This window comes from Acidithiobacillus sp. YTS05, assembly GCF_024396695.1.
Taxonomy (GTDB): domain Bacteria; phylum Pseudomonadota; class Gammaproteobacteria; order Acidithiobacillales; family Acidithiobacillaceae; genus Igneacidithiobacillus; species Igneacidithiobacillus copahuensis.
The window spans coordinates 1,527,448-1,642,790 of the sequence record NZ_CP094359.1 but is presented as its reverse complement, the minus strand read 5'-3'; the positions used below and the strand labels follow the sequence as shown (position 1 = coordinate 1,642,790).

Sequence of the window (115,343 nt, the reverse complement as noted above, 5' to 3'; positions counted from 1 at the left end):
GACCGATCTCATTGACGAGGCGTTGCAATGGGCGCGTGAGCACTGATGCGCGTCATCCTCGACACCAACGTGTTGCTCGACGCGCTGATTTCGCCCCACGGGCCACCCGATGCGATCTATCGCGCCTGGCGCACGGGGCGCTTCGAGTTGGTGACATCGGCGGTACAACTCGACGAACTGCGGCGGGTGAGCCGCTACCCCAAGCTCAAGACCATCTTGCCCGCGCACCGCGTCGGCACGATGGTCAACAACCTGCAGCGCGCCATCGTTTTGGCGCAACTGCCGTCGCTGCCAGACGGTATCGAGGCGAAGGATCCGAACGATGCGTTCCTGCTGGCGATGGCCTTGGGCGGCGAGGCCGACTACCTGGTGACAGGCGACCGCCGCGCCGGGCTGCTGCAACGCGGCAGTATTGGGCGCACGTGTATCGTCAGACCAGCCACCTTCTGCGCCCAGGCGCTTTGAGCCCTGCCGGTAAGCTCTGTCTTGACGCCAAAGAGCCAGCCTCGGAAAGCCCGGGTCCTGCTGTCATGGACCCGTGCCAGATAACGGCGCCATAATGAGTAAAGAGTTGATCACGGTAGGGGGCGCGCCTCATGAGCACCGCCAAACGTCTTGCCCGTTATGAAGACCTGCTCAATCTGCCCGACAACGTCGTCGGGGAGATCATTGCCGGCAGGCTGCTGGCCAGCCCCAGGCCGGCACCCAAGCACGCACGTGCCTCGTCGGTCCTGGGCATCAGGATTGGTAATCCTTTTGATCTGGGAGGGGGTGGGGGCCCCGGCGGCTAGAGGATTCTGGACGAACCCGAGCTGCATCTGGCTGCTGACGTCCTCGTCCCCGATCTCGCTGGCTGGCGCCGGGAGCACCTGCCCACTTGCTCACAGAAACCGGTGCGCCGCAACACTGCTGCTCCCGATCCCGGATTTCGGTTTTCCCGACTTTTCGGCAGAGTTGATGTGCACAACGTATAATTGAGCTACAATGTAGCTCATTACCCAGGAGGACTATACGATGTCTGCAAACGCCGTTGTCCGTGCTCGCATTGACGAGCATATCAAAGAAGAAGCATCAGCCGTTCTGGCGGCGATGGGTCTTACTGTGTCCGATGCCTTTCGCATCATGCTGACCCGCATTGCGCGAGAGAAGGCATTGCCGTTTGAGCCCCTGGTGCCGAACGAAACCACCATCGCCGCCATACGTGAAGCCCGCGCCGGCAACCTCAAGAGCTTCGATAGCGTTGAGGCGCTCATGGCGGACTTGCATGCGGAGGATTGAGTACACCGGCCAATTCAAGCGCGACTACAAGCGTGAGGCGAGGGGGCATCACCGTGCCACGCTCGAAGCGGATCTGCTGCCCGTCGTCAAAGCCCTGGCCTGCGACCAGCCGCTGGAGCCGCGCCATCACGATCATGCCCTGACTGGCGATTGGAAAGATCATCGGGACTGTCATGTTAAGCCCGACCTAGTGTTGATCTATCGGAAACCCGATAACGAAGTGTTGCAGCTCGTGCGTATTAGCTCGCATAGCGAGCTAGGGCTGTGACAACCCTTATCCCCACGACATGGACCCGTGCCGGATAACGGCGCCATAATAATCAAAGAATTGGTCACGGTAGGAGAGCGCGCCTCATGAGCACCGCCAAACGTCTTGCCCGTTATGAAGACCTGTTCGATCTGCCCGATAACGTCGTCGGGGAGATCATTGCCGGTAGGCTTCTGACCAGCCCCAGACCGGCACCCAAGCACGCACGTGCGAGTTCAGGGCTGGGTGGCAGCATTACGCCGCCGTTCGATTGGGACAAAGACGGCCCCGGTGGCTGGTGGATTCTGGACGGACCCGAGTTGCACCTGGGCGCTGATGTCCTCGTCCCTGATCTCGCCGGCTGGCGCCGGGAGCGCCTGCCCTCTCTGCCCCAGGCGGCATGGTTTGCGCAGGCCCCTGACTGGGTCTGCGAAGTACTCTCGCCCGCCACCGCCAGCACCGACCGGGTCCTGAAGCTACCGCGTTACGCCGCCGCTGGTGTTGGACACTGCTGGCTCATCGACCCCGACACCCGCACCCTGGAGGCCTACGCCAATCAAGACGGGCGCTGGCTACTGCTGGGTACCTGGGCTGATCAGGACTTAGTCGCCATCGAGCCCTTTGCCGCCATCGAGCTCGATCTTTCCCATCTCTGGGTGGACTGAAATGCACCTCCGTTTATCCTCGACCGCTACCGTGCGATGATACCCACGTATCGCACGCGAATCGGAGAATGCCCATGTCCACGCAGAGCGCCCGGACGAACGAGATCAGCGTCGCCGACTATCTGGCTGGAGAGCAGGATGGGGAGATTCGCCACGAATATGTGGCCGGTCGCGTCTATGCCATGACGGGAGCCAGCGCGCGTCACGCATTGCTCGTCGGCGCCTTGCACGCCCTACTGTATCCGGCAAGCCGTCGGAAGGGTTGCCAGCTCTTCGTCAACGAGATGAAAGTTCATATCCAGCGTGCCGGCGAAGATGCCTTCTACTATCCCGATCTGATGCTCGCCTGCGAGCCCGACGACCGCGCGGACTATTATCGCGAAAAGCCCTGTCTGCTCATCGAGGTCCTGTCCGAGACTAGTGAGCGCATCGATCGCCGCGAAAAGCTCTACGCCTACACCGGCATTGCCAGCCTGCGCGAATACCTGGTGGTGGCGCAGGATAGTCGGCGGCTCGACCTCTATCGTCGTGTTACGGACGATTGGACGCATGACCGCTATACCCAGGGCACGGTTCGCCTCGGCTGCCTGGAGCTGGAGTTCGCGCTCGACGATATCTATGCAGATGTTGAGGGTGCATGATGGAACCGTCTGATGCGTATCAGTAATAGTATGGAAGCACCTCAAATCGGCCGCTTTGCACGGTTCAGAGCTGAGGATGGGATGTTCAACTCTGTGAATGAACCCAGGGTGCTCCCAAGATGAGCCAACCAAGCCGTCCGGCGACGACGGACAGGAAGCGTCTGTTTGCCAACATGGCGTCGTTATTCACCCTCCAAGGGGCAAACTATCTCTTACCGCTGATTATAGTGCCCTATCTGGTGCGCGTGTTAGGTCCGGAAAACTTTGGGCGGGTAGCGTTTGCCCAGGCATTCATTCAGTACTTCGTCGTTATGACCGACTATGGCTTTAACCTCAGCGCGACGCGCACTGTGGCGCTGGTGCGTGACGATCCGGAGAAGCTGTCGAATCTGTTCAGTGCGGTGATGATCGTCAAGACTGCTTTAATGGCACTAGGGTTTGGGATAATGCTGCTGATTGTTCTGCTCGTTCCTTCCTTTGCAAAAAACTGGTCCCTATATACCCTTGTTTACCTCATAGTTCTAGGTAATGTATTGTTCCCGACCTGGTTATTCCAGGGCTTGGAACGCATGCGCCATATAACAATTTTTACCATTCTTGCTCGCATGCTGAGCGTCATTGCAATCATTGCGTTAGTACATAAGCAGAGCGACTACCTGCTTGCTGCGGCACTGCAGGCCTCCGGCATGGTCATCGCAGGTTTGTTAGCGCTCGTCTCTCTAACTCGTTTAGCACCGCTACGCCTTCAGTGGCCCGGTGTTGTTCAACTACGCGAAGTTGTTGTCGATAGTTGGCATTTGTTCGTATATAACTCTGTCACTACAATATACGCTAATACGAATATATTTTTTCTAGGAATTCTAACAAATCCTGTTGCTGTGGGTTATTTTTCTGCAGCGGATAAGATTGTCCAAGCAGTTCGCGGGCTTGTCGGTCCTATTTCGCAGGCGGTCTATCCCCACATCACATTGTTAAAATCGAGATCCGATGGCGACGCCCTGGTGTTCATCAGAACACTGCTGCGACTTCAGGGGGCAGCAATGTTTGCACTTTCTCTTGCGTTGTTTTTATTTGCCGTACCAATTGTTGGCGTGCTCCTTGGAAACCAGTTCCAAGAAAGCGTCATACTTGTTAAATGGATGGCTGTGCTACCTTTTATTTTAGGACTCTCTAACGTCTTAGGTATACAGACCATGCTCATTTTTGGTATGAAGAAGAACTTAAGTCATATTTACCTAACAACTAGTATATTTAGTATTTTTCTGTTAGTCTTGCTAATTTACTGGTTTGGTGCACAAGGTGCGGCAATAAGTGTAGTAATAAGCGAAATCGTGCTACTCGCGCGCATGGCTATGACGCTTGCGAATAATGGTTTGTTAAAAAAGATCGCTGATTTATAGGTGTCTCATGACAGATGAAAGAAAAACCATTAGCCATGGGTGTCAGTTGCTTGTAAGTCCGTGTTATTTTCTTGTTGGAAAAGATTTTAGGCGCCAATTTACTATGGGTATATATGCAGAAGTTGATCTATGATCAAATTAAAAAAGTTGAATGAGATAGTAAATTATGAATACTGAAGATTCATCATCTAATCTACGCAGAGTTGCTGAAGGTTCGTTCGATAGTAAATGCGCACCATTGGTGACGGTTATCATCCCCACTTGTAACCGAGTAAGATTACTGAAGGATGCTCTTAAATCTATCGTAGATCAAAATTATCGGAACTGGGAGTGCGTTGTCGTAAATGATGGAGGTGAAGATATCGTATCAACAGTGCGGATGATCGATGAACAAGAGCGCTTTAGAATAGTAACACATACAACTTCTATCGGGCCAGGTGGAGCACGTAATACAGCGCTCAAGCTTGCTCGGGGCCAAATCATCTGTTACTTGGATGACGATGATTTGTGGCGAAGCGATCATCTTTCCACAGTAGTAAAAGCATTGTCATCATGTCCAAGGCCATCCTTTGTCTATACTGATGCCGAGATTGTCCTAGAAAAAATCGGGGGTTGCGGTGATCGTCATGTTCTTTCTAGTCTAGGAAACCCTTACTCCCATCAATCTTTTATTCGAGATCGGTTGCTCGTGCAGAATTACATTCCAATTAATACTTGGGCTCACCACTTGGAACTAGCTGAACGTGTAGGATTGTTCGATGAGAGCTTGCAAGTGGTTGAGGATTGGGATTTTTTGTTGAAAGTGTTGCGGCAGTGCACCCCGTATCACCTGCCTCGTACCACTGCCGAGATACGCGTACGTAAGGCTCGCGACAGTGTCTCACGTCGAGGTTTGCAGTATTTGACGCAAACCTACCGCGAGATTTATGCGCGAAGTGATGACATGGTGAGTTTTCTTACTCGTGTCAAGCGAATGAAAGTACTTCTCGGTATGAAGCTATCGTCTATTTATTATGGCTTTATAGTAAAATAACGGCGGAAATCTAATCGATGATCTGAAAAAGGATTGTGGTTAAAATGAAAGTTGTTGAAATAGTTCTTGCTACCTATAATGGAGCAAAATACCTAAATAAACTTCTCCAATCCTTGGCGGGGCAGACGTATACTGATTGGAAATTGCTAATCAGAGATGACGGCTCCTCTGATGAAACGCCTGATATCATCGCCTCCTTCCAAAATAAATTTCCGAAGAATGTACAGCTGGTTGAGTCAAAAAAGAAACATCTTGGGGTAATTGGTAACTTCTCCGAGTTGATGTCAGCCAGTACGGCAGATTGGGTATTATTTTGTGATCAGGATGACGTATGGCTGCCGATCAAAGTTGTCGAAATGCTTTCCGTTGTTCAACGAAGAAAATTATTTCCAAGCGGCCTTCATCTGATCCATAGTGATCTTGTCGTGGTTGATAATAACCTTAATTTGTTGGGAGAATCTTTTTTTAAATATCAGAAGATTGATCCAAAACAAACAAAAGTTTCCAATCTTCTGATTCAGAATAACGTTACCGGGTGCACTATGATGGTGAGCCGCGGATTGATTGAAAAGTCATTACCTATTCCGCAGGGAGCCTGTATGCATGATTGGTGGATTGCCCTTGTAGCTGCCTCTTTTGGTAACATTCATTTGATTGAGAAGCCTCTGCTTCTATACCGCCAGCACGGTAACAACGATACTGGTGCTAAGAAATATAATATGTTTTATGTGCTTAAAAAAATCGCATTTCCGCAAGACGCATTGGTGCGCGTTAGGCAAACCATAGTGCAGTCTAGGGCTTTCCTGGATCACTATGATGAGGAGCTTCCAGAATCTACTAGGCGAGATGTGCAAGAATTCTCGATGATTCTTAATAAGCCAAGATTGCAGAGATTAATTTTTTTGGCACGGATGGGGCTTCGGAAATCGGGCTTTTTTAGAACGTTCGGATTTTATTTTGTTATATTCCTATTAAGTACCGTTAAGGACTCGCCTTCGAACCCAGGATATACCCATACTGAAACGCCAAAAACTTGAGGATATTCCGCACCACAGAGGTGGGCCAGAGCCAGAATCTACGCAATCCGAGATAAGCGAGCTCCGAGCGGGCATATCGTAACCCTTCGCCGCCGGCTCCGCCGAAGGCCGCTGCGATCCATCGTTGCTGTCCGTGGAATTCGCCAATGTCGCGGTAGCGCCGGTACTCTTGCTTCAAGGTGTAATTATGCGAATGGTAGCAGACGGGTGCGGCCGGATAGCCGATGCACCATCCAGCCAGGAGCATTTTGGCGCCCACGTAGAGGTCTTCACTTACCCGCACGTTTTCGGGAAATCCACCAATCTCGGCGAGAGCTTGGGCACGATAGGCAGAGCAGGAATCCGAGAGATAAGGCGTTTTGATGCCTAAGCGTTCTCGATCCTCTAAACAACGTTTTTGCTCTGCTGGAGGGTAATTGAAGTGCCGGGAGAAGGCGGCAAAGACAGTTGCGTTGGGGTGCGGCACTTGCCGGCCACAGACGGCACCGATTTGCCGATCTTGAAATCCGCTGATGAGGATTCGTAAAGAGTCCTCATCATAAAAATAGGCGTCCTGGGTGAGATATACATAAAAGGCATAGTCGGGATTTTCGGCAAAGGCCATCTGCCGCGTCTTGCCGTGACCAAAGTTTTTTTGTGCAATCACTTGCACGCGAACATCCGGAAAACAGGCATGCAACATTTCCCTTGTTCCGTCCGTGGAACTCGAGTCGATGACCAATACCTCATGGGGCAGGTCCTGTATGGCCAGGGAGTCGAGCAGTCGCTGCAGGTCGAGACATCCGTTATAACTGGGAATTACACATAAAATCTTCCCATCCGGCATGCTAGAACGGTGGCGGGCGAGTCGCTTTAGCTCGTGGCTACTGGTTTTTTTGGGTACCGGCACCAGACTTTTGAAAATTTGCAAGGTCTTCCGGCAAACGATCTCTGACGCATACTCCCGCTCCGCATCTTTGTGTGCTGCACTGGCCAGCCGCCTGCGAAGCTGTGGATGCTCCAGGAGCTGTTCGATCGCATCGGCTAGGGCGACGGGATCCTTCGGCGGCACGAGCCAGCCATTTTTTTTGTGCTGGATGAGCTCCCGGCAGCCCACCACATCCGTGGTCACGATGGCCCGCCCTGTCGCCATTGCTTCGAGCAACACCTTGGGAATACCTTCCCGATGCCAGGTGGGCAGGCAGAACAAGTGACAATGCCCCAAGAGGGAGCTCATATACCGCTGGTCTCCCAGCCACTCGACCACACCCTGTTCGCTCCATGCCTGCAGGTCCGCTTCTGGAATTGCCGCAGAGTGTTCGTGATCCACGCCACCCGCGAGGAGAAAGCGATACGGGCGCCCACGCTCCCGCAACAGGCGAGCGGTTTCTACGTAAACGCGGATGCCCTTTTCTTCGATCATGCGGGCGGCCAAAAGAACGGTGAGCGTAGCATCCACAGGCTCGGGCCGTAGCGGAAACTGTTGTAGATCCACCCCTGCGCCTTTGATGACGACGCCGCTGCCCTTCCGTAGCGCCCCCATTTTTTCGAGCTCGTGGAGATCCTCCTGGTTCTCGAACACGACCACGCTGCCCCGAGGATTCAGCAAACGCCTGAGAGCCTGCCGCAGCAAGGGACGAATCAGCCGTGCCTTCCAATCCTCACCGGCAAAGACATACCCCAGGCCCACCGGCGCATTGACGATCTTGCTGGCCGGCGAGCCCAAAATTACTGCCAGCGTGCCCAGCACAATGGGCTTGATGCCAATCTGCCAGACCAGGTTCGGGCGCTGCGCACGGTAAATCGTCCGGAGCTGCAGAATGCTCCGTAGCTCTGGCAGAGGGTTGATATTGTGGCGCGATAAATCCAGTGAACAAAACTCAAAACCGAGCTGCCGAATCTGGTCAGCCAATCCGGTCTCTGGAGCCACTATCGATACCCGGTAGCCAGCATGTTGTGCATGCTTTGCCCGATCGAGGAAATGAGACAGGAAAAACCGATCGCTGACGCAAAAAAGAATGAGTTTCATGGATAAGTCTGAGTGAGTACTGCCCTCTGCGAGCAGGCTAAGAGACCTTGCGATATACTTCTAACGTTTTTTCTGCGCAGGACTTCCAGCTAAAATCTTTCGACCGAATCAACCCTGCCTGTATGTGCTTTTCCGCCAAAACGCGATCCTCCAGGAGGCGCTGCAAGCCATCGGCAATGGCCTCCAAAGAATAGGGATCTACCTCAACTGCAGCGCCTGCAGATACCTCTGGCATAGAACTAATGTTCGAGGTAAGAACAGGGGTACCACTGGCAAACCCTTCCAGTACAGGTAAACCAAATCCTTCGTAGAGGGATGGGTAGGCAAAAACTGCTGCCGAGGAAAAGAGATCAGCGAGCTGCGTCCGGGGAAGATAACCGGTGCGTATCACTTCGCCTTTCTGCTCCGCCGCTCTGATTCGCCGTAGAATATCGGCATCCTGCCATCCCGCAGCACCGGTAAGTACAAGGGGAAAGTCCTGACGCAAGAATTCTGGCAAGGAACTATAGGCATCAATGAGCCTGACGATATTTTTTCGTGGTTCGAGCGTAGCTACGAATAATACAAACCCACGATGACGCAGGCCAATATCTTGTAATGTTTTGGCTACCGTAAGAGAGTCCCGGGGATGAAAAATGTCATCTGCGCCCAAATGGGTCACAGTAATTTTATCGCGCGGAGTTTGATAGAAATCCATGATCTCTTGCGCCGAAAATTCGGATATTGTAATTACCTGATCCGCTCTTTGTAGCGCAGGTCCAAGATGTTTGTTGAGGAAAGCTGCTCGTTCAGGCGGGTGAAACTCAGGGTGTCGTACCTGAGATAAATCATACGCAGAGATGACCAAGGGGCCAGCATATTTTACTGGGATATAGTTGGGTTCGTGGTAAATAAAGCCTTCCTGTGCCAGGGCGCCGATCCTGCGTCCATCTTGCCATTCGCGCAGGGCCTGTCTTGCGGTGTATGCACCGGGAACATCCTGAATGACTTTCTTTAAAGCGGCGAGACTGCCCCTAGCAGTCGGGGTCGAGGAGCTAAGAGGATTTTGATCGTTGTTGACAAGGGAGAGCAGCGCTTCATCGCGATAAATATGTCCACCGACAAAACCAATTATGGAATCAAGTTCTTTTGTGGCCACTAATGCCTGAATAAGATGCTGCTTATAAAGACCAATTCCAGTGCGCGTCCTCAATAATAGATGTACATTGAACAGAATTTTCAATTGTTAACTCCAGAGGTGGCATTGGTCTGCAGCATCCAGCGTAGGGTTTCGCGGAACGGAATTTGCGGTGCGAGACCGGTATGCTGGCGCAACAACGCATTTGATCCCAACAGGCGCGGCAGCTCGTTGGCACGCACGAAGGAAGGATTGATCCGCACCTCAATAGGGTGCTCCCCGATGTCCTCCACCATCTGCAAGATGTTGCGCAAAGAATAGGCTCGCCCCGAACAGATATTAAAGGTCTGCCCTACTGCCTCGGGTGCATCGAGCAGCAGCGCCGTGTAGATGGCGACAACATCGCGCACATCCGAAAAATCCCGACTCACGTCCAGATTGCCCAGCTCGATGAAGGGAGCACGTCGGCGAAAATGACTGACGATTTTCGGAATGAGAAACTTTTCGTCCTGTCCCACACCGGTGTAATTGAACGGTCGCGTCATGACGATGGGCAATCGATCGAACCAAGTATGCACCATGTGCTCCATGGCAAGCTTGCTGCAGGCGTAGTGGTTGACCGGTGCGGGGCAGACCGACTCATCGATGACCTCGACAGACGGCGAACCATAAATGTTGGCCGAGCTGGTAATCAGGATCTTGCGTGGTAGCTTGGGTAAGGCCGCCAGGGCTTCGAGCAGGTTCAAGGTACCGAACACGTTGACGTCGTAAAATGCACGCGGATTGCCATGCCCAACAAAGGAGATCGCCACCAGATGCGCGACATGCGTGGGCCGCAGTTCGGCGATGACGTTTCGGACTGCGACGGCATCGGTGAGATCACAGGCAATCTCACCCTCTCCCTGCCCGCTATTCGACAGCCCGACAACGCGCGCGCCCCGCGCGCGCAATCTCTCAGCCAGATGGCGTCCGGTAAAGCCGCTCAGGCCGGTGACAAGTATCATGGAGTCATCTTGATCCCTTGTGTTAAGGATCAAAAAGATACTCCATTCAGATTGCGCTGCAAATCCGTGTGCACCATCATCGCACAAAGCTCTTCCAGCGTGGTCTTCGCCTCCCAGCCCAGTTTGACCTTGGCCTTGGCCGGGTTGCCGATCAGCAAATCTACTTCGGCGGGGCGATAGAACTTGGGGTTGACGCGCACGATGGTCTTTCCCGAAGCCGCATCAATGCCAATTTCTTCCTCACCCTTGCCGCGCCACTCGATCTCCATATCCGCCGCCTTCGCGGCCATGGTCACGAAATCGCGTACGGTTTCGGTGCGGTTGGTGGCGAGCACGAAGGTATCGGGCTCATCGGCCTGTAGCATGCGCCACATGCCCTCCACATACTCCTTGGCGTAGCCCCAGTCGCGTTTGGCATTCAGATTGCCCAGCTCCAGCATCTCCAGCTTGCCGAGCTTGATTTTGGCGATGCCATCAGTGATTTTGCGGGTGACAAACTCCAGACCCCGCAACGGGCTTTCATGATTGAACAGAATGCCGCTGGCACCAAAAATGCCGTAGCTCTCGCGGTAGTTGACGGTCATCCAGTGTGCATACAACTTGGCCATCCCGTAGGGGCTGCGCGGATGGAAAAAAGTTTCTTCATCCTGGGGGATGGCATGGACCTTGCCAAACATCTCTGAGGTGCTCGCCTGGTAGAAGCGAGTCCTGGGATTCACGACCCGAACAGCTTCAAGTAAATTCAGAGCGCCGATGGCAGTAATCTGCCCCGTTGTTTGTGGCTGGTCAAAGCTCACCCCGACAAAACTCTGTGCGGCAAGGTTATAGACCTCTGTGGCCTGGCTATTTTCGAGCAAGCGGATGGCCGAACCCATATCAGTCAGGTCGAATTCCACCAGATGCAGATTGGGATGTTCTTCCAATCCCAGGTCCGCGAGACGCCAGAAATTGACCGAACTCGTACGGCGATAGGTTGCGTGTACCGTGTAGCCCTTTTCGAGCAGGAGATGCGCGAGATAGGCACCATCTTGACCGGTGATGCCGGTGATAATTGCTGTTTTCATATATTCTCCATTGAAGAAGTTGATTGAGATTATTTTTTTTCTAATAGTTCAAGAAGTTGTTGGGCGCTTTCCTTCCACGTCAAGAAAGGCATGTCGTCCGATTTGGGATGTTGGCCACTCTCATGCAGCGCTAACCAGGTTTTGATCGATTGCGCCAAGGCATCAGGCGTGGCTGCATCAAAATAGAACGCGTGCTCGCCTGCCACTTCACGAAAAACCGGAATATCTCTGGCGATGATTGGTAACTTGTGTTGCGCTGCTTCGATCAGCGGCAAGCCGAAGCCTTCGCCCTCGCTGGCGGCGATCAAACAGATATTGGCAGCGTAGACCTTTTCCAGATATTCGTCACTGATGCCTTCGAGCCAGAACAGACGCTTGCCAAGTTCGGCGTGGTTGCGCAGGCGATCGACCAACCCCTCCTCCATCCAGCCCTGCTTGCCGACGAACGTTAAGTTGATATCCATGCCTTGCGCCCATAGTCCCTCGAAGGCAGATAAGGTTTGGGCATGACCTTTACGTGGCTCAATGGTACCAACCAAGAGAAAACTTGCTCGCGCTTTGAGCGCAGCCAACACCCCGGTTGCATCGGGCGGGACACCTTTGCTTGGCGCGCTGTTTTCTGGGTCGGCGCCCAGATGGAACCAGCGTACGGCAAAATGGCGCTCTCGTTTGGGGCCAAAGTCCTGTAGCCACGCCGTCAATTCGTCAGCCACGGCACGGGAGATACAAACCGCGCCATCAAACCGTGCCACTGTCTCCAGCCAGCGCTGATACAAGGCTTTTGCCTCGTCAGGAAACACCTCGGGTTTCAATATGGGGAGCATGTCATAAATTAAAAACTGGATACCAACACCACGTCGATCCCAATCCTTCAATACTTTAATCTGCCTCGGCACAATGTGAGGTTGTAAGTCCAGCCCCAGAAACACGTCGCCGGGATAGGCTTCGACGGGCTCATCCATCGCCCAATCTTCCGGTATGCCTAAAAAACGACTGATAAAGCACCGCGCATACTGATAGCCCTCCGTTTCCATCGTGGCGTAAACCGGTTCGATTTGGAAATCTTCAGGTGGGTGCTTCAGCCATTCGGTCAGGATGCCGCGCACGACCCGTTGGATACCGCTCTTTGCATCGCGCTGCACCAACTCCGAGATATCGACGAGAAGTTGTCTGCGCCGTGGTCTCGGCGGCATGTTCTCAGCCATGCAAGTGGCAAGCGCAGGCCATTCTGATGAGGGCAATGCCGGATCCATTGCGGTAATGGCATCCAGCAGTCCCGGCAGGCCGACGGCCGCTTGCTGGTAGTAGCCCTCGATCGCCTCCGCATACAAGTCGGCACAGCGGCGGGGGGCGTGGCGCTGTGCAATCACTTGGCGAGCCTTCTGACCCAGATCGGCCCGCCGCTGTTTGTCAGTCCATAGCGTCGTCAAGGCCTCGATGAGCTGCTTGTCGTCAAATTCATCCGGTAACATCCACACCGCATCCTGATCGAGTTCCGCCATCGAGCCATGCGCGTTGATGATGGTGGCAAGACCGTAATTCATACAATCGAGTACCGCAGCAGATGTTTCACCGCGTGACAGAGTGCGTAACTGTACCCCGACATCGGCGGCTGCCAGCCATTGGCGGAAAACGGCCATATCTGCCCAGCCGGTGATTTCAATGCGGCTGTCATCCGGAGCATGGCGTATGGCTTGCACCAGCTTGGCACCATAATCGCCACCGTGGTTTTGCCCCACAAAGACCAATCGGCATCGGGGGTCTTGCGCCAATGGTGACGCCAGCCAGGCGGCCAGCAGGCGAAGGTTCAGTTTATGCGGGCCGAGCAAACCGAAACTGCAGACGATAAAGGCATCTTCGGGCACCCCCAAGGCACGTCTTGCAGAGGCGCGATCCACCGCGCCAGCCGGTTTGCGCATCAGCGGTATCAATTGCCAATCGTCGGCTGCACGCTCGCCATACCATTGGCGCGCCAGTTGGCGAGAATATTCAGCATGGACGATGACCCCAAGGGCATCCTGCAGCACCTGAAGATTGGCGGGATAGGCCCACACGACATCCGCCGTATCCTGGGCCTGAAAACGCTCTGCTAATGCTGCCCAACCCTGTGACGCCAGCAAGGCCTTGGCCCAATCACCGGGAGTTTCGCCCGTCGCATCGCGGTGCGCCAAGATGCCTGATAAAAAAAAGTCGTGCAGCACCACCACACCGGGATGCTCGCGTAGCAGCGCGAACATATGGCCGTGAAAGCTCGAGTTGCCAAAGTGATACAACACCCGGTCAAACTGATGGGCATGCTGGCGAAACCAAGCCACATCACGGATTGGACAGTTGGCGCGCACCCAAGCATCAGTCACTTTTTCCTGCGCGACGATAACCTCGATGCGGTAATGGCGGGCGAGTTCCGGCAGCAGTTCGGCACTGTAATCGCTGATGCCACTGGCTTGTGGCGGTAGCGGCGACACATAGGCAAGACGCGGGCGCTGAGGCGGGGCGACCACGACTCGATTTCGGCTGCCGACCGCCATTTCAAGAGCCTGCCATGCCCTTTTAGCGCTGGTATCCCAACTGAACTGCTGTGCCTGCACCAACCCGTGGCGTTCCAGTTCAGCCCGGAACGTGTCATCGCTGAGCACCTGAGCCATCTTGCTGGCCATGGCCTGGGTGTCAAAAGGATCAAACAGCGCGTCTTCGCGGCCGACCACTTCCGGCAAGCTGGACGTATTGGCCGCGATCACCGCTTTGCCGCATTGCATGGCCTCCAGCGCCGGCAGGCCAAAACCTTCGTGCCACGATGGAAAGACAAACAGCTTGCTGCCCCGGTAGCAAGCCAGCAAGTCGTCCTCCGGGACAAAGCCGGTTAAGATCAGTTCGCCCTCGCCCAGCCCCTCTTCGCGAGCCAGCTTGAGCAGGCGATCGCGATCCGGTGGCTGGATAGAGCATACGACGGCCAATTGATGAACACGCCGCAGCGCGGCCGGTAAGCGGGCATAGGCAGCGATCAGTCCTTCGATGTTTTTTCGGTGATCGATGCCCCCGGTGTACATCACAAATGGTTTCACCAGGCCATACTGTGTCTCCAGGCGGCGGCGTGCTTCATCCGAGACGACCCCGGGGCGGAAATGCGCTTCGGCGGCCGCGGAGATTTTGCAGACTCGCTGGGGAGCAAAACCCAAATGATCGATGGCTTCTTGCCCCGACGAGGCTGAATTCGACAACAATAGATCGGCTCGCCGTAAATATCCGAGTTTTTTTTCATACCAGCGCTCAACGACAGGGTTTTGCAGATAAATGCCGCGATGAATCAGGGGTATGAGGTCGTGAAGAATGACGCCAGTCGGTATTTTTCTCGATAACATACCAATACTGGTGACCGCATCATCACCTAACCCTTCAAAAAGAGAGTTCATCAGCACCAAGTCGGGCGCTAGACTTGCCAGAAACTGTTCGCGCAACAACTCCGCCGCCTGACGACGCGCATCATTTCCCGCATCAGCGGCATTCACCGGGCTCGGCGCTGCCCATACCCGAATGTTTTCCTGGGGCAACAAGCTGTCGAAAGCCGCCCGAAGCGGCTCAATCGTGTCGGGAAAAAGGCCATTCAAGGCTATGTATACTTCGTGCCCGCCCCGGTTGCGCACCAGCGCCTGCGCCAGATACAGACTATAGCGGCCAATGCCGCGATGCCGATGTTCTGTGGACTGTGCCCCTTGCAGATCGATGACGATACGCATTACTTAGAATCCTTGTTTACTTTTTCCAAAGCAGCGTTAAGGCGAAGGTAGATTTGCCGTGCGCGTGGAGAAAGGTCGCTAATATTTTCGGTTCGGATATCTGTGACCAGAAAATCAGAAGCCGCAGGAGGTTGCGCGAAAGCAATCCTCTTTAGTCTCTGCTTGAGGCTCGGATGTTTGTTCAACCAGATAACTGATTTAGTCTTTAGTTTTGGATTTTCACGCACCTTATTCATGAGCCATACTAAGGCCTTGCGGCAGACGCGGCGTGGTCGACTACCAGGTGCGAAGGTTAGCCACGCTTTGCTTCCACGAACAAACCATCGTGCAAATTTGCCCGCAAGCCTCAGAGGCTTGGTGAGCCTCCATGAACGGCTATTGATAACGGCATTGAACTGCTGACTAATCTCCATGGTGGTTTGGTTGGCTTGATCGGCCCGACTCTCTGCGATGCCAGCGCGCTCACTGGCTTGGGCTGCTTGTGCTTCTGCGATGCCAGCGCGCTCACTGGCTTGGGCTGCTTGTGCTTCTGCGATGCCAGCGCGCTCACTGGCTTGGGCTGCTTGTGCTTCTGCGATGCCAGCGCGCTCACTGGCTTGGGCTGCTTGTGCTTCTGCGATGCCAGCGCGCTCACTGGCTTGGGCTGCTTGTGCTTCTGCGATGCCAGCGCGCTCACTGGCTTGGGCTGCTTGTGCTTCTGCGATGCCAGCGCGCTCACTGGCTTGGGCTGCTTGTGCTTCTGCGATGCCAGCGCGTTCATTGGCTTGAGCTACCAGATCGGAAGCCTTGGTTATTTTGGTAAGAATTAGATTAAAGCGCTCGTCCCAACGGTTCAGTAGGACATCCCGAGGCAAGCCGTAGTCGTTATCAAATGCTTCCTTGGCTAGGCCGATAACCTCCTCATTTCCATTTTTTTGAGCAACTACCGCGTAGTCAAGACTTGCTCCATGGAGCGCTTCATAAAGACTTACTTCACTGCGAGAAACAAGTTCTTTTGATTCCTGAAGGCGAAGTGTCTTAACTTTGGCGAAGCCTTCATACTCTACCAGAAACTCCAGTTGTAACGGTGGTATGGGTTTTTGATGGGTGGGATCCAGATAAAAATTGCACGATCCTACAATCAAGTTCTCCGGATTTGGTGTTTCCAATATGAGCAAGCCGCCTGGTTTAAGAACCCTCATGGCTTCTCTTACAATGATTCTCAATGCCTCAAATGGGATATGTTCGATAACATGAAAAGCCGAGACGACTACCTGACTTTGATCTGGTAGGTCGGTGAGGTAGGCAACAGCATCTCCGTGTTCCACGTGCAAACCTCTCTCAAGACAGCTTTCAAGCATGTCCTGATCAAGATCGATACCAATTGGCTTGAAGCCTGCTTGCGTAAGTAATTCAAGCCATTCACCTCGACCACACCCAAGATCAATCGTCCCAGCAGATGGGTATGACTTAAGTAAGGGTATTGTAAATGGTAGATAAACCTCAAGACGACTTTTGATAAGTTCGCGGGAACCGCGGTAACGATCTTCGAATGCGCGATAAAAATTATCCGTCATGAAAAGAATCTCGAACTAACAATCGAATAAACCATAACTATTGAGAAGACTCTTATATATCCTGGTAGTTTTAAGATAGATTTGATGATGTTTAAGAAAAAGTTCGTGATACTGTTGGTGGTGGGCCAAAAGTGAGGGCCTATTGCTTCTGTTAGGGATACTGCTGGGAGCCGCAGTGCAGAATTCATCATCGCGACCCAAACCTCGAGTTATCACTTGGAGACCATCTTGGGCGTGCGGACCTCTTTTCTGCAACCAGTTTGCGGAAGGATTGGCGCTTTGCAGGGGGATTCATGATCCGATCGTAGGTAGTCACGACTTCCTCTACTGGCCCAAACATTCTGACCTTACCTCGCTCCATCCAGAGCACCTTGTTGCAGGTCTTACGGATCGTATCGCTGGAATGTATAGCGAGAACAACGATTTCTGCTCGCTGGTGTAGTTCTTCTAGCCGCTTGGCAGCCTTTTCCTGAAAACTGGCATCCCCGACCCCGAGGACCTCATCGAGCAGCAGGATGTCGGCATCCACGGCGGTAGAGATGGCGAAGGCCAAGCGCACGCGCATGCCGCTGGAATACGTGCGCAAGGGGAGGTCCAGGTAGTCTCCCAGCCCAGTGAACTCCGCGATCTCTTCGGTCTTGGCTTTGATTTCGGCATTCGTCATGCCAAGCAATAATCCCCGTAAGCGGATATTCTGGCGACCTGTGGACTGGTCATCCATGCCGAGGGATATATCCAACAGTGGGACTGCCTTGCCAACAACTTCCACGGTGCCAGAGGTAGGCGGATAAATCCCGGCTAAGACCCGCAGCAGGGTGCTCTTGCCGGCGCCGTTATGGCCAATCAGGCCCAGGCGGTCCCCACTTTTCAGTGATAGATTCAAACCGTCGATCGCCCGCACTACGACGACGCCTTCATTATCCTCGGCAATGCGATTGCGCCGCCCCATGCGCATCACGCGCTTTTTAAGAGACTGTCCTTTCACGTCGTAGATCGGTAAATCTAGCGAGACATCGCGTAAAATTATGCTCGATGTCAAAATCTAGTTCCTAAATTCATGATGTCAATTCCAAGGCAATCAGACCCAGTATGGTACACGCTTCGCATACTTCCCCGTGAATATCAGCGCCAGACTCCAACCTAAAAGAGCCATCACAACGGCGATGACCCAAGTCAGTGGCGTAGGAAATTGTCCCAGAAGAGGCTGGCGGACGATGTCTATAAGATACGCCAGAGGGTTGTACTCGATCACCCACTTGTGATCTTTGCTCAACATTTCGCCATGAAACAAAATCGGAGAGACATAAAATGCGACCTGCAACATGGAACCGACGATCTGTGGAAAGTCACGAAAGCGCGCTGCTACCACCCCTACAAAGGATGCAATCCACATGGCGTTTAGCAGAAACAGAATGACACCGGGAATGAACAACCAGATAGAAACCCAACTTTTGACACCAAAAATCACTAGAACGATGAGGACGATAATGAAATTGTGTGCCCAGATGACGCCATTGCGCCAAGTTACCTGCAAAATAAAAAGATATTTTGGAGATCGAATCTGCTTGATGTATCCCGCGCCCGCCATAAATGCCGCGCAGCCGTCGTTTACAATTCCGGAGAATAAACCCCACATCACGATACCAATGGAAATCATGGGCAAATATGTCGATAGATTTTGGCCAAATAAAACACCGTACAGCAAGCCAAGTGTAGTTGCCATTACGCCCATGCTGATGGTCAGCCAAAAAGGCCCGAGTTTGGAACGCGCATAACGCTGACGAATCTCGACCCAACCCATCAGGGTCCACAAGCGCCAGGCGCGCATGCTTTCCAAGAAATCGCTAATGCCTACAAAAAAGGCGGTCATTTTCCATGCTTCCGATCAGGATGCTCGGGTACCACGCGGTATGTTATCCCGAGTGAAGGATTGGTCATTTGCAGCAAGAGCACCTCAGGGCACGAATAGTCACTACGAAACTGGCCGAGCCTACCCAAAAAACTCGACGACTTCAACCCGAATCTGCTAGCCTCCGGCTGACATCACGGAGTCTACGACCCTACTATGAGCCAGAACCTTTCTGCCCGAAATCTTCTTTTGATCTTTTTCCCCCTCCTGGCCTACTTCTTTAGCTGGTACTACAACGGTTCCCTGATCCCGCTGCTCGTTATCAGTAGCGTCCTGCTGCTGGTCTTTGCGACGGTTGCCGTCTGGCCCCGGCTGCGCGAGGGCCTGCCGTGGCCGAGGGGGTACCTGCCGGTGTTCATGCTGCTGTGGTTGCTGTGGTTCTGGCTGACCCTGTTCTGGAGCCATGTGCCCTATAGTAGCTGGTTTTACTTCTGGACTCTGGGTTCGGTGCCGCTGGGCTTTCTGGCCTGGGTGATGTTGTCGGAGAAGGATATCGGGGCGGTCTGGCCCTGGTTTTGGCGCGGAATTGTGGCGAGTGCCTGGATTCTGGCGGGTATTGGACTTTCGCAATACTATCATTTGCTGGGCTTGGGCACGGGCTGGCAGGGGCTGCGGCCGCAGGGGCCACTGATGGACTGCAATAGCTATGCGGCCTGGATGAATCTGCTGTTCTTTCCTCTCATCGCCCGCTACTTTGTACTCGACAGTGACAAGGATCGGAGCTTTCTTTCCAGAAACATTCACTGGCCGGCCCTGGGTTACCTGGTGACCATTGCCGTCGTCTTGTTGGCAGATTTCAGTACCAGTAGCCGTGGCGGCCTGCTGGCGTGGTTTTGTACGTTACCCTTCGCCGTGCTGGGCTTTCGCAACCGGAAGGGGATGCCGGGGCGCTGGCTGGTGATTCTGGCCCTGGTGCTCATTGCCTTTTTGCTGATGAATTATCCCAAGGGCTACGACATCCTGGGGCAACTCAATCCTCATTACATTTCTTCCAATGTCGCGACGGTCTCCCGCAGCCTGATGTGGATCGCCACCTGGCATATTTTTCTGGCCCATCCCTATCTGGGTACTGGGTTGGGCAGCTATTTCCTGTTCTATCCCGCCTACCGTCTGCCCGGCGAGCTGGCTTCGGCGGGCACCTATGCTCATAACGATTACATTGAGTTTCTGGCGGAAGGGGGATTGATCAATCTCGGCTTTCTGCTGGCCTTTGCCGGGGCCTTGATGTATGTCCTGGTTCGCCTGATTGTGCGTCCGGCGCGCTTGGGGATCAGTGAGGAAAACCGCTATTGGGCCTTGGGGCTGGTCCTGGGGGTCTTTGCCATTACCGGCCATGCCTTGGGCAATTTCATTTTTTACAATCTGCCCCTGAGCATCCTGGCGGGGATCTTTCTGGCGCAGGCATGGCGTCTGTACCATCGGCAGGGGGATACAGCGCCCGTGCTACCGCGCCTTGGTATCAATCATCCCAAGATCGTGCAAGGGGCGATGGTGCTGGTAGTGCTGTTCGCGAGCTGGTTTCTGGCCGTGGATGCGGCAGTCTATGGGCTATTCAGTGACAATACCTGGCTGGATTCGCTGATTGTCAATCCCAACGCGCGCGCGGTCTTTTTGATGAAGGTGGCACGCTTTCTGGAGGTGGTCCGACCGCAGGCGACCCAGCCTTGGGTCTATATGGGCAATGCCTACCTCAACCTCGCCAGCCAGGATACCGCCATGCCCACGGCCCAGCGGCGGGTCTTGGTGGAGGCCGCCCTGCAGCAGTACCACGCTTCGCTGGTAGGGATTCCGCGGCAGGCGGGGGTCTATAACGCCATCGGTTCCGTGTACCGGCAGTATGGCAGTAGCTTGCTGGGGATGACGCCGCAGGAGGCGCAGGATCAGGCGGTACTGGCCTGGCGCAAGGGCTTGGCCCTGACCCCAGAGAGCGTCAACCTGCGCAGCGAGATTGCCACCACGGCCTTCTTTGACCATGGCAAGGTGCAGGAGGGCATCCGCTTTTTACAGGCGGGGCTGCAGCGGCCCCTCTTTCCTGAACCGCGGGCCTTGCTGCAGTGGGTCATCGCCCGTAATCAGTGGCAGTTAGCGCACGACCCCAAGGCGGCGGAACAGACCTTGATCGCGAGCCTCAAGGCCTCTCCCGATTTTGCGCCGAGCATCGAACTGCTGCGGCAGATTGCCGAGGCGGAGCACCCACGCCCTCAATAGGCGCCTTCTCGCCGAAAGACCACCCCTACAGTGCGGAGCAAAATGACGATGTCGTACCAGAGGGTCCAGTTTTTGACGTACCAGGCATCGAGGGCGCTGCGATCGGCAAAAGTGGTTTCGGAGCGGCCACTGACCTGCCAAAGGCCGGTAATGCCCGGTCTGACCAGGTGATATAGGGTGATATTGTCGCCGTAGCGATCGATCTCCCGATCGAGTAGCGGGCGTGGCCCCACCAGACTCATCTGTCCGACCAGTACATTGAAAAGCTGCGGCAGCTCATCGAGGCTGGTACGGCGCAACCATTTGCCGATCTTGGTGATGCGCGGATCGTCCCGCAGCTTGAAATTGCGCCGATATTCTTCGGCCATCGCGGGATTTTCGGCAAGGTAGCGTTGCAGTTGTGCCTCGGCATCCAGGCCCATGCTGCGGAACTTGAGGCAGCCAAAAGACTGCCCGCTGTGGCCGACCCGCATCTGACGAAAAAAAACGGGTCCGCCATCTTCCCGCTTGATACGCCAGGCGATAAGGGCAAAGAGCGGGCTGAGCAGGACGATTAGCAAGGCCGAGGCGAACAGATCAAAGACTCGCTTGATCAACCGGGGACCGGGGCGGGCCAGATTGTCGCGTACCCGCAGCATAAAGACTTCGTGACTGAAAAAATGCATGACCTCCATGCCGTAGAGGGGCAGGCCCCGAAGAGCAGGCGCAATCGCCAGCTTGGGGTAATGCAGGCCGAGCAGGCGCAACAGGGTTTCCTGTGTTTCCCATTGGTCGTTGTCCAGGGCGAGAATGGTCTGCGGGCTACCCAGAGAATGTAGGGTGGCCAGGGGATCGCTGCCGAGTGGCAGCACGCACAAGCGTGAAGAATTTTTCATGAACCTGGCATCCGGCTGAGTGTCCTCCGCGCTGAGTACCCAGCAGACCTCAAAACCCAACACGGGATCACTCTGTACGGCAGAAATCGCCTCCCAGGCTGCGGCGCCAGTGCCGATGATGGCTACTGGGCGCTTCCAGAGCTTGAGCCGTAGGAGAGGATCCACCGCAACAGGAAGCGAATTGCCGGCACGAGTAAGAGGGCAAGCAGCCAGGTGGAAAAGAGCCAAAGGCGGGACAGCGGCCATTTGCCACTGAAGGCGATGGCGGCGTTGAGCCCGAGCAGGATGATAAAGACGGCGAGGATATCGCCAATCTCGTCCCAGACCACGCGACGCCGGGCGTAATGTCCCTTGAGTTGAAAAGCGACAACACCGAGAAACGCCAAAAACAGGAAAAGCAGGAGATTGATTTCAACCAGGCTGCCCCACCAACTGTTCAGGACGGTCCAGACATTTTTTTGATAGTAGAGGGCATGGCTGATGCGGCCAAAGTACGCCGCCAGAAAAAACGCCAGGATGTCCCCAAAAATCAGGATGCTGGGAATCCAGCGTTGCTGGTTATGCGGTTGCAAGAGGCCTCCCGGACGGCACGGCGGCAAGCTCCGGTCGGGTGGAAGCACCGCTCGGTATCTTCGTCAAAATCTGCCGCAAGTATGCCGGAATTCGTCTCCTGGAGAAACAAGGAAAATAAAAGCGCCATCATCGCTGCCCGATTTTGCGCCGAGTATCGAGCTGCTGCGGCAGATTGCTCAGGCGAAGCGCTAGTAGACTGAGGTGGCCCCCCTGGATTGGACAGCCTGTTGTGGTGATTAAGCTCTGAACCTGTTTCCATGGCAGGTCAGGCCACCAGCCTTTGTAAACCTTCTGCATAGACCACATCGGGTGTTCTGTCTCCCAGAGAGGAGTGCGGTCTTTCGGCATTATACCAGTCGAAGTAGGCTCTGAGGCCAGCTTTCAGCTCGGTTCCAGTTTCTGCTGGCCGTAGGTAGACGTGCTCGTATTTGACGGTGCGCCAAAGCCGTTCGACAAAGACGTTATCTAGGGCCCGGCCTTTGCCGTCCATACTGATTCGAATGCCGTGCTGGCGGAGTACAGAGAGGAAGGACTCCGCGGTGAACTGAGCGCCCTGATCCGTGTTGAAGATCTCGGGGGTGCCATAGCGGCGTATGGCCTCTTTCAGGGCCTCTACGCAGAAACCCGCATCAAGACTGTTGGAAACCCGCCAGGACAACACCTTACGACTGAACCAGTCCACTACGGCTACGAGGTATTGAAATCCTCGTGCCATGGGCAGATAGGTCACATCCGCGGACCAGACCTGGTGGGGACGGTCCACCGTCACGCCACGCAACAGATAAGGATATTTTGGGTGCTGGGGGTGGGGCTTGCTGGTGTGTGGTCCGGGCGCCACCGCGGCAATGTCGAGGATACGCATGGCCCGGTGTACCGTTTTGCGGTTGACCACGACATTCTCCGCTTTCAGCATCCGATGGATCTGCCGCCTACCCATGAATGGAAAGGCGGTGTAGAGGCGATCGATCGCCCGCAACAGCCCGTCGCCCATCGGCCGAGGATGCGCGCGGTAATAGACCGTACTGCGGGGCACGCCCAAAAGAGCGCATTGCCGTTGCACAGAAACTGAGGTTTGGGCCCGGTCGATCATTTGGCGCCTTTCCCGATCCGGGGCATGAGACCGGGCCTGGAGGCTAAAAAATCGCGTTCCATCTCCAGCTGTCCGATCTTCCGATACAAAGCCTGCACGTCCACGGGCTCCTCGGTCTGGGACTTTCCCCGTTCAAAGGCCGTGGCCGCATGCTCCACCAGCTGCCGGCGCCAGGCATTGATCATGGTGGGATGTACCCCAAATTCTTGCGCCAGCTCGGCCATCGTCTTATCGCCCTGCAAAGCCGCCAGGGCTACCTGCGCCTTGAATTCCGGCTTGTACTGCTTGCGTTTTCCCTTCATCCCTCGACTCCTTTCCTGAAGCCCAGAGCTTAACCCCTTGTCCAACTTTCGGGGGCCACTTCAGACACGGCGTTTACGTTGCGGCCAAGCAGAAAACGACCTATAGTATTTGTTGATTTTTTCAACAATGGTGTCCTTACATGGCTACCGTAAATTTTAGCGTTTCAGATGAGGTAAAAGCTGCTTTCAATGCAACTTTCCGTAAGGAAAACAAAAGCGCCATCATCGCTGCCTTGATGCGGGAGGCGGTGGATCGTGCGCAGCGTAAGGATCGCGCGCGGCAAGCGGCTGCCCGCATTTTGGAACGTCGCGAATCCGCGCCGCTGGTGAGTACGGCCGAGTGCCGGGCAGTGAGGGAAAGTGATCGTCCGTGAACTGGGTCATCGATGCCAGTGTCGCACTGAAGTGGTTTTTGCGTTTTCGGGCGGTGGAAGACCACGTCTCTCAGGCTATAGCCTTGTTGGAGCAAACGCTTTCCGGTGCTGGAGAAGCGATTCAACCGCCGCACTTTACTGCGGAAATGGCCGCGGTCCTAGCGCGAGTCAAATCCGATACGACCAGGGAGGACATGGAAGATCTGTGGCGGCTGGATTTTCGGGTGGTCGAAGGACCGGAGCTGTATATACTGGCCATCGACCTTTCCCGACGATACGAGCATCATCTTTTTGATACCCTGTACCATGCGCTGGCGTTGCTGCATCCCGAAGCGATGCTGGTAACTGCCGACCGACGGTATTTTGTAAAGGCGCAAAAAGAAGGAAGCATAATGTTATTGGAGAATTTCAGCGCGTAATGAAAATGCCCACGCTCTCCTCACCCACGCGAATCCTTTGGCTGCCGCTCCTTGGCCTGAATTCCCCCGTAATCAGTGGCAGTTGGCGCACGACCCCAAGGCGGCGGAAGAGACCTTGATCACGAGCCTCAAGGCCTCTCCCGATTTTGCGCCGAGTATCGAGCTGCTGCGGCAGATTGCCGAGGCGAAGCGCTCATGAGCGGTTATTGCACCGGACGGTAGGAATGGTCATGTCACCCTGGTCGCACCCGTGCGGAAGCGGTCCAGGCATGTATGGTCATACCTGATCCAGGTGAACCGCAAGCTCAAAGCGGCGCTTGCAGCGCAGCACGAGGCGAGGAAATTCGACCCTTCTGGGCACGCGGTATCGGACGCGAGGAAGATATTAAACGCCCCGGTTGTGGCAGCGGCGTAGTCTGCTTTTCGTGCTTGCCGGTGGGATTCCGGCACGTAGCCGACAGCATCGTTCGGTCGGCGGGACGTCAGTCCTTTGGGTCCACGGAATATTTTCTATGGATTGAGCAACGGTCGAGCTCAATCCCCCAGGCCATAGCGTTTCATCACTTCTTCGAGCGATACGGTTTGGGTTTTGCCTGCGCGAATGTCCATCAAGCGTTGCTCCGCCAGGTATAAATCTTCGAGGTCATCCAGATGCTCAAGGATGGCTTCGCGGGCATAGAATGTCTTGGTGCGCCCGGTGGCCTTCGCCAGCGCTTCCAAGCGGATTTCTACTTCGGCGGGCAGTCGGATGGCAAGCATGTTTCGGCTCCTGTTCTGAAAGCGATATACAAGTATATCAAGACTGGTACGGAACGACAGCGGTACATGAGCGGTCAGTACTTTGGTTCCAGTTTGCGCCATGTGGATTTTCCTTTCGGAATGTGCTCCGTGGAGCTTATCTATTGATGATCGATGATTGATTCTGAATCTTGGAGATTGATATTGAATCGGTCAATTTTGCCTATAGAACGTGCCTATAGAACGGATACCACGGCGATTCTCCGCAAGGGCAGGGGCGTACACTGACCGTCAGCTACCAGCGCTGGCCTTTCTGCTGCTCCCAGGCCCAGGCGTGGGCGATGATGGTATCGAGATCGGTATATTGCGGTTGCCAGCCGAGGAGTTGGCGTGCCTGGGTGCTGTCGGCCACCAGGATGGCCGGGTCGCCGGGGCGGCGCGCCTGTTCCTGGACGCGGATTTCTTTGCCGGTCACCCGCCTTGCGCTGTCGATGACCTCCTGCACCGAGAAGCCCTGGCCGTTGCCCAAGTTGAGGGCGAGGCTTTGGCCATCCTGTAGCAGATGCTCCACAGCCAGGAGATGGGCGCTGCACAGGTCCCAGACGTGGATGTAATCGCGGATGCAGGTGCCATCACGGGTCTGGTAGTCGTTACCGAAGACGGAAATCTGCTGTCGCCGGCCACTGGCAGCCTGGAGTACCAGGGGAATCAGATGACTTTCGGGGTCGTGGCGCTCGCCCAGTTCGCCGCTGGGATCGGCACCGGCGGCATTGAAGTAGCGCAGGCAAACCGAGCGCAGCCCGTAGCTGTGCCCGAGATCGGCCAACATCTCTTCCACCATGCGCTTGGAGCGCCCGTACGGATTGATGGGCTGGGCGGGATGCCGTTCGTCGATGGGGGTGTATTGCGGTTCACCAAAAATGGCCGCGGTGGAGGAGAAAATGAACTTGTCCACCCCATGGCGACGCATGGCATCTAGCAGGTTGAGGGTGTTGGCGACGTTGTTACGATAGTAGCGGTCGGGGACCTGTACCGACTCGCCAACCTGGCTGAGGGCGGCAAAATGGAGCACGGCAGCGAAGGCGTGTATGGCAAAGAGGCGGTCGAGCAGGGCGCTGTCCGCTAGATCACCTGTGACCAGATCGCCATAGCGGGCGGCATCGGCAAAGCCGGTGCTGAGGTTGTCCAGCACGGTAACAGGATACCCGGCTTCCGCGAGCAGCTTGACCATGTGCGAGCCGATATAGCCGGCACCGCCGACGACGAGCATGGGGGACTTCATAGGGTGACCGAGCTTTCAGCAACGCGTGCATCCTGCACGCAAACTGGCGTCCCCAGGGGGGTTCGAACCCCCGTTACCGCCGTGAAAGGGCGGTGTCCTAGGCCACTAGACGATGGGGACCTGGAGCGCGAACTTTACCGGGAAAGGCCGGGCAGTGCAATAGCCCGTCTGCGTTCACCACTTTTGCGCGTGGCGGATCTTTGCTTAGCTGCCAGGACTGCGGCGGGTCTCGCCGTTGGGGAGATGGCTTTGGCACTGCGGAAAGATCCGCGCCGTGCAGCTGCGACAGATTTCAGAGTCGAGCTTGGGGTAGATTTTTTCGATGGGTCGGGTGCCCGCCGGAAAGAAGTTCTCCTCCCCCAATTCTTCCAGATAGCCGCCCTGCGCAAGGCTTTCCTGAACCCCATCCTTGAGACGATAAAAATAGAGCCCGCCACCCATTTGTCGGCGGCGCCGCGCCTCCTGCGCGAGCAACTCGCCGCCGGCGATGTCGACGAAGTTTATGCCGCTTGCCATCACCAGCAGGTGTTTCTGGCTGGGATTATGCTCGTCGACCGCGGAGAATTGCTGGCCGACATGGTCCACCGCACCAAAGAAGAGGGAGCCATTGACGCGCAGAATCTTCAGTTGTGGGCACTCGGCGTGGTTCTGGGCGTTGATGTAGTGGTAGCTGCCGGGGTCCGGGTCGGGCACCTGTGCCTGAACGTTGGGTCGGGAAGTGCGATACAGGTAAAAGATGAGGGACAGGAGGATGCCGAAGAAAATACCCTTTTCGAGATTGATGACCGTACCAAGCAGCGTCACCCACAGGATCAGGGATTCGATGCGGCTGGCACGCCAGATGACGCCGATGTGGTGGAAGTCGATCAGTCCCCAGGCCACCAGAAATAGGATGCCCGCCATGGCCGCAGTGGGTAGATAGGCTGCCAACGGGCCGACCAGGAGCAGAATCAGCAGCAGGAAACCCGAGGCGAATACCGTGGCCAGCGGGGTGCGGGCGCCGGCCGCATAATTCACCCCGCTGCGGTTGAAAGAACCGCTGGAGGCATAGGCGGAAAAGAAACTGCCGATGAAGTTGGATAGTCCCTGGCCCATGAATTCCTGGTTGCCATCGATGCGCTGGCCGGACCTGGTCGCTACCGAGCGGGCAATGGAGACCGCTTCGGTGAGTGCAAGCATGGTCACCACCAGGGCCGGGAAGAACATGTCGCGCAGGGCGGTGAGGGAGAAGTCCGGGAGGGACAAGGGAGGCAGATTGCCAGGCAGCGCGCCTACTGTCTTGATGCCCGTTGTTGCTGCGCCAAACTTGGCATTCAGCGCCAGACTCAGCAAAGAGCCGACGATCATAGCGGCGATCATGTAGGGGATGCGCGGCAGGAGTCGTTTGAACAAAATGCCCGCCAGCAGGGTGATGACGGCGATACTGGTGACGTAGGGATTGATCTCGTGCCAGTGGACGAAGAGCTGGTGGATGGTCTCATGGATCGGCAGACCGCGCGGCAGTGGCAGGCCAAAAAAATGGCGAATCTGGCTTCCCGCAATGAGAATGGCAGCGCCAGCGGTAAAACCGATGATCACCGTATGCGAGATGAAATTGACCAGGGCACCCATGCGCGCCAGGCCCAGCACCAACTGGAAGACGCCCACCAGGAAGGTCAGCGTCAGGGCAAGGCTGATGAAAGCTGGACTGCCCGGTGTAGCGTGGGTGACGATGGATTCGTAGACGGCAATGGAAATAGCGGTGGTAGGACCGGAAACCAGATGCCAGCTCGATCCCCACAGGGCGGCGATGATGGCCGGGACAATGGCCGCATAGATGCCGTAGTGGGGCGGTAGCCCGGCGATTACCGCAAACGCGACGCCTTGGGGCAGGACAATCAGCGCGCCGGTCAGCCCGGCGATGATATCCGCGCGCAGCGAGCGATTGTTTACCTGGGGCCACCAGCGGAGAAAGGGCAGGAGCCGGTAGAGCCAGAGAGGGCAGACGACCGCGCCAGAAGGGGAGGAACTCAGGGGTGAAGATGCCATGGTCTATTACCGAGAAGTTGCTACAGAAATCTTTCTGCGGGTTTGCGACCATTTCCCGGCTCTGGGCCAGTGTTGTTGGATAATGCCAGTCGGCCACAGGAGCTTGGCTCAACAGCGGATCACCGACTGTTTGCAAAAATACTATGATTGAGCGCTCTGAGCAATCATCCCTATCTTGCATACCGACCGATCGGTCAGTAAACTTGTCGAGATCCGGGGAGGGCCCATGAGCGAATCTGAGAACACTTCCGTGGTTGCCATTACGGTGGCGGTGATGTTGGCCGTGGTCATGCAGGTGCTCGATCTGACCATCGTCAACGTAGCCCTTACGTACATGCGCGGCTCTCTGCAGGCCAACAGCGATCAGATTACCTGGGTGCTCACCAGCTACATGATCGCTAACGTCATCCTCTTGCCCCTTACCGGTTTGCTGGTGGAGCGCTATGGGCAGCGCACCGTGATGCTGTGGAGCGTGGCCGGCTTTGTGGTCGCCTCGGCGCTCTGCGGGCAAGCGCACAGCCTGCCGGAAATCGTGCTGTGGCGCTTGTTGCAGGGTGTCTTTGGCGCGTCCCTGGCACCGGTGGGGCAGACGATCATGCTGCATGCCTACCCCGCGCGAAAACGCGGCCAGGCCATGGCCATCCTCGGCATGGGCATCATGCTGGGTCCGATTCTCGGGCCGACCCTGGGCGGCTGGCTCACCGATACCTTGAGCTGGCGCTGGGTCTTTTACGTCAACATCCCCTTCGGCATTCTCGCGTTCTTACTGCTCCAGGCAGTGCCGAACATCGGGCGTAGCGATCATCCGCGACCGGTGGACTGGCTGGGTTTTGCGCTCATGGCCATAGGTTTTGGGGCATTGCAAGGGGTGCTCAGCCTGGGTAACGAAGACGACTGGTTCAGTTCGCGCACCATCATCATCCTGAGTCTGATTTCCGCCCTGGGATTGCTGTTCTTCGTGTGGCGCTCGCTGTCGGTGAAGCATCCGGTGGTGAATCTGCGCCTGCTGAAGGACGCCAATCTGTCGCTGGGCAGCGCGGGTATCGGAATTTTTGGTCTGGCCTTGTTTGGGGCGATGGTCATCCTGCCGATCATGCTCGAGGATTTTCTGCACTATGAGGCCTTCACCACCGGCCTCGTTATGGCGCCACAGGGCGTTGGTGCCATGCTGGCGATGGTCGTTGCCGGGCGCCTTCTGGCGCGCAACGTGAATCCGCGGGACATTGTTCTCGTCGGCATCTTCTTCGGTGCCATCGGCAGTTGGTATACCACCAAGTACAATCTCGACATCAGCATGGCTTGGGTGATCTGGCCATCTTTCGTTCGTGGCTTGGGCCTGGGCCTGGTCAGTATTCCCCTCTTTACCCTGGCCTTTTCGACAATCGACAAAAAGGATCAGGCCGAGGGCTCGGGTATCTTCAACCTGATGCGCACCCTGGGCGGCAGTATCGGCATCGCCATTGTGTCGACGGTAATGACCCAGGGCAAGCAGATGGGATGGAATCAGATGGCTGGGCATATCAATCCCTTCAACCCGGCATTTCATCGTTTCATTGGGACGATGGGCATGGGCGAGAGTCCGCGAGCGTGGCAGGTGCTGGGCAATGTGGTGGTGTTGCCGCAGGCGGGGATGCGCGGCGTGTTGGATGCATTTATTCTGACCTTTTACAGCTTCCTCGTCTTGATTCCGCTGGTGCTCCTGTTGCGCCGTCCGCCAGAGCCGGCCGAGCCGGCCGGGGGCGGCGAGGCATTAGGTCACTGAGTCATTGCTCTTCGGCGGTGTTTTCCAGACCGGCGGCTTGCGGCAGCCAGAGAGTGCGGGCGAAACCCCAATCCAAGAGCTTGAGCCCTGCCCAGGAGGCCTTCCAGAAGCCACGGCTTTCGTTGGTAAAGGAGGGGACGCCAAGGACGACGGCAATCAGGGTCATGTTTCCCTGGGTGCCCGTCACTACCAGGCAATGACCGGCGGCATCGGTGTAGCCGCTCTTCATGCCGGTAACGAAAGGTACGCGCCCCACCAGCAGGTTGGGATTGGGGCTGGTGATGCCGGCGTAGGTGAAGTTTTTATGGCCGAAAAAGGGCAGGTATTGCGGGAAGCGCTGCAGGATGTTGCGGGTGAGGACGGCCTGGTCGTAGGCGCTGGAGAAATTGTTGGGGTGGGGCAGACCGTCGGGATTGTTGTAGGTGGTGGAGAGCATGCCGAGCTTCTGCGCGCTGCGGTTCATCTGTTGCACAAAAGTGGGCACGTTCCCGCCGACCAGGACGGCGGCCTCCACCGCGGCATCGTTGCCCGAGGGTACCGTCATGCCGAGGATGAGCTGGGCCAGACTGAAGGGCAGGCCGGCGCGGAGAAACATCGACGAGCCACCGGTTTGTAACGCCGCTGGGCCGGGAGTGTATTGGCCGTGGAGTTGCAGGTGTCCGGAATCGATGTCCTGAAACAGTAAGTACAGGGTCATCAACTTGCTCAGGCTGGCGATGGCGTAGGGCTTGTACGCGTTTTTGGCGGCGAGGATCTGCCCCGTTTCGGCATTCATGAGGATGTAGGAACGCGCGTCGATGGGCGGCAGGGCGGAGATTCCCTCGGCCCGTGCGCTATTGCCAAGACTGAGCCAGCAGAAAATGGCAAAAAGCAAAAAATACAAAGGGTTGCGAATCTGTTTCTGTACCGGGACCATGGTGGTACCACTCCATGCTAAAGTTATGGTTTAGAGTTTAGGCGCTTTTCTCTATTTTTCAATAGATTTTTAGGAGATGGATATGCATGTTCTGGTCGGCGCTGCGGCCGCCGTCAGTCTGGCTGCCAGCAGTCTCTGGGAACACCCAGGCCTTTGGGCCATTGCTGGTGCGATTGTCTTTGTCGCGTTCTACGTGCGCGCGGTGATCGGCTTTGGTTCCGGTCTGATTTCCGTGGCGTTGCTGACCCTGTTCTTTCCGATCAAGGAAGTCGTGCCGGTGGTGCTGCTGCTTGATCTCTTGGGTTCGGTGCTGTTGGGTGCCTACGACTTTCGCGAAATTCGTTGGCCGGAACTGGGCTGGCTGGTACCGGGGAGCCTGCTGGGACTTCTCGTCGGTGCCTTCATTCTGGCCGACAGCGACGCCCAGGATCTGACGCGCTTTCTGGGGGTCTTCATTCTGGCCTACGTGGCCTATGCGACGCTGCTCAAACCGGAACGACTGCCGCGTTTGTCCTTACCTTGGGGGGTGCCGCTGGGCACCTTTGGCGGGATCATCGGCAGCCTCTATGGTGGCGGCGGACCGCCCATCGTTGCCTACCTGCAAATGCGCCACCTCGACAAGCGCGCCTTTCGCGCGACCTTTCAGGGTATTGCCCTGACAGACAATATCGTGCGGGGCCTCATGTATTTTTTCCTGGCTCTGCTCACCGGGCCGCTGGCCTTGGGATTTCTTGCCCTGGCGCCGGCAAGTCTGCTGGGGCTCTGGGCCGGGAATCATCTGCATTTCAGAATCAATCAAAAACTGTTTTTGCGGGCGACGCTGGTTGTACTGGCCATCGTCGGTATCAAATATCTTGTGTGATCGAAAAAGGAGCGAGCCATGATTTCAGCGGAAGAGCTGCGCCACCGCGCGCAGGGAGCGATGTCTCTGCACATTGCCTTTATTGGGGTAGTGAATGGATTGTTTTCTGCCTTGCATCGCTTGCAGACAGCAACGCCGGCAGAGTTGGCCCAGGCAACGGACCTGGACGTGGGATATTTGCAGCGCTGGTGCGATGCGGCGTATGCCTTTTCCTGGCTGGAGCGGGAGGGCGACGGCTTCCGTTTGAGCGAGGATGGCGACAGTATGCGCCCTGAGCGATCGGATAGTCGGATGGCGGCCGCCGTGGGAGCGGTTCTGGGGGCCCACATGGCGGAGCGGGCAGCGGGTTTGATGCGCACCGGAGAGCGTCCTGGCGAGAAGGTGCTCGCCGAGCGCGAAACGATTCTGCCGTGGTTTGGAAGTATGTTGGAGCACAATTTTCGCCGCACCTTTGAAGAAAAAATCGTGCCCAGCGTTCCGATATTTGCGGAAATGAATGCGCGTCAGGGGCTTGCGGTGGACCTGGGCTGCGGAAATGGCTGGTACCTGCGGGCCTTACTGGGTAAATGTACGCAACTGCGCGGTCTGGGGCTCGATGGCTTTGCCGAAAATGTGCGTCAGGCGACTGCCCTGGCTGCTGCAGAGGGGTTGGGCGAGCGCCTTCACTTTGCGGAAGGCGACATTCATCAGTTTCGACTTCCCGAGTCCGCTGATCTCATCGCCATGAATCGGGCGCTGCACCATGTCTGGGAAGAGCGGGGGGAACTATTCGCACGTTTGCAGGAAGAATTGCAGCCAGGGGGGGCAGTGGTAATCTGGGAGCCGGCTTGGCCCGACGATAACCTGCTCCTGCGCGAGCCGGCGTACCGCGGCATGGCCTTCCAGAATCTTACGGAGCACGTGCAGGGGAATCACTTCCTGCGGCCGGACGAGATCTCGCAAGCCCTTTCTGCCGCAGGTCTTGCCGTCAGCATCCATCCGGTGGGCAGTGATGTCGTCGTGGTGGGGCGGCGGCACTAGGTAATTTGAATTATTTGCGTTTATCATTCTGCAGACTATTTTTATTTTGCTAGCGAGCGGGTTCGCATGCACAGCCCCGGGAGGGTGAGGTGGAGAGGATTGCGGCGGCGCTGTTGCTGGTGGTTTCAGGAGGTCTCTGGTCGCAGACTGTTTTGGCGCAGAGAGATCCCTCCGGCATGATTGCTCCGGGCCTATGGGAAATTGTTTCTCAGGTGGATGGTCCCATGAATGAGCGCAGTACGCTCACTCAGGAAGAGTGCTGGAAGGCCCATGACGGCAAGTATTCAGATTTTATTCCTCTAAAACAACGCATTACGGAAACGAATAACTCCGTCGTCAATAGTGGCAACCACACTACGGTACACATCCATAGTTTTCAACGGATTCCCCAGGGTGCTGTAACGCAAGACATCGAAATGGTGTTCAGCGATGATCGCAGTGCACTCCATCGGGCTACCATGACCGGCTCTGGCAGCCTGATCTTTTCCGCGACTCCCATGTTGGACGAGCACTTTACGCAGCGTGGACGATGGATTTCGGCGGATTGTTCCCAGCTGGTACCTGAGCCTTCCAAGTTGCAGATTACCCGCCCGGCCGAGGTACCTGCGCTGCAGCGTTTGCAGGCGCTTTCCCGACAACTGCAAAGGGAATTTCCCCATCCCAATGGGCCGTGAGGAAAGAGCTATGGTTTCTGTGCGCCAGGTTCTTTTGCTACGTGGCATTTCCGCAGGTCGGGTCTTCCGCTGGCTTTTGCCGATTTGGCTGGCGTCGTTGACTGGCTGTGCAACCTGGTGGTTTCCATCCGTCAACGTAAAACAGCAACCGAAGGATTTCTTGCACGCCGTGGAGCGCTTGCCCGGGGTTAACACCGGACCTCGCGGCGAAAAACCGGTGGCGTCGGTGTTCATTGATGTCTCCTGCCCGTTTTGTCGAGATCTCTACGCCGATCTAAGACCGGTGTTGCCGTACATTCGGCTGCACTGGATACCCATTGGCAGCCCTGGGGGAAAAGCTCTCATGATTCTCCCGAATGGGCTGGTCAAGAGCTACCACACCGCTTCTACCTTAGAAAGTAGTGCCTATCTACTTATCGCTTACAACGGCGCGGAGGCACTTGACCGCGCAATGACCGGCAGTATCGCTGTCCCGACCATTGGGGCGGGACAAGAACCCGCAGTTCAGGCTGCGGCCAACAACTATCAGGCCCTGTGGAAATGGAAACCGCTGGGGGGTGGAGTACCGGCGGGGGTAATTGCTTTGGCGCCGCCGGCTGACTATGTCGTGGTCCATGGGTATAAAGATATCGAGGGCGCCATCCTGGGGGCTGCGTTGCAGGAGAAGGTGCGTATTCCGGGTTATCCTGCTCACCCGGGTTGGACGATAATGGCCCCAGAAGGCCATGTGGCTTTGCCCCAGGTAGGGGTCTATCGCACTCCGCAACGGGCCTGTGCTGCATTGCCGATGAGACTGCACGGGTATACGACTCATGCTTATTCCGCGAACCCCGATCCCACGGTCTGTCGTCTGCCGGGTGACGCCAAGCCGGTAGCCTACGCTGTCCCCTTCGTTGCGCAGGAAAACATGACTGATCGCGTTGCATTTGCGCAGCGCAGCGGCTATCATTCGCCCTCAACGTTGGGGCGGTAGCTCAGCTGGGAGAGCGTCGCGTTCGCAATGCGAAGGTCGGGAGTTCGATCCTCCTCCGCTCCACCAAAATTCAGCGCCCGACTGGTTTCAGTTGGGCGTTTTTATTCAGGAACTGGTGACTCTTGGTATTCGGGATTATCGGCAGACCGTTTTCCAGGTCTACCGAGTGGTCTACCGTGCCATGGTGCAGAAGCCACCATTTAGGTGCTTGCCGACGGACAGCGGGATATGCAGTTGGCTTTTGGCGCCTCGCCGCTTGGGGCTTGACGACTGAAGGCACGCAGATAAGCGCAGCGGTGCCCATTGGCCCCGCCGTAGCTCTCGTTACTTTCTGGCCTCGGATTCCAGGCTGCGCAAGCTTTCTTCCGTTCCCGCTGCGGCGGTGAGGTCGGCGACATTTTCCTTGGTAAAAAATCCCTCGAAGCCGTGAAAGCGCTGCACAAACTCGATGATGAGAGAGGTGTGCGTGGAGGCACGAGAAAAAATCTGCTTCAGGCCCTCCTGCTCGGAGCCGATCACCTGCAGCAGGAATTCCTGCCCGCACTCCGCCAGGCTGGATACCACGTAATCGATGTTGGTCTTGCCCTGGGTTTTGCCATCCCGCACGGCCACGGCAATATGATGCAAACGCGGGCCAAAATTGCGCACAAAAGACTCCGTAGGAGAGGGAGTTTGCAATAGGTGATTGCAAAAGTAGGGATGATTGGCAGCCGTGAAGACCTTCGCTGGTGTATGCAGAACGTCATCATAATGCAGGCTTTTGGTGACGTTGGTGGATGAGTTTTGATCTGGAATATCGTAGGATCCCCAATAGTAGTAACTGGATAATCCCAGGTACTCGAGAATGGCAACTTCTCGATTCTGGCTATAGATGCGGGTAGCCAAATGATCGATTGGCAAGAGGAGTTCGCTGATTTTTACCCGTTCCCGCAGCTCTTGCGCTTGCTCAAATGCCGCCTGCATTTCCGGATCGATGCGCGAATTTCCCAGGGCGTAGACGCGAATATCGTTGTCCGGGCGCTCCCAATACCCGATGATATTGTGGGTGTAGGGCGAGGGCTTGACAATCGCCATGTTTCCCGGGAGCTCCATCTGCCGAATTTGTTCCTGGTTGAAAAAACGGATTTCACGACTCTTCTGAATGTCGACTACCTCATGCAGATTTTCTACCTGAAAAATCTCTCCCATATAGCGCGAATTTGGTTTCTTCGCACCAATGGGATACACCTCGTTCAGGCTGCGAAAGATACCGCGCAAATCGGGGTCTTTGACCTCTCGCACCAATACATCGGGATAATTCATGTTGATGCGCAGGATGTGGGTCAGATGCTGGTCGGTGTCGAGCGTGACCAGATAGTTGTAGGGCGTCATCAGACAGAGTTCGCGGATGTATGCAGCGGAATGTCCCGGCTCGAGGGTCATCATCAACGCATCGATGCGACGGATGTTCTCGGTCAATCCGAGCCTGTCCCGCTCTTCCAGAAGGCGTGGCAGCCATTCTTCAAAGAAAGGGGAGTTGGCTTTGTCGCCCTGTCGAGGATGCGCAGTATAACTGTTCACGATCTGCTCCTTGGATTGACTCCGTTTCTTTACCGTGCGAGCCCAGAGGGAACCGAACCCCCACCCTACGAGTTAGAAAGTCAAAAACAGGTAGTTGTTCCATTTGTTGCATCAATGGCCCACAGAAATAAGTGAATAAATTACAATGATATATGCCATATTTGCTATATGGCTGACCCCCAACATTCCTGCTCATTTCCGACTTCAGTATGGCACCAGGGTAGCGAGAGAATCAACGGCTTATATTCTCAGAGTAGGGACGCCAGAGTGCCCGTTGGCACGATTGTGGAGTCTGCCACTGGTTTCTAAGAAAGGACGCCCAAAATACCTGGCTGCGGCCTGGCTTTCCGGATCTGATGCTTGCTGATCAGAAAGATTACAGTCGTTGACCCTATACGGACTACAGGGGTACAAAAGGTGCTCTATCTTGCAGGAGACAGATCATGGAGTTCTGGAGTCGTCGCCATTTTTTGCGGTCTGGTCTGACCTTGCTTGCTGCCGTGCCGACGGGGCGGGCGTTGGCCGCATCCGCGATGATGCGTGGCATGGCGGGCATGAGTGGGATGGGAAACATGGGTGCCATGCCCGCGAAGGCAGCCCCGTTTGTTCGCCCCCTGCCGATTCCTCCGCTATATGCTGGCACCTTGGCCAAGGATGGGGTGCGCGAATATCGTCTGCAGATGGGATTTGGCAGCGCCGAGTTACAGCCCGGCGTCCAGACGCCCACTTGGGGGTATAACGGCAACTATCTCGGTCCGGCTCTCGTCATCCCCAGGGGGGAGCACTTGCGCCTCTGGGTGAACAATGCCCTCAACCAGAGCACGACGACCCACTGGCATGGCGCCCATGTGCCCGGTGACATGGATGGTGGACCGCAAAGTCTGATTGCTCCGGGCGCAACCCGATTCTATCAGTACCGTATCGAGCAAGACGAGGCCACCCTCTGGTATCATCCGCACCCGGATGGCCGCACCGGTCCGCATGTCTACGGAGGTCTTGCCGGTCTGTATCTGATCCAGGACGGCACGGATCGGAATCTGGGGCTGCCGCATCATTGGGGCGTCGACGACATCCCGATCATCGTCCAGGATCGACTCTTTGATTCGGCAGGACGATTGGTCTATATGCCTCAGGCGATGGACGTGATGGGTATGAAGGGTAACCGGTTTCTCGTCAACGGCTGCGAATCGCCGGTGTTGCGTGCCCCCGCGCAGTGGCTTCGTCTGCGCTTGCTCAATGCTTCCAATAGTCGAATCTATAACTTTGCCTTTTCCGATGACCGGCATTTTTACCAGATTGCTACCGATGCGAGTTATCTGGAATCTCCGGTGACCATGCGGCGGCTGTTATTGGGACCGGCGCAGCGTGCAGAGATATTGGTAGACTTGCGCAGTAACGAAGGTCAGCGATTGTGGTTACGCAGCGATTCCGCTGCGGTAGTGCCTGGTCTTAGTCGCCGTCCCATGGATAGCGACCATTACGACCGCAGTGTCTTCGACCTTGTCGAAATCCGGGTGGAGCGAGGGCAGGGGCAGGGTGGTCGATTACCCGACCGGCTGCTTGCGGCGCCGGACCTGCCAACGCATGGTCCAGAACATCAGTTCAGCTTGCAGGGCATGGGCGAGGGTCAACAAATGATGGCCGATATGCGTCGTGTCCGTGCCGCTTTTCACCATGTTGCGCATGATGGCCCAGGTGGCATGTCGCTTGGCATCGGCAAGGTGCCTGTCTTCTCGATCAACCACCAATTCATGGACATGCAGCGCATCAATCTGCGGATACCTCTGGGCAGCACCCAAGTTTGGATGGTGCACAATGAGGCAGAAATGGCCCATACCTTCCATGTCCATGGGACGTCGTTCTGGATTCAAGGCCGTAATGGTCACCCCGCTACCTCCTCTGAGCACGGCTGGAAGGATACGCTATTGATTCGACCTGGCGAGCAGATTCAGATTGCCATGAGCTTCCATCATCCGGCAACGGACGCCTACCCCTATATGTACCACTGTCACATGCTGGAGCATGAAGACAATGGAATGATGGGGCAGTTCACGGTGCTGCCTGCCTGACCCTGTCGGCTCTGCCTGCGTGCGCCAATGGTGGACGTGGAAGAGGCTGTCGCGCTGGGAGGTGGGATCGATTCCAATTTTGAAAGGTGCTTCCACACTGATAGATGGTCGCCTGCGCCACTCCACCGCCAGGCAGCAGCTCCGGAGATCACGCTAGAGCCTTGTCTATATTGGCGCGCCCAGAGGGAATCGAACCCCCAACCTACGGCTTAGAAGGCCGTTGCTCTATCCGATTGAGCTATGGGCGCCTGCTTTCATTGTAAGCTAGGCAAGGCGCATCTCGCTAGGCACTTTCGCCCTTCCTTTGCTACCATCCGCCCGGAAGGGAGGCGCCCTATTTCTGGAGCCGCGCCGGGAATTGCGGGAGAGGGGTGAGCATTGCATCTTATGAAACCTTACATCTGGGCGCGCCTGCTGCTTGGCGCTGCGATTCTTTCCGTGACCTCGTGCGCGCAGTCGCTTCCCCAGACACCTGCGCCCCAGCCCGTGGTGCCAACGCTTCCCGCTACCTCAGCGCCCAAGGCGACGGCCTCGCCCAGTGATCGCTATCTGGATCGCATGGCCATCATAGATGCCCGCAAGGATTTTCGCCAAAGCCCGAATCCTGGTTATGTGCTCGACGCCCACTCGGTCATCCGTTTTCCCAGCCTAGGCCCCACTGGTGTGATCATCATTGGGGATAGCATCCTGACTGGGTGGTCCGGCTATTTTGCGCATGTATTTCCCAATGCTTTTCTCGATGGCCGGGTCGGCCGACAATTTTCCTCGGCCATACCCATCTGGCGAACGCTGCAGGAAAATGGGATGACTCACAAGGTGGGTTATGTGGTGGTTGAATTGGGGACCAACGGCGAGGTTTCGCCGCAGGATATGCAGACCTTTTTGCAGCTGGTCGGCGACCGTCAGGTGTTGCTCGTAATGCCGGAAATGCCCCGATCATGGGAGCACGAGGTGCAGGACCTTTACCTCCAGACCGCGGCTACCCACCCCAATGTCCATCTGGTGCGCTGGGACTTGCTCAGCCGCAACCATCCCAGCTACTTCTGGACGGATCGGGTACACCCAACCTGGATAGGGATCCAGGTGATGGTGCACGCCATCGCCACCGACCTGCAACAAGTGATCGCCAACAAGCATAACTGAATTTTTTCTTCTGGTAAAAAAGCGTGCTGCCATATATTGATTATCTCAAATTTCTGGCCATTTTTGCGGTCATCGCGTTCCATATTCATGACACCATCAGTTTTGACTACCCCTGGTTCTCTGGTGGTTATCTGGGCGTTGATGTTTTCCTTCTATTGTCAGGATTTCTGATCGAAAAATCTCTTGCCCGCGGGCGCCAGGATTCCTTGGCGCAGCGTAGCAAGGATTTCTTTGCGCGGCGGTTTTCCCGTATTCTCGTTCCTATGCTGGTGGTGACCGCCATCCTGGCGGTACTGCTTTGGTCGACCCATCTGCTCACCGGATGGGCGCCTGTCTGGTACTCGGCCATTCTCGGCTACAACTTTTATTTGGTCCTCCATCATATCCCCTATTTTCAGGTGTACAGTTATCCTCATCCGTTTTTGGGAATGTGGTTCATTTCTCTATTGGGTCAGTTATATCTGCTGCACTTTTTATTGCGTTCCTTATTGCCAGGGAAGTGGTGGTACCGGACAGTTCTGACGTTGCTCTTTTGTATAAGTTTGGGCTCTGCCTGGTGGCTGATGCGCCAGGGTAGTCTGAATGCCGCCTATGTGCTTCCCAGCCACGCTTTTCCCTATCTTGCCGGCGCGTTATTGACCGAACTGGGCTGGGCCCGGCCGCGGGAGACAGGAAGGAGCAGCTTCGATACCTTGAGCATCCTCGCCATCCTGCTGCTGGTGGCGCTCTTTGTTTTGGCGCCCTACGAGAATTTTGTGTATTTCTCCCTTGCCACAACCGCCCTTGGTGTGGCCTTCCTGCTGGCGGCCGCGCGCGCGGCCTGGTTGCCACGACTGCAACTGCTGGTCTTGGGTAAACTCGGGGAGATGTCCTATTCTCTCTATCTGTGGAATGTTCCAGTCGTTGCCTTGGTCCACTACTACTTCCCACAGACTTCTATTGCCAGTCAGGCGTTGTTTTCGCTTTCTCTGCTGCTGTTGTTGTCGGTGCTGTCCTACCTGCTGTTGGAACTGCCATTGCAGGCGGCCTTTCAAAAGCAGGTGCGGCATGGGGTGGGCCGGGGAGCTTTCGTGTCGGTGCTCGTCTTGCTGGCGCTGGCGAGTGTAGGCTGGTGGCAGGCCAGTCGACTGGGACAGGAGGGGGTGCGTCTACAAGCGCAAGCGCAGCACGATGCTCTCTATCGGCAATATCTGGAAAAACGGGTAGCCAGTATGGGACGGGATCTGCAAGCACTGACGGGCGCCAAGACCCTCTCGGCTGCCGAGGCTAAAGCACACGCAGATTCTCGGGCCAACAAGGCCCTGGAAAGCAATGCCGATCTGATGCAGTGGCAGCCTCATCCCGGTCTGGGCTTTCTGTATAATGGGCAAGAACTGCGCAGTAATCCGGCCTATCCCGAAAAGCAGGTATTGTTCATTACCGATTCTATTCTGTTGGGTTGGTCTGGGTACGTGATTCACATGGTTCCAAACGGGATTCTGGATGGTCAGGTGGGCCGCTCGTTTTTCCGGGCACAGCCGGTGCTACAGAAAATGTTTCAGGACCCAGCCTACGCCAAGGTTGCCTATGTTGTGGTAGAGCTGGGCAGCAATGGCTATGTTCAGTGGTCTGATCTGGAAAGTTTTGTGCAGACAGTGGGGAATCGCAAGATCCTGTTGATTGTCCCGTCCGTACCGCGCCCGTGGGAAAACGAAGTGCGCAGTATGTACGATCGCGCTGTTGCCAAGTATCCGAACATCACCTTGCTGCATTGGGACCACATCAGTGACGGTCATCCAGGCTATTTCGTGGCCGATCAGGTCCATCTCGATTGGGACGGTGCGCAGGCCTTGATGCAGGCGGTGCTCCGCACCCTCTATCAAATGGGGTATCGCAATCCGCCGCCGCCCAAAGCGATCTTTGCCAACGCTGTGCCAGCCGCCAAGCCAGCGCTCAGCGCGAAACCTTCTGCTGCGACTGCGCCGACCCCGGGTGCCGCTGCGTCCATTCCTGCTGTGACGGAGAGTGCCTCTGCCAACGCTACGCCGGGTGCTGCTGGATTGTCGGCTACAGGCCCGGTTGCCCGAGCATTGCGAAAACAGAGTGCGGTACAGATGGGCGAATCCATTGGTAAAACGAACAGCGGACAGAACCAGTTGGAAGAAAATCAGCAATGGCAGGGTAGCCAGGAGAGCGGCGCTGGGGCACTGCAGAATCCCGGTCACACAGAAAATAATGCCTCTCGGCAGCAGGTTGGGGAAGAGGACGCTGGCAAACAGCGCCGGCATTTCCCCACCGATCAGGCCCAGAGTCCCGACGTTGGGGGGCAATAGCAAAAGATTGCGATATCAGTTCTGCGCATGACCTTTTCCAGGCCTGGCAGGTTGTGGCGGGCGGCGCGCCGCAGGCCCCATTTTTTGACGTAGAGTATGACTCCGCGGTACACTCCGCGCGTCGGAGAGATGGCCGAGAGGCTGAAGGCGCTCCCCTGCTAAGGGAGTATGGGGCTAAACACTCCATCGAGGGTTCGAATCCCTCTCTCTCCGCCAGTTACCATTTGTGGCACTCCCCGACTGAACCAGTAGTAACCGGCTGGAAACCAGTAACGTCCCCCTCTCCTTGAAGGTTCCCATGGCTAGGATTCGTCTAGCCCAACGCAGGCGACCAACCGAACGCGCTATCTCGAGTTTTGGGGGGGCTGTCTGGTATGAAATATTCACGGGATCTCGACGGCCTTCCCGTGGACCCGGTGGATTATCTTTTGAAACGCGCAAAAAAAGCGCCGCACGAGGCGACGCTATCATGGGCACCGCTGGCCATTCTTTCAGACGGACTCGCTGGCGCTTTCTCCCAGAAGCTGCTCGCGCTTGTTGCGGATGTCCTTGGCCAAGGCCATATACATGGCAGGCACCACAAAGAGCGAGAAAAGCGCACCAATGGCTAGCCCGGTACAAATCACCAGACCCATCTGGTAACGCGAGACCGCGCCGGGCCCAGTCGCAAACACCAGCGGCAGCACGCCGAGGACCATCGCCGCCGTCGTCATCAGGATGGGGCGCAGACGGATACTGGAGGCCTTCTCAACCGCCGCGCGTTTGTCGAGACCTTCGTGCAACTGAATGCTGTTGGCAAATTGCACGATGAGGATGCCCTGTTTGGCGATCAAACCGATCAGGGTGATCAGACCCACCTCGGTGTAGATGTTGATAGAGCCGAAGCCCAAGCTGATGAAAATGAGTGCACCGCTGATCGACATCGGCACAGTGATCAGCACGATCAGTGGATCGCGGAAGCTCTCGAACTGTGCCGAAAGCAACAGATAGATCAACAGAATGGCTAGCAGGAAGGTGACCAGTAGCCCACTTTTCTCCTGCTCGTACTGCCGGGACTGGCTCGCGTAGTTCACCTGATAGTCGCTCGGCATCACTTTTTCCGCTGCCTGGCGCAGGAAGCCAAGCGCCTGCCCCATGCTCACGCCGGGTTTGGGAATCGCCTGGATGGTCGCCGCGTTGAGCTGATCGAATTGTGGCAGAAACTGTGGTTCGGTACGTGTCTCAATGCTGACCACCGTCGACAGTGGCACCAGGGCACCGCTGGCGGTGCTGATGTAGTAATGCTTCAGCATGCCCGGATCGGCGCGAAAGCGGTCCGGAACCTGGGGGATGACCTTGTAACTGCGCCCGTCCATATCGAAGCGGTTGACGTAGTTGCCACCGAGCAGCGGCTGCAGGTCCTGGGCGATGGCCGCCATGCTGATGCCGAGGTTACCGGCAAGGTTGCGGTTGATCTTCAGCACCACTTCCGGGTTGTCGATGCGCAGATCCTTCATGACATAAAAGAACAATCCGCTTTGGTAGGCCGCGCCGACGACTTGATCCGCCACCTTGTCGAGCTTGGTGTAACTGCCGGGACTCTGCAGGACAAACTGCACCGGCAGACCACCGGCAGAGCCTGGCAACGGCGGTGGCAAGAAGGAGGCCGTTTGCAGACCGGTAACGGACTGCAACGCCTGCTGCACCTTGGGTTGTAGCTGCATCGCCGTAGTGCTGCGTTGACTCCAGGGCGTCAAGCGCATACCAGCGAACATGCTGTTGCTGCCGGCACCGCTGCCCGTCGATATGCCGGTAACCATGAAGGTTGCCGCCTTCTCCGGATACTGGTCGAACACGTGGAGTATCTGTTTCCCGTATTTCACCAGTTCTTTGGGCGTGATTGTGGGACCGCCGGTATCGGCGCTGAAGATGATCCCCTGATCTTCCTGCGGTGCCAATTCCGATTTGGATGTGGTGAACAGGAAATAGATACTGGCGAAAACCACCGCAGCAAAGAGCAGCGTCACCGGAACATAATTCAGGCTGCCTCGGAGGAGGCGATCGTAGAACCGGGAAAGGCCACTGAAGCGCTGGTCGATGAAATGCTCAAAGCCGTGTTCCTTGGTAGGCCGCAGCACTTTACTCGCTAGCATCGGCGACAGGGTGAGAGCGACAATCATCGAAATGAACACCGCTGCGACCAGGGTAAAGGCGAACTCGCCAAAGAGACTCCCGGTGAGGCCGCCCATGAAGGCAATGGGTGCGAAAACCGCGATCAGCGTCGTGGACATGACGACGATGGGAGAGCCGAGCTCGCGACCCGTGAGCATTGCCGCATCGAAAGGAGACTTCCCCTCGTCGATGTGCCGGTGGACATTTTCGACCACGATGATGGCATCATCTACCACCAGTCCAATGGCCAGCACGAAGGCGAGCAGGGTGATGAGGTTGATGGAGTAGCCGAGACCCCACATGATCAAACCTGCGCCGATGATCGCCAGCGGAATGGCGACGGCAGGGATGATCGCTGCGCGCCAGGAACCCAGGGTAAAGAAGATCACCAGCAGCACCACCGCCAGGGTAATGCCGATGGTCAGCATCACCTCATCCAGCGAGGCCTTGATGAAGACGCTGGCATCATAGGGGATGGCCTCATGCAGACCCGGTGGTAGTCCTTTGTCGATATTCTTCAGTGCCGCCTTGACACCACTCGCTACATCCAGAGAATTCGCCGATGGCGATTCCTGAATGCCGATGAAGGCGGCAGGGCGGCCGTCGAAGAAGGCATAGGAGGTGTAGTCCTGCGCGCCCAATTCGACCTTGGCAACATCCTTGAGACGAATCAGGGTGTCACCAGACTTGGTAATGACCAGGTTTTCAAATTCCTGCACATTATGCAGATTGGTGGTAGCAACGATGGTATTTTGGACCGTCTTGCCCCGCGTCTGCCCGACGGCAGAGATAAAGTCATTCGCCTGCAGGGCCGTCGATACCTGTGCGGCGCTGATCCCCAGGGCCGCCATCTTCTGCGGGTTGAGCCAGATACGCATGGCGTAGGTATTGCCGTTACCGGCGCCGGGCGGCAAGATCTGCGCCTGGCCGACTCCCGACACGGTAGCCAGCTGGGGCTGTACCACGCGCAGCAGATAGTCGGTGATCTGCTGCTGGTTCAGGGTCTTGCTGTAAAAGGCCACGTACATCAGATCGGTGGTGCTGCCGACGGTAACATTGATGACCGGCAACTGGCTGCCCGTCGGTAACTGGTCCGTCACCTGCTGTACCTTGGCCTGAATATTGGCCAAGGCAGAGCTTGGCTCGGTGCCGAGCTGCATATAGACGGTAATGGTCGATGTGCCCTCGGAACTATTCGAGGTGAGATAATCGATATGTGGCGCGCTGGCGATCACCTTTTCCAGACGCGTGGTCACAAAACCCTGCACCGTGGATGGGCTGGCGCCGGGGTAGGCCGTGGTGATAGTGACCACGGTGTTGGTCAAAGCCGGATATTGCCGCACCGTCATCATCAGAAAGGCGTGCAGGCCCAGCAGAAAAATCACCAGATTCAGTGCCGTGGCCATTACCGGCCGGCGTACGAAAATTTCCGTAAATCGCATAAGAGGGCCTCAGTGTGCCGCGGCGACGCTAACCAGCGCACCGTTCGTCAATTTGACCTGTCCGGCGGTGACAACCAGCTCGCCGGCCTTCAGGCCCTTGCTGATCGCGACCTGACCATCGCGCTCTTCGCCCGTTTGTACCACGTGCTGCACGGCGACCTGCGTTTTCTTTCCATCTACCGTTTTATTTTCGATGAGATAGACAAAGTTGCCGTAGGTATTGTACGTAATGGCCGCCACCGGTACCGTCAATACCTTCTGGGTCACATTGCGGACCACCGTGACGTTGCCGAACATTCCCGGACGCAGGACAGCCTTGGGATTGTTCAGGGTTGCCTGAACCTCTACTTGCCGCGTCTGCGCGTTGATAGCGGAACCCAGCGCGGTGATCTTGCCGGTAAATGTCTGGTCGCCGGTGGCGTCCGAGCGAAATTGTACCGGCGTCCCGACCTGCAGTTCCGGGAGATCGCTCTGCGGCAGCGTAAAGTCGACGTAGAGCGGATCCCAGCTCTGCAAATCGGCAATGGCGGTACCTGGCGTCACATACTGACCCACATTCACCTTGCGAATTCCGATATGACCGCTGAAGGGTGCGGTGATGGCGAGCTTGTGTAAGGTCGCTTCGTCATTCTGCAGGGTAGCCTGGTCGACGGCGTAGGTCGCCTGCGCCTGATCGAGTTGTGCCTGGCTTGCCGCCTTGTCGGCAATCAAAGTTTGCGTGCGCTTGAGGTTGACCTCCGCCAGATGCAGATTGGCGCGGTCCACCCGCAGTTGCGCCAGCTGGTTGCTGTTGTCGATCTGCACCAGAAGCTGCCCCGCCTGTACCATGGAGCCGGAATGAAAATGGATGGCAGTGACGTTGCCAGCAATCTGTGTGCTCAACTCTGTGCCTTGTATGGCATTGAGGGAGGCAACGGCCTGCAGTTCGGGATGCCACTCCCGTTCCTGCACCTTGGTCGCAGAAACGGAAGATACCGGCTTCGGTGCGTTGGCGATGGCCTTGGCAATCATCTGATTGACAAAGGCCTTGAAGCCGAAGATGCCACCAAAAAGAAGGACCAGTCCGATGATGACGATAGCGTATGCTTTTTTCATTGTGGATCTCCGGAGGGTTTTACCGGGGGAATGGAAACTTTCTGCAGCTCGGGTGCCCCTTTGCCGGGCTCGTGCCACCAGCCGCCACCGATGGCGACGAGCAAAGCGGCGGTGTCCTGATACCGTTGCGACTCTGCCTGCACCACCGCAATTCGGGCGCTGTTGTACTGGATCTCGCTGGTCAACAGGGTGAGGTAGTCACTGGCGCCGCTGCGATAGCTCACCTCGCTCAGGTGCAAGGATTTTCGCGCAGCATCGAGTGCTGTCTGCTGCGCGCGCAGGGTTTCGGCATCGCGCTGCAGAGCGCGCAAGGCATTGGCCACCTGACCAAAGGCATCGAGAACTGTCGTTCGATATTCCTGAAAGGTGACTTCGTAGGCGGCCTTGGCCTCGGACTCCTGTGCGCGCAATTTGCCACCCTCAAAAATCGGTTGCGAGAGACTGCCCACCAGGCTCCAGATACTGCTCACTGGATCGAAAAAGAGCCCCGGGTGGGCAGCGGTGGAGCCAATGGCGGCGCTAAGTTGCACGGTCGGAAAGAACTGCGCCTTCGCTTCACCGACGGTGGCATTCGCGGCCTTCATCTGTGCCAGTGCCGCCTGAATGTCCGGGCGTTGCTTGAGTAAGGTGGAGGGCAGGCTTACCGGGATCTTTTCCGGCAGGGTCAGCTGATCCAGTTGCAGTTCAGGAATCCTCGCCTCGCCGGGAAATTCGCCGAGCAAGGTCGCCAACTGATGATCATAGACGGTGAGCTGCTGCTGCAGGGGCGGCAGTTTCGCCTCCTGGCTGGCGAGTTGACTGGCCTGGGTTACGACGGTGTTGTCGTCGATCGCGCCAGCCTGATATTGCAGCTGGGTCAACTGCAGTAGTTTTTTCTCGCGCGCGATGATTTCCTGAGTCGCGGCAATTTGTGCCCGGGTGGCTGCGGCATCGATGGCGGTGGTGACAATGTTGCCGCTCAAGGTCAAACGCGCAGCCTCTAGTTCCCAGCGCTGATAGTCGACCAAAGCCTTACTGTTTCTGTAGACCAGACGATTTACACCAAAGATATCGGGATAATACGAAACCCCAAGACTGCCGGTGACGAGAGAATAGCGGAACCCGCCCTTGCCGCCACCAAAGGCCGCCGACGATGCTTTGGCACGTGTGGCTTGCAGGCTGCCGGTGACCTGGGGATAGAAGATACTGGCGTTCACTCGTTCTACTGCTTGCGCCTGCCGCAACTGCGCCTGAGCCTGCGCTACCGTCGGGCTGTTCTTCAGGCCCGTCTGCACCAGTTCGTTGATTTTCTGGGAGTGAAAAAGCTTCCACCACTCTTCGTCGAGCGCCTTACCATAGACGAATTCCTGCGCGGACCCCGCCGGACCCGTGGCAGACACCGTATTTTTGGGATTGCCCTTAGCGGCATAGGGAATGTGATCGCCGGGGGTATGCGGCACGCGCAGCTTCGGCTCAAAGCTACAGGCGGAAAGCCCCAGAGCTAAAGGCACCAGCAGTGCCAGGAACCGGTAAGAGGGCAGGGAAGAGGACATGGGCGGGGACTCCAGGGGTTTGACCGACCGTTCGGTATAATGCGCATTACCTATGATCTTGTCAATCGAAGACAAATGATTTCAAAATGTAAAGAACCTTGATTTTACAGCACGCGCAACGCATATTCACGTACACCAAACTTGATGGTTTTTTCGGAGCGTTTACCATGATTCGTCGTACCCTTCTCATCGGCCTTGCGGCCTCCAGTTTTGTGGTGCTTTCCCCTGTAGCGATGGCGGAGCCGACAGCGCCGCAGGTTATCCAGTCCATCCAGAGTGGTCAGTACGCCCAGGCGCAGCAGCAGCTTTCCGAGGTCCTGGCCGCGCATCCCAAATCTGCGCAGGCCCAGTATCTGGAATCGCGTCTACTGGCCAAGGAGGGCAAGTGGCAGGAAGCGTCTACCGCCTTACAGCGCGCCAAGAGCCTCGATCCCAGCCTGTCTTTTGTGCAACCCAAGGTGTTGGCCGGTTTTGAAAAGCAGTTGCAGCAAAAGGTCGGAAAAGCAGCCCCTGCTGCGGCGGCTAGCGAGAAGTCGCATTCCCGCCTGGGCGCTGCCATCGCCTGGTTTCTGGGCTTGATTGCCGTTATCGCCGGCATCTCCTGGTTCCTGCGCCGTCGTCGGCAACAGCAGGCCATGGCCTATCGCCAGATGCAGCCTGGCTTTGGCAATATGGGCGGATTTCCAGGGCAGGGGGGGGCTTACGGTCCGCAGGGGCCCTACGGTCCTGCGGGGTCACCGCAGGGTGGCGGCATCGGCTCCGGTTTGGCCTCGGGTATTGCTACCGGCGTGGGTATTGGCGCAGGTATGGCTGCGGGTAATGCCATCGCCGGTAGTCTCTTCGGCCATCACGATGACCAAAATGGCAGCAACGATGCTGGTCAGAACGATCAGTTTGGCATGACTGACACCTCCTGGGGTGGAGACGATTCGTCTGCGGGGGATTTCGGGATGGGTGGAGACGACGACAGCTGGGTGTGATGATTGCCGCTTGGCAGGCCTCGTCTTGCCAAGCATCATCCCCGACCAGTACCATTCAGCCTTTGCCGGTCTGCGCTGATATGGCTGGAGAGCAGTGATGTTTCACGGAAGTATGGTGGCGTTGATCACGCCAATGAATCCTGGTGGGGCCGTGGATGACCGCGCCTTGCGGGATCTGGTCGAATGGCACATTGCCGAAGGCACGCACGCGATCGTTGCCGTCGGCACGACCGGCGAGTCGGCAACGCTGACGGTGAAGGAGCATGTGGCCGTCATTCGCGCTGTGGTCGAGCAGGTGCGGGGTCGAATTCCCGTGATTGCCGGTACTGGGGCCAATGCCACCGCTGAGGCCATCGAGCTCACTCGTGCTGCCATGGAAGCGCAAGCTGACGCCGCACTCCTGGTCAGTCCCTACTACAACAAGCCGACGCAAGAGGGCCTCTTCCAGCATTACAGCGCTATCGCCGATGCCTGTCATTTTCCCATCATTCTGTACAACGTGCCCGGCCGTACCTCTGGTGATCTCCTCCCGGAGACAGTGGCGCAGCTTGCCGAACGTCCCTGCATCGTCGGAGTGAAAGAGGCCAGTGGCAAAGTCGATCGCGTCGCGGAAATTCTGCATCTCTGTGCTACCCGAAATGCCAGTATCGAGGTCTACAGTGGTGACGACGGCGCAGCCCTCGCAGCGATGGCGATTGGCGCGCGTGGCGTGATCTCTGTCACTGCCAATATCGTGCCGCGGGCTATGGCGCAAATGACGAGTGCCGCCCTGGACGGAGATTTTGCCCGGGCGCGGCGAATCAATGACGCACTGGTACCACTGCATCGCGATCTCTTTGCCGAATCCAATCCGATTCCGGCAAAATGGTTGCTCGCGGACCAGCAGCGCGTAGGCCCCAGCATCCGCCTGCCGCTCACTCCGCTCAGCGAATCCTTGCACGCCCGTTTGCGTGCCGCGCTGGAGTATGCCAATAACGCCCCTCTTTCTCCCGCCTCATGAGTACGCTTGCACCCATGCGTAAACCGATTGCTCGAAGCCTCGTTGCCGCCACCTTGCTCAGCCTGGGTCTGAGTGGCTGTTCCTACATTCCCTTTTTGAAGACCAATAATGGTCCCCAGTATACCGATGCCAAATTATTGAAGCCGCTGGCGGTGCCTCCAGATCTGCTGGCCTCGGCGCCAGAACCGGGAGTTACCGTGCCTGGCGGTGCGTTGACAGCGGCGGAGGCCGTGCAACAGTCCGGTATGCAAAGCGCGACCACCAGTAATGGCTACGAAGTCTTTCAACCGCGCCTGGCGCCCGGCGAAAGCGCGGTTGCCGAGCCCACGGTTCCAGGCGAGCAGGCGACGCTGGTCGGGCAGGGCAAGGATCTGGCTCTGCGCACCCAGGCCCAGCCCGCGCAAATCTGGTCAGCTGTCCGTGCCGAGTTGGGAAAGCGCAAGATCGGCATCAAGAGTTTCTCACCGGAGAAGAACGAACTGATGACCGATTGGGAGTATCAACGTGGCGGCCTCACCTCGATCTTTGGCAACAGCCTCGGTGCCAACCGGCGGATGCAATATACCTTCCGGCTGCAAGCGCAGGGAGATGGTGCGCAGCTTTTGACCCTTACGCAGCAACGCCAATGGATCAGCCCCACTTCCGAGTCCCTGGACTGGCAGGCGCACGATCCGAATCTGGATGCCAACCGGCATCTGCTGGAGGCGGTGCAAAAGCGTCTCGCGCAATCGGTCGTATTGGCGGAGCTGCCCCCGATCAAGGTGACCCGATATCGCGACGACCTTGGTCCCTATCTGGTTTTGAATCAGCCGCCGGCCAAGGCGCAGCCTGCCGTCCAGACCGCACTGAACAGCCTGGGTTATCCCGTCCATGCCGAGGCTCTCGGCGTCTGGTCGGTGCAAGTTCGCGGCGGTTCTGAACAGAAGAAATCGGGGGGTATTTTTGGCGGAATGTTCAGCAACGCCTGGCACAGCATCCAGGGTATCTGGGGCGGTGGCAAGCCCTCCAAGCCGCTGTCTGTGCAGGTCAAGTTGCTGGCCATGAAGGACGACAGCGGTAGCGTATTGGAGACCTCTTCCACAGTGCAGGGCGAAGAAGAGAGCAAGGCAGCCGTCAGCGTCCTGGACAAGCTGCAGTCGGCACTGAGTCCAGAGAAAGGAAATGCCGCATGATCGAGCGCTACACCCGCCTGGAAATGGGCGCTCTCTGGACGCAGAAGGCCAAGTACGATGCTTGGTTGCAGGTTGAACTGGCCGCCTGTCGCGCTTTGGCGGCAAAGGGCGAGATCCCCGCAGAGGCCCTGGCTGAAATCGAGGGTAAGGCACAGTTTGATGTCGAGCGTATCGACGTCATCGAAAAAGAGGTCAAGCACGATGTGATCGCGTTCCTGACCTCGGTCGCCGAGTTTGTTGGTCCCTCCAGCCGCTTCATCCACAAGGGACTCACCTCCTCTGACGTGGTGGATACCGGCTTCGCCCTGCAGTTGCGCGCTGCCGGCAAGCTCTTGCTGGCTGGCCTGCAGCGTCTCGATCAGGCACTGGTACGGTTGGCGTGGAAGTATAAAGACACGGTGATGATTGGCCGCTCCCATGGGATTCACGCCGAACCGGTTACCTTTGGGCTCAAAGTGGCAGTGTGGCGGGCGGAGGCACAACGCAATCTGCAGCGCCTGGAGCGCGCCATTGCCGCAGTGTCGGTGGGGATGTTGTCAGGGGCGGTGGGTACCTTTGCCAATATCTCCCCAGACATCGAAGAAGCCGTCTGCAAAGAGCTCGATCTGCAACCCGAGGCGGCCAGTACGCAGGTGATTTCCCGCGATCGTCATGCTGAATTTTTCAACACCTTGGCCCTGATTGGCGGCTCTGTCGAGAAGATCGCCGTCGAGATTCGGCATCTCCAGCGCACCGAGGTCCTGGAGGCGGAGGAGCCCTTTACCGCGGGGCAGAAGGGCAGTTCGGCAATGCCGCACAAGCGCAACCCGATCCTCTCCGAAAACCTCACTGGACTGGCGCGACTGCTGCGTGGTTACGCCGGGATGGCGCTGGAAGACATTGCTCTCTGGCATGAGCGGGACATTTCGCACTCCAGTGTGGAGCGCGTCATTGGTCCGGATGCCTGCATCGTTCTCGATTTCATGCTGCATCGTGCTAGCGGACTGCTCGAGGGCTTGGTCGTCTACCCCGAGCGGATGCGCGAGAACCTCGAAAAAATGCATGGCCTGATTTTTTCCCAGCGCGTGTTGCTGGCGCTGACGGAGAAGGGGATGCTGCGGGAGGATGCCTACCGCGTGGTGCAACGCAATGCCATGCTGGTCTGGCAGGAGGGCCAAGGTTTTCAGGCCCTTCTGGCGGCCGACCCGGAGATTCAGCGCTATCTCAGCGCTGCCGGACTTGGCGAGCTTTTTGATCTTGCCTACCACACCAAAGAGATCGACAGGGTCTTCGCGCGGGTGTTTCCGGAAGGCCGACCCGCATGAGCGATCGTGAAAAACTGTACGAGGGCAAGGCCAAGATCGTCTACATGGGCGAAAATCCCGACGAGTTGATCCTCCATTTCAAGGACGATACCTCCGCCTTCGATGGGGAAAAGCTCGCGCAGTTGGCGCAGAAGGGCGAGGTGAACAACGCCTTCAACGCCTTCATCATGGAATATCTGCAGCAGGCGGGGGTACCCACCCATTTTCTGCGTCGGTCTGGCGCGCGTGAGTCGGTGGTACAACGCCTGGAAATGATCCCAGTGGAGTGTGTCATCCGCAATCGCGCCGCAGGTTCCCTTTGTCGTCGTCTCGGGATCGAGGAAGGACGCATTCTGGAGCCGCCGGTGCTGGAATTTTTCCTCAAGAGCGATGCCCTGCACGACCCCATGATCAATCACTCGCATATTCGCAGTTTTGGCTGGGCAAGCGAGGACGAGATCGCGGCGATGACCCGCTGGACGGAACGGGTGAACGTCCTGCTGCTTGCGCTTTTCGCTCGTGCCGGCCTGATTCTGGTGGATTTCAAGCTCGAATTCGGGCGTTATCACGGTGCGCTGCGTCTGGGCGATGAGTTCAGCCCCGATGGTTGCCGCCTTTGGGATGCCCAGAGCCTCGAAAAAATGGACAAGGACCGCTTCCGTCGCGATCTTGGTGGGGTGGTCGAGGCCTATATCGAAGTGGCACGTCGCATTGGTGTCCCTCTCGCCTAGGCGCTACAGAATCATCCAATTCCTCAGGTCTGCCGGGAGATTGCCGTGACCTTCGCCATCCATCGCGGGGCTCGGGCCCTGTCTGTTTTTCGTGCCCAACGCATCCTGCAGCGGCTTCATGCCGAGGGACTCGCCGTTTGTGGTCTTGCCGCGCGCTATGTGCATCTGCTCGATTGGGAGCAAGCCCCCGCTAACGAGGAGCAAGAACGCGCCGAGGCTTTGTTGGGTTATGGCGAGCCCTGGATAGGCAAGGGTGGCGCGATGGAGATTGCTGTGGTGCCCCGCCTAGGCACGGTTTCTCCCTGGTCGAGCAAGGCTACGGAAATCGCCCAGGTTTGTGGTCTGGGCAATCTGCGACGCATCGAACGCGGTATTGCTTACTATGTAGACCATGATCAAAGCCTGCTGCCGCCAGAACGGGAGAGGCTGCTGGCGCTTCTGCACGACCCCTTGACCGAGTCGGTGCTGGAAGACTGGCAGGCCGCCGATGTCGTTTTTGTGCATCCGCAGCCGCGTCCCCTGCGCCGCGTTCCTTTCCTGCGGGAGGGCCTGCCGGCCCTTCTCGCCGTCAACGAGGAACTGGGGCTTGCCCTCTCGGCTGCGGAAATCGATTACTTGGCGCAGCTTTTTCGCGACTTGCAACGCGATCCGAGTGATGCCGAACTGATGATGTTTGCCCAGGCGAATTCGGAGCACTGCCGGCACAAGGTCTTCAATGCGCAATTCCGTCTGGATGATCGGGAACAAAGTCAGACCTTGTTCGGTATGATCCGTTCTACGCATCGAGCCCATCCGCAAGGCACACTCTCGGCGTATCATGACAACGCCGCTGTGATCGAAGCCTATGCGCCAAGCCACTATTTTTGCGCCGGCAGTGATGGGAACTACCAAAGTCACAACGAAAATTTGGGTATTCTGATCAAGGTCGAGACCCATAATCATCCAACCGCCATCTCTCCCTTTCCCGGTGCGGCGACGGGTAGTGGTGGAGAAATCCGGGACGAGGGCGCGACGGGCCGCGGTGGTAAGGCAAAGATGGGGCTCTGTGGCTTTTCCGTATCGCAACTGCGTATCCCCGGCTACGAGCAGGCTTGGGAACAAGAGTTTTACGGGCGTCCCCAGCGCATCCGTTCTGCCCTGGAAATCATGCTCGAAGGGCCGATCGGCGCGGCGGCCTTCAATAATGAGTTCGGGCGTGCCAGTGTGGCTGGCTATTTTCGCGTTTTTGAAGGCGAGCAAGGCGGACGCCACTGGGGCTATCACAAGCCCATCATGCTCGCGGGTGGCATCGGTCAAATTCGGCCGACTTTGATTCAGAAACTGCCCTTGCCCGTCGGGGCCAAGGTTCTGGTGCTTGGCGGCCCTGCCATGCTCATTGGCCTGGGGGGCGGCGCGGCTTCCAGTGTGGCGAGTGGCAAGGGGGAAGAGAACCTGGATTTTGCCTCGGTACAGCGTGGCAACCCGGAGATGCAACGGCGCGCCCAGGAGGTGATCGAGCGTTGTATTGCCCTGGGAGAGGAATCGCCCATTCTTTCCATTCATGATGTTGGCGCTGGCGGCCTGTCCAATGCCTTGCCCGAACTTCTGCACGATGGTGGGCGGGGAGGCACCTTGCAACTGCGCGCCGTGCCCAATGACGACGCGGCGATGTCGCCCATGGAGATCTGGTGCAACGAGGCGCAGGAGCGCTACGTTTTGGCGGTGGCCGCCGATCGCTTGGCGGAGTTCCTCGCCCTCTGCCAGCGGGAGCGCTGCCCGGTCGCCGTGCTCGGTACAGCGGAAGAGGGTGACTATCTGCGGGTGGAAGATGAGCTATTCCGGGATTTGCCTGTGGAGATGTCCCTCGACGCCCTGCTGGGTTGCCCGCCGCGCATGCTGCGGGACGCACATAGCGTGCCCATGCGCACGCAAGCTCTCCAGATCCCGGACAAGGATCTGCGTGATCTTGCCTACGCCGTGCTTCGCCACCCCTCGGTTGCCAGTAAGGAATTTCTCGTCACCATTGGCGATCGCAGTGTCGGTGGCCTGATCGCCCGCGATCAGATGGTCGGTCCCTGGCAGGTACCGGTAGCCGATTGCGCCGTCTCTGCCGCCGACTTTTGGCAATTTCACGGTGAGGCGATGGCCTTGGGTGAACGCGGGCCGGTGGCGGTGCTCGATGCGCCGGCAAGCGGTCGTCTGGCCCTGGCGGAAGCGTTGACGAATCTCTTTGCCGCTGATGTGCAGGAATTGGGGCAGATCAAGCTCTCCGCCAACTGGATGGCGGCGGTCAATGTCGCCGGTGAAGACGCGCGTTTGTTCGAAACCGTGCGCAGTGTGGCGGAAGAACTCTGCTCGGCACTGGAGTTGAGCATTCCCGTTGGCAAAGATTCCCTATCGATGCAGACGGTCTGGCAGGAGGGCGATGTCCAGAAATCGGTGACCGGGCCACTGAGTCTGATCATTACAGCGGTTGCGCCGGTGGCGAATGTTGCCGCCACCTGGACCCCACAGTTGCAGGATCTCGCAGACACAGAGCTCTGGCTGCTGGACCTCGGACGTGGTCGACTGGGGGCGTCCATTCTGGCGCAGATTTTGGGACAACTGGGTGCGGAATCTGCCGATCTCGATGCGCCCTTGCTGTTGCGGGCGGCCTTTGCGTTGCTGCGCAAGTTGCGACAGGAAGGTGTCGTTCTGGCGTATCACGACCGTTCCGATGGTGGCCTCTGGGCCAGTGTCTGTGAAATGTCCTTCGCTGGCCGGCGTGGCGTAGATATCGTCATCCCTGTAGATGTGGAGTGCATGGGCTTTCTCTTTGCCGAAGAGCCCGGCTTTTTGCTCCAGATCCGTCGTGCGGACGCGAAGGTGCTGCAGAGTCTGGTTGCTGCGGCAGGGCTGGAATCCCGCTTGCATTGCCTTGGGCCAGTGACGGTGGATTGGCGGTTGCGTATCCTGCAGGATGGCGCAGCCTTGCTGGATGAGGCGGGTAGCGAATTGCTGGCAGCCTGGGCGGAAACCAGTAATCGCCTGCAGTCCTTGCGTGATGATCCCGATTGCGCAGGCGAGGCCTATGCGCATGGCACGGCCCTGCGTCCCAGTCTGTTCAGTAATTGGCGGGAGGATCAGCGTCCCAGCTTTCCCACGCCAGAGATCGGCGCGGCAAAGCCGCGCGTGGCGATTCTGCGCGAGGAGGGGGTCAACGGCCAGGTGGAGATGGCCGCGGCCTTTGCGCGCAGCGGCTTCACCGCCGTCGACGTCCACATGAGCGATTTGCTGGCCGGTCGTGACGATATCCGCAATTATCCGGTATTTGCCGCCTGCGGCGGCTTTTCCTATGGTGACGTATTGGGGGCCGGTGCCGGCTGGGCCAAGTCGATCCTCTACCACGAAGCTCTGCGCTTGCAGTTTGCCGGCTACTTTGCCGACTCGACCCGCTTGGCGCTAGGGGTCTGCAATGGCTGCCAGATGCTGGCAGAGTTGCGCGAGTTGATTCCCGGAACGGAATATTGGCCAAGCTTTCGGCGCAATCGTTCGGAGCAGTTCGAGGCGCGTCTGGCCATGGTGGAAGTGTTGGCTTCTCCCTCACCCCTCTTTGCGGGACTGGCGGGTCTGCAAGCGCCAATCGTCGTGGCGCACGGGGAGGGGCGAGCGATATTCCACGACCCAGAGCAGGTCTCTCAGGCGCCGGTGACGATGCGCTACATCGATGCCAACGGGCAGGTGGCTACCCGCTATCCGGTCAATCCCAATGGATCGCCGCAGGGAATTACTGGCTTGTGTTCCAGCACCGGACGGGCAAGCATCCTCATGCCGCACCCGGAACGGGTGGTGCGAACGGTGCAAATGAGCTGGCACCCCGCCGATTGGCAGGCCGACACCCCCTGGCTGGAGATTTTCCGCAACGCCTACCGCAGCGTATCCTGATGAATCGCTGCGGCAGGCCGTCTCTTAGAACAGGTTTTTAATCGTTTCAATCAGCTTGCTGCTCTCACTACTGTTGGTGCTCGCCGTCGCGGAAGTGACGCTGGCCACCGGTGGGTATCCCGTCAGGTAGTCAGATACGCCAATGGGGCTGGCGAAGCTTTCTGTTGCACCGGAAACCGTGCTTGGCCGGGGAAAAGGCAGATCCGGAGTTTTGCTGAGCGCCGTCTTCATGTAGTGAATCCAGATCGGCAATGCCTCCCGCGCCCCGGCGGCCCAGCGTCCCATGCTGTGGTTATCGTCATAGCCCACCCAGACACTGGTGGTAATCTGCGGGCTGAAGCCGTTGAACCAGGCATTGTTTTCGTTGTTGGTCGTACCCGTTTTGCCGGCGATATCGTGGCGTCCCAGGCTTTGGGCGGCAACGCCAGTACCGATCTTGATCACCTGTTGCATCATTTCGGTCATCAGGTAGGCAACGCCGGTCGGGATCGCTGGCTCGCTCGGTGGCGCTTCGTAGCCCATTGGGCAACCGAGTAACGATACCTGAGTACCGTTACTCTTGACGATTTTGCGGATCAGATAGGGCTTGACCAGGTACCCGCCATTGGAGAACACCGCGTAGCCGCGCGCCATCTGAATCGGAGCGAAATCCCCAGATCCCAGCACCATCGAGGGTACCGACGGAATCTGTTTTGCGGGAAAGCCAAAACGCTGCACGTACTGCACCGCGTAAGGGATGCCAACGTCCATCAGAATCCGCACGCTCGGAACATTGTGCGAGTATGCGAGGTTTGACCATACCGGAATCGGGGTATTGGAGAATTGATTGCTGTAGTTGGTTGGGCTATAGACCTGGCCGGAGGGCAGGGTAATGGATAGTGGGGTATCCGGGATCAAGGTCTGCGGCGTCATGTAGCTACTGTTGCCGGAGGCGAGCAGCGCCGGTGCGTCCATGGCAGCGGCATAGACGAAGGGCTTGAAGCCAGAACCCGGTTGCCGATAGGCAAACACCGCGCGGTTGAAATGACTCAGCTCGTAACTGAAGCCGCCACTCATGGCGAGGATCGCCCCGGTATGGCTATCGAGGCTGACGATGGCGCCCTGTACCTTGGGAATCTGGGTCAATTGCCATCCCGCATCTGGGCCAGCGGAGGACCAAACGTTCGCACCCCATTCCTGTCCGGCACCGGCGGTTACCGCCGTTACGTAGGGTCTCACCCAGACCAGGTCCCCATGCTGCAGGACCGCATCCACCGCTCGCGGCTTTGGCCCGCCCGGGCGGGAGCGTGCCCAGGCGACGTCACGCAGGGTGAGAGTAATGGTTTTTTTGCCCTCTAGAGACAGCTCCGCGCTTTTGGCCGAGCTGGCGATGACCACAGCCCATTTCAGATTGGCGGGATCGTGCGGGGGAAGCGCCTCTGGGCGCTTGCCGGCCAAGGCCGCCTGGTAGTCTGCGCCGTGCAGGCGAGTGATGGGACCGCGAAAGGTTTTCGGATCCAGACTGGTGAGGCCCATGTCGTAATTTTCCAGGCCGATTTCCAACGCCCGGTTGGCTGCCTGCTGATCTTGCGGATCGATACTGGTGTAGACCTTGAGCCCCGAACGATAGGTGAAATCTGTGCCGAACTCCTGGCTGAGCCAGTTGGCGATCCAGTCCGTCACATACGGCGCAGTATTGGAGGCCGACTCATGGTAGCGAGATAAAATGGGTTCCTGCTCGGCGGCATCCATCTCCGCGCGAGTGATATAGCCGCGCGCATGCATGCGACGCAACACATAATCGCGACGCTTGCTGGCCAGTTTGGGATTGACCACCGGGTTCAGGTAGGAAGGTGCGGGCGGCAGTCCGGCAATGGTTGCCATCTCGCCCAGGGTGAGCTGATCGATGCGCTTGCCAAAATAGGTCTCGGCTGCTGCCTCCACCCCATAGGCGCCCTGACCGAGGTAGATTTTATTCAGGTATAGTTCGAGGATCTGGGCATGGGTGAAGTGCTGCGCCAGCTTGTAGGCAAGCAGAATCTCCGCAACCTTGCGGGTGATGGTCTTTTGCGGGGTCAGATAAAAATTGCGGGCGACCTGCTCGGGAATGGTGCTGGCCCCTTGCACCGGCGCCATATGTGTCAGATCGACAAAGGCGGCGCGCAGGATCCCGGGTAGGCTGACTGGGTAGTAGAGTGGATTGCTGCTGTAGAAGTGGGAGTTTTCGGCGGCAATGAAGGCGTCCTGCAGTTTTGTGGGGATCTGGCTCAGGGGCAGGGCATAGCGCATCTGTGGGCCGACCACCTGCAACAGGCTGCCATTGGCGGCATAGATACGCAGTGGCTCATCTGGATGCCATTCCTTCAGCTCGTGCACGGGCGGTAAAGTTGCCCAGATCCGGTAGGTAAAAATAGCCGCACCGATGAAGAGGTTGGCGAAAATCAACAGCACGATCAGAAATACCCAGCGACCCACGTGACGTTTTCTGCGTGGCGCAGTCTTGCTCGCCCCAGAAGAATTTCCTTTGCCCATGTACCTTCCCTATTTTCCTTGCTGACAGGCCCTGTCGATTGCGACAGGGCCTTTGGCCTTCTATGATATCACGATGATTTTTACGAGTCGCTTCGCACCGAGTCCCACGGGTCACATTCACCTGGGCAATGCCCGCACCGCGTTGTTTGCCTTCTGGGCGGCACGTCAGAGTGGCGGCCGCTTCATTGTCCGCATGGAAGATACCGATCAGGCCCGCTCTCCGGCCGAACTGGCCAGAGTCCTGCTCGAGGATCTCCGTTGGTTGGGGCTGGGCTGGGACGAGGGTCCAGACTGCGGCGGCCCGCATGGACCGTATGCGCAGATGGAGCGCTTACCAGTGTACGACGATCTGCTGCAGAGACTTGTCGATACTGGGCACGCCTATCCCTGTTTCTGCACGGCGGACGAGCTGAGTGCCGAGCGGGATGCGCAGCGTGCGGCAGGAAAGGCGCCGCGCTACTCAGGTCGCTGTCGGGCGCTTTCCGCTGCGGAGGTAGCGCGGCGTCTGGAAGGGGGGGAGGAAGCTACGCTGCGTTTCGCCGTGCCGTGCTCGGGCACTCTGTCCGTGGATGACCTCGTCTGGGGAGAGCGAAGCTATGACTTGGCGGACCTGGGCGATTTTGTTCTACGGCGCAGTGATGGCAGTCCGTCCTTTTTCTTTGCCAACGCCGTCGATGATGCCCTGATGGGAGTGAATCTGGTGTTGCGCGGCGAGGATCATCTCAGTAACACGCCGCGGCAGATTCTGATCCTGCAGGCACTCGGGCTGCCGGTACCACAATATGGACATCTGCCGCTGCTGCAGGGTAGTGATGGCCAACCCCTGTCGAAGCGCAATGGCGCGGCCAGCCTGCGCGAGCTGCGCAGCGCGGGTTATCTGCCTGCGGCCCTGCGCAATTATCTCGGTCAGCTTGGTCACCACTACCCCGCCACCCACTGGCGCAGCGATGCGGAGCTGATTGCGGAGTTTTCTCTGGCGCGCATCGGCCGCGCACCGGCCCATTTCGATCGGGAGCAACTGCAGTATTGGCAGGAACAGGCGTTGCAGCACCTAGGGCTCGACGAGCTCGTCGCCTGGCTGCGCCCACACCTGACTCTGGTCCCGGATGCGCAGATCAGCGGCTTTGTCGCTGCCATCCGTGGTAATATGCTTTTGCCTGCGGATGCCGTCGCCTGGGCAGAAGCCTGTTTTCACCCGCTTGGGCGCAGCGAGAAGGTGCGGGCAGAACTGGCGGAAAACGGTGCAGAATTCTGGCAACAGGCGCAGACGTGCTATAAGGAGCAGCCCGATGACTTCCGTGCCTGGACCCGTCAGCTCGCTCAACAGAGTGGACGCAAGGGACGTGCCCTGTTCCATCCCCTGCGTCTGGCCCTCACCGGCCGGGAGCAAGGCCCAGAGCTGGCACAGCTATTGTCCTTCATCCCCCCCGAGGAAGTGCTGCGTCGCCTGGCACCTATTTTCTCCTGAACGCAAACGGATTCGAGAACGTCATGCCCAAAGCACTCCCTGTTCTACACCTCCACGACAGTCTGCAGCGAGAAAAGGTTGTTTTCACGCCCTTGCAGTCTGGCACGGCGAGCCTCTACGTCTGTGGGATGACCGTCTACGATTATTGTCACTTGGGTCATGCCCGCGCCATGGTCACCTTCGATACCTGGTCACGCATTCTCCGCTACTGGGGCCTGGAAACTCGCTATGTGCGCAACATTACGGATGTCGACGACAAGATCATCCACCGGGCAGCAGAGCGGCAGGAGCCAATCACGGCGCTCACCGAGCGGTTCATCGTGGCGATGCACGAAGATGAGGCGGCACTGGGGTGCCTGCCACCGGATCTTGAACCACGTGCCACGCAGCATATCCCGGGCATGCAGGCCCTGATTGCCACCCTCATCGACAAGGGCCACGCTTATGTTGCCGAGAATGGCGACGTCTATTACGCGGTACGCAGCTTTCCCGGGTATGGCAAACTCTCCGGGCGCAGCCTCGACGAACTGCAGGTAGGTGCCCGCATCGAGCCGGATGAACGGAAGCGGGATCCTTTGGACTTTGCGTTGTGGAAGGCAGCCAAACCCGGCGAGCCGGCCTGGGCATCGCCGTGGGGGGAAGGGCGCCCAGGCTGGCATATCGAATGTTCCGCGATGTCAACCGAGGCCTTGGGCTGTGCCTTCGACATTCATGGGGGTGGCCTCGATCTGCAGTTTCCGCATCACGAAAACGAGATCGCGCAGTCGCAGGGTGCCGGCTGTGCCTTCGCGCACTACTGGCTGCACAACGGGCATATTCGCGTGCGCGACGAAAAGATGTCGAAATCATTGGGAAATTTCGTGACGGTACGCGATCTGATCCCCATCTATGGCGGCGAAGCCCTGCGCTTTTTTATTCTCAGCAGCCATTACCGTAGTCCACTGCAGTATAGTGACGATGCCTTGGCCGCGGCACAAAATTCCCTTGTACGACTGTATACGACGCTGCGGGGATTGCCCCCCCACGAGCTGGTGCCGGAGCTCGGTGCAGATTGGGAGGCGCGATTCGTCGCTGCGTTGGCCGATGATGCCAATACGCCTGGGGCCCTGGCCGTACTTTTCGAGTTGGCGCGGGAAATCAACCGGCTGCGCGAGCAGGGCAGCGAACTGGCATCGCCCCTGGGTACGCTCCTGCGTCATCTCGGCGGAATTCTCGGCCTCCTGCAGCAGGATCCCGAGCGCTTCTTTCAGGGCGAGGACGAAGACGCCGACTGGATCGAGGCCAAACTCGCGGAGCGGCAGACTGCGCGGGTACAGCGCAATTTCGCCCATGCCGATGCCATCCGTGCAGATCTGGAAGCGGCGGGGATCGTCATCGAGGACAGCGCGAGTGGCAGTACCTGGCGGCGGCGTTGAGGACATGAAGATCCTGTTGGTATGTTTGGGAAATATCTGCCGCTCGCCGATGGCGGAGGGAGTCTTTCGTCAGCTCGCAGAGCAGCGCGGCCTGGATTGGCAGATCGACTCGGCGGGGACAGCGGATTACCACGTCGGTGAGGCACCGGACCGACGCGCGCAACGGGCCAGCGCCGAGGTCGGTATCGCCATCGAAAATCTCCGGGGCCGCCAGGTAGAGAAGTCCGACTTTACCCGCTTCGACTGGATACTGGCCCTGGACCGCGCGAACCTGCGCGCGCTCCAGTCCCTTGCCCCAGCCGGGCATTCTGCCAGGCTTGGACTACTCCTCGATCCCTTTCTCGAGGGCCGGGAGCCGGAAGAGGTTGCTGATCCCTACTGGGGGGAGATGGAAGATTTTCGCGCTTGCCGAGCGCAGATTGAGCAAGCCGCGGAAAAATTTTTTGCGCGGACGGGCCGATTGCAGAAAAATCCTAGCTGAACAGCGAAGGTTCTGCTGCCGACCCTACACCCCCATGCCGTTTGTCACCGTCTCGGCCGGGCAGCGCTTTCGTGAAATGCATTTGCCCGGTGAATAGCATTGGGGGGTCAGTCGCCTCCGAGAAGATCACCCTGACCCTTGAGCAGGTCATTTTCGTCGCCCGCTGGCCGATCCTCCGTAGCGCCTGCCGCCTCGCCAACCACCTCCAGCGCTGCGGGTTCCGCAACCTCCAGATCGGAAATTTGGTTCGTATCCCCAGTCGTTACCGGAGCTGCATCCTCACTGCTTGCCTGCGGCGTAGCGGACGTCTCTTCTTCCGAGAGTGGTTCTGGCAGATCCCTATTGGCGCTATCTCCACTGCCTAGCGCAGGCGTGTCTGTCGGGACAACATCATCGGCGTTGGCATTGACATCCCATTCGGCACTCGCATTTTCGGAATCCGCGTCAACGGATTCTGCCGATGGCGAATTGTTGCTGGGTACAGGATCGAATGCTCCGACCTCGTGGGCTACTTCCAATCGCTCGGCGGGCGCTTCTCCATGTACTTGGCTCGCGACGGCACTGGCGGGGACCAGTAACTGGTGCCAGTCGTCGGCTGCGGGTACCAGACCGGGGTAGCGAAGCTCCTCGTCGACCATGCCACCCTCCGCGGGGGGCAGGATCACTGGGCTGGACTCTGGTTCTTCTTCGAGTTCGTCGTCTACCGCATTGGCCTCGCCGCCGTGCTGGCGTCGCGCTCGCGCCCGCCGACCGCCCCGGCGCCGGCGGCGCCCCCCGGCGCGACTGCCGTCGTCCGGGCTCTCGCTATCGTTGGCGACCTTTTCGCCATTGTCGGTACTTTCGGCCGCGCCGGTATAGGCGGCGAAAGTTTCGGCATCCATCGGTACGTAGCGGGAGACCAGGGCGCGGACGAGACGCGCAAGAATTCCTTCTTCGCGCGGTGCAGGGGCGGCCGGCTTGGCCTTGGCTGTCGGTAGGCGTGGCGGTGGCAGCTCGTCCGGTGGCGGTGGCGCGGTGAGGGGGGTGATTGCCGCACTGCTGTTTGCCGTCGCCTTGCTCGGACGCTGTGGCACCGCACTGACGCGACTCTCGACGGGGCGCTCGGGGCTGGCTTCGCCCTTGATGCGCTGGATCTCGTAGTGCGGTGTCACCAGAGCCGGATTGGGGATAATGTTGAGGCGCACCCCACTGCGTGCCTCGAGTTCGAGGATCGCCTGCCGCTTTTCATTGAGCAGATAGACAGCGACATCGATCGGTACCTGGCACTCCACTTCGCTGCAATTGCGCTTGAGGGCTTCTTCGTGCAGCAGGCGCAGCACATGCATGGCGGTGCCCTCGCAGCCGCGGATCTGGCCGGTGCCGCGGCAACGTGGGCAAGGTTCGTAGGTGGCTTCGTCCAGACTCGCACCCAGCCGTTGGCGTGACATCTCCAGCAGTCCAAAGCGGGAGATACGGCCCACCTGCACCCGCGCCCGATCGATTTTCAGGGCCTCGCGGATGCGGGTTTCGACCTCGCGCTGATGTTTGGGCGATTCCATGTCGATGAAATCAACGACGATCAGCCCTCCCAGGTCGCGCAGGCGAATCTGCCGGGCGATTTCATCCGCTGCCTCCAGATTGGTCTGGAAGGCGGTTTCGGCGATATCCTGCCCCTTGGTGGACTTGCCGGAGTTGATGTCGATGGCGACCAGCGCTTCGGTGTGGTCGATGACAATGGCGCCGCCCGATTCCAGGCGTACCTCGCGGCTGAAGGCCGACTCGATCTGCTGTTCGATCTGGTAACGGCTGAAAAGTGGTATATCGTTTTCGTAGAATTTGAGGCGGGAAAGCATGCGCGGCATCATTCCGCGCATGAATTGCTGTGCCGCCTCAAAGGCCGACGCCTCGTCGATCAGGACTTCGCCGATGTCCTCGGAAAAGTGATCGCGCAGAGCGCGCACCACCACATTGCCTTCTTGGTAGATGAGGAAGGGGGCAGGCTGCTCGGCAGCCGCCGCCAGAATCGCCTGCCAGATCTGCTTGAGATATTCCAGATCGCGTTGCAGCGCCTCGAAATCCTGGCCAATCCCGGCCGTGCGGGCAATCACCCCCATGTCTTCCGGAATGTCCAGCATTTGCAGGTGCTGACGGATCTGGGCCCGGTCGTCCCCCTCGATGCGCCGCGACACACCACCCGCTCGGGGATTGTTGGGCATCAATACCAGGTAACGGCCCGCCAGGCTGACGAAGGTGGTCAATGCCGCGCCCTTGTTTGAGCGCTCCTCTTTGTCGACCTGGACGATGACTTCCTGACCTTCGCGCACCAGTTCCTGGATGCGCTTGCGGCCGGATTCCTGTTTTTGAAAATATTCGCGGGAGATTTCTTTGAGGGGCAGAAAGCCGTGCCGTTCGGCGCCATAATCGACAAAAGCGGCCTCGAGGCTGGGCTCGATGCGGGTGATTTTCCCTTTGTATACATTGCTTTTTTTCTGCTCACGGAAGGCGTGTTCCAGATGCAGATCGAGCAGTTTCTGTCCATCTACGAGCGCCACCCGCAGCTCTTCTGCATGGGTGGCATTGATCAACATTCTTTTCATTACTGTCTTCTCCGGCGCTCAAACCCACAATGGGGAGCGCAACGTATTGCATGAACTGGGCGGCACATACGGTCGCAGCCGATGATTGTACCTGTATCTTCGACCGGTGCACTCTCACTGCAGCGCGGCCTACGTCGCAATATATGACAGATGAGAATAGAATCGCAAACCTTGGCGATGGAGTTGGCAGATGGCAGAAAGCGGGGTCCGCTACCTGGAGATCGGAGAAGCAGAGGCGGGGCAGCGGCTGGACAATTTTTTGTTGCGCGTGATGAAAGGGGTGCCGCGCTCCCATGTCTACAAAATCCTGCGCAGTGGCGAGGTGCGGGTGAACAAGGGGCGGGCCAAGGCGCAATATCATCTGGCGCCGGGTGACCAGGTGCGCGTCCCACCGCTGCGCCAGGCCGACCCCAGTCCTGCGCCCCAGGTTTCGTCCTGGCTCGCCGATGATCTACGCCAGCGCATTCTCTATGAGGATGACCGGCTGCTCGTCCTGGACAAACCCAGTGGCCTGGCCGTACATGGCGGTTCGGGGATCGCCTGGGGAGTCATCGAGGCACTGCGCAGTCTGCGTCCGGAACTGCGCGAGTTGGAACTGGTGCATCGTCTGGATCGGGAGACCTCCGGTTGCCTGCTGCTGGCCAAGCGCCGCTCGGCGCTGCGCCAACTGCATGCTGATCTGCGCGAGTCTGCCTTTCAGAAACGCTATCTGGGTCTGGCATGGGGGAAATGGGTGGGGGGAGAGCGTCGCGTCGATCTGCCTCTGCGCAAAAATACCCTGCGCTCGGGCGAACGGATGGTGCGGGTAGATCAGCAGGAAGGTAAGGCCGCCGCCACGCGCTTCACCCCTCTGCAAAGGTTGTCCGACTGTACTCTGGTGGAGGCCGAGCTCGAGACCGGCCGCACGCACCAGATCCGCGTGCATTTGCAAGCCCTGGGTCACCCCCTGCTGGGGGACGAAAAATATGGCGATGCGAACGCCAACGCCCGCTTTCGCGAGCGCGGGCTGCGGCGGCTTTTTCTACATGCAAGCCTGTTGGCGTTCCCTCATCCACGGGATGAACGCATGATTCGCGTCGAGGCGCCATTACCGGCAGAACTTGCGACGCTGCTGGATTCCCTGGCTGGCGCATAGGGCTCGTAAGCCAGTTCAGGTCTTTTGTCGTAATAGCTGGCCAACGCCGAGCGCGGCCGCTTCGACAGCGCCGGCAACATAGCCCGGAAACTGGGGTGACCATTCGCTGGCAATGCCAGTGAGTCGTCCCCGCCAAGGACCTTCTGCCGCCGAGGAAGGTGGGGCCGAACCATGCTGAGCGACCTCACTCTGGTCCGCCTCAGTCGCCGTCCAGGAATCGGCGGCCCAGTCCTTGAGAAAGTCCGCCCGCGGCGTTGCCGCCCGCTCTCCGAACAGTCGCGCAAACTGCGCGCGGCAGTGCAACCGGAGAGTTTCCTCGGGGATTCCCTTGCGAAGCGCGGCGGGCAAGGCGAAAAACCCGAACAAGGCCGCACTGCCACCCGGCATGGACGCATCGTGCATTTCACCGAGGGGTCCACAAGCGCTACGCGCCTCTCCGGACAAACCCTGCGCGCGCCAGAATGGCTCGTCGTAGACGGCAAGATACTTGGCATGGGGCGCCATCCAGGTGGGGGTGGCTCTCCAGGCCTGCAGCAGCGGCCCCGGCAACTCGGGGAGGAAGTCGATGGTGGTCGCCGCCAGGCGCGGTGGTACGGCCAGAAGTAGTGATTCCACGCGGAAAGTGAGGGCCTGTTGCGCCGCCTCGACGTCCAGTTCGACATGCTGACCCTCGCTGCGTATGCGCTGTACGCGATGATTCAGCAAAAGCTTGTGCGCTGGCAATGTCCGCCGCACAGCGTCGATCAATGCGCCCATGCCTCCGACCAGCCGCATCGACGGCGGCGTGTAGGTGTAGCCAGGCATCCACTCCGCTGCGCCGTGGGGCGTGCGCTCGACAAGCATGCTTCCCTTTTCATATTGCGCGAAACGTTCCAGACCCAGACTCTGGATCAGGCGGTCGAGTTGTGCCTGGTAGTCGGGCCAGAACCATGTTGGGCCGAGGTCGAAGCGATCCAGTGCTGAACTTTCGGTAATGCTGGGCGTCGTGGCGATCCGTCCGCCCCAACCCTCGCGCGCTTCCAGGAGCACATAATCGTGTATGCCCTTTTGCTCCAGTAGATAGGCTGCATAGAGTCCCGCCAGCCCGCCACCGACGATGGCGATACGCGCAGTCAGCATCATTTGGCCTCGCTCGAGGCTTCGCGAAAGATTCCGTGATCTGCACTCGCAGGCGGGTTAGGGCAACTGTTACAGTCAAAGGAGGGCATACCCACCAAAATACTGCATAGTTTGAGGCAATGCGAGCAGTCGTTTCTTATCTTGGCTACTACCCAAGCACGTAACAAGGTCCGGCCGGGCGAGGAATGCCGACTGCAGTGTAAGGCGAGTACATATTTCAGCGCCTGCTCGAACATCCGCAGCAGTGCATCGTAAAAGCATTCCTCGTCCATGCCGCAACCGGCCAGAAAGTCGAATACTTCTTCGCATCGGTTTGAACTATTAAGTACTGCTTAACAGTTGCCTCGTGCGTCAACTCCTTGTCGGAGTAACTGCGCTTCAAGTGCAGACTGATGGCGGGCACTGACTCATCGCAGAGCGTGGCAGGCCTGGAAATAGGCTTCCACGCTATCGAGCACCTGCTGTTGGTCGATTTTTGGTACGAAGGCGCTCATTGCCCATCCCTGTCACACGTCATCAGGCTCCTGCATCCACGCCGGAATATCCCGATGGCCATGCAGCACACGCCAGACATCGATGTGGTTCGGGTGCTCAACATAAAACACGAGGTGCGGGTAGCGTGTCAGCGGCCAAGTGCGCAGGCCCGGCAGGTTCAGTTCGTGGGCGTAGCGGGGTGATTCAGTGGCGGGGTAACGAGCGATGTGGCCGTAGGCCTTCTCCAGTGCATCGATGAAACCGAGCGCCACGGCTTCACCCGCCGCATTCAAATGGTAGGCGACCGCCTCGTCCACATCCCTGTTGGCCTGCTCACGCGGGATGACTGGCTTGGCCTTCACGCCTTGGCAGCGGGTTTGGCAGCCTTGCGTATCTGATCTCGCATCCCGTCGAAGTAACTGGCATCGGCGGGCCCCGCCGGGGCAGATGCTACTCCGGCCAACAGCAAGCCCCGCAGTTGCAGACGGTCCTGGTCCTTGCGGATCAGTTCGCGCAAGTACTCGCTGCTCGTGCCATAGCCGCGCTGGCTGACCTGTTCATCCACGAAGGACTTCAGAGTGTCGGGGAGAGAGATGTTCATCGTACTCATGGCGCAAGTGTGGGTTCTTTGGCAAAATTTGGCAAGACCCGTATTCCACCCGTATTCCACCCTACCGAAAGAAGGCCTCCATACCCGACCCGAACAACTGTCTGCGCTAATGGGATCTGGTTGATTTCGTCGTTCACCCGGACGTGCAGCATCGTGGAGTGAGCCATGATCGAATCCTCCGTATAATTCCTTCTCATGATGACGCTGGTTGAGACCCTTACGATGCTGACTGAAAAGGAGTTGCTGGAGCGCGGCGCCGGGCGAGACATTGGGGCGGAACTGCTGGAGTCCGTTCGCCAGATGAAGGCAGGCAAGCGCGGCGCTGTTCATGCGGTTGACGTGCCCCAGGTAGTACAGGCGCGTATCCATGCCGGGCTATCCCAATCCCAATTTGCAGCACTCATGGGGGTGTCTGTCCGTACCCTTCAGGATTGGGAGCAGGGACGGCGTAACCCTTCCGGCGCGGCCTGCACATTGCTGCGGATCGCCGCAAAGCATCCTGAAGTGATCCGGGAGATGCAGGCGGATTGGGTTCTATCGCCATGCCTTTAGGATAGATCCCGAAAGGCCGCAACCTTCACCGGAGATGTTTTGATAATAACCAGATGCAACGCAGGCGCTTGGAGATACGCGATGCGAGAGCGACGGCGCCGTGGTGGACCTCGTCCAGGACGGCCTGAGACAGATTGCGGACACTGGGCACGATGAACACCCAGTGCAGAAAACCGGCCACCAGCGGCGCGTGATGTGTGCACAGCAAACGCCACGCTGGGTGGTTCTGGCGGAGCAGCTCTAATGTGGCGTAGTCCAGTGCCATCTCTTCCCCCTAGCCTTATCCATCGCCATGCTGCGTTAGCCACTGGCGGCCCTTGTCGGTCAAGCGGTATTTCTGCAAGCGGCTGTTGGGCTTGTCGGGAATGGTCATCGCAATCAAGCCGTCGTCTAGAGCCGGTTTGAGGTAGCGCTCGCGGAAGGATTTGCGGTCCGAGAGCCCCAGGGCGGATTGCAGCGCCTCGCGGCCCATCTCGCTCCGGATCGCCGCCAGCAGCTCGCCGACTTGGGGGTAGAGGTGGTCACGGTATCCAAAATCATCCGCAGCATGAAGGCGATGAAGGGTGCGGAGTCGGTCTTTTGGGTGTTTTCCTGCAAGGCTTGGTAATACTCGGCCTGGTGCTCGAAGATCAGGCTTTCCACTGGGATGTTGGCGAACAAAGGATTCCAGTGTGCCAGAATCAGGCTCTGCCACAGCCGCCCCATGCGGCCATTGCCGTCGGCAAAGGGGTGGATGAACTCAAATTCGTAGTGAAAAACCGAGCTGGCAATGAGCGGATGGACGTCTGTGGCTGCCAGCCAGCCGAAGAGGTCCACCATCAGATGAGGAACCCGATCTGCGGGCGGGGCCATGTGAATCACCTGCTGGCCTGCCATTATCCTTACGCCGCCATGCCGATACAGCCCTGCCTCATCGATCAGGCCGGACATCAAAATCCGGTGCGCTTCCAGCAAGTCTTTTTCCACACTAGGCTTCCAGGTGTCGAAACGGTCGTAAGCGGCCAAGGCGTTTTTCACTTCCTGCACCTCGCGGGGCGTGGCGGGGCGATGACCCGCTTGCCCTCCAGAATCGCGGTGATCTGCGCCTCGCTCAGGGCGTTGCCCTCGATGGTCAGCGAGCCATGGATGGTGCGGATGCGATTGATGCGCCGCAGCCGCAATGCTCTCGCCTGGTCAGTGAGCACGGTTAACCGCCCGATAGCTTCGCTAATCGCGGCGACCCGGTTCAGGATCTCTGGGGTGATGGTATAGGGCGGCTGGTTAGCGCTCATGCGGCGGGCGATACGGTCCGCGCAGCAGATCGGCGACAGACCAAATGAAGTTGGCGAGTTGTTGGAAATTGGCGCTCATGGATGCGTCCTGAAATGCGAGAGGTTTGGTTGGGCTGATATCGCCCAATTACCGCAGATATGACAAAAGTTGTCCGATAGCATCTTCATGGCCTCGGCCCCGTTTGTTCCCATTTGGCCGCACGGCCTTTGCCCGTTGGCGTGATCAGCCCTTCGGCTTTCATGGCGCGCAAGACGACGCGGACCATGTCGCGGCTGATGCCGGGGCAGGCTTCTTCGATTTCGGAGATTGAGAACGGCAGGTTGCGCTTGAGAATTTCGGCGCGCACACGATCGCCCTTGGCACCGCGCCCGCGTTCGATGGTACCGACGCGTTCCTCGAATTCCTTGTACGCCCGCAGCAGTGCCCCCCAGAAATAGTCCAGCCACGGCGCGATATCGTGGGCACCGTCATGCCAGCCCTGCGAACTGGCTTCCAGCGTTTCGTAATAGCTCTCTTTCGACTCTTCGAAGATGCGCTCCAGACTGATGAAGCGGCCCACGGCATAGTCAAAGTGGTAGAGCAACTGCAGGGTCAGCAGCCGCGCCATGCGGCCGTTACCATCCGGGAAGGGGTGGATGCAGAGGAAATCGAGGATGGCCAGCGGAACCAGCACGAGGGGATCGGCGAGGTGCTGATCCAGAGCCGTGCGATAGCGCGCGATCATGTCTGTCATCGCCATGGGCGTGAGATGCGCCGCCACGGGCCGGAAACGGATGCGTGAGCTGCCATCGGGGTGACGTTCGACGATGTCGTTATTCGTGGCTTTCCAGTACCCGCCCGGCTGTGGCATGTAGCGATACAGAATGCCGTGAAGTTGCAGGACGGTGCCCTCTGAGAAGGGCATTTGCTCGCCGCTTTCGTGGATCAGACCCAGCGCGTCACGGTAGCCTGCCACCTCTTGCTCGGAGAGGCTTTGCGGCGTGGCGTTTTTGAGCACCAGTGACTTTAGGCGGTGCGCCGCGACCACTACGCCCTCCAGGCGGTTGGATGACTCGGTGGACTCCACCACGGCCACCTGCCGCAAGTCGCTCAACACCTCCGGCGACTGCGCCACGTATAGCTGCTGCTTGCCCCGGTACTCGCCCAGAGCGCGCAGCGTCGCCAGTTGCTGGGCATCAAAGCGCAGCTTGGCGAGGTAATCGGGCAAGAGTGAGTGCATGAAGGACCTCGGGAGCCGCCAATGGGGTAATCGTACCCTAAATTGGGGTAAATAACCATTCCATTACCCCGATAAATAAATGATTATCCTATTCGGCAGCGCTTGGCTTTTTGATCGTTCAGCGCGTGAATAGTGGCGCGATCAATCAACCCGGAGCCTGCCATGACCACCCAGTCCACCGCCCTCGACCGCAGGCCAAACAGAGAATAGAGACGGCTCTGGCCGAGAAAGTGGTCGATTCGGGGCGTTTTGACAGATGCCCACCCGTAGCACGGATGGCCGGAACCCCGCGTGGCGCGGGGATTTCAGGCAAGAAAAAGGGCCCGGAGATTATCCCAGCCCTTCAATTTGGTGGAGGCGGCGGGAATTGAACCCGCGTCCGCAAGACCTAGACCACCGGATCTACATGCGTAGTTTGTCTATTGGGTTTTAACCCGGCGCGACTCCGACAAACAGGATGCGCACCCAGCGATTCGGCTTTACTTTAATGCGGGACCCACCGACCAGATCCGGCACGATTCCATGTTTCGTCGACCCCCCGCAGGCCTTGCGGCCACCGGACCCATGGACAAACCCGGGCGGAGGGCTCACTGCTTACGCAGCGAGGGCGTAATTGCTGTCGTTGGCAATTATGAATCTGCGATCAGTTTTAAGAGCGAACCGCAGCTCTGCATGCACCGAAGGCTTCGCGACCTGCGTCGAAGCCGGTCGCCCCCTTGTTACGCGTTAGACTATACCCCTGCTGGGCAAGTTCCGAAAGAGACGCCAAGCTTGGCGTCTCAGTCGCTCTCCTCGACGAGGCGACGCAGTCGGAACAACGCCTCTAGGGCAGCACGGGGACTGAAGTCCTCCGGATCGATTTCCCGTAAGGCCTGAATCGCTGGATGCGGTGCATCGATAAAGAGGGATAATTGCTGTGTGGCGCTTTGGGGCTCTGCGATGGGGGCACGCGCTGGATCTTCCAGGCTCGCCAGACGCGCTCGCGCGCTCTGCAGAACGGTATCCGGCAAGCCGGCCAGGCGAGCAACTGCCAGTCCAAAGCTTTGCGTTGCCGGTCCATCCTCGATCTGATGCAGGAAGGTGACGCGATCGTTGGCCGCCAAGGCATCGACATGGACGTTTGCCAGCAGGGGATGCTGCATATCGGTCAGCTCGAAGTAGTGGGTGGCGAAGAGGGTGTAACTCCCTTTGCGTAGCAGCTCCTCGGCAGTGGCCCAGGCAATCGCGAGGCCATCGTAGGTAGCGGTACCGCGTCCAATCTCATCCAGAATGATCAAGCTCTCTGCTGTTGCCAGATGGAGGATCTGCGCGCTTTCCTGCATCTCTACCATAAAGGTCGAGCGTCCGCCGGCGAGGTCGTCGGCGGCACCAATGCGGGTAAAAATCTGATCCACCGGACCCAGCCGCGCCGCTTGCGCCGGAACCCAGCAGCCAATGTGGGCCAGAAAGACGATCAGCGCCACCTGGCGCATGTAGGTGGATTTGCCGCCCATGTTGGGGCCGGTGATCAGCAGCATACGCCGCTCGTCATGCAAGTGCAGATCGTTGGGGACAAAGTGCGCGCCCAGCTCGACTTCCACCAACGGGTGTCTCCCCGCTGCAATCTCCAGCACCGCCTCGTCGCAAAATTCTGGCGCTATCCAGCGCAAGCTATGGGCCCGTTCGGCAAAATTGGCGAGCAGGTCCCACTGCGCGATTTCTGCGAGCACTTCCTGCAGGGCGGGAAGCTGTTCTGCTACCGTATGCAAAAGCTCCGTGTAGAGCGCTTTTTCACGCGAGAGGGCGCGGCTTTCCGCAGACAAGACCCTATCTTCGATTTCCTTCAGGGTGACGTTACTGAAGCGCTCGGCATTTTTGGTGCTTTGTCGGCGTCGATAGTCGGCGGGTACCGGCCCCTCGTAGCTGCGTGGAATCTCGATGAAATAGCCGTGCACGCGATTGAACTGGACGCGCAGCTGGGCGATGCCGCTGCGCTCCCGTTCGGCCGCTTCGAGGTCTGCCAGCTCCTGCCCCACATTTTGCTCGGCGTGACGCAGGGCCCCCAACTCGGGATCGTAGTCATCGCGCAGATAGCCGCCATCGCGCTGGCTCAGGGGTAACTCGTCGACGAGGGCACGTTCCAAAAGACCTTGCAACTGCGCGAATCTTTCCAGATCTGCACTGGCGACCGTGGGGCTGGCAGATTCCTGGGCGGCTGCGATGGCAGCAAGGATCTCCGGCAGGCGCTGCAGAAAATGCCGCAACTGGCCCAGATCGCGCGGGCTGGCACGCTCCAGGGCAACGCGAGTCAGTACGCGCTCGATATCGGCAAGCCCATGCAGGGATTGCTGAAGATTTCGATACCGAGATCCTTCTACCAGCTGCGCAACCCGCTGTTGACGTATTAGAAGCTCCTCGCCTTGGCGTAGGGGTCGCAAGAGCCAGCGACGCAAAAGGCGCGCGGCCATGGGGGTTTGGCAATGTTGCAGCAAGCGCCAGAGGCTGGGACCGTCGTTGTCCCGCCCGGCCAGAATTTCCAGGGAGCGCAGCGCGTTGGCGTCGATTCCCAGGATTTCCGCGGGGCGCTCCGGGGTGATGCGCTGCACCTGGGCAAGGGAGATTTTGAGCCGCGATTCGGCATAGTCGAGGACGGCGGCAGCGGCGCGCAACGCGAGAGGATGATCGGCAACCCCAAAACTGCCCAGACGGTTGCCGAAGTAGCGCTGCAGAACCCGCTCACTGATATTCTGCTGAAAAGATTTCTGGCTGATCTGCTGGCAGCGCTCTGGCGCCAAGCCGGAGAATATCTCTTGACCCTCCGGTAGCAGAATCTCCGCCGGCTGCAGTTGCCGCAGACGGTCGGCCAGCGTCGCTTGGGAAGCAAAATCTTGCACCCGCAATTCGCCGCTGGCGACGGAGAGCAGCGCCAAGCCCCAAGTATTCTCGGATCCTGGACAGAGGGCGGCCAATAGCGATTCCTGCTCGGGTTCCAGCAGGCTGGCGTCGACCAGCGTCCCAGGAGTCAGAACACGGCTGATGGAACGCTCCACCGGCCCCTTGGCCAGCGCCGGATCGCCGATCTGTTCGGCAATCGCCACTTTGAGCCCGGCGCGTACCAGGCGGGCGAGGTAGGCCTCGGCGCTGTGGATCGGTACTCCCGCCATGGGAATGGGCGCGCCGGCGCTTTGCCCGCGGGTGGTCAGGGCAATGCCCAGCAACTCCGCAACGCGGCTGGCATCCTCGTAAAACAGTTCGTAAAAGTCGCCCATACGAAAGAAGAGCAGGGCGTCGGGATTCTCGGCCTTGAGCGCGAGATACTGGCGCATGACCGGGGTATGCTCGTGATTGGCGCTCATCGGGAACGGCGTGCGACCTTGTCGTAGTACATGAATAGAAAACAAAAGCCCCGATGGCGAAGCATCGGGGCGAGTTGCAACGCTATGCCGTCAATTTCGGCTCGTGCCGCCGAAGATCTCCAGCAGCGCCATGAAGAGGTTGATGATGTCGAGATACAGACCGACGACCAGCAACACCGGTTCCTGAATGCCGCCCTGCACCATGCGCTGGGTATCAAAGATGATCAGACCGCTGAAGACAATGACCAGCACCCCGGCAATCGCGAGCTGCAGTGCGGGCATGTGCAGCAGGAACATATTCAGCAGGGAGACCAGGATGGCCAGGATCAGACCCGTCATCAGGAATCCGGCCATATTGCTGAAGTTCCTGCGCGTGGTCATGGCATAGGCGGAAAGACCGACAAACATGACCGCAGTGGTCCCCAATGCCGTCGCGATGATCTGCGGTCCGTCGGGCATACGCAAATACATGGCAATGCCCGGTCCCATCATCATGCCCATACCCGCGGCAAAGGCAAATACCAGAGGCACGGCAAAGGGGCTGCGATGCGCGCCGGTATACTGGACCGCAAAGAGCAGGATGAAGGAGCCGATCATCAGCAAAATGGGATGCTGATACGCAAAGGGCGAGCTCATCCCATAGATCGAGGCAATGGCCGAAACCCCGAGGGTGGCGGCGAGCAAGCCGTAGGTCTTGGCCATGAGGCTACCACGGCTCAGGGCCGGCGCTTGATTCCCGTAGGGATTCATGCCGTCAGGAAACTGATAGGGCTTTTGATCATAGTTCATCGCGTGACTCCTGAAAAATACCGCTCTCTCCATGTTGTGGGCATCTGGTAGAAAACACAAGGGCCCAGCTTTTCAATTGCTTGGATTATAACGTCCGGCGGAAGGTTCCGTACAGTCGCAGCCATGGCATGCAGATATCCCGATTTTCGGCCAGGGACACAATCCCTATACTACGGACAGTAACTCGCCGAAAGAGACTCTCTTGTGGATGACGAAGCTTCCCGTTTGCGGATCGAAGAACTGCGCTCCTTGCTGCAGCAGGCCAATCAGGCCTATTACCAGAACGATGCCCCCATACTGAGTGATGCAGAGTACGATCGTCTCTTGCGCGAGCTGGGGCAGCTAGAGGAACGCTATCCGCAGTGGCGCCGCCCAGATTCGCCCACGCAACGGGTGGGTGCGGCCCCGGTCAGCGCCTTTGCCAGCGTCGCATATCGCATACCGATGCTGTCATTGGACAATGTCTTCGATGCCGAGGGCTTTGCCGCCTGGTGGAACAGGCTGGAGCGCGGGCTGGGGGATGGCCAAGCGATCCGCCTCAGTGCCGAGCCCAAATTCGATGGCCTCTCCCTTAACCTGCGCTACGAGGGAGGGGAGTTGGTGGCTGCGGGTACCCGTGGCGATGGCGTGCATGGTGAAGACGTAACCCACAACGCCCGCACCATTCGCAATCTCCCCTTGCGTCTGGCGGGGGAGGGCTGGCCGGATCTGCTGGAGGTACGCGGCGAGGTCGTCATTCCCAGCGCCGCCTTTGTGCGCCTGAATCAGGAACGCGAGGAAAATGGTGACGCTCCCTTCGCCAACCCACGCAATGCGGCGGCCGGCAGTCTCCGACAGCTCGATCCGCGCATTACTGCGCGCCGTCCTCTGGCCTTTTTTCCTTGGGGCTGGGGCGAAAGCTCTGCCTCGCTTGGGAACAGCCATCTCGCCATTTTGCAGCGTCTACAGGATTGGGGCTTTGCGCTGCTGCATGATCTGCTCCGACCGATAGACAGCCTGCAGGCTGCCGAAGACTACCAGCGAGAGATGGCCGGGCGACGGGATCATCTGGCTTTTGAAATCGACGGTCTCGTCTTCAAGCTGGACGATCTCAACGCGCGCGAGCGCCTCGGCTTTACTGCCCGGGCGCCACGCTGGGCGATTGCCTACAAGTTTCCCGCCCACGAAGAGACCACGGTGGTGCAGGATATTGTCGCTTCGGTTGGGCGCACCGGCGTAATCACCCCCGTGGCGGTTTTAGCGCCGGTAGAGGTTGCGGGAGTGATCGTCAGTCGCGCCTCACTGCACAATCTGGATGAAGTGCGTCGCAAAGACGTGCATATTGGTGATACGGTGCTGATCCGCCGCGCCGGTGACGTGATCCCCGAACTGGTGCAGGTCCTGCTCGATCGTCGTCCCGAGGCTGCAGCCGAATGGCAGATGCCCAGACACTGCCCCGTCTGCGGCTCAGAAGTCCTGCGGCTCGGTGACGAGGTCGCCTATCGCTGTACAGGGGGGCTGTTTTGTCCGGCGCAGCGAGTCGGTGCGCTGCTGCATTTTGCCTCGCGCAAGGCGATGGACATTCGCGGGCTGGGGGAAAAACTGACGCAGCATTTGGTGGATTCCGGAGTCGTGCGCACTGTCGCTGACCTCTACCGTCTCGATATCGATACGCTGATGAAAATGGAGCGCATGGGTCGGCGCTCGGCGGAAAAGCTCCTGGCGGAGCTGACCAACAGCAAAGACACGACCCTGCCGCGTTTTCTCTATGCTCTGGGTATTCCCCAGGTGGGCGAGACCACAGCACGAGCCCTGGCCGAGCAGTTTGGTGATTTGTCCGAGCTGATGGCCGCAGGTGAAGAGACGTTACAGACTGTACCAGATGTTGGCCCGGTGGTCGCTCAGGCCGTCGCCCACTTTTTCGCGCAGAGTCACAATCAGGAAGTCATTCGTGCTCTGCTAGCCGCCGGCATCCACTGGCCAGCACCGGCAGCCCCACAGGGCGGTATCTGGAGTGGCAAGCAATTCGTTCTGACGGGAACGCTGGAGCGCTGGACGCGCGACGAGGCCAAGGCGGAGATCGAGAAACGCGGAGGAAAGATCGTATCAGCGGTTTCCCAAAAGACCGACTACCTGGTTGTTGGCAAAAGTCCGGGCAGCAAGCTGGCGCAGGCCGAAAAGTATGGCATTCCGATCCTGGGGGAGGAGGAGTTCGCTAACGCCTTGCGGCAACAGGCGGAATAGAGCGTTGCGTCGCCGGACTCGTCGAGCCTGCGGCGAGAGGGCGGCATTGCGTTCTGTGCTAAGCAACTGAGTTTACAAGAGTTCTGTCGTTTTTGATGTGGGCAAAACTGCTCTCTACTGCAGCAAGGAGCTGTTGATCTGCACCTTGCAGGCGATGGTTTACGCCGGGCAGGGTTTGGATGGCCAGCGGCTGGGCTCGTGCCCGGTCGGCAAACTGAAAGCTCCGTTGTAGGGGAACGGCTTCATCCGCGGAGCCATGCAGAATGGTGACCGGAATCTCCAGGCGCGGAGGATCCTGCAGCACATCGTGACGCGCCGCATCACGCACGGCGTCGAAGCCGAGCTGATACACCGGGCCGTTGCTGCCGAGCGACCAATCGTGCAGCCCAGAATGTTGCCATGCCTGTTGCGCCTCTGGAGGGAGGGCAGCAAAGTAGTCCCGGATGAAGTTGTAGGCGGGGGCGATGAGCAGCAGGGCGCGGATGCGCTCAGGCCAGAGTTGGGCGGCACGGGTCGCTACCCAGCCGCCCATGCTCGAAGCAACGAGGAAAATCGGCCGGGACGGCAAGGCGTTTAGTATGGCTTCCACGTCTTCCAGATAGCGGGAGATGCTCAGTTCGGCAAAACTGCCGTCGGAGATACCCATGCCGCGATAGTCGAAGCGCAGCCATGACCTTTGATTTTGCTGCGCATGGCGGGCGAGAAGCTGCGATTTGCTGCCGTTCAAGTCGGAGGCAAAGCCCGGGAGAAAGACGCCGGTGACTCCCCGCCCGGAATCCTGAAAGTAACCGCGCAGGACCTCGCCATTGCGAACTGGAGTCTCGAAGGGGTTTTCCGTGGCAAGCTGCATGTGGCAAGCATGGCACAAAAAAAGGGGCTACAGAAAGCCCCAAAACCACAAAGGAGGAAAGAAACATGCGCTCGCGGTCAAAGTTGACCACGAGAGTCAATATTAGCATTTGCTCGATCTTCTTGCAAGAAACATCCCGACCGGTCGGAAAAAAAAGAGGGCGGCACCGGAAGGGGCCGCCCAAAACCACCAAAGGAGGAAGAAACATGCGCTCGCAACCATCACAGCTGCTTGCAACGATTTAGAACCAGGGGTCCTGGAAAAGTTCCTGAGTCCCCAACGGAAATTGTTACGTGTTGTTTACGGGCTCCGTCTTGATGGTGGCGAAGGCCGCGAGGGCGCGCTCCCGGGCCTGGTGATGGTCCACTAGAGGTAACGGATAGTCTTGCCCTAGCTTGATGCCCTTGGCCTGCACTTGGCCCGGATCGCTCCAAGGTTCCGGCAACAGCTTGTTTGGCAATGCGGCGAGTTCGGGCAGCCAGCGCCGCTGATAGTGCCCGTCGTCATCGAATTTTTGCGCCTGCAGTACCGGGTTGAAGACGCGAAAATACGGGGCGGCATCGGTGCCGCAACCCGCAACCCATTGCCAGGAGGCGTTGTTGCTGGCTGGACAGGCGTCGACCAGGGTATCCCAAAACCAGGCTGCGCCCTGCTGCCAAGGCAAGAGAAGATCCTTCACCAGAAAACTGCCCACGATCATGCGCACGCGATTGTGCAGGTAGCCGGTTTGCCAAAGCTCGCGCATACCCGCGTCGACAATCGGATAACCGGTTCGACCGTGTTGCCAGGCGCGCAGCAAATCATCGTCTTGCGCCCAGGAGAACTGCGCAAATTCCGCGCGCAGGGGGGTATGGGGTAATTCGGGAAAGTGATAGAGCAGGTGCCAGGAAAACTCGCGCCAGCCCAGTTCCGCGAGAAATTTGTCCGTCGCCTTACGCAGTTCGGGCTGGGCTGCAGCAACTTCCTGCAGGCGCTGCCAGATGCGCCGCGGGCTGATCTCTCCATGCGCGAGGTGCGGCGACAGACGGGATACCTTTTCTGCGGCGGGATAATCGCGGCCCTTGGCATACTCGGCCAAGTTATCCCGGATAAATCCCTCGAGACGCGCGCTGGCACCGTCCTCGCCGGGTTGCCAGTGCTCGAGAAAGCGACTGGCCCAATCCGGGGCCTTAGGTTCCCAGCCCCAGCTATCGGGCTCTTCTGACGCGGGAAGGCGCGAAGCCGCCCGTGCCTGCTGCGGCTGCGTAAAGGGCGCGTCGACGCTGATGTCGCGCAAAAAACGCTTCCAGAAAGGGCTGAAGACCTTGTAGGGAGCGCCATCCCGCAGGAGTTTCCAGGGTTCGCACAGGGTGTCACCGGCAAAAGATTCCGCCTGTACGCCGCGTTCCCGGAGAACGTCCTTGAGGCGAGCGTCATCGTCGCGTTGCTCTTTGGCGTAACGTCGATTCCAGAGCACCGCGTCGGCGCCACTGTGCTCGACAATTTCCTGCACGGTTTCCAGGCTGTTGCCACGCCGGCAGACCAGAGGTAACGACAGGGCAGCGAGGCGGGTTTCCAACGTGCGCAGGCTCTGCCGCTGCCACCACTGGTAGGCTGCTCCGCGCTCTTCGCGAGGATCGCTCAAAAATACCGGCAGCACCGGGCCGCGCGCTACCGCATGGGCAAAGGCCGGATGGTCATCGAGGCGCAGGTCATTGCGAAACAGCACGATACTGGTCACGGGGATCCCTCAGTGGCGATGGCAGGCCGCTATCCTAAAAATCGGTGCAAACAAGGTCTTGTCAATTCTGCGCCAGGCCGGGACAATGCTGCAAATTCGGTGGGGAGCGAAATCATGAACACTCTGCGCAGGGTCGCGTTTTTTGTGATCTTGTTGGGAATGGCCTCTGGCGCGTATGCGGTACTGGCTCCTGCAGACTCGCAATCGCTGCTGCATTCTGCTGGCGAACAACTGCGGGAGGCCGGCGCGACCCTGCCGCCATCCGCGACAACGATCGCTGCCCAAGGCACGATCGAAGTGTCTTTTTCTCCGCCACCGGGAACGACGGATGTGGTCGTCGGCGCCATGAACCAGGCGCGGCAGCGTCTGTGGATCCAGGCGTATAGCTTTACCAGCGCAGCGATTGCCAAGGCAGCGCTGGCGGCGCAAAAGCGGGGCGTCGAAGTGCGGGTGCTACTGGACAAGAGTCAACGTACGCAGAAATATTCCGAGGCCGATTTCTTTGCCAATCAGGGGATCAATACCCGCATCGACGATCAGCATGCCATCGCACACAACAAGGTCATGGTCATCGATGACGCCACGGTGATCACTGGCAGCTTCAACTTTACGAAGGCGGCGGAGCAGGCCAATGCCGAGAATCTCCTGGTGCTGCGCGGAAACGCAGCGCTCAATGCCCTGTATGCGCAAAACTTTCTGCACCACTGGTCGCACTCGACGCCGTACGCGCCGCGGCATGGAGCAGACTAGCTTAGACCATGCCCTCGAGTAGCTGCACATCGACCATGGTACCGGCAGGCAGATCGCCGCTCTCTGCCGGGATGACCAGAAAGCACTCCGCCTGCGCCATGCCGGTGAGAATGTGCGAGGATTGCGTCTTGACCGGCGCCACCTGCAATCCGTCGGGCCCCGGCAGCAGTCGACCCCGCTGATAATCGGTACGTCCCGGCTTCTTTTTGATGGGCGTGGCACAAGGTAAACGCAGTCGCGGCGCCGTCCAGGGAGCACGGCAGCCCATGCGTTTGCGCAAAGCCGGCGCCACGAACTGATAGAAGGTAACGATGGTCGACACCGGGTTGCCGGGCAGGCCGAAAAAGTCCGCTTGGCCGATGCGGCCAAAGGCCAGCGGCCGACCGGGCTTCATGTTCATCTTCCAGAACTGCACACTGCCCAGACTCTGCAGCAGCTCGGCAATGTAATCGGCTTCGCCGACCGAGACCCCACCACTGGTAATCAGCACATCTGCCGTAGCGCCAGCGTGGCGCAGGGTATTGCCTATACGTTCGGGATCGTCTGGCAAACGGCCCAGATCGATGGCTTCACAACCCAGGCGGCGGAGCAGGGCGAGCAGGCTGTGACGATTGCTGTCGTAGATTTCCCCAGCCCGTAAGGTGCCGCCGACCGCCCGTAATTCATCGCCGGTAGAAAAGAAGGCCACTCGCAAACGCCGCAGAACTTCCACTTCTGCAACACCGAGACTGGCTAGAACGCCGATCTGACTGGGACGAAGCTGGGTGCCGGCGGGTAGGGCGACTTCCCTTTGCGCCAGATCATCGCCAATTCCCCGAATGTTGGCGCCCGCTCGAATGGAGCTGGTGAAGTGGACGGTTTCGCCATCCCGTTGCGTTTGTTCTTGCGGAACCACGGTGTCGCAGTCCTCCGGCACAATGGCGCCGGTCATGATGCGAATGGCTTGTCCTGGGGCGACGCTGCCGACATAGGGGTGGCCGGCAAAGGAACTGCCAACGACCTGCCGCGGTGTGTCGCCATCGCTGGAACGCAATGCATAGCCGTCCATGGCGGAATTGGGCCAGGCAGGAATAGGGCTGGCGGCTACCTGATCGCGGGCGAGAACCCGGTCCAGAGCGGTGTCCAGGGCCAGCCACTCGCTTTCTGAAAGGGGTACGGAAGCCCCCAGGATGATTTCCAGCGCCTCTTCGACGCTCTTTGCCCTGGGGTCATGCTCATTGTCCTCACAGCAGACAGCCATATTCCTACTCTCCATACCAATGCAACAAAAATCTGGCGATCGCCCGCGGGTCATTCAAATCCAGGCAGGGGACGCCAATCTCCAGGGGTATATCACTGGCCACCGCTAGCACGTCTTCTCCTGTCCGCCAGCGCAGCTCTCGACCCACTGCGGCGCGGTGGACCAGCAAGCGGGGAATCGGCCAGTCCTGATTACCCTCGCTCAACACGAGATCCGGCACCGGTTGCAGGGTCTCCAGCATGGCCTGCCAATCCCCGGGAGCTGCAGCGCGGCTGAGATACCAGCGATTGGGCCCGACCAGCAGCGTGGGTTCGCCCCCCGCCTGCTGCAGGCGCCAACTGTCCTTGCCGGGCTCATCCCAACGGACGTCGTGGTGCGTCGCTTTGATCGCCGCCACGCGCAGGCCGGCCTCGCGCAGTAGCGGGAGGAGGGCGCAGAGCAGGGTGGTCTTTCCCGAACCGCTATATCCTATAATTGCTAACGTCTTCAAGCAATCGTCCCCTGGAGATCTTCGGGATGATTGCAGTTCAGAGACTCTGCCAGGGAGAGGGGTAAACGATGCTGGGGAATCTTGTCAAAGAATGCGCCAGCGCGACGCTCGCCGCTGTCGAGGTAGTGTTGTAACAACCGTATAAGACGGCGATGCATCAGCCCAATGACGGGAATGGGGCCATGTTCGTCTTCGGCGAGCACCAGGGGCACACCCTTGCGCTGCACCCAAAGTTGCCAGATCAGGTCATCCGGTAATGCTGGCGCGTCGACGGGCAGGAAGGCAAGCCAATCCTGCTGGGCAGCCGCCAATCCCGCCAGCAGGCCGTGCAACGGTCCGGGAAAACCGCTTTCTGCATCCGCCAGTACCGGATAGCCCAGCGCGCCATAGCGTTCCTGATTGCGATTGGCGCTGATCAGGATTTCGCGCGCATGCCTCTTCAAGGGACGCAGGGAATGGTGCAGCAAGGGGCGACCATGGTACTCCACCCAGCCTTTGTCCTGTTGCTGCATGCGCCGTCCCGCTCCCCCCGCCAACAGCAGTCCAGTGATAGGAAGCGTCCCGCCTTCGCTCGTTGTTGCCATACCGTGATTCTCCGCTATTGTGCTATCCTTGCGCAATTTTCGCGCACGTTTTTTGGAGCGGTTGGCAGGCAGTGGCGATCTGGGATTGGTTTACGGGGAAGGGGCAGGGTTCGGAACCGCGTGGAGCGGTAGTGGATGCCGGCGTGCCGCCGCAGGCGCGGGTGGACGAATTGCCCCTGCCGGAGCCGTTGTTTTATCTCCATCTCCAGGGCTTTGGTAGGCTGCCCGATGATCCCGCATTGCACCAAGCCCTGCTGCAGTTTGCCACCCAGGCGGAGTTCCTGCGCCTGCTGCCGCGCCAGAGCGCCCGCAGCTTTCTGGCCGAGCATCCGCAGCCGCAAATCGATGAAAACACCTTGACTGCATTTTTCCAGGTCTTGTTCAGCGAAATCACCCGTCGTATGTATGTCGATGCCGCTCGCCAGCGACCGGAGGCCGTTGGTCTACGCTTTACCTTGGCCAAGGCAGAGAACGCTTCGCCTGTGGCGCAGACGATTGTAAGCACGGACGCCCATGGCCTGGGGGCGGGGGTGTATCCTTTTACCCATGTCCCGGAAAATCCCGATCTGGGCACGGAAAACCCTTTCGTTATTCGTATTCTCTACCGTAAGGACCTAGAAAAATGAAGAAAATTGCCTTTTTTCCAGGCGACGGCATTGGCCCTGAGATCAGTGCCGCAGCGCGCGCAGTACTGGAGACCGTTGCCGAGCTGGCCGCCATGCCCATGCAAATTGAAGAAGGATTGGTCGGAGGGGCCGCCCTGGATGCGCATGACGATCCGCTTCCCGAGGCCTCCCTGCAACTTGCCAAAACGGCAGATGCGGTGCTGCTCGGGGCCGTAGGCGGCCCACAATGGGATGCCCGTCCGCCGGCACAGCGACCAGAACAGGGCTTGCTGCGTCTGCGCAAGGGGCTCGATCTTTACGCTAATCTGCGTCCGGCACAGATCTTCCCGCAGCTGCTGGCGGCCTCGCCCTTGCGCCCGGAGCTGGTACAGGACGTGGATATCCTCGTGGTACGTGAATTGACGGGCGACATCTACTTCGGTCAGCCGCGGGGTATCGATGTGGTCGATGGCAAACGGCGTGGCTTCAACACCATGGTCTATGATGAAGGCGAAATTCGCCGTATCGCCCACATCGCCTTCCGGGCGGCGCAGGGAAGGCGGCGCAAGGTCTGTTCTGTCGACAAAGCGAATGTCCTCGAGACTACCCGCCTGTGGCGGGAGGTGGTTACGGAAGTGGCGCGGGAATATCCCGACGTGGCCCTCGAGCATATGTACGTCGACAACGCCGCGATGCAGCTCATTCGCTATCCCGCGCAGTTCGACGTGTTGCTGACCGGTAACATGTTTGGTGACATCCTTTCGGACGAAGCGAGTCAGCTCACCGGTTCCATCGGCATGCTGGCGTCTGCATCTCTGGGAGAGGGACGCGGTATGTATGAACCCATCCACGGCTCGGCCCCCGACATCGCCGGGCAGGACAAGGCCAATCCCCTGGCGACGATCCTCTCGGTAGCGATGATGCTGCGCCATTCCTTGCAGCAGGAGGAATGGGCAGATCGGATCGAGACGGCTGTCAACCAAGTTCTCGATCAGGGATACCGCACCGCGGATATCGCCAGTCCTGGCGAAGCGGTGATCGGCACGCGCTCCATGGGCGAAGCGGTGGTGGCGGCGTTGCGGGCAGGGGCTGCCGCATGAAGAAAAATGCCTACAAAGTGGCCATCCTCGGTGCGACCGGTGCCGTGGGGGAGGTCATGCGCGAGATCCTCGCCGAACGAAATTTCCCGGTCAGTGAGTTGTTTCTGTTGGCGAGTGAGCGCTCGGCGGGGGATACCCTGGATTTCGCCGGCAAGGCCGTGCGCGTGCGCGATGCCGCGACCTTCGATTGGACGGGAGTGGACATCGGCCTTTTCTCGGCGGGTGCTGCGGCCAGTGAAATCTACGCGCCCAAGGCAGCTGCCGCTGGCGCGGTGGTCATCGACAACACCTCTCGTTACCGCTACGAGGAAGATATCCCGCTGGTGGTACCCGAGGTCAATCCCCAGCGCATTGCCGATTACCAGACGCGCAATATCATCGCCAATCCCAATTGTTCGACCATTCAGATGCTGTTGGCGCTCAAGCCCATAGCCGATAGCGTCGGCTTGGAGCGGGTCGTGGTATCGACCTATCAGGCGGTCAGTGGTGCGGGCAGCCGCGCCATTCAGGAATTGGGACGGCAGACCTTGGGAATTTTCAAACAGGAAGAGGTCGCCCCGGCGGTATTCCCCAAGCAGATCGCGTTCAACTGTCTGCCGCAGATCGATGTATTTCAGGATAACGGCTATACCAAAGAAGAAATGAAAATGCTCTGGGAAAGTCGCAAGATTCTTGAAATTCCCGATCTGCCTCTGAGTGCTACCTGTGTGCGCGTGCCGGTTTTTTACGGTCATTCCGAAGCGGTCAACGTGGTCACGCGCAAAAAGCTGAGTGCGGAAGAAATGCGTGCCTTATTGTGTAACGCCCCAGGCGTGCAGATCTGGGACGAGCGCGAGACAGGGGGATGGCCAACAGCATTGGATTCGGCAGGCAAGGATGCCACCTGGGTAGGGCGAATTCGGGAGGATTGCAGCCACGAGAGAGGGCTCAATTTCTGGGTGGTGGCGGATAATATTCGCAAAGGTGCAGCACTGAACAGCGTGCAGATTGCAGAGATTCTGATTCGCGACTATTTATAACTGCGAGCAAACTGTCTGGCGGCATAGATGATTCTGGCGCAACCTTGCGATTCGCCACGAAGGGGAGAAGGATGAACAAGAAAGATTGGATGCAGACTCTGCTTTCTTTGGGTCTTGTGTTACCGGGGGTTGCGCAGGCGATTGGCCTGGGAAACCTGATGGTGCTGTCCGGGCCGGGGGAGCCATTCCGTGCGGAAATTCCCATCCATGGTGCGCATCCGAATCAGCTGGAGGACCTGAACGCGCAACTTGCGGGCTCCGCCGCCTACGCCATGATCCATTTACCCTTTGCGCCGGCGACGCGGGATTGGCAGTTTTCTGTACGGTCTGGCGATGCGCCGGCAATTGTCATCAGCAGCTCGACGCCGCTCGCTCCCGGGGCAACACCTTTCCTTGTCCAACTCGACTGGGCAGGTGGGCAGATGGTCCGGGAGTATCAGGCCTATCCGGGAACCTACAATGTGCCGCAACGGACCGCATTGCCCATGCCTGCGCCGCTGGTGAGCAAAACTCCGGCAGCAGCCATGCCCAGTCCCAGCAGCAGTACGGGTTGGTCCAAGGTCGGGCACTATGGTCCGGTCCCCAATGGATCCTCCCTCTACCAGATCGCACAGCAATTGAACGGCAGTGCCCAGGTCTCGCAGCAGCAGGCCATGGCTGCCCTGTTCAAGGCGAATCCCGGAGCCTTCGTGCAGGGTGACCCCTCCCGACTCATCGCTGGCGTGATCTTGAAGGTGCCAAGTATCCACGAGGCGCGCGCCCTGAGCCCGCTGCAAGCCGCAACGCTGCTGCATCGAAAGGAACAGGTGGCGGCACCGGCTCAGGTAGCGGCACCGGCTACGGCCAAAGCACAGCCGGTGGCGTCGACGACCGCAGTAGCGGCACCCAGCGCATCGGCAACGCCGGTCGGTAGCTCTGGCAAGGTTGCGACAGCCCTGAGTCTGACCAGTGCTCCTGCGCTCTCGGCGGCTAAGAGTGCTGAAATTACCCCGGCAGTCACCGCCACTGCCTCTGCGGCACCGGCAGTTGCGAATCCGGACCAGGCGGTAATCGCAGGCTTGCAAAAGTCTCTCCAGGGTGTTGAAGCACGTCTGGCAGTCGCGCAGCAGCAACTGGCAACACAGTCACTGGAAATCAGCAAGATGTCTCGCAACCAGGGATCGAGCTTCCCACCGTTGTTGTGGGTATCCCTGGGCGGTAATCTGCTGTTGCTGCTGCTGTTTATCTGGATGTACCGACGGCAGGAGCAGGCCGCCAGTCGGCAACGGGAAATCTCCTCCAAACTCACCGCTTTGGGAAGCGCGGCGCGCAGCATGCCGCCAGCCGCTGCGGCGCCCACTCCTGCACCTGCACCTGTACCCGCTCCTGTACCGGTGGATTCCCCGGAGGCAGAGTATGCGGCCTCTGCGCCAGCTATCACTCCCACGAATAGTCCCGTAGTAACGCCGGTATCGACACCGGTGTCAGAAGTCTTGCCCGCCATGGGCGCGGCACAGGCTGAAAGCCATGTTTCGGCTCCAGAGGAACCCATACCGGCTTCGCCGAAGGCGGCGGAGGTTTTGGAAATGGAGGAGGAGCGCGACGGTTTTGATGTCGATCCCCTCGAACAGGCCGACCTGTATCAAACCTACGGGAAAACGGAGCAGGCCATCAACGTATTGCAGGAGGCGCTGGAAAGTAATCCTCGCCGCCGCGAACTCTATGCGCGTCTGCTTACGCTGTATGCCGATGCAGATCGTCGCAATGATTTCCTCGATCTTGCCGAGCGCATGCGCAGCCGGTTCGGGCCGAACAATCCCGACTGGCAGGAGATTGCTGCGAAAGGACAGACGTTGTTTCCCGGTAATGCCCTCTTCGTAGAGGAAAAAAATGAGACGGCAGAGCATCCTGTTCCCGCTGCATCGATGCCGGAATTGAGAGAGCCTGAGGCAAGCTTGGAGCCGTCGCAGCCCGCCGATGCTGAAATCGAAAAACTGGATTTCGATTTCGCTTCGTGGGGAGATCAGACGGAAACGCAGAATACGGAAGAAGAGCCAGCCTGGACCGATGCGCACCAGAAGATGCTGGATGAGATGAATGAGCAATTCCGCGCCTTGGACGAGGACAGTCGACCCGCCTTGCGCCTCGCCGACGATGCGGAAAATGGCATGGGCGCGGTCCCGGCCCCGGAGACCCCGTTGCTAGCCGGCGGGGAGGAGATAGCGCCACGGCAGGAGCAGATTGCCAATGCCGCAGATTGGGATGCCGCTGGCACCAAGCTGGATCTGGCGAAGGCCTACGTCGAGATGGGAGATGGCGAGGCAGCGCGTGAATTGCTCATGGAAGTACAACGTGACGGCAACCCGGCCCAGCAAGACGAGGCGACGAAACTGCTCGCCAACGGGTGAACCGCGACGAGAATGGATTTCTCAGCACAGCGTTGGGCCCTTGGTATCGAGTACGATGGTGATGGGTTCTCCGGCTGGCAGTTGCAGGATGGTCCGCGTACTGTCCAGGAAGAACTGGAGCGGGCTTTGGCCAGTGTTGCCGGCCAGCCAGTCCGGGTCAGTGTGGCCGGTCGTACCGATGCGGGGGTGCATGCCGTCTGTCAGGTGGCACACTTCGATAGCCCGGTTGTTCGCCCAGAAATTGCCTGGGTGCGCGGTAGCAATCGTTTTTTGCCGCGCGATGTCAGTGTTCGCTGGGCACGGGCCGTTCCACAGGATTTCCACGCGCGCTTTTCCGCTACTGGTCGCAGCTATCGTTATCTGATTCTCAATCGTCAAGAGCGTCCTGCCTTAGGGGCCAAAAGAGTGACTTGGGTGCCACGGACGCTCGATCACTTGGCGATGCAGGAAGCGGCCAATCTCTTGCTGGGCACCCATGATTTTACCGCTTTCCGCGCCGCTGGCTGCCAGGCGAAAAATCCTGTACGCAGCTTACGCTGTCTGGAGATTGAACGTCGCGGCGACTTGCTGATTGCGACCGTCGAGGCAAATGCCTTCCTGCACCATATGGTGCGCAATCTGATGGGTACTCTGCTGTTTGTTGGACGGGGAGAGCGCCCAGCCGACTGGGTGGCGGAGGTTCTGGCGAGTCGCGATCGTCGTCTGGCGGGAACGACAGCTCCGGCAGATGGTTTGTATTTCCTCCGCGCGGCGTATCCTGACCAATATGGGTTGCCGGACTGTGGCGATGCCTTTTTCGGAGCATAGGTATGCAAGAAATTTACAGGAATCTCGTGCGCGTCAAAATCTGTGGTATTACCACTCCCGACGATGCACGGCTTGCTGCGGCAGCGGGTGCCGATGCCATCGGCCTGGTTTTTTATCCTCCGAGTCCCCGCAATGTGACAATCGTGACCGCGCAGCAGATCCTCGCCGCAGTACCGCCTTTCGTGACCCGCGTGGGTCTTTTCGTCAATCCGCAACGAGCCTGGGTAGAGGAAGTCCTGGCGGCGTGTGCCCTCGATATGCTGCAGTTCCATGGCGACGAAGAGCCGGAATTTTGCGTAGACTTTCAGCGGCCCTATCTCAAGGTGCTGCGCGTGAGCGGGGAGTGTGATCTGCGTCCTTGGCGCGATCGCTACCCTACGGCGCAGGGCCTTCTCCTGGATAAACGCGACGTGCAGGTCTTTGGCGGCTCGGGACAGAGCTTTACCTGGTGGCGCCTGCCGCAGGATCTGGGTATGCCTCTGATTTTGGCTGGTGGCTTGCAACCGGATACTGTCGCGACGGCGATCGATGTCGCCCGTCCCTATGCCGTGGATGTCAGCAGCGGGGTGGAAACTTCGCCAGGACGCAAGGATCGTGGCAAAATGGAGGGATTCATCGCGCAGGCTCGCGCGGCAAGAGAGGCATAGAGGATGGCGGCATATCAGCAACCCGATGAGCGGGGACATTTTGGCGACTATGGCGGGCGTTTCGTCGCCGAGACCCTGATCCCTGCGCTCGACGAACTGCAGCAGGCCTATAAGGCGGCGCAGGCAGACCCCGCGTTTCAGGCCGAGCTGCATAGCGAATTGCGGCAGTTTGTTGGCCGGCCCAATCCCCTCTATCATGCCCAGCGACTGTCCAGCGAGATTGGTGGCGCGCAGATCTACCTCAAGCGCGAGGATCTCAACCATACGGGCGCGCACAAGATCAATAACGCCGTGGGGCAGGCGCTGCTCGCGCGGCGCATGGGCAAACGCCGCCTGATTGCCGAAACCGGGGCAGGGCAGCATGGCGTCGCCACGGCGACGGTGGCTACCCGCTACGGCATGGACTGCGTAGTGTTCATGGGCGAAGACGACATTCAGCGTCAGTCGAGCAATGTCTACCGGATGCGTCTGCTCGGCGCGCAGGTCGAAGCCGTGCGCAGCGGCTCCCGCACCCTCAAAGATGCCCTCAACGAAGCCCTCCGCGACTGGGTAAGCAATGTCGAGGACACCTTTTATGTCATCGGCACTGTGGCGGGCCCGCACCCGTATCCGGAGATGGTGCGCAACTTCCATCGGGTCATTGGTGACGAAGCGCGGGCCCAGTGCCTGGAGCTCACCGGTCGCCTGCCGGATGCTTGTGTTGCCTGTGTCGGTGGAGGCAGCAATGCCATGGGTCTGTTTTATCCCTTCATCGACGATCAAGCGGTGCGTCTGATCGGCGTCGAGGCGGCGGGGCTGGGGCTCAGCACGGGCAAGCACGCCGCGCCGCTCACGGTGGGCCGTCCCGGCGTGCTGCATGGTAACCGAACCTACTTGATGACGGATGAGAACGGGCAGATTGAAGCGACCCATTCCATTTCTGCAGGGCTGGATTATCCCGGAGTGGGTCCCGAGCATGCCTACCTTAAGGATACGGGGCGTGCTGCATACGTTGCCGTTACCGACGCGGAGGCGCTGGCCGCTTTCCATCGCCTGAGCCGCGTCGAAGGCATCATCCCCGCACTGGAAACCTCCCATGCGCTTGCCTATGCCTTTCAGCTGGCGACGCAGATGCGGGTAGAACAAAGTATCGTGGTCAGCCTCTCTGGGCGTGGCGACAAAGACATCCACACCGTAGCGGCCCTGGAGGGTATTCAGCTATGAGCCGCTTGGCAGCCATGTTTTCACGCTTGCAGGAAGCTCGTCGCACTGCCCTGATTCCCTTCCTGACCGCCGGCGATCCGAGCACCACCGGCGTCGTGGCGCTGTTGCATAGCCTCGTGCAGGCAGGCGCGGACGCCATTGAACTGGGCGTGCCCTTTTCCGACCCGATGGCGGATGGTCCGGTCATCCAGGGATCGAGTGAGCGAGCCCTGGCACGCGGCGTGAGTTTGCGGCAGGTCTTGGCTTGGGTGCGCGATTTTCGTCGGCAAGATCATGATACCCCGATCATCCTCATGGGCTACCTCAATCCCATTGAGATCCTTGGTATGCGGCACTTTGCCGAGGAAGCGGCCGACGCCGGGGTGGATGCCGTGATTGTGGTGGATCTGACCCCCGAAGAGGCAGAGACGGATACCGCGCTGCTGCGCCAAGCGGGTATCGATCCGATTTTTCTGCTGGCGCCCACCAGTGGTCCGCAGCGGGTTGCCGCGGTCAAACGTCTGGGCAGCGGCTTTGTCTACTATGTCTCCCTGCGCGGTATCACTGGCGCGCAACAGCAGGATTGGGACGAAGTGGTCTCTCGCGTGGCGGAATTGCGGCGCGAACTAGCAATGCCCATGGCCATTGGCTTTGGTATCCGCGATGCAGCTACGGCCAAGCGCCTCGCCGGCAAAGCGGATGCAGTCGTGATCGGCTCGGCGCTGGTGCAGCTCCTGCAGCAGGCCAAAGACGATGAGGATGCCCAGCGCCTGGCCAGCGAGTTTCTGGCGCCTATTCGCGCGGTCCTGAATGAGGAGCTGAGCGCATGAATTGGTTCAGCCGCGTTTTGCCGCCCAAAATCAATAAAAAAGTGCCAGAGCAGGAAGCCACGGAAAGCAAGCGCTCGGTGCCCGAGGGACTATGGTCCAAGTGCTCTACTTGCCAGGCGGTTCTCTACCGCAGTGAGCTTGAAGAAAACCAGCAGGTTTGTCCCCATTGTGGTCACCACCATCGACTCACGGCCCGCCAGCGTCTGCACTATTTTCTCGATCCGGAGCCGCGTCTGGAGATCGGTGCCGATCTGCTTCCCGTCGATCCGCTGCGCTTCAAAGATCAGAAGCGCTACAAGGAGCGCTTGCAGGAAGCCCAGCAGAAATCGGGCGAGAAGGATGCCCTGGTCGTCATGCGCGGCTTGCTGGAAGGGCAGCCAGTGGTCGCCGCCGCCTTTGCCTTTGAGTTCATGGGCGGCAGTATGGGTTCAGTGGTTGGGACACGCTTCGTCAAGGCGGCCGAGAGTGCCCTGGTGGAGCGCTGTCCGCTCATCTGCTTCAGTGCTAGTGGCGGCGCACGGATGCAGGAGGGGCTGCTGTCTTTGTTGCAGATGGCCAAGACGGCGGCGGTCATCGAGCGCCTGGGCAAGGCACGCATTCCCTTCATCTCGGTGCTTACCGACCCAACCATGGGTGGCGTCTCGGCGAGTCTTGCGACCCTGGGCGATATCCTCATTGCCGAACCCAATGCCTTGATCGGTTTTGCCGGGCCGCGGGTCATCGAACAGACCATTCGGGAAAAATTGCCCGAGGGTTTTCAGCGCGCAGAATATCTGCTCGAGCACGGGGCCATCGATCAGATTGTCGACCGGCGCCAATTGCGCTCCAGCATTGCCCGTCAGATCGGTATACTGATGCAGGCAGAGCACTCCGCCTGATGCCGACATGAGCGGCATGGCCGACGCCGAAGACGCTGAATCGTTGCTGCAGCGGCTGGCCGGGTCCCCCCAACGCATCGAGCTCGGGCTGGAGAGGATGCACGCCGCCATGCAGCGCCTTGGCATTCCTGCAAATCTGCCATTCCCGGTGATCACGGTTGCCGGGACCAACGGTAAAGGCTCGGTACTCGCTTACCTCGAAGCCCTGTATCAACAATCCGGTTACCGCTGCGCTGCGTACTCCAGCCCGCACATCTGGCGCTTTGCCGAGCGTCTGCGGGTGGCCGGCGCGCCGTTGCCCGATCGGCTTTGGCGAGAAAAATTTGCGGCCCTTGCCTCTCTGGCAGGGGAAATTCCCCTCACCTATTTCGAGCTGAGTACCCTGGCCGCGCTGCTCCTCTGTCTGGATGAGGCGCCGGATCTGGCCATCCTCGAAGTGGGCCTGGGCGGGCGGCTCGATGCGGTGAATGCGGTAGACGCGGACATTGCCATTATCAGTTCTATCGATCTCGATCATCAGGCACTACTCGGCCCGGATCGCGAGAGCATCGGCCGCGAAAAGGCCGGTATTCTGCGTTCCGGGCGGCCCGTACTCTACGGAGACCGGGAATCTCCCTGTGCAAGTGTTTTGACCGCCGCGGAGCAGCGTGCTGCGCCACTGTGGCTGCTCGGACGGGACTTTGATCTCGATGCCTCGGGCTGCTGGCAGGCGGGCGCCACAAGTGTTCCGGTGCCGCCGCCAATGCTCGATAGCGCCGCGCAACGGGCGAATCTGGCACTCGCCCTGGCGGCTGTTTACCAATTGCGCGCAAGATTGCCGCAGGCCTGGCCGCCGCAAGAACGGTGGCGCTTTACGCCGCGTCTCCTGGGGCGTAGCCAGTGGCTACGGCCGTGGGGTGAAGACAGGCCGCGCCTGTTGGTGGATGTCGCCCACAATCCCCAGGCGGTCCGCGCTCTGGCCGCCACCCTGGCGGGGCAATCCGGGCGGATTTTCGCCTGTTGGGGCATGATGGCGGACAAGGATCTGGCCGCCAGCGTTGCGCCTTTGCGCGCCAAGGTCGACGCCTGGGCGTTGCTGGCGATGCCGGATAATCCGCGCGCCGCTTCCCCTGCACAGTTGCGGGCGGAGCTGCCAGGGGCAGAGATCCGCTGCGAACTATCGCTGATTGATCTTCCCGAACACTTGCGGCGCTGGGCCGCAGAGCTCGGCAGCGATGACATCCTACTCTGTTTCGGCTCCTTCCATGTGCTGTCGGCACTGCCGTCGGAGTGGTTCGGGCACGCCCCATGACCTGGCTCGACGTTGCGGTTGTTGCCATATTTCTTCTCAGCGCTCTGTGGGGCGTGGCACGCGGGATGATCCGCGAATTCTTCGCGGTAGTGGGTTGGGTGGGCGGCGTGTATGTCGCCTGGCGCTGGGGCGAAAGTCTGGTGGCCCCGCTTCTGGTGGGGCACCTGCCCGTCGAGTGGGTGCATCCAGTCGCGGATTTTGCCCTGTTTTTTTTGGTTCTTGCGGCGACCACCGTGCTTTCCTTCCTGCTCCGTGGAATGCTCTACAGCGTTGGTTTCAGTATCCCGGATCGCTTGGTCGGTGGCGCTTTTGGCTTGCTGCGTGCTGCCGCCATTATTGCGCTTGTGATACTTTTGGCCCAGAGTTTTCACTTGAATGACGCGGCCTGGTGGCGCCAGTCCTGGCTCGGGCAAGCGCAAGTGGAAGATCTAGCGCATTCGGTGACGGCACCAGCGGTATCTTTTTGGGAGTTACACACACGTGGAAAAAGCGTTGCCCCAGTTGTCAGTGCTCGATGATGATCACTTCCATGACGAATGTGGTGTCATCGGAGTCTTTGGTCATCCCGAAGCGGCCAATCTGGCCTATCTCGGCCTCTATGCCTTGCAACACCGTGGCCAGGAGTCCGCAGGGATTATCGCCGCCGATGACGGCAAATTGCGCAGTCACCGCGGCATGGGGCGGGTCGCCGATATCTTCGGTAGCAAGGAGCTGAGCGAACTGCCTGGAACGCAAGCCATCGGTCATGTTCGCTATTCGACGGCGGGTGGCTCGGTGCTGCAGAACACCCAGCCGGTATTCATTAATTATCGCTACGGCTCCTTTGCCGTGGGCCACAATGGTAACCTCGTCAACGCCCTGGAGCTGCGCCATCGTCTGGAGCAGGACGGCGCGATCTTCCATACCGATATGGACACGGAAGTGATTGTCCATCTCCTGGCTCGAGTACCCGGCAAGGACGCCGGAGAACGCCTGGGCGCCGCTCTGCAGCAGGTATCGGGCGCCTATTCCCTGGTCTGTCTGACCGAAACCCGACTGATTGGAGTGCGCGATCCGATGGGTTTCCGCCCGCTGGTGTTGGGTCGCCTCATCGACTCCGGCGGTTTCGTCCTCGCTTCCGAGACCTGTGCCCTCGATCTCATGGGCGCGGAATTCGTGCGTGATGTGGCGCCGGGAGAGATGATCATCATCTCCGCTTCCGGCATCGAGAGCCGCCAGGCTTTGCCCGAGACGGCGCGCCGCATGTGTATCTTCGAGTACCTGTATTTTGCCCGCCCTGACAGCGTCCTTGACGGTATCCATGTCTACTCGGCACGTAAGCGTATCGGGCACGTCCTCGCGCGTTTGCATCCCCGCGACGCGGATATCGTGGTGCCGGTGCCGGACTCGGGTGTCGCGGCGGCCATGGGTTACGCCGAGGCCTCGGGCATTCCCTTTGAACTCGGTTTGATCCGTAACCATTATGTCGGCCGTACCTTCATTCAACCGGCCCAGCGCGGGCGTGACTTTGGTGTTCGCGTCAAGCTCAACGCGCAGCCGGAAATTCTCAAGGGCAAGCGCGTGGTGCTGGTGGATGATTCCATCGTTCGTGGTACGACGAGCGCAAAAATCGTCCATCTGGTACGTGCGGCTGGCGCCAGGGAGATCCATTTCCTGTCGAGCTCTCCGCCAACCACCGGCCCTTGTTACTATGGCATCGATACGCCGGACCGCGCGCAGCTCATCGCGGCGCAGCATAGCATCGACGAAATCTGCAAGATGATCGGCGCCGATAGCTTGGGGTATTTGACCGTAGACGCACTTTACGAGGCTGTTGGCAAGCGTGAGCTGGGTTTTTGCGATGCGTGCTTCAGTGGCGATTATCCGATTCCCGTGCCAACGCCGGGCAAAGGTCACCAATTGCATTTATTGAAGGAGCTACGATGAAGGACGAAGACTGGTTGGCAGGTCTGCACCCGGAAACCCTCGCGATCCGGGCCGGTACCCAGCGCACGGCGGAAGGAGAACACTCGGAGGCCATTTTCCCAACCTCCAGTTTTGTTTTTGCCTCTGCCGAGGAGGCCGCCGAGCGCTTCGCCGGTCGTGAGGCGGGGAACATCTACGCTCGCTTCACCAACCCCACAACCCGCATACTCGAAGAACGCCTGGCCGCCCTGGAGGGGGCAGACGACTGTATCACCACCGCCTCCGGGATGGCCGCTTGTCTCACGGCATTCATGGGTTCGCTGCAGGCCGGTGATCATATCGTGGCCTCGCGCTCGCTTTTTGGTACCACGGTGCAGCTGCTGCAAAAGATCCTGGCGCGCTTTGCCGTCGAGACCACCTTTGTGCCGCTCACCGATCTTTCTGCCTGGGAGGCGGCCATCCGCCCCAATACGCGGATGTTGTTCCTCGAAACCCCCTCGAATCCCCTGACCGAGGTCGGTGATCTGGAGGCGCTGGCGCGACTGGCGCATGCGCACGATGCCCTGCTGGTGGTCGACAACTGCTTTTGCACACCGGTGTTACAACAGCCCATGCGCTGGGGCGCGGATCTCGTTTTGCATTCCAATACCAAGTATATCGATGGGCAGGGGCGCACTCTGGGCGGTGCCGTCTGTGGCCGGCGTGAACTGCTGGATGGGCCGCGGAATTTTCTGCGCACTGCCGGACCCAGTCTCAGCCCTTTCAATGCCTGGGTGCAACTGAAGGGGGTGGAAACCTTGTCTCTGCGCATGGAACGCCACTGCGCCAATGCCGCGGATCTGGCGGCATGGCTGCAGAGTCTGCCGGAAGTGGAAAAGGTATATTACCCCGGTCTGCCGGAGCACCCGCAGGCAGACTTGGTGCACAAGCAGCAGCGCCTGCCGGGAGGCATCCTGTCATTCGTGCTGCGGGATGGACAGCCAGCGGCCTGGGCCTTGATGGATCGTCTGCGGATTTTTTCGCGCACGGCTAATCTCGGAGATGCGAAAAGCACGGTGACCCATCCTGCCAGCACCACCCACAGCCGGGTGAGTGCCGAAGAACGCCAGGCGGCTGGCATCCAGGATGGACTGCTGCGCTTGAGTGTCGGCCTGGAGCACGTCGATGATCTGCGCGAGGATTTGCAGCGCGCCCTGGCGGACTTGTCGCGCTGAATTTTTGCGCTATGCTCAAAACATGGGCAGCTCATGGGGAGCTCGCCAGAGGAGAAGAACAAGATGACCAAATATCGCCCCTTACAGATCTCCAGGCTCCATCCCGACACCCAGTTGACCTATTTCAACAATGGGTTGCCGTTGCATGTTGCGCTGGAGGATAGCGCCCTGAAGGTGATGACCGACCTGCAGCGCGTGCCGGCGGTGAGCTTGCACCCCGAACTTACGATCGATGCAGCCTTGCAACGCATGGTGCATGGCGGTGTGCGCATGCTCTTTGTGCTCGATGCCATGGGCGAGCTGGTAGGTATGGTCACCGCCCGCGACCTTATGGGCGAAAAACCGGTGCGTGTTGCGACGCAGGAGCAGATGCCGCGAGACGAGGTGCGGGTAGCCGACGTCATGACTCGCCGCGGCCAGATCGAGGTGCTCGATTTTGACGAAGTGAGTCGCTCTACCGTGGGTGATCTGGTACTGACCATGAAGCAGATGGGGCGGCAGCACGCGCTGGTCGAAGAAAAGAATCCGCAGCCGCAGGTGCGCGGCGTTTTTTCGGTGAGCCAGATCGCTCGTCAGCTTGGCGTGCAGATCGATACCAGTGGTGCGGTGCAGAGTTTCAGTGAACTGGAGAAATTGCTCGTCCATCATGATAGTTGACCGAAGTAGCGGGCTCGGGCAGGAGGAGGCCGTTCTTCATGCCTGAGTCCCTGGCGCTGCTGGTAGCGCTTATCCTGATTCTGATCAACGGCTTTTTTGTGGCGGCAGAGTTTGCTCTGGTTCGTCTGCGCGGCACCCAGGTCCACACCCTTGCGCGTGAACATGCTTGGCGTGGCAAAGTGTTGCTGCGTATTCACCGTCACCTGGATATCTATCTTTCCACCACCCAACTCGGTATCACTCTGGCTTCCCTGGCCCTGGGCTGGATTGCCGAGCCAGCGGTCGCCCGGCTTCTGCATCCCCTTTTTCACGCCGTTGGTATGCAGTCGGCGGCGCTCGTGGAATCCAGTTCTTTCACCCTGGCTTTTGTCCTGGTTGCTTTTACTACCATCATCTTTGGTGAGCTCGCGCCCAAATCTCTCGCGATCCGAAAGGCAGAAGCCATTTCCTTGTGGACGGCCGTACCGCTCTATGTCTTTTACTGGACCCTGTATCCGGCGATTGCCCTGCTCAATGGTGCTACCCGTCTGGTGCTGCACGCTTGTGGCCTATCCTTGACAAAAGAGCATGGCGATACCCCCCATAGCCGAGATGAAATCGCCATGATCCTCGCCATCAGCCAGGCGCAGGGCGTCCTGGGGATTCGCACCGGGGATATTCTCGAGCGCGCCCTGGACTTTCATGAATTGACTGCGGGGGATCTGGCACGGCCAGCGGCAGACATGGTCTGTCTCATGGATGATGCCCCTGCAGAGGAGACCCAGCGCACCCTGTTGCGCTACCGCTATACACGTTTCCCGCTTTGCGCCGGAGATCGCCAGCATGTGCGTGGTCTGGTGCATGTTAAGGATCTACTGCCGCTGCTTTTGCGCGGGCGCGACAGACTCGATCTACGGCGGGTCGCCCGCCCGCTGCCAGCAGTTTCCCGAGATTTACCAGCCATGGAACTACTGGCGCATTTTCGCTCCGGCCAGCCACATTTCGCCTTGGTCACCGATGAATTAGGCACGATCACCGGCTTCGTCACCCTCGATCATGTGCTGGAGGCCTTGTTGGGAAGGATTCCGGATGAATTTCGCCACCGTCATCAGGATTGGCAGCCGCAAACCGACGGATCCTGGATTGGTACCGGCAGCCTGTCGATTTATTCGCTGGAACAGCTCCTTGATCATGACATTGATGAGGCGGGCGATGCCGACAGCATCGGCGGTCTCCTGATGCAGCGCCTGGATCGTCTGCCGGAAGAGGGCGAGCGGGTCGAATTTCGCGACTTCGATGTCCTGGTCCTGCGGCGGGAGGGGCCGCGTATTGCTTCGCTGCAGATTTTCCCGCATCCTGCCGCGGATTCTGAGGAATGGTTTGCCTGAGTGACTCTGCGAACGTCTGATTTTCATTACGAGCTCCCGGAAGAGCTGATCGCCCAGGAACCGCTGGCCGAGCGCGCCGCCTCCCGTATGCTGCTTCTCGACCCCAAGACCCGGGCGTGGCAGGATCGTCAGGTACGCGAACTGCCCGGGATCCTGCAGCCGGGCGATTTACTGGTGTTCAATGACACCCGTGTATTGCCAGCCCGCCTGCAGGCCCGCAAACTGACCGGCGGCGCGGTGGAGCTGCTGCTGGAACGTATCCTCGACGATCGCGAGGCCGTGTTTCTGGCGCGTGCTTCGAAAGCACTCCGCCCGGGAATGCAATTGCTGCTGGCCGATGGCTCCCTGGCCACGGTGCGGGAACGGCGGGAAATGCAGGTCTGGCTGCAGCGTGATGGCGGCGACTGGTTGGCGCTGCTGGAAGCGCATGGTGAGGTCCCCTTGCCACCCTATATTCACCGCTCCGCCGATGCCACCGATCGCGAGCGCTATCAGACCATTTTTGGACGGGAGCCGGGCGCGGTGGCTGCCCCTACCGCCGGTCTCCACTTTGATGACCCATTGCTGACGGCGTTTGCCGAGCGTGGCATCGAGCACTGCTTTGTCACCCTGCATGTGGGGGCGGGCACCTTTTTGCCGGTGCGCGAAGACGACATCGAAAAGCACCAGATGCACGCCGAAATCAGCCGGGTGACGAGCGAAACCGTGCGCGCCGTGCAAGAAACCAAGGCGCGTGGAGGACGGGTGATTGCGGTGGGGACCACCGCCTGTCGCGCGCTGGAGAGCGCCGCAAGCGACGGCTGTTTGCGCCCCTTTGCCGATGAGACCCGGCTGTTTCTCTACCCCGGCAAGGAATTTCATGTCATCGATGCCCTGTTCACCAACTTTCATCTGCCGGAATCGACTTTAATGATGCTGGTTTCCGCCTTGGCAGGCCGGGAGCTCATCCTTGCCGCCTACCGTCATGCCGTGCTGCAACGCTATCGCTTTTTCAGTTATGGCGACGCGATGTTGATCCTTCCCGGTGGCATCGCGTGAGCTTTTTTACCCTGCTCGCTACGGACTCCGCCGCGCGCCGGGGACGCCTGCACTTTGCGCGTGGAACCGTCGAGACCCCGGCCTTCATGCCGGTAGGCACCTATGGCACGGTCAAAGGGATGACGCCAGAGGAGCTGCGCGAACTGGGTGCCGAGATCATTCTCGGGAACACCTTTCACCTTTTCCTGCGCCCAGGGCTGGAGATCATCGAAGCTGTGGGTGGGCTGCACCGCATGATGCACTGGGATGGCCCCATCCTCACGGACTCCGGGGGATTTCAGGTCTTCAGTCTGGGGGCTTTGCGGAAGTTGCGGGAAGCAGGGGTGAGCTTTCGTGCCCCTAATGATGGGCGCAAGGTCTTCCTCGGCCCAGAAGAGTCGATGGAGATTCAGGCGCGCCTGGGCTCGGATATTGCCATGGCTTTCGATGAATGTACCCCGCATCCGGCGGATCATCCTACGGCGCGCGCCAGCATGGAGCTCTCCATGCGCTGGGCGGCGCGTTCGCGTGCCAGCTATGGCGGGCCGGGGAGGCTGTTCGGCATCGTGCAGGGGGGTATGTTTCCCGATCTGCGTCTGCGCTCCCTGGCGGCGCTGGAACAGCTCGACTTTCCCGGGCTCGCTATCGGCGGTCTTTCGGTGGGGGAGAGCAAGACGGAGATGTTCCACGTCCTCGATCATCTCCTGCCGCAGATGCCGCAGCAGAAGCCACGCTATCTGATGGGAGTGGGGACGCCGGAAGACCTGGTTGAGGGAGTGTGGCGCGGCGTGGATATGTTCGACTGTGTGATGCCGACCCGCAATGCCCGTAATGGCTGGCTTTTTACCCGCTGGGGTACGCTCAAGCTGCGCAATGCCGAATATGCCCGGGATCCTTTGCCGCCGGATCCTGAATGTCAGTGTTACACTTGCCGGAATTACAGCCGGGCCTATTTGCGTCATCTGCAACAGAATCGCGAAATCCTCGGGGCGCGTCTCAATACCTGGCACAATTTGCATTATTACCAAGAACTCATGGCGGGAATGCGCGATGCGATTGCGGCCGGCAAGATGGCCTCGTTTCGCCGCCAATTTTACGCGAAAAGAGCTGCAAATCTGCCGTGAAATAATTCACTGCTATGCTAATCATTTGTAAATAAAAGAATTGACCCGCCCAGCGATGTTCCGTACCATCAAATCGTGTCCGTTGCCCCTTCGCAACGAGATGCCCAGACTGGTTACCAGAGGATAAAAGTCATGTTGATGCATCTGATTGTGTTCTTGATTATCGGTGGAATCGCTGGTTGGCTTGCTGGACTTCTTATTCGTGGTCGTGGTTTTGGGATTATTGGCGATATCGTCGTTGGCGTGGTTGGCGCGTTCATCGGTGGTTTTCTTTTGACTGCGGTCGGTCTTGCTGCGCTGTTTGGTGCCGGAATCATCGGCTCCATTATCGTGGCGGTGATTGGCGCCGTGGTGTTGCTATTCATAATTAAACTCATCAAAAAGGTTTGATCAGAACCGGGATGGTCTGGCGCCGACGGTCCGTTTTGTCGGCGCTCCTCACAGGTTTTTCGGCTCCTTTCCTGACTGGCGCGTAGCGGCTACAATGGCGCCCTTGGTTCCGAACCGGAGGGGTTCATGGATTTTTCGCCCATCGCCACCGCCCACGCCGCTACCACTGGCGCTGGGGGGGGCACTGACAGCATGATTTTTCAGTTTCTGCCGCTCATCTTCATCTTTGCCATCTTCTACTTTCTCCTGATTCGTCCGCAGAGCAAAAAGGCCAAGGCGCAGCGCGACATGGTGGCAGCCATCAGCAAGGGAGACGAGTTGGTAACCTCCGGTGGCTTGGCGGGGCGGGTGATGCAGGCTGGGGACGAATATCTGCATCTGGAAATTGCCGAAAATACCGTCGTAAAAATTCAGCGCAGCGCCGTCAGCATGGTCCTGCCCAAGGGGACCCTGAAAAAACTCTAAAGGCGTTGGTATGACCCGTTATCCGTGGTGGAAGTATCTGATTATACTGGCGGTGGTGCTCCCCGCTATCTTTTATGCGGTGCCCAACTTTTATGGTTGGCGTGCGGCCATCGAGGTGCGTGCCCCGATCGGCACGCAGCTACCTCCGGCGGCAACGATGCGGGATTGGCTGAATCAGGCCAAGATTCCGGTGACCCGGCAGGAAACGGACAGCCAAGGGACGACCTTCTACTTTCCCAACGACGACGCCCAAGGATTGGCGGAAACCCTGCTGCAGAACCGTTTGCCCACCAATGCGCAGGTGGTCCTCTCGCAACAATCGGCACAGCCGGCTTGGATGGCCGATCTTGGTGGTCGTCCTGTAAATCTGGGGCTGGATCTGCGCGGTGGTGTGTACCTCTTGCTGCGGGTCGATACCCAGGCACTCATTCATCACCATCTGGAAGAATATCAGAACGGCATCCGCAACCTCCTGCGGCACCACGACCTGCAATACCTCAAAGTGGAAATCACCGGCCCGGACCAACTCGGGGTGGAAATGGCCCAGGACGATCTGGTCGGCAAGGCGGTGCAGGCGATCAGCAGCCAATATCCCGATCTGGTCGCCACCGACAAGGGGCAGGGGCAGATTCTCGTCAATATGCCGGCGGCGACGGTACAGAAGCAGAGCGACGATGCCCTGCAGCAGGCCATTGTCGTTATTCGCAACCGCATCGACGAATTGGGCGTGGCCGAGCCGCAGATTCAACGCCAAGGCAAAGAACATATCGCCGTGCAGTTGCCCGGGGTGCAGGACACCCAGCGCGCCAAGGCCATCATCGGTTCTACGGCGCAGCTCGAATTCAAGATGGTGGCCAATGAGAGTGACTTGGCCGCGGCCCTGAAGGGGCAGGTGCCCCCGGGCGATGCGCTGTATTACGGTACCGATGGGCAGCCCTATCTGCTGGAAAAAGAAACGGTGTTGACGGGGCGCTATCTCAACGGTGCAACCGCTGGCGTCGACAACAATACCGGGCAGTCTATCGTCAACATCAGTTTCGACAGCGTCGGCTCGACCATCTTTGGTAATCTCACCAGCAAGAATGTCGGCAAGCGCATGGCGATTCTGCTCGACAACAAGGTGGTGACTGCGCCAGTGATTCAGGAGGCGATTACCGGTGGCCGCGCGCAGATCAATGGCTTCTCCGGCCTGAAAGACGCCAGCAATGTGGCCATCGAGCTGCGGGCGGGTGCCTTGCCGGCGCCGGTACATATCTCGGAAGAGCGTACCGTGGGCCCGACCCTGGGGCAGGACTCCATTCACGACGGCATCATGGCGGTGATCTTTGGCATGATCTTCGTCGTTGGCTTCATGACCTTTTATTACCGGCTCTTCGGGCTGATTGCCGATCTGGCGATTCTGGTCAACATCCTCGCTATCCTCGCTGTACTGTCGATCATGGGCGGCACCCTGACCCTGCCGGGTATTGCCGGTATCGTGCTGAAGATTGGTCTGGCGGTGGACGCCAACGTGCTGGTGTTTGAGCGGATTCGTGAGGAACTGCGCCGCGGCATGAGCCCGCGTGCCAGTATCGACACCGGTTTCAAACGCGCCTTTGCAACCATCGTCGACTCCAATATTACCGTGCTCATTGCGGCCCTGACCCTGTTTCAGTTCGGCACCGGTGCCATCAAGGGTTTCGCCTTGGTGCTTACCATTGGTGTACTGGTATCCATGTTTACCGCCACCATGATGAGTCGTGGTATCGTCGAACTGGCGCTGGGCAAGCGCCGCATCGCCAAGCTCTGGATCTGAGGTCAGCATGCAAGTCATCAAATCTGCCACCCATATCGACTTCATGTCGCGACGCTGGATCTTTCTCGGTATCTCGATTTTTCTCATCGTCGCATCGGTCGTCCTTTTTCTGGTGCGCGGTCTCAACTACAGCATCGACTTTACCGGTGGCACCCTGGTGGAATTAGCCTTCAGCAAGACCCCCGATCTGGGCACCGTGCGCCACACCCTGGAGACGGCCGGTTATGGCGATGCCGTGGTGCAGACCTTCGGCGGTGACAAGGATCTGCTGATTCGTCTGCGTACCCGGCCGGGCGAAAGCAGCGCGGTGGCGAGCAAGATACTGGGCGTCTTCAAGAATGATCCCGCAGCGTACCCCGGCGTGCAGTTGCGACGCACGGAATATGTCGGCCCGGAAGTGGGTAAGGAACTGCGCAACAAGGGCATTCTGGCGCTTATCGTCGTCACCATCGGCATTCTCATCTATGTTGGTTTTCGCTTCGAGTGGCGCTTCGCCACGGGCGGCGTGCTCGCCATGTTGCATGATCCCATCCTGGTGGTGGGGTATTTCGCCATATCCCATCAAGAGTTTTCCATGACGGTGATTGCTGCCTTGCTGGTGATCATGGGTTACTCCCTGAACGATACGGTGGTCGTCTTCGATCGTATGAGAGAGGACCTGCGGACAGCGCGCAATGGCAGTGTTGCCGAAATCTTCAACATCGCCATCAATGAAACCTTGTCGCGCACCATCATCACCAGTTTCATCACCTTCATGGTGGCGCTGGCATTGTTTCTCTTTGGTGGGCCGGTCATTCATGGCTTCGCTACGGCGCTGGTGATCGGCGTGGTGGTTGGCACCTATTCGTCGATCTTCGTCGCGAGCCCGATTGCTCTATGGCTGGGCTTGAAGCGCGAGCACGTCCTCAAGCGGCAATTCATCAGCTCCAAAGACCGCAAGGACGGCGCCACTTTGTAACAAGATGCTTGAGCCCCAGCCGGTGATGCAGTACTGTATGCGCCACTGGAGAGGTACCGAAGTGGCCATAACGGCGCCGACTCGAAATCGGATGGACAGCAATGTCACGTGGGTTCGAATCCCACCCTCTCCGCCAATTTGTGCTAATGTTCTGAATATCAATAATATCAAGGCATTCAGGAACGATTTTGGTACAAAAAGCTAGTACAAAGCGGAGCGAGCGGGACGAGGAGAAGGTGATGCCCGCCCTGCCCAGCAACTGTTACAAGACCCCCCCACGGATACATTTTTCGCATCGTCGTCCCCGAGCCGTTATGGGCTGCTGTCGGCAAGCGCGAGATCAAGCGCACTCTCGGTAAAGACTATCGCCAGGCGGTCAGTCAGGCGCGCCTGCTGGCCCTGCAGCTGGATCAGCAATTCCAGAGCCTGCGCCAGCAGATCGACCAGCAAGAGGACTACGTCGAAGCCTTTCAGCGCTATGCTTCCCGAGCCCTCCATCATCCCCTCAAACCCATCACCCAAGTCACCCCGGCACTGGTCTCCGGTCTGCGGGCGCTGTGGCTTTCCAGCCTCGAAGCCGACCTTGCCTGGCGCCGGGAGGGAATCGACGATGAGGAATACCAGGAACTTCAGGAGAATATCCAATCAGACTCGATGGTCGGGCAGCGTGGACTGATAACATGCTGCAGGAGCGGGCTTCTACCCTGACTTTCAAAAGTCGAGTACCCTGACCTAATTGGAAACGCACGTCGAGGATCGGCGAAATGAACCTTCATATTGAGACAGAGCAGGAAGTGGACGGGCGCTGGATCGCCGAGATCCCAGAGCTGCCCGGAGTTATGTGCTTTGGCTCATCGCGCATGGATGCAGCAGCGAAGGCGGAGGCCTTGGCGCTACGGGCCATTGCAGATCGCCTTGATGAGGGGGAAATGACGCCTTCCCCCCATCACCATCGAGACTAGGGAACATGCTCAGGCATGAGCCAGTAGCCGTCCTTAAAGGCACGATTAGTGCTGGCCGCACTGATTCGAATCGGTTATAGATTCCCTTCGCCGCGTATCTTTACGCCGCACGGCGGTTGCCCGGTGGAGAATAGCGTCCGTACCGTAAATCCGGCTGGCCATCCACAAAATGTGAAGCTTGCGAAAGTTTCAGAATCGACTAAGTCCATCTGAGGCGGTACGCTAAACTTACGTGGCTGGGTGTAAGGAGACAAACAGGTCGTGAACGAGCCAGTAGAAGTATTTCCGGATGGGGTTCGACAGGTCACTTGTCGGGACTGCATAGAGGGCTCCTTCGACATTCCGATGTCGATGGCCTTTCAACCGATTGTCGACAACGCCAAGCATCAAATTTATGCCTATGAAGCCTTGGTTCGCGGTCCCAAAGAAGAACCCGCAGGATTTATTCTGAATCAAATTAATGACCGTAATCGCTACTTCTTCGATCAAGCGGCGCGTGTTACGGCGATACGATTAGCTGCTGAGCTAGGGCTATCGTCTTCAGATTGTCAGACGATGCTAAGCATTAATTTTATGCCAAATGCTATTTACAATCCGAAAACCTGTATTCGAGCAACTATTGAAGCGGCTAAGCTCTACCATTTCGATTTGAACCGATTAATTTTTGAGGTAGCCGAGGCAGAAAAGATCGTAGATCGTAACCACCTGATGAATATCATCGACGTCTATCGTTATCATGGCTTTACTATCGCGCTGTGAGGTGGCCCCCCTGGATTGGACAGCCTGCTGGAGTGATTAAGCTCTGAACCTGTTTCCATGGCGGGTCAGGCCACCAGCCTTTGTAAACCTTCTGCATAGACCACATCGGGTGTTCTGTCTCCCAGAGAGGAGTGCGGTCTTTCGGCATTATACCAGTCGAAGTAGGCTCTGAGGCCAGCTTTCAACTCGGTTCCAGTTTCTGCTGGCCGCAGGTAGACGTGCTCGTATTTGACGGTGCGCCAAAGCCGTTCGACAAAGACGTTATCCAGGGCCCGGCCTTTGCCGTCCATACTGATTCGAATGCCGTGCTGGCGGAGTACAGAGAGGAAGGACTCCGCGGTGAACTGAGCACCCTGATCCGTGTTGAAGATCTCGGGGGTGCCATAGCGGCGTATGGCCTCTTTCAGGGCCTCTACGCAGAAACCCGCGTCAAGACTGTTGGAAACCCGCCAGGACAACACCTTACGACTGAACCAGTCCACTACGGCTACGAGGTATTGAAATCCTCGTGCCATGGGCAGATAGGTCACATCCGCGGACCAGACCTGGTGGGGACGGTCCACCGTCACGCCACGCAACAGATAAGGATATTTTGGGTGCTGGGGGTGGGGCTTGCTGGTGTGTGGTCCGGGCGCCACCGCGGCAATGTCGAGGATACGCATGGCCCGGTGTACCGTTTTGCGGTTGACCACGACATTCTCCGCTTTCAGCATCCGATGGATCTGCCGCCTACCCATGAATGGAAAGGCGGTGTAGAGGCGATCGATCGCCCGCAACAGCCCGTCGCCCATCGGCCGAGGATGCGCGCGGTAATAGACCGTACTGCGGGGCACGCCCAAAAGAGCGCATTGCCGTTGCACAGAAACTGGGGTTTGGGCCCGGTCGATCATTTGGCGCCTTTCCCGATCCGAGACATGAGACCGGGCCTGGAGGCTAAAAAATCGCGTTCCATCTCCAGCTGTCCGATCTTCCGATACAAAGCCTGCACGTCCACGGGCTCCTCGGTCCGGGACTTTCCCCGTTCAAAGGCCGTGGCCGCATGCTCCACCAGCTGCCGGCGCCAGGCATTGATCATGGTGGGGTGTACCCCAAATTCTTGCGCCAGCTCGGCCATCGTCTTATCGCCCTGCAAGGCCGCCAGGGCTACCTGCGCCTTGAATTCCGGCTTGTACTGCTTGCGTTTTCCCTTCATCCCTCGACTCCTTTCCTGAAGCCCAGAGCTTAACCCCTTGTCCAACTTTCGGGGGCCACTTCACTGGACGACTTTGGCGAGGGCTATGCAGGTCTGAATCATCTGATAGAGATCCGGCCAGATTTGATCAAGATTGATCTGAAGCTCATTCGCAACATTGATCAGGATATCTTTAAGCAAGCCGTCGTCCGCGCGACGACAAGCATGTGCAATGACCTTGGTATCGGTGTGATTGCAGAAGGCGTCGAGACTCGTGAAGAGTATCTTTGCCTTGAAAGCTTGGGTATTTCTCTGATCCAGGGTTTCTTGTTTGCCCGACCAGGTTTTGAAAGGTTACCTGAGCCTAGTTACATCCGTCGCGAATAATGGTTCCTGACGTTTGTCTGTCAGGAATCCAGGGCGCGGAGCTTGGCGAGGGCGACCGGATGGCCGGCCACGGCGGCCTTGCCCAGCCACTCGATGCCATGGGCGAGATTCACTTCGGTGCCCAGTCCTTCCAGATACCCAGTGGCCAACCACTCCATGGCGTCGGCATGTCCCTTCTTGGCCGCCATCTCCAACCAGCGGATGGCAATGTCCGGCTGTCCGGCCTCCAGAAAGATCAACGCGATGTTGTGGAAGCCAGCGGCCTTGCCCTCCATGGCATCCTGCAGGGCGGCCTCCAGTTCGGCGGAGACTGGCAGGCTGAGGTGCGCGGCAAGATCAGGTAGAGCCAGCAAAAAGCTGCCTTTGTTGTCGGCCCCGGACTGCCGGGGGGACAGTATGCCATCGTCCACCCAGCGATAGATGGTCTTGGTCGTCTTTCCCGTCAGCAGGCTTGCCAACATCACCGAAATCTCTGTAGACATCGACGGACTCCTCACAACAGTCGCGCGTGCGCCAGTAGAAGAATGCGCCACCCGTGCCGGCCTGTCCATGGGCGCGGAGGCCAATGTCACAAGAAAATCTGGGACATTTTTTCGGGAGTTCCTGCCGATACCCGGATGTCACAAGAAAACCCGTGACATTTTGGCTGGATTTTACGGCCAACCCATAATGTCAGGCAAAAACACGGGACATCGGCGACGGGAGGCGCCGAATATCATCAAGACAGTATCTGCTGAACTGGACATAGACCCGATAAAATGAGGTGTTGGGAGGATAAGCAGGAAGTGGCACGGGCCTTGCTTAGTTATCCTGCAACTCGCACGGGGCGAGTGTAGATTCAGTTCTCTGCAGGAGGAAGTACCCCATGAGCATGAAAGTACAGCAAGCGAAGCGGGCTGCCGAAGCCGGTTTTACCCTTATCGAGCTGATGATCGTTATCGCCATCATCGGCATCCTCGCGGCCATCGCCATTCCGCAGTATGAGCAGTATATCGCAACTTCCAAGGCGACGACGATTACGCAAGACTTTCATCAAGCCGTAACTCAATTGACTGCCGCTCAAGCTGCTGCTCAAGCTGGTCAAAAAACCACGATTCAGACAAATGCGGATATCGCGAACAGTGGAGCTTCGGTTAATGTGACCCCTGGTGGAACTGCTGGTACTGCGACTGCGGTAACCATTTCTCCAACAACCGGCACGGCCAGCGTTGTGCTGACTGTCCCTAGTACTAGCAAGAGCGTTGCAACCGCAGTTTCAAATGCCTTGGTTGCTGCTGGCATCAGTACTTGCACTGGTCTGACAAATGCCGGCGGCACTTGTACTGCCACGATTACCGCAGACGGCGGCGTCACATATAATTGATTTGAATCGCGTACCCCTTCGTGGGTGCGCCTCATCCGCTGCTTCGGTATGCAGACAAGGCTCTGGATTTTCCAGAGCCCTCTCGGAAGGGTCAAAAACATGGATAGCACAATGTTGGGCGCCGGTTCCGAAAGGGCTTTCGGATGGCCCCCTGAGGAAGGCTTTACCCTGATTGAGCTGATGATTGTCGTCGCGATCATTGGCATCCTCGCCGCCATCGCCATCCCGCAATACTTTCAGTACATCGAAACGGCCAAGGCGCAGACGGTGGCGGGCAACCTCAAGCTGGCGGTGGATGCAGTCACCAATGCCTATGCCGCCAGCAACAACCATGTCTCGACCAATATCTATAGCACCCTCAACGGCAATGTGGCGCATGACGTTGCCGACCCGGTCTATGGTCAGGGTACGCCGGCCTTCGTTACCGGTGGACCCGCTTCGAAATGCGGCCAAGTGGCTATCAGTGCCAGCACCATCAGTGCCGCTGGCCCGGCGCCTACCACCATCAAAGTTATCACCAGCGGTTGTACAGGCACCTTGGGCACCTCTATCGCTCGCGCCTGCAGTGCTGCTGGTTTCCCCTCGGCGGCTGCCGCCACCGGCTCCGGGGTCGTTATCACCCAAAATGGCGGGGTCACCCCCTAGCCAACCACACAACCAGGAGAGTGAAAGATGAACGTTCAGGAACGCATCCAGCAATTGCAGTCTCGCCGCCATCGCCTGCTCGACCGCCGTGCCGAGCGCGGCGCGCCGGTCGCCAGCCTCGACCTGGAGCTGAATGTGGTGCGCAGTGAATTGATTGCCCTGTACGAAATCCAGCGTGAGCGGCGCATCGCCCTGCGCCTGGCGAGCTAGTCCGGCTGCCGCCCTGCCGTGAGTAGCGACGACGCCCCCCGGAGTTCCCCAGGCCGCAGCTTCTGGCAGCGCCTGGGGCGCCCGCCGCAAGCGGACCAAACGGTCCGCGAGCAGCAGCAGTTGCTCGCTTGGCGCGGGGCCTTGTCGGCGGTGTTGGTGCCGGCGGCAGAGGAACGGCAGGTCCTGCAGCGCTTTTGCGAAATTACCGTGCAACAGGGAGTGGCAGACCTGGCGGCGTTGCTGCGCCCCGGTCCGCAGTCGATACTCCAACCGGTGGCCTTGAGTGGTCCCCGCGCCTTCGTCAGCGATATTTGCTGTTCGCCGAGTGCCGCCATCTCCGATACCCAAGGTCCACTGGGAAGGACTTGGCGCGAAGGGCGCGCCTGGTACTCCGAGGAGCGGCCTTCTGCTGCGGCCTTTGTCGAGTGGAATGCACAAGTGGCGCGGCGTGGGCTGCGCGCCTCGGCCATCCTGCCGGTGTTGCGGCGCGGGCGGATCTGGGCCCTGTTGCTGCTGGCGCGCGAGCGGCAAAGCGATTGGGCCAGCGACAGCCAGATGCTCCTCGAATCCACGGCGCAACTGCTGGGCGACGTCCTCGAAGACCTGGCCAAACAGCAGTTACAGCTCATTCTGGGATCCGGCCTGCGGGCCGCCCTCGACAGCGTGGTGCTCACCGACGCACGGCGGCGGGTGCTCTATGTCAACCAGAGCTTTACCCTGATGACGGGGTATAAAGAAGACGAAATCTGTCACAAGGGCCTCAAGATTCTGCAGGGCCCGGAAACCAGTTTGGCGGATCTGGCAAGCCTCGACATGGCCTTACGCGAAGGCGCCGCGTGGTCAGGCAAGCTGCTGAATTATCAGCGCAACGGGCAGACGTTCTGGAATCAGGTGAGTATCGTCCCGATTCGCAACGCGGCCGAGGAGTTGACCCACTTTCTGGGCATTTTGCGCGATGTGAGCCGTGAGCATTCGTTGCTGGGGCAGCTGGAGTACGAGGCTCGCCACGACCGCCTGACCGGTCTGGCCAATCGCCGCGCACTTGACGACGAACTGGAGCTGGCCCTGGCCCGGGTGCAGCGCAATCGTTCCAGCCTGACGGTCTGCCTGATCGACCTCGATTCTTTCAAGCCGATCAATGACCGCTACGGCCACGATGCTGGCGATCATGTGCTGCAGGTCGTGGCGCGCCGCCTGCGCGAAGGGCTGCGACGCACGGATTATGTGGCGCGTCTGGGTGGCGATGAATTTGTCATCCTGCTGGAGGGCTATCGCACTCCCAAAGACTTGGTGCAGGTGCTGCTCAAGCTGGAATCCCTGGTCAATGCGCCCATCCTGCTCCCCAACGGGCAAGAGGTTGCGGTGCAACTGAGCATGGGTGTCTGCCGCTATCCCGAGGACGGTGAGGTCGATGTCGGGCGTCTGTTGCGCTACGCGGATCTGGCGCTCTACCAGGCCAAGGCCAACCGGCAGCAACGCATTCAGTACTGGGTGTTTCATCACGAGCGGATACTGGCACGGCAAAGCGCGGGCGGGTGACGTCGGCAAAAATGTACAGTCCCACCTGCGCGCTATTTTTCGCTAGAATAGACGCCTATATTCCTCTGCAAGGATTCCCGCTGTATGTCTGATGCTTTCGACGATTCGCATGGCGACTCTCCCGGCGCCCGTTTCTGGCGCTTGTTGGGGCGCAGCGGGCAGGCGGACAGTAATATCCGTCGTCAGCAGCAGCTATTGACCTGGCGCGAGGCGATTGCCGCCATCCTCGTGGCGCGCCGCAGCGAAGGGGATCTGATGCAGCGCTTCTGTGACAGTGTGCTGCACAATCAGGTCGCCTCCTTTGCCGCCATTCTCCTACCAGATGCCGATGGTATCCTGCAGCCGATGGCCCTGGCGGGCTCGCGCACTATTCTGGAGGGGGTGCGCTGCTCGATCCATGTCCATCTGCCCGAGGGCCAGGGCCCGTTAGGCCTGGCCTGGCGCGAGGAGCGTTCGTTTTACTCTTCTCGCCTGCATAATGGTCCCAGCCTGCGCGCCTGGACCGATCGCTTGCAACGTCTGGGGGTTTCCTCTACGGCAGTGCTTCCGCTCGCGCGCCAGCAGCAGGCGTGGGGGCTGTTGCTGCTCTTGCGGCACAGTGGTGCTGCCTGGCCGGGGGACGAACAGATGTTGCTGGAGTCCACCGTGCGGGTGCTGTCTGAAACCCTGGAAGACGTCGCAACCTATGATCTGCAGGCCACGCTGGGTGCTGGGCTGCGTTCGGCCTTCGACGCCGTGGTGCTGACCGATACCCAAAAACGCATCCTCTATGTCAACCAGAGTTTCACCCTGATGACCGGCTATCGCCTGGAGGAGGTCAGGGAGCGGGGCTTGCGCGTGTTGCAGGGGGCGCATACCAGCACACAGGAGCTGGCGGCGCTCGATCATGCCGTGGCGGAGGAGTCGCCCTGGGAGGGCAAGCTCCTCAATTATCGGCACGATGGCACCGAATTCTGGAACCACATCAGCATCATCCCGGTGCGCGATGGGGCAGGGGTGCTGACGCATTTTGTCGGGATTTTACGCGACGTGAGCCGTGAGCAGCAGCTTTTCGAGCAGATGGATTACGAGTCGCGGCATGATCGTCTGACCGGGCTGGCCAATCGCCGCGCCCTGGATGACGAACTGGAACTGGCCGTGGCGCGGGCGCAGCGCAATGCGTCCACCCTGGCGGTCTGCATGATCGATCTTGATCATTTCAAACCGATCAATGACCTCTACGGCCATGAGTCCGGCGACCGGGTGCTGCAAGTGATCAGTCGCCGTCTGCGCGACAGCCTGCGACGTACGGATTATGTGGCTCGGCTGGGGGGCGATGAGTTTGTCGTGCTGATTGAGGGCTACCGCAATCTCGACGAATTGGAACTGGTGTTGGTCAAAATCGAAGCGGGAGTCAATGCGCCCATCCTGCTCGCCAACGGTCGAGAGGTGGCGGTGCGCCTGAGCATGGGGATCTGCCGGGTGCCTGAAGACGGCGTACAGGATCCGGGAAATCTGCTGCGCTACGCCGACCAGGCCTTGTATCGAGCCAAAGCAATCCGCAACGAACGCAGCCACTACTGGGTGTTCCATCAGGACTCGCGCCTGGATTTAGGACCCGAACGCCGCGCTGGCCTGCTCAGCAAGCCGGAGGGAAAAGAATGAAGGGAAGATCCTGGTGGGCACGCGCCAAAGATTCTATTGGCTATGGTGACGTTTTGCTGCCTTGTCGATATCTGTGCCGGTAAGGAATATCTGGTAAAAGATCCGAACCATTAGGGTGTTAAGAATGTCATAGGTTTGTCATAAAAGCTTCATCATAGTGTCACATTGCTCTGTTATTGTTTGTCCACAGTTTGACAAAACCGCTACAGTCACGGGGTGAAGTGGCCCCCGGATGGTGGGCAAGGGGGCGAGAGACTCATGAAAAAATTCATCGGCGCAGTATTTCTGGGAATCTGGAGGTCGGGTTCCGCACTGGGCGCCCCTCTGATTGCCATGAGCAACACTGCCAATCCTGGCGCGGTTGCTGATGCCTATCTGGCCCATGCCCGGGTCATTCGCGAGAGTGACCGGCCGATCGTCGTACTGCTCAATCGCGATGATTACGGTGCGGCCATCCCGCTGCTGCGCAAGGCGGCAGCGGATAAGGACGACTTCTGGGTGGCCGATACCCTTGGGCATCTTTATCAGGCGGGGCTTGGGGTGGAACCCAGTCCGCAGCAAGCCTTTCAGTGGTATCTGCAGGCCGCCGAGGCGGGCGACCGCTCCGCCCAGCGACAGGTGGCCAATGCCTACCTGAATGGCTGGGGGGTGGCCGCCAATCCGCAGCGGGCCGCCTTCTGGTTCCGTCAGGGCCTGATGGTGCCGCAGGTAGTCAATGCCGACTTCTGGTTGGGCAAGACCTACGCAGCCGGCAAGCTGATGCCGAAGAACATGGACAAGGCTGCCTGGTATCAGGGGCGCAGTCTGGAGTTGCTACAGACGCTATACGCGGAACGGGTGGGGGCGGCGGCCTATGATCTGGGCATTGCCTATCTCCACGGCGACGGTGTGGACAAGGATCGCACGCGGGCAGAGGCGTATTTTCGTCAGGCCCTGGCCTGGCATTATCCCGCAGCAGCGTACGCGATCACGCATCTGGAGGAAAAGCACTCATGAAACGACGCGAATTTTTGCAGAGTCTGGGGGTAGGGGCGAGCGTTACCGCGTTTT

At 58.6% G+C, this 115,343-nt stretch carries 104 protein-coding genes, 5 tRNA genes and 1 other RNA gene (2 of these 110 only partly in view); 69 read left to right on the top strand and 41 right to left on the bottom strand.

The window, feature by feature from the left end:
- The 10 genes from MQE22_RS08115 to MQE22_RS08070 form a co-directional block, all read left to right on the top strand.
- Positions 1–46 carry the final stretch of a ribbon-helix-helix domain-containing protein gene (locus MQE22_RS08115; protein WP_215871806.1) on the top strand. 194 nt of this gene lie to the left of the window's left edge, so the window shows 46 of its 240 coding nt (coding positions 195–240); its start codon lies off the left edge, out of view; the stop codon is at positions 44–46.
- Complete coding sequence (locus MQE22_RS08110) at positions 46–465, top strand: putative toxin-antitoxin system toxin component, PIN family (RefSeq protein ID WP_255789509.1); 420 nt, start codon at positions 46–48, stop codon at positions 463–465. The genes MQE22_RS08115 and MQE22_RS08110 overlap by 1 nt, the downstream gene beginning before the upstream one ends.
- A gap of 131 nt (positions 466–596) precedes the next feature.
- A complete protein-coding gene (locus MQE22_RS08105) occupies positions 597–791 on the top strand; it encodes a hypothetical protein (protein WP_255789508.1) in 195 nt (64 codons plus the stop codon).
- 223 nt (positions 792–1,014) lie between these two features.
- The gene (locus tag MQE22_RS08100) at positions 1,015–1,278 is read left to right on the top strand and encodes a type II toxin-antitoxin system RelB/DinJ family antitoxin (RefSeq protein WP_255789507.1); all 264 of its coding nucleotides are present in this window, start codon (positions 1,015–1,017) and stop codon (positions 1,276–1,278) included.
- Entirely contained in the window at positions 1,265–1,546 is a 282-nt protein-coding gene (locus MQE22_RS08095; RefSeq protein WP_255789505.1) for a type II toxin-antitoxin system YafQ family toxin, read from the top strand. The genes MQE22_RS08100 and MQE22_RS08095 overlap by 14 nt, the downstream gene beginning before the upstream one ends.
- An 86-nt stretch (positions 1,547–1,632) precedes the next feature.
- Complete coding sequence (locus MQE22_RS08090) at positions 1,633–2,190, top strand: Uma2 family endonuclease (RefSeq protein ID WP_255789504.1); 558 nt, start codon at positions 1,633–1,635, stop codon at positions 2,188–2,190.
- Between the two features lie 74 nt (positions 2,191–2,264).
- On the top strand, positions 2,265–2,831 hold the full coding sequence (locus MQE22_RS08085) for a Uma2 family endonuclease (protein ID WP_255789503.1): 567 nt from the start codon (positions 2,265–2,267) through the stop codon (positions 2,829–2,831).
- A gap of 119 nt (positions 2,832–2,950) precedes the next feature.
- Positions 2,951–4,231: a flippase gene (locus MQE22_RS08080; protein ID WP_255789502.1), complete on the top strand. Its 1,281-nt coding sequence runs from the start codon at positions 2,951–2,953 to the stop codon at positions 4,229–4,231.
- Between the two features lie 166 nt (positions 4,232–4,397).
- On the top strand, positions 4,398–5,264 hold the full coding sequence (locus MQE22_RS08075; RefSeq protein ID WP_255789501.1) for a glycosyltransferase family 2 protein: 867 nt from the start codon (positions 4,398–4,400) through the stop codon (positions 5,262–5,264).
- 44 nt (positions 5,265–5,308) lie between these two features.
- A complete protein-coding gene (locus MQE22_RS08070) occupies positions 5,309–6,301 on the top strand; it encodes a glycosyltransferase family 2 protein (RefSeq protein ID WP_255789499.1) in 993 nt (330 codons plus the stop codon).
- Here the strand turns inward: MQE22_RS08070 and MQE22_RS08065 are convergent.
- From MQE22_RS08065 to MQE22_RS08030, 8 genes are all read right to left on the bottom strand, one after another.
- A complete protein-coding gene (locus tag MQE22_RS08065) occupies positions 6,246–8,309 on the bottom strand; it encodes a glycosyltransferase (RefSeq protein ID WP_255789498.1) in 2,064 nt (687 codons plus the stop codon). The genes MQE22_RS08070 and MQE22_RS08065 overlap by 56 nt on opposite strands.
- A gap of 37 nt (positions 8,310–8,346) precedes the next feature.
- On the bottom strand, positions 8,347–9,531 hold the full coding sequence (locus MQE22_RS08060; protein WP_255789497.1) for a glycosyltransferase family 4 protein: 1,185 nt from the start codon (positions 9,529–9,531) through the stop codon (positions 8,347–8,349).
- On the bottom strand, positions 9,528–10,430 hold the full coding sequence (locus MQE22_RS08055; RefSeq protein WP_255789495.1) for a GDP-mannose 4,6-dehydratase: 903 nt from the start codon (positions 10,428–10,430) through the stop codon (positions 9,528–9,530). The genes MQE22_RS08060 and MQE22_RS08055 overlap by 4 nt, the downstream gene beginning before the upstream one ends.
- 29 nt (positions 10,431–10,459) lie before the next feature.
- Positions 10,460–11,494, bottom strand: coding sequence for a GDP-mannose 4,6-dehydratase (gene gmd, locus MQE22_RS08050; protein ID WP_255789494.1), 1,035 nt, complete (start codon positions 11,492–11,494; stop codon positions 10,460–10,462).
- 29 nt (positions 11,495–11,523) lie between these two features.
- Positions 11,524–15,228, bottom strand: a complete 3,705-nt coding sequence (locus MQE22_RS08045; protein WP_255789492.1) for a glycosyltransferase — start codon at positions 15,226–15,228, stop codon at positions 11,524–11,526.
- Entirely contained in the window at positions 15,228–16,784 is a 1,557-nt protein-coding gene (locus tag MQE22_RS08040) for a class I SAM-dependent methyltransferase (RefSeq protein ID WP_255789490.1), read from the bottom strand. The genes MQE22_RS08045 and MQE22_RS08040 overlap by 1 nt, the downstream gene beginning before the upstream one ends.
- A 187-nt stretch (positions 16,785–16,971) precedes the next feature.
- Positions 16,972–17,823, bottom strand: a complete 852-nt coding sequence (locus MQE22_RS08035) for an ABC transporter ATP-binding protein (RefSeq protein WP_304665201.1) — start codon at positions 17,821–17,823, stop codon at positions 16,972–16,974.
- A gap of 39 nt (positions 17,824–17,862) precedes the next feature.
- Entirely contained in the window at positions 17,863–18,654 is a 792-nt protein-coding gene (locus MQE22_RS08030) for an ABC transporter permease (RefSeq protein ID WP_215873313.1), read from the bottom strand.
- A gap of 195 nt (positions 18,655–18,849) precedes the next feature.
- On the opposite strand from MQE22_RS08030, the gene MQE22_RS08025 reads away from it, so the two are divergent.
- Complete coding sequence (locus tag MQE22_RS08025; RefSeq protein ID WP_255789489.1) at positions 18,850–20,901, top strand: O-antigen ligase family protein; 2,052 nt, start codon at positions 18,850–18,852, stop codon at positions 20,899–20,901.
- On the opposite strand, the gene wbaP is transcribed toward MQE22_RS08025, so the two are convergent.
- The 3 genes from wbaP to MQE22_RS08015 all read right to left on the bottom strand — a co-directional run bounded on the left by wbaP (position 20,895) and on the right by MQE22_RS08015 (position 23,741).
- On the bottom strand, positions 20,895–21,941 hold the full coding sequence (wbaP, locus tag MQE22_RS08020) for an undecaprenyl-phosphate galactose phosphotransferase WbaP (protein ID WP_480082306.1): 1,047 nt from the start codon (positions 21,939–21,941) through the stop codon (positions 20,895–20,897). The two genes, MQE22_RS08025 and wbaP, sit on opposite strands and share 7 nt — an antisense overlap.
- The gene (locus MQE22_RS13865; protein ID WP_480082305.1) at positions 21,899–22,348 is read right to left on the bottom strand and encodes a hypothetical protein; all 450 of its coding nucleotides are present in this window, start codon (positions 22,346–22,348) and stop codon (positions 21,899–21,901) included. The genes wbaP and MQE22_RS13865 overlap by 43 nt, the downstream gene beginning before the upstream one ends.
- A gap of 266 nt (positions 22,349–22,614) precedes the next feature.
- Positions 22,615–23,741, bottom strand: a protein-coding gene (locus tag MQE22_RS08015) for an IS3 family transposase (protein ID WP_480082277.1) whose coding sequence is annotated in 2 segments (ribosomal slippage) — positions 22,615–23,472 and positions 23,475–23,741 — 1,125 coding nt in all. Because the reading frame shifts where the segments join, the coding sequence is not laid out codon by codon here.
- A gap of 140 nt (positions 23,742–23,881) precedes the next feature.
- On the opposite strand from MQE22_RS08015, the gene MQE22_RS08010 reads away from it, so the two are divergent.
- Both MQE22_RS08010 and MQE22_RS08005 read left to right on the top strand, forming a co-directional pair.
- Positions 23,882–24,115, top strand: a complete 234-nt coding sequence (locus MQE22_RS08010; RefSeq protein WP_255789487.1) for a hypothetical protein — start codon at positions 23,882–23,884, stop codon at positions 24,113–24,115.
- Entirely contained in the window at positions 24,112–24,534 is a 423-nt protein-coding gene (locus tag MQE22_RS08005) for a type II toxin-antitoxin system VapC family toxin (protein WP_255789485.1), read from the top strand. Before MQE22_RS08010 ends, MQE22_RS08005 begins: the two co-directional genes overlap by 4 nt.
- Before the next feature lie 534 nt (positions 24,535–25,068).
- Here the strand turns inward: MQE22_RS08005 and relB are convergent.
- The 4 genes from relB to MQE22_RS07985 form a co-directional block, all read right to left on the bottom strand.
- Complete coding sequence (gene relB / locus MQE22_RS08000) at positions 25,069–25,395, bottom strand: type II toxin-antitoxin system RelB family antitoxin (protein ID WP_255789483.1); 327 nt, start codon at positions 25,393–25,395, stop codon at positions 25,069–25,071.
- Positions 25,396–25,567: 172 nt separating this feature from the next.
- Positions 25,568–26,542, bottom strand: a complete 975-nt coding sequence (gene galE, locus MQE22_RS07995) for a UDP-glucose 4-epimerase GalE (protein ID WP_255789482.1) — start codon at positions 26,540–26,542, stop codon at positions 25,568–25,570.
- Between the two features lie 56 nt (positions 26,543–26,598).
- A tRNA-Glu gene (locus MQE22_RS07990) sits at positions 26,599–26,674 on the bottom strand.
- Positions 26,675–26,758: 84 nt separating this feature from the next.
- A complete protein-coding gene (locus MQE22_RS07985; RefSeq protein WP_255789480.1) occupies positions 26,759–28,582 on the bottom strand; it encodes a SulP family inorganic anion transporter in 1,824 nt (607 codons plus the stop codon).
- Between the two features lie 226 nt (positions 28,583–28,808).
- Here MQE22_RS07985 and MQE22_RS07980 point away from each other — a divergent pair, with 226 nt between their 5' ends.
- On the top strand, positions 28,809–30,344 hold the full coding sequence (locus MQE22_RS07980; RefSeq protein WP_255789479.1) for a DHA2 family efflux MFS transporter permease subunit: 1,536 nt from the start codon (positions 28,809–28,811) through the stop codon (positions 30,342–30,344).
- Between the two features lies 1 nt (position 30,345).
- On the opposite strand, the gene MQE22_RS07975 is transcribed toward MQE22_RS07980, so the two are convergent.
- Positions 30,346–31,260 carry a D-alanyl-D-alanine carboxypeptidase family protein gene (locus MQE22_RS07975; protein ID WP_255789478.1) on the bottom strand — a complete coding sequence of 305 codons (915 nt, stop codon included), beginning with the start codon at positions 31,258–31,260 and terminating at the stop codon, positions 30,346–30,348.
- Between the two features lie 82 nt (positions 31,261–31,342).
- Here MQE22_RS07975 and MQE22_RS07970 point away from each other — a divergent pair, with 82 nt between their 5' ends.
- From MQE22_RS07970 to MQE22_RS07950, 5 genes are all read left to right on the top strand, one after another.
- Positions 31,343–32,122 carry a sulfite exporter TauE/SafE family protein gene (locus MQE22_RS07970; RefSeq protein WP_255789476.1) on the top strand — a complete coding sequence of 260 codons (780 nt, stop codon included), beginning with the start codon at positions 31,343–31,345 and terminating at the stop codon, positions 32,120–32,122.
- Between the two features lie 18 nt (positions 32,123–32,140).
- On the top strand, positions 32,141–33,142 hold the full coding sequence (locus tag MQE22_RS07965; protein ID WP_255789474.1) for a class I SAM-dependent methyltransferase: 1,002 nt from the start codon (positions 32,141–32,143) through the stop codon (positions 33,140–33,142).
- An 89-nt stretch (positions 33,143–33,231) separates the two neighbouring features.
- Positions 33,232–33,816, top strand: a complete 585-nt coding sequence (locus MQE22_RS07960) for a DUF3617 domain-containing protein (protein ID WP_255789472.1) — start codon at positions 33,232–33,234, stop codon at positions 33,814–33,816.
- Between the two features lie 10 nt (positions 33,817–33,826).
- Positions 33,827–34,789, top strand: coding sequence for a thioredoxin domain-containing protein (locus tag MQE22_RS07955; RefSeq protein WP_255789470.1), 963 nt, complete (start codon positions 33,827–33,829; stop codon positions 34,787–34,789).
- A tRNA-Ala gene (locus tag MQE22_RS07950) sits at positions 34,780–34,855 on the top strand. The genes MQE22_RS07955 and MQE22_RS07950 overlap by 10 nt, the downstream gene beginning before the upstream one ends.
- Positions 34,856–35,113: 258 nt before the next feature.
- On the opposite strand, the gene MQE22_RS07945 is transcribed toward MQE22_RS07950, so the two are convergent.
- Positions 35,114–36,349 (bottom strand): hypothetical protein, encoded by a 1,236-nt coding sequence (locus MQE22_RS07945; protein ID WP_255789469.1) that lies wholly within the window; start codon positions 36,347–36,349, stop codon positions 35,114–35,116.
- Positions 36,350–36,792: 443 nt separating this feature from the next.
- Here MQE22_RS07945 and MQE22_RS07940 point away from each other — a divergent pair, with 443 nt between their 5' ends.
- Complete coding sequence (locus MQE22_RS07940) at positions 36,793–38,418, top strand: multicopper oxidase family protein (protein ID WP_255789468.1); 1,626 nt, start codon at positions 36,793–36,795, stop codon at positions 38,416–38,418.
- Positions 38,419–38,589: 171 nt separating this feature from the next.
- Here MQE22_RS07940 and MQE22_RS07935 read toward each other — a convergent pair.
- Positions 38,590–38,666 (bottom strand) — tRNA-Arg (locus tag MQE22_RS07935).
- A 139-nt stretch (positions 38,667–38,805) separates the two neighbouring features.
- Here MQE22_RS07935 and MQE22_RS07930 point away from each other — a divergent pair.
- The 3 genes from MQE22_RS07930 to MQE22_RS07920 all read left to right on the top strand — a co-directional run bounded on the left by MQE22_RS07930 (position 38,806) and on the right by MQE22_RS07920 (position 42,089).
- Positions 38,806–39,561, top strand: coding sequence for an SGNH/GDSL hydrolase family protein (locus MQE22_RS07930; protein WP_215872826.1), 756 nt, complete (start codon positions 38,806–38,808; stop codon positions 39,559–39,561).
- Positions 39,562–39,584: 23 nt separating this feature from the next.
- Entirely contained in the window at positions 39,585–41,873 is a 2,289-nt protein-coding gene (locus tag MQE22_RS07925; RefSeq protein WP_255789467.1) for an acyltransferase family protein, read from the top strand.
- Positions 41,874–41,996: 123 nt separating this feature from the next.
- Positions 41,997–42,089: transfer RNA gene (locus MQE22_RS07920), tRNA-Ser, on the top strand.
- A gap of 275 nt (positions 42,090–42,364) precedes the next feature.
- Here the strand turns inward: MQE22_RS07920 and MQE22_RS07915 are convergent.
- From MQE22_RS07915 to MQE22_RS07905, 3 genes are read right to left on the bottom strand one after another with little or no spacing between them, the layout of a single operon-like run.
- Positions 42,365–45,466: an efflux RND transporter permease subunit gene (locus MQE22_RS07915; protein ID WP_255789466.1), complete on the bottom strand. Its 3,102-nt coding sequence runs from the start codon at positions 45,464–45,466 to the stop codon at positions 42,365–42,367.
- Positions 45,467–45,475: 9 nt separating this feature from the next.
- Positions 45,476–46,561 (bottom strand): efflux RND transporter periplasmic adaptor subunit, encoded by a 1,086-nt coding sequence (locus MQE22_RS07910; RefSeq protein WP_255789464.1) that lies wholly within the window; start codon positions 46,559–46,561, stop codon positions 45,476–45,478.
- On the bottom strand, positions 46,558–48,093 hold the full coding sequence (locus MQE22_RS07905; protein WP_215872822.1) for an efflux transporter outer membrane subunit: 1,536 nt from the start codon (positions 48,091–48,093) through the stop codon (positions 46,558–46,560). Before MQE22_RS07905 ends, MQE22_RS07910 begins: the two co-directional genes overlap by 4 nt.
- A gap of 167 nt (positions 48,094–48,260) precedes the next feature.
- Here MQE22_RS07905 and MQE22_RS07900 point away from each other — a divergent pair, with 167 nt between their 5' ends.
- The 6 genes from MQE22_RS07900 (at position 48,261) to purL (ending at position 57,162) form a co-directional block, all read left to right on the top strand.
- Positions 48,261–49,073 carry a tetratricopeptide repeat protein gene (locus MQE22_RS07900; protein ID WP_215872821.1) on the top strand — a complete coding sequence of 271 codons (813 nt, stop codon included), beginning with the start codon at positions 48,261–48,263 and terminating at the stop codon, positions 49,071–49,073.
- A 97-nt stretch (positions 49,074–49,170) separates the two neighbouring features.
- The gene (dapA, locus tag MQE22_RS07895) at positions 49,171–50,073 is read left to right on the top strand and encodes a 4-hydroxy-tetrahydrodipicolinate synthase (protein ID WP_215872820.1); all 903 of its coding nucleotides are present in this window, start codon (positions 49,171–49,173) and stop codon (positions 50,071–50,073) included.
- A 14-nt stretch (positions 50,074–50,087) separates the two neighbouring features.
- Positions 50,088–51,245: an outer membrane protein assembly factor BamC gene (locus tag MQE22_RS07890; RefSeq protein WP_215872819.1), complete on the top strand. Its 1,158-nt coding sequence runs from the start codon at positions 50,088–50,090 to the stop codon at positions 51,243–51,245.
- Complete coding sequence (gene purB / locus MQE22_RS07885) at positions 51,242–52,549, top strand: adenylosuccinate lyase (protein ID WP_215872818.1); 1,308 nt, start codon at positions 51,242–51,244, stop codon at positions 52,547–52,549. Before MQE22_RS07890 ends, purB begins: the two co-directional genes overlap by 4 nt.
- On the top strand, positions 52,546–53,259 hold the full coding sequence (purC, locus tag MQE22_RS07880) for a phosphoribosylaminoimidazolesuccinocarboxamide synthase (RefSeq protein ID WP_215872817.1): 714 nt from the start codon (positions 52,546–52,548) through the stop codon (positions 53,257–53,259). The genes purB and purC overlap by 4 nt, the downstream gene beginning before the upstream one ends.
- A 45-nt stretch (positions 53,260–53,304) precedes the next feature.
- Complete coding sequence (gene purL / locus MQE22_RS07875) at positions 53,305–57,162, top strand: phosphoribosylformylglycinamidine synthase (protein ID WP_215885424.1); 3,858 nt, start codon at positions 53,305–53,307, stop codon at positions 57,160–57,162.
- 24 nt (positions 57,163–57,186) lie between these two features.
- Here purL and MQE22_RS07870 read toward each other — a convergent pair whose 3' ends face one another.
- A complete protein-coding gene (locus tag MQE22_RS07870) occupies positions 57,187–59,673 on the bottom strand; it encodes a penicillin-binding protein 1A (RefSeq protein ID WP_215872815.1) in 2,487 nt (828 codons plus the stop codon).
- A gap of 73 nt (positions 59,674–59,746) precedes the next feature.
- On the opposite strand from MQE22_RS07870, the gene gltX reads away from it, so the two are divergent.
- Genes gltX through MQE22_RS07855 form a run of 3 tightly spaced genes read left to right on the top strand, consistent with a single transcriptional unit; the run spans position 59,747 to position 63,037 of the window.
- On the top strand, positions 59,747–61,141 hold the full coding sequence (gene gltX, locus MQE22_RS07865; RefSeq protein WP_215872814.1) for a glutamate--tRNA ligase: 1,395 nt from the start codon (positions 59,747–59,749) through the stop codon (positions 61,139–61,141).
- A gap of 23 nt (positions 61,142–61,164) precedes the next feature.
- A complete protein-coding gene (cysS, locus tag MQE22_RS07860; RefSeq protein WP_215872813.1) occupies positions 61,165–62,556 on the top strand; it encodes a cysteine--tRNA ligase in 1,392 nt (463 codons plus the stop codon).
- Positions 62,531–63,037, top strand: coding sequence for a low molecular weight protein-tyrosine-phosphatase (locus MQE22_RS07855; protein WP_215872812.1), 507 nt, complete (start codon positions 62,531–62,533; stop codon positions 63,035–63,037). Before cysS ends, MQE22_RS07855 begins: the two co-directional genes overlap by 26 nt.
- A 107-nt stretch (positions 63,038–63,144) precedes the next feature.
- Here MQE22_RS07855 and MQE22_RS07850 read toward each other — a convergent pair whose 3' ends face one another.
- Positions 63,145–65,613: an Rne/Rng family ribonuclease gene (locus tag MQE22_RS07850; RefSeq protein WP_215872811.1), complete on the bottom strand. Its 2,469-nt coding sequence runs from the start codon at positions 65,611–65,613 to the stop codon at positions 63,145–63,147.
- A 190-nt stretch (positions 65,614–65,803) separates the two neighbouring features.
- Between MQE22_RS07850 and MQE22_RS07845 the strand changes: the two genes are divergently transcribed.
- Positions 65,804–66,748 (top strand): RluA family pseudouridine synthase, encoded by a 945-nt coding sequence (locus MQE22_RS07845; RefSeq protein WP_215872810.1) that lies wholly within the window; start codon positions 65,804–65,806, stop codon positions 66,746–66,748.
- 15 nt (positions 66,749–66,763) lie between these two features.
- Here the strand turns inward: MQE22_RS07845 and MQE22_RS07840 are convergent, their stop codons facing one another.
- The 3 genes from MQE22_RS07840 to MQE22_RS07830 all read right to left on the bottom strand — a co-directional run bounded on the left by MQE22_RS07840 (position 66,764) and on the right by MQE22_RS07830 (position 68,942).
- A complete protein-coding gene (locus MQE22_RS07840) occupies positions 66,764–67,870 on the bottom strand; it encodes a flavin monoamine oxidase family protein (RefSeq protein ID WP_226827281.1) in 1,107 nt (368 codons plus the stop codon).
- Between the two features lie 503 nt (positions 67,871–68,373).
- Positions 68,374–68,703, bottom strand: coding sequence for a type II toxin-antitoxin system RelE/ParE family toxin (locus MQE22_RS07835; RefSeq protein WP_215872809.1), 330 nt, complete (start codon positions 68,701–68,703; stop codon positions 68,374–68,376).
- Positions 68,700–68,942 carry a ribbon-helix-helix domain-containing protein gene (locus MQE22_RS07830; RefSeq protein ID WP_215890308.1) on the bottom strand — a complete coding sequence of 81 codons (243 nt, stop codon included), beginning with the start codon at positions 68,940–68,942 and terminating at the stop codon, positions 68,700–68,702. The genes MQE22_RS07835 and MQE22_RS07830 overlap by 4 nt, the downstream gene beginning before the upstream one ends.
- A gap of 231 nt (positions 68,943–69,173) precedes the next feature.
- Here MQE22_RS07830 and MQE22_RS07825 point away from each other — a divergent pair, with 231 nt between their 5' ends.
- Positions 69,174–69,503: a helix-turn-helix domain-containing protein gene (locus tag MQE22_RS07825; RefSeq protein WP_215872974.1), complete on the top strand. Its 330-nt coding sequence runs from the start codon at positions 69,174–69,176 to the stop codon at positions 69,501–69,503.
- 25 nt (positions 69,504–69,528) lie between these two features.
- Here MQE22_RS07825 and MQE22_RS07820 read toward each other — a convergent pair whose 3' ends face one another.
- From MQE22_RS07820 to MQE22_RS07785, 8 genes are all read right to left on the bottom strand, one after another.
- Positions 69,529–69,768, bottom strand: coding sequence for a DUF3375 family protein (locus tag MQE22_RS07820; RefSeq protein ID WP_215872975.1), 240 nt, complete (start codon positions 69,766–69,768; stop codon positions 69,529–69,531).
- Between the two features lie 15 nt (positions 69,769–69,783).
- Entirely contained in the window at positions 69,784–69,975 is a 192-nt protein-coding gene (locus MQE22_RS13860; RefSeq protein ID WP_368407924.1) for a Fic family protein, read from the bottom strand.
- Positions 69,894–70,520 carry a Fic family protein gene (locus tag MQE22_RS07815; protein WP_255789459.1) on the bottom strand — a complete coding sequence of 209 codons (627 nt, stop codon included), beginning with the start codon at positions 70,518–70,520 and terminating at the stop codon, positions 69,894–69,896. The genes MQE22_RS13860 and MQE22_RS07815 overlap by 82 nt, the downstream gene beginning before the upstream one ends.
- Complete coding sequence (locus tag MQE22_RS07810) at positions 70,517–70,774, bottom strand: hypothetical protein (RefSeq protein ID WP_215872977.1); 258 nt, start codon at positions 70,772–70,774, stop codon at positions 70,517–70,519. Before MQE22_RS07810 ends, MQE22_RS07815 begins: the two co-directional genes overlap by 4 nt.
- A 164-nt stretch (positions 70,775–70,938) precedes the next feature.
- Positions 70,939–71,994 carry a Fic family protein gene (locus tag MQE22_RS07800; protein ID WP_215872979.1) on the bottom strand — a complete coding sequence of 352 codons (1,056 nt, stop codon included), beginning with the start codon at positions 71,992–71,994 and terminating at the stop codon, positions 70,939–70,941.
- A gap of 349 nt (positions 71,995–72,343) precedes the next feature.
- Positions 72,344–72,710: a transfer-messenger RNA gene (gene ssrA, locus MQE22_RS07795) on the bottom strand.
- Between the two features lie 63 nt (positions 72,711–72,773).
- On the bottom strand, positions 72,774–75,329 hold the full coding sequence (mutS, locus tag MQE22_RS07790; protein WP_215873157.1) for a DNA mismatch repair protein MutS: 2,556 nt from the start codon (positions 75,327–75,329) through the stop codon (positions 72,774–72,776).
- Between the two features lie 90 nt (positions 75,330–75,419).
- Complete coding sequence (locus MQE22_RS07785) at positions 75,420–76,118, bottom strand: Bax inhibitor-1/YccA family protein (RefSeq protein ID WP_215873158.1); 699 nt, start codon at positions 76,116–76,118, stop codon at positions 75,420–75,422.
- 204 nt (positions 76,119–76,322) lie between these two features.
- Here MQE22_RS07785 and ligA point away from each other — a divergent pair, with 204 nt between their 5' ends.
- Positions 76,323–78,341: an NAD-dependent DNA ligase LigA gene (gene ligA / locus MQE22_RS07780; protein ID WP_215873159.1), complete on the top strand. Its 2,019-nt coding sequence runs from the start codon at positions 76,323–76,325 to the stop codon at positions 78,339–78,341.
- Between the two features lie 58 nt (positions 78,342–78,399).
- Here ligA and MQE22_RS07775 read toward each other — a convergent pair whose 3' ends face one another.
- Together MQE22_RS07775 and MQE22_RS07770 are read right to left on the bottom strand one after the other, a co-directional pair.
- A complete protein-coding gene (locus MQE22_RS07775) occupies positions 78,400–79,191 on the bottom strand; it encodes an alpha/beta fold hydrolase (RefSeq protein ID WP_226827447.1) in 792 nt (263 codons plus the stop codon).
- A gap of 289 nt (positions 79,192–79,480) precedes the next feature.
- On the bottom strand, positions 79,481–80,911 hold the full coding sequence (locus tag MQE22_RS07770) for a cryptochrome/photolyase family protein (protein ID WP_255789458.1): 1,431 nt from the start codon (positions 80,909–80,911) through the stop codon (positions 79,481–79,483).
- A gap of 114 nt (positions 80,912–81,025) precedes the next feature.
- On the opposite strand from MQE22_RS07770, the gene MQE22_RS07765 reads away from it, so the two are divergent.
- On the top strand, positions 81,026–81,661 hold the full coding sequence (locus MQE22_RS07765; RefSeq protein WP_215873160.1) for a phospholipase D family nuclease: 636 nt from the start codon (positions 81,026–81,028) through the stop codon (positions 81,659–81,661).
- Between the two features lies 1 nt (position 81,662).
- On the opposite strand, the gene moeA is transcribed toward MQE22_RS07765, so the two are convergent.
- From moeA to mobA, 3 genes are read right to left on the bottom strand one after another with little or no spacing between them, the layout of a single operon-like run.
- Positions 81,663–82,901 carry a molybdopterin molybdotransferase MoeA gene (gene moeA / locus MQE22_RS07760; protein ID WP_215873161.1) on the bottom strand — a complete coding sequence of 413 codons (1,239 nt, stop codon included), beginning with the start codon at positions 82,899–82,901 and terminating at the stop codon, positions 81,663–81,665.
- Positions 82,902–82,905: 4 nt separating this feature from the next.
- Complete coding sequence (gene mobB / locus MQE22_RS07755; protein WP_215873162.1) at positions 82,906–83,391, bottom strand: molybdopterin-guanine dinucleotide biosynthesis protein B; 486 nt, start codon at positions 83,389–83,391, stop codon at positions 82,906–82,908.
- Positions 83,388–83,975 carry a molybdenum cofactor guanylyltransferase MobA gene (gene mobA, locus MQE22_RS07750; RefSeq protein WP_215873163.1) on the bottom strand — a complete coding sequence of 196 codons (588 nt, stop codon included), beginning with the start codon at positions 83,973–83,975 and terminating at the stop codon, positions 83,388–83,390. The genes mobB and mobA overlap by 4 nt, the downstream gene beginning before the upstream one ends.
- 71 nt (positions 83,976–84,046) lie before the next feature.
- Between mobA and MQE22_RS07745 the strand changes: the two genes are divergently transcribed.
- The 25 genes from MQE22_RS07745 (at position 84,047) to MQE22_RS07625 (ending at position 107,334) form a co-directional block, all read left to right on the top strand.
- Positions 84,047–84,601 (top strand): hypothetical protein, encoded by a 555-nt coding sequence (locus MQE22_RS07745; protein WP_255789456.1) that lies wholly within the window; start codon positions 84,047–84,049, stop codon positions 84,599–84,601.
- Positions 84,598–85,680: a 3-isopropylmalate dehydrogenase gene (gene leuB / locus MQE22_RS07740; protein ID WP_215873164.1), complete on the top strand. Its 1,083-nt coding sequence runs from the start codon at positions 84,598–84,600 to the stop codon at positions 85,678–85,680. Before MQE22_RS07745 ends, leuB begins: the two co-directional genes overlap by 4 nt.
- Positions 85,677–86,699 carry an aspartate-semialdehyde dehydrogenase gene (locus MQE22_RS07735; RefSeq protein WP_215873165.1) on the top strand — a complete coding sequence of 341 codons (1,023 nt, stop codon included), beginning with the start codon at positions 85,677–85,679 and terminating at the stop codon, positions 86,697–86,699. Before leuB ends, MQE22_RS07735 begins: the two co-directional genes overlap by 4 nt.
- 71 nt (positions 86,700–86,770) lie before the next feature.
- Complete coding sequence (locus MQE22_RS07730) at positions 86,771–89,086, top strand: motility hub landmark protein FimV (protein WP_215873166.1); 2,316 nt, start codon at positions 86,771–86,773, stop codon at positions 89,084–89,086.
- 12 nt (positions 89,087–89,098) lie between these two features.
- Positions 89,099–89,893, top strand: coding sequence for a tRNA pseudouridine(38-40) synthase TruA (gene truA / locus MQE22_RS07725; protein WP_215873167.1), 795 nt, complete (start codon positions 89,099–89,101; stop codon positions 89,891–89,893).
- A 2-nt stretch (positions 89,894–89,895) separates the two neighbouring features.
- A complete protein-coding gene (locus MQE22_RS07720) occupies positions 89,896–90,540 on the top strand; it encodes a phosphoribosylanthranilate isomerase (protein WP_215873168.1) in 645 nt (214 codons plus the stop codon).
- A gap of 3 nt (positions 90,541–90,543) precedes the next feature.
- Positions 90,544–91,743 carry a tryptophan synthase subunit beta gene (gene trpB / locus MQE22_RS07715; RefSeq protein WP_215873169.1) on the top strand — a complete coding sequence of 400 codons (1,200 nt, stop codon included), beginning with the start codon at positions 90,544–90,546 and terminating at the stop codon, positions 91,741–91,743.
- The gene (gene trpA, locus MQE22_RS07710) at positions 91,740–92,552 is read left to right on the top strand and encodes a tryptophan synthase subunit alpha (RefSeq protein ID WP_215873170.1); all 813 of its coding nucleotides are present in this window, start codon (positions 91,740–91,742) and stop codon (positions 92,550–92,552) included. The genes trpB and trpA overlap by 4 nt, the downstream gene beginning before the upstream one ends.
- Positions 92,549–93,430, top strand: coding sequence for an acetyl-CoA carboxylase, carboxyltransferase subunit beta (gene accD, locus MQE22_RS07705; RefSeq protein ID WP_215873171.1), 882 nt, complete (start codon positions 92,549–92,551; stop codon positions 93,428–93,430). The genes trpA and accD overlap by 4 nt, the downstream gene beginning before the upstream one ends.
- 7 nt (positions 93,431–93,437) lie before the next feature.
- Entirely contained in the window at positions 93,438–94,721 is a 1,284-nt protein-coding gene (locus MQE22_RS07700) for a bifunctional folylpolyglutamate synthase/dihydrofolate synthase (protein WP_215873172.1), read from the top strand.
- Positions 94,718–95,239, top strand: coding sequence for a CvpA family protein (locus MQE22_RS07695; protein ID WP_215873173.1), 522 nt, complete (start codon positions 94,718–94,720; stop codon positions 95,237–95,239). Before MQE22_RS07700 ends, MQE22_RS07695 begins: the two co-directional genes overlap by 4 nt.
- Positions 95,202–96,647: an amidophosphoribosyltransferase gene (gene purF, locus MQE22_RS07690; protein WP_255789455.1), complete on the top strand. Its 1,446-nt coding sequence runs from the start codon at positions 95,202–95,204 to the stop codon at positions 96,645–96,647. The genes MQE22_RS07695 and purF overlap by 38 nt, the downstream gene beginning before the upstream one ends.
- The gene (locus MQE22_RS07685) at positions 96,644–97,840 is read left to right on the top strand and encodes an O-succinylhomoserine sulfhydrylase (protein WP_215873174.1); all 1,197 of its coding nucleotides are present in this window, start codon (positions 96,644–96,646) and stop codon (positions 97,838–97,840) included. The genes purF and MQE22_RS07685 overlap by 4 nt, the downstream gene beginning before the upstream one ends.
- A 63-nt stretch (positions 97,841–97,903) precedes the next feature.
- A complete protein-coding gene (locus tag MQE22_RS07680; RefSeq protein ID WP_215873175.1) occupies positions 97,904–98,497 on the top strand; it encodes a CBS domain-containing protein in 594 nt (197 codons plus the stop codon).
- A 38-nt stretch (positions 98,498–98,535) separates the two neighbouring features.
- Positions 98,536–99,864: a hemolysin family protein gene (locus MQE22_RS07675; protein WP_215873176.1), complete on the top strand. Its 1,329-nt coding sequence runs from the start codon at positions 98,536–98,538 to the stop codon at positions 99,862–99,864.
- A gap of 6 nt (positions 99,865–99,870) precedes the next feature.
- Positions 99,871–100,902: a tRNA preQ1(34) S-adenosylmethionine ribosyltransferase-isomerase QueA gene (gene queA / locus MQE22_RS07670; RefSeq protein ID WP_215873187.1), complete on the top strand. Its 1,032-nt coding sequence runs from the start codon at positions 99,871–99,873 to the stop codon at positions 100,900–100,902.
- Positions 100,899–102,005: a tRNA guanosine(34) transglycosylase Tgt gene (tgt, locus tag MQE22_RS07665; protein ID WP_215873177.1), complete on the top strand. Its 1,107-nt coding sequence runs from the start codon at positions 100,899–100,901 to the stop codon at positions 102,003–102,005. Before queA ends, tgt begins: the two co-directional genes overlap by 4 nt.
- A gap of 132 nt (positions 102,006–102,137) precedes the next feature.
- Positions 102,138–102,395 carry a GlsB/YeaQ/YmgE family stress response membrane protein gene (locus MQE22_RS07660; protein WP_226827445.1) on the top strand — a complete coding sequence of 86 codons (258 nt, stop codon included), beginning with the start codon at positions 102,138–102,140 and terminating at the stop codon, positions 102,393–102,395.
- Positions 102,396–102,521: 126 nt separating this feature from the next.
- Positions 102,522–102,860, top strand: a complete 339-nt coding sequence (yajC, locus tag MQE22_RS07655; protein WP_215873178.1) for a preprotein translocase subunit YajC — start codon at positions 102,522–102,524, stop codon at positions 102,858–102,860.
- Positions 102,861–102,870: 10 nt separating this feature from the next.
- Positions 102,871–104,655, top strand: coding sequence for a protein translocase subunit SecD (gene secD, locus MQE22_RS07650; protein WP_215873179.1), 1,785 nt, complete (start codon positions 102,871–102,873; stop codon positions 104,653–104,655).
- 7 nt (positions 104,656–104,662) lie between these two features.
- Positions 104,663–105,613: a protein translocase subunit SecF gene (gene secF, locus MQE22_RS07645; protein WP_215873180.1), complete on the top strand. Its 951-nt coding sequence runs from the start codon at positions 104,663–104,665 to the stop codon at positions 105,611–105,613.
- A gap of 47 nt (positions 105,614–105,660) precedes the next feature.
- Positions 105,661–105,749: transfer RNA gene (locus MQE22_RS07640), tRNA-Ser, on the top strand.
- Positions 105,750–105,898: 149 nt separating this feature from the next.
- A complete protein-coding gene (locus MQE22_RS13855) occupies positions 105,899–106,321 on the top strand; it encodes a DUF6538 domain-containing protein (protein WP_319643728.1) in 423 nt (140 codons plus the stop codon).
- A gap of 56 nt (positions 106,322–106,377) precedes the next feature.
- The gene (locus MQE22_RS07630; protein ID WP_215873182.1) at positions 106,378–106,575 is read left to right on the top strand and encodes a type II toxin-antitoxin system HicB family antitoxin; all 198 of its coding nucleotides are present in this window, start codon (positions 106,378–106,380) and stop codon (positions 106,573–106,575) included.
- Between the two features lie 261 nt (positions 106,576–106,836).
- Positions 106,837–107,334, top strand: a complete 498-nt coding sequence (locus MQE22_RS07625; RefSeq protein ID WP_215873183.1) for an EAL domain-containing protein — start codon at positions 106,837–106,839, stop codon at positions 107,332–107,334.
- Positions 107,335–107,399: 65 nt separating this feature from the next.
- On the opposite strand, the gene MQE22_RS07620 is transcribed toward MQE22_RS07625, so the two are convergent.
- A protein-coding gene (locus MQE22_RS07620) for an IS3 family transposase (protein ID WP_480082161.1) occupies positions 107,400–108,526 on the bottom strand; the annotation gives its coding sequence in 2 pieces (ribosomal slippage) (positions 107,400–108,257 and positions 108,260–108,526; 1,125 coding nt in all).
- 63 nt (positions 108,527–108,589) lie between these two features.
- On the opposite strand from MQE22_RS07620, the gene MQE22_RS07615 reads away from it, so the two are divergent.
- Positions 108,590–108,892, top strand: coding sequence for an EAL domain-containing protein (locus MQE22_RS07615; protein ID WP_226827052.1), 303 nt, complete (start codon positions 108,590–108,592; stop codon positions 108,890–108,892).
- A 20-nt stretch (positions 108,893–108,912) separates the two neighbouring features.
- On the opposite strand, the gene MQE22_RS07610 is transcribed toward MQE22_RS07615, so the two are convergent.
- Positions 108,913–109,374 (bottom strand): tetratricopeptide repeat protein, encoded by a 462-nt coding sequence (locus MQE22_RS07610; RefSeq protein WP_215873115.1) that lies wholly within the window; start codon positions 109,372–109,374, stop codon positions 108,913–108,915.
- Between the two features lie 383 nt (positions 109,375–109,757).
- On the opposite strand from MQE22_RS07610, the gene MQE22_RS13850 reads away from it, so the two are divergent.
- From MQE22_RS13850 to MQE22_RS07575, 7 genes are all read left to right on the top strand, one after another.
- A complete protein-coding gene (locus MQE22_RS13850; protein ID WP_215873116.1) occupies positions 109,758–110,255 on the top strand; it encodes a prepilin-type N-terminal cleavage/methylation domain-containing protein in 498 nt (165 codons plus the stop codon).
- 111 nt (positions 110,256–110,366) lie between these two features.
- Entirely contained in the window at positions 110,367–110,900 is a 534-nt protein-coding gene (locus MQE22_RS07600) for a type II secretion system protein (protein WP_215873121.1), read from the top strand.
- Positions 110,901–110,927: 27 nt separating this feature from the next.
- Positions 110,928–111,110: a hypothetical protein gene (locus MQE22_RS07595; RefSeq protein ID WP_215873117.1), complete on the top strand. Its 183-nt coding sequence runs from the start codon at positions 110,928–110,930 to the stop codon at positions 111,108–111,110.
- An 18-nt stretch (positions 111,111–111,128) separates the two neighbouring features.
- Entirely contained in the window at positions 111,129–112,649 is a 1,521-nt protein-coding gene (locus tag MQE22_RS07590; RefSeq protein WP_215873118.1) for a diguanylate cyclase domain-containing protein, read from the top strand.
- 84 nt (positions 112,650–112,733) lie between these two features.
- Positions 112,734–114,293: a diguanylate cyclase domain-containing protein gene (locus MQE22_RS07585; protein ID WP_215873119.1), complete on the top strand. Its 1,560-nt coding sequence runs from the start codon at positions 112,734–112,736 to the stop codon at positions 114,291–114,293.
- 258 nt (positions 114,294–114,551) lie between these two features.
- A complete protein-coding gene (locus tag MQE22_RS07580) occupies positions 114,552–115,289 on the top strand; it encodes a tetratricopeptide repeat protein (protein WP_215873120.1) in 738 nt (245 codons plus the stop codon).
- A protein-coding gene (locus MQE22_RS07575) for a phosphocholine-specific phospholipase C (RefSeq protein WP_215885646.1) crosses the window boundary here: on the top strand, positions 115,286–115,343 show its beginning. It continues 1,994 nt past the right edge of the window; the window shows 58 of its 2,052 coding nt (coding positions 1–58); it begins with the start codon at positions 115,286–115,288; its stop codon lies off the right edge, out of view. Before MQE22_RS07580 ends, MQE22_RS07575 begins: the two co-directional genes overlap by 4 nt.

Excerpts from the sequence above, each read along its gene's own strand:
- MQE22_RS08110 (WP_255789509.1), top strand. The coding sequence starts at position 46 with ATGCGCGTCATCCTCGACACCAACGTGTTGCTCGACGCGCTGATTTCG.
- MQE22_RS08105 (WP_255789508.1), top strand. The coding sequence starts at position 597 with ATGAGCACCGCCAAACGTCTTGCCCGTTATGAAGACCTGCTCAATCTG.
- MQE22_RS08100 (WP_255789507.1), top strand. The coding sequence starts at position 1,015 with ATGTCTGCAAACGCCGTTGTCCGTGCTCGCATTGACGAGCATATCAAA.
- MQE22_RS08095 (WP_255789505.1), top strand. The coding sequence starts at position 1,265 with ATGCGGAGGATTGAGTACACCGGCCAATTCAAGCGCGACTACAAGCGT.
- MQE22_RS08090 (WP_255789504.1), top strand. The coding sequence starts at position 1,633 with ATGAGCACCGCCAAACGTCTTGCCCGTTATGAAGACCTGTTCGATCTG.
- MQE22_RS08085 (WP_255789503.1), top strand. The coding sequence starts at position 2,265 with ATGTCCACGCAGAGCGCCCGGACGAACGAGATCAGCGTCGCCGACTAT.
- MQE22_RS08080 (WP_255789502.1), top strand. The coding sequence starts at position 2,951 with ATGAGCCAACCAAGCCGTCCGGCGACGACGGACAGGAAGCGTCTGTTT.
- MQE22_RS08075 (WP_255789501.1), top strand. The coding sequence starts at position 4,398 with ATGAATACTGAAGATTCATCATCTAATCTACGCAGAGTTGCTGAAGGT.
- MQE22_RS08070 (WP_255789499.1), top strand. The coding sequence starts at position 5,309 with ATGAAAGTTGTTGAAATAGTTCTTGCTACCTATAATGGAGCAAAATAC.
- MQE22_RS08065 (WP_255789498.1), bottom strand. The coding sequence starts at position 8,309 with ATGAAACTCATTCTTTTTTGCGTCAGCGATCGGTTTTTCCTGTCTCAT.
- MQE22_RS08055 (WP_255789495.1), bottom strand. The coding sequence starts at position 10,430 with ATGATACTTGTCACCGGCCTGAGCGGCTTTACCGGACGCCATCTGGCT.
- gmd (WP_255789494.1), bottom strand. The coding sequence starts at position 11,494 with ATGAAAACAGCAATTATCACCGGCATCACCGGTCAAGATGGTGCCTAT.
- MQE22_RS08045 (WP_255789492.1), bottom strand. The coding sequence starts at position 15,228 with ATGCGTATCGTCATCGATCTGCAAGGGGCACAGTCCACAGAACATCGG.
- MQE22_RS08040 (WP_255789490.1), bottom strand. The coding sequence starts at position 16,784 with ATGACGGATAATTTTTATCGCGCATTCGAAGATCGTTACCGCGGTTCC.
- MQE22_RS08030 (WP_215873313.1), bottom strand. The coding sequence starts at position 18,654 with ATGACCGCCTTTTTTGTAGGCATTAGCGATTTCTTGGAAAGCATGCGC.
- MQE22_RS08025 (WP_255789489.1), top strand. The coding sequence starts at position 18,850 with ATGAGCCAGAACCTTTCTGCCCGAAATCTTCTTTTGATCTTTTTCCCC.
- MQE22_RS08010 (WP_255789487.1), top strand. The coding sequence starts at position 23,882 with ATGGCTACCGTAAATTTTAGCGTTTCAGATGAGGTAAAAGCTGCTTTC.
- relB (WP_255789483.1), bottom strand. The coding sequence starts at position 25,395 with ATGGCGCAAACTGGAACCAAAGTACTGACCGCTCATGTACCGCTGTCG.
- galE (WP_255789482.1), bottom strand. The coding sequence starts at position 26,542 with ATGCTCGTCGTCGGCGGTGCCGGCTATATCGGCTCGCACATGGTCAAG.
- MQE22_RS07985 (WP_255789480.1), bottom strand. The coding sequence starts at position 28,582 with ATGGCATCTTCACCCCTGAGTTCCTCCCCTTCTGGCGCGGTCGTCTGC.
- MQE22_RS07980 (WP_255789479.1), top strand. The coding sequence starts at position 28,809 with ATGAGCGAATCTGAGAACACTTCCGTGGTTGCCATTACGGTGGCGGTG.
- MQE22_RS07975 (WP_255789478.1), bottom strand. The coding sequence starts at position 31,260 with ATGGTCCCGGTACAGAAACAGATTCGCAACCCTTTGTATTTTTTGCTT.
- MQE22_RS07970 (WP_255789476.1), top strand. The coding sequence starts at position 31,343 with ATGCATGTTCTGGTCGGCGCTGCGGCCGCCGTCAGTCTGGCTGCCAGC.
- MQE22_RS07965 (WP_255789474.1), top strand. The coding sequence starts at position 32,141 with ATGATTTCAGCGGAAGAGCTGCGCCACCGCGCGCAGGGAGCGATGTCT.
- MQE22_RS07955 (WP_255789470.1), top strand. The coding sequence starts at position 33,827 with ATGGTTTCTGTGCGCCAGGTTCTTTTGCTACGTGGCATTTCCGCAGGT.
- MQE22_RS07940 (WP_255789468.1), top strand. The coding sequence starts at position 36,793 with ATGGAGTTCTGGAGTCGTCGCCATTTTTTGCGGTCTGGTCTGACCTTG.
- MQE22_RS07930 (WP_215872826.1), top strand. The coding sequence starts at position 38,806 with ATGAAACCTTACATCTGGGCGCGCCTGCTGCTTGGCGCTGCGATTCTT.
- MQE22_RS07915 (WP_255789466.1), bottom strand. The coding sequence starts at position 45,466 with ATGCGATTTACGGAAATTTTCGTACGCCGGCCGGTAATGGCCACGGCA.
- MQE22_RS07910 (WP_255789464.1), bottom strand. The coding sequence starts at position 46,561 with ATGAAAAAAGCATACGCTATCGTCATCATCGGACTGGTCCTTCTTTTT.
- MQE22_RS07905 (WP_215872822.1), bottom strand. The coding sequence starts at position 48,093 with ATGTCCTCTTCCCTGCCCTCTTACCGGTTCCTGGCACTGCTGGTGCCT.
- MQE22_RS07900 (WP_215872821.1), top strand. The coding sequence starts at position 48,261 with ATGATTCGTCGTACCCTTCTCATCGGCCTTGCGGCCTCCAGTTTTGTG.
- dapA (WP_215872820.1), top strand. The coding sequence starts at position 49,171 with ATGTTTCACGGAAGTATGGTGGCGTTGATCACGCCAATGAATCCTGGT.
- MQE22_RS07890 (WP_215872819.1), top strand. The coding sequence starts at position 50,088 with ATGCGTAAACCGATTGCTCGAAGCCTCGTTGCCGCCACCTTGCTCAGC.
- purB (WP_215872818.1), top strand. The coding sequence starts at position 51,242 with ATGATCGAGCGCTACACCCGCCTGGAAATGGGCGCTCTCTGGACGCAG.
- purC (WP_215872817.1), top strand. The coding sequence starts at position 52,546 with ATGAGCGATCGTGAAAAACTGTACGAGGGCAAGGCCAAGATCGTCTAC.
- MQE22_RS07870 (WP_215872815.1), bottom strand. The coding sequence starts at position 59,673 with ATGGGCAAAGGAAATTCTTCTGGGGCGAGCAAGACTGCGCCACGCAGA.
- gltX (WP_215872814.1), top strand. The coding sequence starts at position 59,747 with ATGATTTTTACGAGTCGCTTCGCACCGAGTCCCACGGGTCACATTCAC.
- cysS (WP_215872813.1), top strand. The coding sequence starts at position 61,165 with ATGCCCAAAGCACTCCCTGTTCTACACCTCCACGACAGTCTGCAGCGA.
- MQE22_RS07850 (WP_215872811.1), bottom strand. The coding sequence starts at position 65,613 with ATGAAAAGAATGTTGATCAATGCCACCCATGCAGAAGAGCTGCGGGTG.
- MQE22_RS07845 (WP_215872810.1), top strand. The coding sequence starts at position 65,804 with ATGGCAGAAAGCGGGGTCCGCTACCTGGAGATCGGAGAAGCAGAGGCG.
- MQE22_RS07840 (WP_226827281.1), bottom strand. The coding sequence starts at position 67,870 with ATGATGCTGACTGCGCGTATCGCCATCGTCGGTGGCGGGCTGGCGGGA.
- MQE22_RS07830 (WP_215890308.1), bottom strand. The coding sequence starts at position 68,942 with ATGAACATCTCTCTCCCCGACACTCTGAAGTCCTTCGTGGATGAACAG.
- MQE22_RS07825 (WP_215872974.1), top strand. The coding sequence starts at position 69,174 with ATGCTGACTGAAAAGGAGTTGCTGGAGCGCGGCGCCGGGCGAGACATT.
- MQE22_RS07820 (WP_215872975.1), bottom strand. The coding sequence starts at position 69,768 with ATGGCACTGGACTACGCCACATTAGAGCTGCTCCGCCAGAACCACCCA.
- MQE22_RS13860 (WP_368407924.1), bottom strand. The coding sequence starts at position 69,975 with ATGGGCCGCGAGGCGCTGCAATCCGCCCTGGGGCTCTCGGACCGCAAA.
- MQE22_RS07810 (WP_215872977.1), bottom strand. The coding sequence starts at position 70,774 with ATGAGCGCTAACCAGCCGCCCTATACCATCACCCCAGAGATCCTGAAC.
- MQE22_RS07800 (WP_215872979.1), bottom strand. The coding sequence starts at position 71,994 with ATGCACTCACTCTTGCCCGATTACCTCGCCAAGCTGCGCTTTGATGCC.
- mutS (WP_215873157.1), bottom strand. The coding sequence starts at position 75,329 with ATGAGCGCCAATCACGAGCATACCCCGGTCATGCGCCAGTATCTCGCG.
- MQE22_RS07785 (WP_215873158.1), bottom strand. The coding sequence starts at position 76,118 with ATGAACTATGATCAAAAGCCCTATCAGTTTCCTGACGGCATGAATCCC.
- MQE22_RS07775 (WP_226827447.1), bottom strand. The coding sequence starts at position 79,191 with ATGCAGCTTGCCACGGAAAACCCCTTCGAGACTCCAGTTCGCAATGGC.
- MQE22_RS07765 (WP_215873160.1), top strand. The coding sequence starts at position 81,026 with ATGAACACTCTGCGCAGGGTCGCGTTTTTTGTGATCTTGTTGGGAATG.
- moeA (WP_215873161.1), bottom strand. The coding sequence starts at position 82,901 with ATGGCTGTCTGCTGTGAGGACAATGAGCATGACCCCAGGGCAAAGAGC.
- mobA (WP_215873163.1), bottom strand. The coding sequence starts at position 83,975 with ATGGCAACAACGAGCGAAGGCGGGACGCTTCCTATCACTGGACTGCTG.
- leuB (WP_215873164.1), top strand. The coding sequence starts at position 84,598 with ATGAAGAAAATTGCCTTTTTTCCAGGCGACGGCATTGGCCCTGAGATC.
- MQE22_RS07735 (WP_215873165.1), top strand. The coding sequence starts at position 85,677 with ATGAAGAAAAATGCCTACAAAGTGGCCATCCTCGGTGCGACCGGTGCC.
- MQE22_RS07730 (WP_215873166.1), top strand. The coding sequence starts at position 86,771 with ATGAACAAGAAAGATTGGATGCAGACTCTGCTTTCTTTGGGTCTTGTG.
- truA (WP_215873167.1), top strand. The coding sequence starts at position 89,099 with ATGGATTTCTCAGCACAGCGTTGGGCCCTTGGTATCGAGTACGATGGT.
- MQE22_RS07720 (WP_215873168.1), top strand. The coding sequence starts at position 89,896 with ATGCAAGAAATTTACAGGAATCTCGTGCGCGTCAAAATCTGTGGTATT.
- trpB (WP_215873169.1), top strand. The coding sequence starts at position 90,544 with ATGGCGGCATATCAGCAACCCGATGAGCGGGGACATTTTGGCGACTAT.
- trpA (WP_215873170.1), top strand. The coding sequence starts at position 91,740 with ATGAGCCGCTTGGCAGCCATGTTTTCACGCTTGCAGGAAGCTCGTCGC.
- accD (WP_215873171.1), top strand. The coding sequence starts at position 92,549 with ATGAATTGGTTCAGCCGCGTTTTGCCGCCCAAAATCAATAAAAAAGTG.
- MQE22_RS07700 (WP_215873172.1), top strand. The coding sequence starts at position 93,438 with ATGAGCGGCATGGCCGACGCCGAAGACGCTGAATCGTTGCTGCAGCGG.
- MQE22_RS07695 (WP_215873173.1), top strand. The coding sequence starts at position 94,718 with ATGACCTGGCTCGACGTTGCGGTTGTTGCCATATTTCTTCTCAGCGCT.
- MQE22_RS07685 (WP_215873174.1), top strand. The coding sequence starts at position 96,644 with ATGAAGGACGAAGACTGGTTGGCAGGTCTGCACCCGGAAACCCTCGCG.
- MQE22_RS07680 (WP_215873175.1), top strand. The coding sequence starts at position 97,904 with ATGACCAAATATCGCCCCTTACAGATCTCCAGGCTCCATCCCGACACC.
- MQE22_RS07675 (WP_215873176.1), top strand. The coding sequence starts at position 98,536 with ATGCCTGAGTCCCTGGCGCTGCTGGTAGCGCTTATCCTGATTCTGATC.
- MQE22_RS07660 (WP_226827445.1), top strand. The coding sequence starts at position 102,138 with ATGTTGATGCATCTGATTGTGTTCTTGATTATCGGTGGAATCGCTGGT.
- yajC (WP_215873178.1), top strand. The coding sequence starts at position 102,522 with ATGGATTTTTCGCCCATCGCCACCGCCCACGCCGCTACCACTGGCGCT.
- secD (WP_215873179.1), top strand. The coding sequence starts at position 102,871 with ATGACCCGTTATCCGTGGTGGAAGTATCTGATTATACTGGCGGTGGTG.
- secF (WP_215873180.1), top strand. The coding sequence starts at position 104,663 with ATGCAAGTCATCAAATCTGCCACCCATATCGACTTCATGTCGCGACGC.
- MQE22_RS07630 (WP_215873182.1), top strand. The coding sequence starts at position 106,378 with ATGAACCTTCATATTGAGACAGAGCAGGAAGTGGACGGGCGCTGGATC.
- MQE22_RS07610 (WP_215873115.1), bottom strand. The coding sequence starts at position 109,374 with ATGTCTACAGAGATTTCGGTGATGTTGGCAAGCCTGCTGACGGGAAAG.
- MQE22_RS13850 (WP_215873116.1), top strand. The coding sequence starts at position 109,758 with ATGAGCATGAAAGTACAGCAAGCGAAGCGGGCTGCCGAAGCCGGTTTT.
- MQE22_RS07600 (WP_215873121.1), top strand. The coding sequence starts at position 110,367 with ATGTTGGGCGCCGGTTCCGAAAGGGCTTTCGGATGGCCCCCTGAGGAA.
- MQE22_RS07595 (WP_215873117.1), top strand. The coding sequence starts at position 110,928 with ATGAACGTTCAGGAACGCATCCAGCAATTGCAGTCTCGCCGCCATCGC.
- MQE22_RS07585 (WP_215873119.1), top strand. The coding sequence starts at position 112,734 with ATGTCTGATGCTTTCGACGATTCGCATGGCGACTCTCCCGGCGCCCGT.
- MQE22_RS07580 (WP_215873120.1), top strand. The coding sequence starts at position 114,552 with ATGAAAAAATTCATCGGCGCAGTATTTCTGGGAATCTGGAGGTCGGGT.